The sequence below is a fragment of the Epilithonimonas sp. KH_059 genome, from assembly GCF_057838485.1.
This window is the reverse complement of record NZ_CM174468.1, coordinates 1,957,779-2,073,121: the sequence shown is the minus strand read 5'-3', so window position 1 is coordinate 2,073,121 and position 115,343 is coordinate 1,957,779. Positions and strand designations below refer to the sequence as shown.

General features: G+C 40.9%; 102 protein-coding genes, 2 tRNA genes, 3 rRNA genes, 2 pseudogenes and 1 riboswitch (1 of these 110 only partly in view). Of the genes and pseudogenes, 40 read left to right on the top strand and 69 right to left on the bottom strand.

The window, feature by feature from the left end; all coding sequences use genetic code 11:
* From nuoH to AC3IRX_RS09765, 8 genes are all read left to right on the top strand, one after another.
* Window positions 1-503, top strand: the end of a protein-coding gene (nuoH, locus tag AC3IRX_RS09800) for an NADH-quinone oxidoreductase subunit NuoH (RefSeq protein WP_459084501.1). 559 nt of this gene lie to the left of the window's left edge; the window shows 503 of its 1,062 coding nt (coding positions 560-1,062); the start codon falls outside the window, past its left edge; it ends in the stop codon at window positions 501-503.
* Between the two features lie 64 nt (window positions 504-567).
* Complete coding sequence (locus AC3IRX_RS09795) at window positions 568-1,116, top strand: NuoI/complex I 23 kDa subunit family protein (protein WP_489210067.1); 549 nt, start codon at window positions 568-570, stop codon at window positions 1,114-1,116.
* On the top strand, window positions 1,116-1,613 hold the full coding sequence (locus tag AC3IRX_RS09790; RefSeq protein WP_489210066.1) for an NADH-quinone oxidoreductase subunit J family protein: 498 nt from the start codon (window positions 1,116-1,118) through the stop codon (window positions 1,611-1,613). The genes AC3IRX_RS09795 and AC3IRX_RS09790 overlap by 1 nt, the downstream gene beginning before the upstream one ends.
* A gap of 3 nt (window positions 1,614-1,616) precedes the next feature.
* On the top strand, window positions 1,617-1,946 hold the full coding sequence (gene nuoK, locus AC3IRX_RS09785) for an NADH-quinone oxidoreductase subunit NuoK (RefSeq protein WP_459084496.1): 330 nt from the start codon (window positions 1,617-1,619) through the stop codon (window positions 1,944-1,946).
* Window positions 1,947-1,952: 6 nt separating this feature from the next.
* Complete coding sequence (gene nuoL, locus AC3IRX_RS09780) at window positions 1,953-3,866, top strand: NADH-quinone oxidoreductase subunit L (protein WP_489210063.1); 1,914 nt, start codon at window positions 1,953-1,955, stop codon at window positions 3,864-3,866.
* Between the two features lie 2 nt (window positions 3,867-3,868).
* A complete protein-coding gene (locus AC3IRX_RS09775) occupies window positions 3,869-5,362 on the top strand; it encodes a complex I subunit 4 family protein (RefSeq protein WP_489210062.1) in 1,494 nt (497 codons plus the stop codon).
* Window positions 5,363-5,372: 10 nt separating this feature from the next.
* Entirely contained in the window at window positions 5,373-6,752 is a 1,380-nt protein-coding gene (locus tag AC3IRX_RS09770; RefSeq protein WP_489210061.1) for an NADH-quinone oxidoreductase subunit N, read from the top strand.
* 137 nt (window positions 6,753-6,889) lie between these two features.
* Window positions 6,890-7,366 (top strand): hypothetical protein, encoded by a 477-nt coding sequence (locus AC3IRX_RS09765; RefSeq protein ID WP_489210059.1) that lies wholly within the window; start codon window positions 6,890-6,892, stop codon window positions 7,364-7,366.
* A gap of 102 nt (window positions 7,367-7,468) precedes the next feature.
* Here AC3IRX_RS09765 and AC3IRX_RS09760 read toward each other — a convergent pair whose 3' ends face one another.
* The 4 genes from AC3IRX_RS09760 to AC3IRX_RS09745 form a co-directional block, all read right to left on the bottom strand.
* Window positions 7,469-8,824, bottom strand: coding sequence for an alpha-amylase family glycosyl hydrolase (locus tag AC3IRX_RS09760; protein WP_489210057.1), 1,356 nt, complete (start codon window positions 8,822-8,824; stop codon window positions 7,469-7,471).
* Between the two features lie 159 nt (window positions 8,825-8,983).
* The gene (locus AC3IRX_RS09755) at window positions 8,984-9,559 is read right to left on the bottom strand and encodes an IS1096 element passenger TnpR family protein (protein WP_489210055.1); all 576 of its coding nucleotides are present in this window, start codon (window positions 9,557-9,559) and stop codon (window positions 8,984-8,986) included.
* 129 nt (window positions 9,560-9,688) lie between these two features.
* Entirely contained in the window at window positions 9,689-10,669 is a 981-nt protein-coding gene (locus AC3IRX_RS09750) for a sensor histidine kinase (protein ID WP_489211485.1), read from the bottom strand.
* Window positions 10,670-10,722: 53 nt separating this feature from the next.
* Window positions 10,723-11,400 carry a response regulator transcription factor gene (locus AC3IRX_RS09745; protein WP_459084487.1) on the bottom strand — a complete coding sequence of 226 codons (678 nt, stop codon included), beginning with the start codon at window positions 11,398-11,400 and terminating at the stop codon, window positions 10,723-10,725.
* A gap of 201 nt (window positions 11,401-11,601) precedes the next feature.
* On the opposite strand from AC3IRX_RS09745, the gene AC3IRX_RS09740 reads away from it, so the two are divergent.
* Window positions 11,602-14,154 carry a TonB-dependent receptor domain-containing protein gene (locus tag AC3IRX_RS09740; RefSeq protein ID WP_489210053.1) on the top strand — a complete coding sequence of 851 codons (2,553 nt, stop codon included), beginning with the start codon at window positions 11,602-11,604 and terminating at the stop codon, window positions 14,152-14,154.
* A gap of 57 nt (window positions 14,155-14,211) precedes the next feature.
* Window positions 14,212-15,372, top strand: coding sequence for a hypothetical protein (locus AC3IRX_RS09735; RefSeq protein WP_489210051.1), 1,161 nt, complete (start codon window positions 14,212-14,214; stop codon window positions 15,370-15,372).
* A 155-nt stretch (window positions 15,373-15,527) separates the two neighbouring features.
* On the opposite strand, the gene AC3IRX_RS09730 is transcribed toward AC3IRX_RS09735, so the two are convergent.
* From AC3IRX_RS09730 to nadE, 3 genes are read right to left on the bottom strand one after another with little or no spacing between them, the layout of a single operon-like run.
* Complete coding sequence (locus AC3IRX_RS09730; protein ID WP_489210050.1) at window positions 15,528-15,821, bottom strand: barstar family protein; 294 nt, start codon at window positions 15,819-15,821, stop codon at window positions 15,528-15,530.
* Between the two features lie 21 nt (window positions 15,822-15,842).
* On the bottom strand, window positions 15,843-16,379 hold the full coding sequence (locus AC3IRX_RS09725; RefSeq protein WP_489210049.1) for a ribonuclease domain-containing protein: 537 nt from the start codon (window positions 16,377-16,379) through the stop codon (window positions 15,843-15,845).
* Window positions 16,380-16,392: 13 nt separating this feature from the next.
* A complete protein-coding gene (nadE, locus tag AC3IRX_RS09720; protein WP_489210048.1) occupies window positions 16,393-17,181 on the bottom strand; it encodes an NAD(+) synthase in 789 nt (262 codons plus the stop codon).
* Window positions 17,182-17,451: 270 nt separating this feature from the next.
* Here nadE and gldC point away from each other — a divergent pair, with 270 nt between their 5' ends.
* From gldC to AC3IRX_RS09695, 5 genes are all read left to right on the top strand, one after another.
* Window positions 17,452-17,778 carry a gliding motility protein GldC gene (gene gldC, locus AC3IRX_RS09715; RefSeq protein ID WP_489210047.1) on the top strand — a complete coding sequence of 109 codons (327 nt, stop codon included), beginning with the start codon at window positions 17,452-17,454 and terminating at the stop codon, window positions 17,776-17,778.
* A 6-nt stretch (window positions 17,779-17,784) separates the two neighbouring features.
* On the top strand, window positions 17,785-18,930 hold the full coding sequence (locus tag AC3IRX_RS09710) for a cystathionine gamma-synthase (RefSeq protein ID WP_489210045.1): 1,146 nt from the start codon (window positions 17,785-17,787) through the stop codon (window positions 18,928-18,930).
* Window positions 18,931-18,978: 48 nt separating this feature from the next.
* Window positions 18,979-19,494: a DinB family protein gene (locus tag AC3IRX_RS09705; protein ID WP_489210043.1), complete on the top strand. Its 516-nt coding sequence runs from the start codon at window positions 18,979-18,981 to the stop codon at window positions 19,492-19,494.
* Entirely contained in the window at window positions 19,482-20,030 is a 549-nt protein-coding gene (locus AC3IRX_RS09700) for an L-threonylcarbamoyladenylate synthase (protein WP_489210041.1), read from the top strand. Before AC3IRX_RS09705 ends, AC3IRX_RS09700 begins: the two co-directional genes overlap by 13 nt.
* Window positions 20,031-20,122: 92 nt before the next feature.
* The gene (locus tag AC3IRX_RS09695) at window positions 20,123-21,544 is read left to right on the top strand and encodes a CCA tRNA nucleotidyltransferase (protein WP_489210040.1); all 1,422 of its coding nucleotides are present in this window, start codon (window positions 20,123-20,125) and stop codon (window positions 21,542-21,544) included.
* A 60-nt stretch (window positions 21,545-21,604) separates the two neighbouring features.
* On the opposite strand, the gene AC3IRX_RS09690 is transcribed toward AC3IRX_RS09695, so the two are convergent.
* On the bottom strand, window positions 21,605-23,515 hold the full coding sequence (locus tag AC3IRX_RS09690; RefSeq protein ID WP_489210038.1) for a TonB-dependent receptor plug domain-containing protein: 1,911 nt from the start codon (window positions 23,513-23,515) through the stop codon (window positions 21,605-21,607).
* 102 nt (window positions 23,516-23,617) lie between these two features.
* Window positions 23,618-23,799, bottom strand: a riboswitch (cobalamin riboswitch).
* A 14-nt stretch (window positions 23,800-23,813) separates the two neighbouring features.
* Complete coding sequence (gene cdd / locus AC3IRX_RS09685) at window positions 23,814-24,296, bottom strand: cytidine deaminase (RefSeq protein WP_489210036.1); 483 nt, start codon at window positions 24,294-24,296, stop codon at window positions 23,814-23,816.
* Window positions 24,297-24,417: 121 nt separating this feature from the next.
* Here cdd and namA point away from each other — a divergent pair, with 121 nt between their 5' ends.
* Both namA and AC3IRX_RS09675 read left to right on the top strand, forming a co-directional pair.
* Complete coding sequence (gene namA, locus AC3IRX_RS09680) at window positions 24,418-25,470, top strand: NADPH dehydrogenase NamA (protein WP_489210034.1); 1,053 nt, start codon at window positions 24,418-24,420, stop codon at window positions 25,468-25,470.
* On the top strand, window positions 25,467-25,739 hold the full coding sequence (locus AC3IRX_RS09675; protein ID WP_489210032.1) for a DUF2752 domain-containing protein: 273 nt from the start codon (window positions 25,467-25,469) through the stop codon (window positions 25,737-25,739). The genes namA and AC3IRX_RS09675 overlap by 4 nt, the downstream gene beginning before the upstream one ends.
* Before the next feature lie 2 nt (window positions 25,740-25,741).
* On the opposite strand, the gene hemL is transcribed toward AC3IRX_RS09675, so the two are convergent.
* The 3 genes from hemL to AC3IRX_RS09660 all read right to left on the bottom strand — a co-directional run bounded on the left by hemL (window position 25,742) and on the right by AC3IRX_RS09660 (window position 29,089).
* Window positions 25,742-27,022 carry a glutamate-1-semialdehyde 2,1-aminomutase gene (gene hemL, locus AC3IRX_RS09670; RefSeq protein ID WP_489210030.1) on the bottom strand — a complete coding sequence of 427 codons (1,281 nt, stop codon included), beginning with the start codon at window positions 27,020-27,022 and terminating at the stop codon, window positions 25,742-25,744.
* A 70-nt stretch (window positions 27,023-27,092) separates the two neighbouring features.
* A complete protein-coding gene (locus tag AC3IRX_RS09665; RefSeq protein ID WP_489210028.1) occupies window positions 27,093-28,142 on the bottom strand; it encodes a glucosaminidase domain-containing protein in 1,050 nt (349 codons plus the stop codon).
* 32 nt (window positions 28,143-28,174) lie between these two features.
* A complete protein-coding gene (locus AC3IRX_RS09660) occupies window positions 28,175-29,089 on the bottom strand; it encodes a 1-aminocyclopropane-1-carboxylate deaminase/D-cysteine desulfhydrase (RefSeq protein WP_489210026.1) in 915 nt (304 codons plus the stop codon).
* A 174-nt stretch (window positions 29,090-29,263) separates the two neighbouring features.
* Here AC3IRX_RS09660 and AC3IRX_RS09655 point away from each other — a divergent pair, with 174 nt between their 5' ends.
* Window positions 29,264-29,761 carry an RNA polymerase sigma factor gene (locus tag AC3IRX_RS09655; RefSeq protein WP_459084466.1) on the top strand — a complete coding sequence of 166 codons (498 nt, stop codon included), beginning with the start codon at window positions 29,264-29,266 and terminating at the stop codon, window positions 29,759-29,761.
* The gene (locus tag AC3IRX_RS09650; RefSeq protein ID WP_489210024.1) at window positions 29,754-30,431 is read left to right on the top strand and encodes a DUF8845 family protein; all 678 of its coding nucleotides are present in this window, start codon (window positions 29,754-29,756) and stop codon (window positions 30,429-30,431) included. The genes AC3IRX_RS09655 and AC3IRX_RS09650 overlap by 8 nt, the downstream gene beginning before the upstream one ends.
* Window positions 30,432-30,504: 73 nt before the next feature.
* Here the strand turns inward: AC3IRX_RS09650 and rpoN are convergent, their stop codons facing one another.
* The 3 genes from rpoN to AC3IRX_RS09635 all read right to left on the bottom strand — a co-directional run bounded on the left by rpoN (window position 30,505) and on the right by AC3IRX_RS09635 (window position 34,012).
* The gene (gene rpoN / locus AC3IRX_RS09645) at window positions 30,505-31,983 is read right to left on the bottom strand and encodes an RNA polymerase factor sigma-54 (RefSeq protein ID WP_489210022.1); all 1,479 of its coding nucleotides are present in this window, start codon (window positions 31,981-31,983) and stop codon (window positions 30,505-30,507) included.
* 78 nt (window positions 31,984-32,061) lie between these two features.
* Complete coding sequence (gene asnS / locus AC3IRX_RS09640) at window positions 32,062-33,513, bottom strand: asparagine--tRNA ligase (protein WP_489210020.1); 1,452 nt, start codon at window positions 33,511-33,513, stop codon at window positions 32,062-32,064.
* A gap of 166 nt (window positions 33,514-33,679) precedes the next feature.
* Window positions 33,680-34,012, bottom strand: coding sequence for a hypothetical protein (locus tag AC3IRX_RS09635; RefSeq protein WP_489210019.1), 333 nt, complete (start codon window positions 34,010-34,012; stop codon window positions 33,680-33,682).
* 44 nt (window positions 34,013-34,056) lie between these two features.
* Here AC3IRX_RS09635 and AC3IRX_RS09630 point away from each other — a divergent pair, with 44 nt between their 5' ends.
* A complete protein-coding gene (locus AC3IRX_RS09630; RefSeq protein WP_489210018.1) occupies window positions 34,057-34,245 on the top strand; it encodes a C1orf53 family protein in 189 nt (62 codons plus the stop codon).
* Window positions 34,242-34,769, top strand: a complete 528-nt coding sequence (locus AC3IRX_RS09625; protein ID WP_489210017.1) for a DUF4136 domain-containing protein — start codon at window positions 34,242-34,244, stop codon at window positions 34,767-34,769. The genes AC3IRX_RS09630 and AC3IRX_RS09625 overlap by 4 nt, the downstream gene beginning before the upstream one ends.
* A gap of 346 nt (window positions 34,770-35,115) precedes the next feature.
* Here AC3IRX_RS09625 and pafA read toward each other — a convergent pair whose 3' ends face one another.
* The 6 genes and pseudogenes from pafA to AC3IRX_RS09595 form a co-directional block, all read right to left on the bottom strand.
* Window positions 35,116-36,759 carry an alkaline phosphatase PafA gene (gene pafA, locus AC3IRX_RS09620; protein ID WP_489210015.1) on the bottom strand — a complete coding sequence of 548 codons (1,644 nt, stop codon included), beginning with the start codon at window positions 36,757-36,759 and terminating at the stop codon, window positions 35,116-35,118.
* Window positions 36,760-37,001: 242 nt separating this feature from the next.
* The gene (locus AC3IRX_RS09615; RefSeq protein WP_489210013.1) at window positions 37,002-37,928 is read right to left on the bottom strand and encodes a malate dehydrogenase; all 927 of its coding nucleotides are present in this window, start codon (window positions 37,926-37,928) and stop codon (window positions 37,002-37,004) included.
* Window positions 37,929-38,078: 150 nt separating this feature from the next.
* Window positions 38,079-39,092 (bottom strand): nucleoid-associated protein, encoded by a 1,014-nt coding sequence (locus AC3IRX_RS09610; protein WP_489210011.1) that lies wholly within the window; start codon window positions 39,090-39,092, stop codon window positions 38,079-38,081.
* Window positions 39,093-39,278: 186 nt separating this feature from the next.
* A pseudogene (gene rhuM / locus AC3IRX_RS09605) lies at window positions 39,279-39,470 on the bottom strand (RhuM family protein); the annotation flags it as partial.
* 230 nt (window positions 39,471-39,700) lie between these two features.
* On the bottom strand, window positions 39,701-41,593 hold the full coding sequence (gene dnaK / locus AC3IRX_RS09600) for a molecular chaperone DnaK (protein WP_489210009.1): 1,893 nt from the start codon (window positions 41,591-41,593) through the stop codon (window positions 39,701-39,703).
* A gap of 296 nt (window positions 41,594-41,889) precedes the next feature.
* Window positions 41,890-42,270, bottom strand: a complete 381-nt coding sequence (locus AC3IRX_RS09595) for a c-type cytochrome (protein ID WP_489210008.1) — start codon at window positions 42,268-42,270, stop codon at window positions 41,890-41,892.
* Between the two features lie 171 nt (window positions 42,271-42,441).
* Between AC3IRX_RS09595 and AC3IRX_RS09590 the strand changes: the two genes are divergently transcribed.
* The gene (locus AC3IRX_RS09590; RefSeq protein WP_489210006.1) at window positions 42,442-42,930 is read left to right on the top strand and encodes a c-type cytochrome; all 489 of its coding nucleotides are present in this window, start codon (window positions 42,442-42,444) and stop codon (window positions 42,928-42,930) included.
* Window positions 42,931-42,973: 43 nt separating this feature from the next.
* Here AC3IRX_RS09590 and AC3IRX_RS09585 read toward each other — a convergent pair whose 3' ends face one another.
* Together AC3IRX_RS09585 and AC3IRX_RS09580 are read right to left on the bottom strand one after the other, a co-directional pair.
* Window positions 42,974-44,203: a hypothetical protein gene (locus tag AC3IRX_RS09585; RefSeq protein ID WP_489210004.1), complete on the bottom strand. Its 1,230-nt coding sequence runs from the start codon at window positions 44,201-44,203 to the stop codon at window positions 42,974-42,976.
* 62 nt (window positions 44,204-44,265) lie between these two features.
* The gene (locus AC3IRX_RS09580; RefSeq protein WP_489210002.1) at window positions 44,266-44,871 is read right to left on the bottom strand and encodes a Crp/Fnr family transcriptional regulator; all 606 of its coding nucleotides are present in this window, start codon (window positions 44,869-44,871) and stop codon (window positions 44,266-44,268) included.
* Window positions 44,872-44,991: 120 nt separating this feature from the next.
* Here AC3IRX_RS09580 and ppk1 point away from each other — a divergent pair, with 120 nt between their 5' ends.
* The 3 genes from ppk1 to AC3IRX_RS09565 are packed head-to-tail and all read left to right on the top strand — an operon-like array spanning window position 44,992 to window position 48,487.
* Window positions 44,992-47,070: a polyphosphate kinase 1 gene (gene ppk1 / locus AC3IRX_RS09575; protein ID WP_489210000.1), complete on the top strand. Its 2,079-nt coding sequence runs from the start codon at window positions 44,992-44,994 to the stop codon at window positions 47,068-47,070.
* Between the two features lie 49 nt (window positions 47,071-47,119).
* Window positions 47,120-48,013 carry a Ppx/GppA phosphatase family protein gene (locus tag AC3IRX_RS09570; RefSeq protein WP_489209998.1) on the top strand — a complete coding sequence of 298 codons (894 nt, stop codon included), beginning with the start codon at window positions 47,120-47,122 and terminating at the stop codon, window positions 48,011-48,013.
* 57 nt (window positions 48,014-48,070) lie between these two features.
* Window positions 48,071-48,487 carry a hypothetical protein gene (locus AC3IRX_RS09565; protein ID WP_489209996.1) on the top strand — a complete coding sequence of 139 codons (417 nt, stop codon included), beginning with the start codon at window positions 48,071-48,073 and terminating at the stop codon, window positions 48,485-48,487.
* A gap of 35 nt (window positions 48,488-48,522) precedes the next feature.
* On the opposite strand, the gene AC3IRX_RS09560 is transcribed toward AC3IRX_RS09565, so the two are convergent.
* From AC3IRX_RS09560 to speB, 8 genes are all read right to left on the bottom strand, one after another.
* Window positions 48,523-48,774 carry a NifU family protein gene (locus tag AC3IRX_RS09560; RefSeq protein ID WP_489209994.1) on the bottom strand — a complete coding sequence of 84 codons (252 nt, stop codon included), beginning with the start codon at window positions 48,772-48,774 and terminating at the stop codon, window positions 48,523-48,525.
* A gap of 10 nt (window positions 48,775-48,784) precedes the next feature.
* Complete coding sequence (locus tag AC3IRX_RS09555; RefSeq protein ID WP_489209993.1) at window positions 48,785-49,888, bottom strand: Mrp/NBP35 family ATP-binding protein; 1,104 nt, start codon at window positions 49,886-49,888, stop codon at window positions 48,785-48,787.
* A gap of 77 nt (window positions 49,889-49,965) precedes the next feature.
* A complete protein-coding gene (gene brnQ / locus AC3IRX_RS09550) occupies window positions 49,966-51,282 on the bottom strand; it encodes a branched-chain amino acid transport system II carrier protein (protein WP_489209991.1) in 1,317 nt (438 codons plus the stop codon).
* Window positions 51,283-51,315: 33 nt separating this feature from the next.
* Window positions 51,316-52,566, bottom strand: a complete 1,251-nt coding sequence (locus AC3IRX_RS09545) for a dicarboxylate/amino acid:cation symporter (protein ID WP_459084443.1) — start codon at window positions 52,564-52,566, stop codon at window positions 51,316-51,318.
* Window positions 52,567-52,681: 115 nt separating this feature from the next.
* Window positions 52,682-53,422, bottom strand: a complete 741-nt coding sequence (locus AC3IRX_RS09540) for a transposase (RefSeq protein ID WP_489209989.1) — start codon at window positions 53,420-53,422, stop codon at window positions 52,682-52,684.
* A gap of 128 nt (window positions 53,423-53,550) precedes the next feature.
* On the bottom strand, window positions 53,551-53,970 hold the full coding sequence (locus AC3IRX_RS09535; RefSeq protein WP_459084442.1) for an SH3 domain-containing protein: 420 nt from the start codon (window positions 53,968-53,970) through the stop codon (window positions 53,551-53,553).
* An 8-nt stretch (window positions 53,971-53,978) separates the two neighbouring features.
* Entirely contained in the window at window positions 53,979-54,449 is a 471-nt protein-coding gene (locus AC3IRX_RS09530; RefSeq protein ID WP_489209986.1) for a BON domain-containing protein, read from the bottom strand.
* Window positions 54,450-54,659: 210 nt separating this feature from the next.
* On the bottom strand, window positions 54,660-55,511 hold the full coding sequence (gene speB / locus AC3IRX_RS09525; RefSeq protein WP_489209984.1) for an agmatinase: 852 nt from the start codon (window positions 55,509-55,511) through the stop codon (window positions 54,660-54,662).
* Between the two features lie 75 nt (window positions 55,512-55,586).
* Between speB and AC3IRX_RS09520 the strand changes: the two genes are divergently transcribed.
* Window positions 55,587-56,249, top strand: coding sequence for an HAD family hydrolase (locus AC3IRX_RS09520; RefSeq protein ID WP_489209982.1), 663 nt, complete (start codon window positions 55,587-55,589; stop codon window positions 56,247-56,249).
* Window positions 56,250-56,277: 28 nt separating this feature from the next.
* Here the strand turns inward: AC3IRX_RS09520 and AC3IRX_RS09515 are convergent, their stop codons facing one another.
* From AC3IRX_RS09515 to AC3IRX_RS09465, 11 genes and pseudogenes are all read right to left on the bottom strand, one after another.
* Window positions 56,278-57,669 carry a type III PLP-dependent enzyme domain-containing protein gene (locus AC3IRX_RS09515; protein ID WP_489209980.1) on the bottom strand — a complete coding sequence of 464 codons (1,392 nt, stop codon included), beginning with the start codon at window positions 57,667-57,669 and terminating at the stop codon, window positions 56,278-56,280.
* 94 nt (window positions 57,670-57,763) lie between these two features.
* The gene (locus AC3IRX_RS09510) at window positions 57,764-58,408 is read right to left on the bottom strand and encodes a thiamine diphosphokinase (protein ID WP_489209978.1); all 645 of its coding nucleotides are present in this window, start codon (window positions 58,406-58,408) and stop codon (window positions 57,764-57,766) included.
* 3 nt (window positions 58,409-58,411) lie between these two features.
* Window positions 58,412-58,981 (bottom strand): cob(I)yrinic acid a,c-diamide adenosyltransferase, encoded by a 570-nt coding sequence (locus tag AC3IRX_RS09505; RefSeq protein ID WP_489209976.1) that lies wholly within the window; start codon window positions 58,979-58,981, stop codon window positions 58,412-58,414.
* Between the two features lie 79 nt (window positions 58,982-59,060).
* Entirely contained in the window at window positions 59,061-60,782 is a 1,722-nt protein-coding gene (locus tag AC3IRX_RS09500) for an ABC transporter ATP-binding protein (protein WP_489209974.1), read from the bottom strand.
* 459 nt (window positions 60,783-61,241) lie between these two features.
* Window positions 61,242-61,967 (bottom strand): annotated as a pseudogene (gene lptB, locus AC3IRX_RS09495) (LPS export ABC transporter ATP-binding protein); the annotation flags it as partial.
* 236 nt (window positions 61,968-62,203) lie between these two features.
* On the bottom strand, window positions 62,204-63,196 hold the full coding sequence (gene hemB / locus AC3IRX_RS09490) for a porphobilinogen synthase (RefSeq protein WP_489209972.1): 993 nt from the start codon (window positions 63,194-63,196) through the stop codon (window positions 62,204-62,206).
* Between the two features lie 121 nt (window positions 63,197-63,317).
* Window positions 63,318-64,061 carry a deoxyribose-phosphate aldolase gene (gene deoC, locus AC3IRX_RS09485; RefSeq protein WP_489209970.1) on the bottom strand — a complete coding sequence of 248 codons (744 nt, stop codon included), beginning with the start codon at window positions 64,059-64,061 and terminating at the stop codon, window positions 63,318-63,320.
* 4 nt (window positions 64,062-64,065) lie between these two features.
* The gene (locus tag AC3IRX_RS09480; protein ID WP_459084431.1) at window positions 64,066-64,536 is read right to left on the bottom strand and encodes an Lrp/AsnC family transcriptional regulator; all 471 of its coding nucleotides are present in this window, start codon (window positions 64,534-64,536) and stop codon (window positions 64,066-64,068) included.
* Window positions 64,537-64,549: 13 nt separating this feature from the next.
* On the bottom strand, window positions 64,550-65,518 hold the full coding sequence (locus AC3IRX_RS09475; protein ID WP_489209968.1) for an endonuclease/exonuclease/phosphatase family protein: 969 nt from the start codon (window positions 65,516-65,518) through the stop codon (window positions 64,550-64,552).
* A 43-nt stretch (window positions 65,519-65,561) separates the two neighbouring features.
* A complete protein-coding gene (gene trmD / locus AC3IRX_RS09470) occupies window positions 65,562-66,236 on the bottom strand; it encodes a tRNA (guanosine(37)-N1)-methyltransferase TrmD (RefSeq protein ID WP_459084429.1) in 675 nt (224 codons plus the stop codon).
* A complete protein-coding gene (locus AC3IRX_RS09465) occupies window positions 66,233-67,495 on the bottom strand; it encodes an NAD(P)/FAD-dependent oxidoreductase (protein WP_459084428.1) in 1,263 nt (420 codons plus the stop codon). The genes trmD and AC3IRX_RS09465 overlap by 4 nt, the downstream gene beginning before the upstream one ends.
* 128 nt (window positions 67,496-67,623) lie before the next feature.
* Here AC3IRX_RS09465 and AC3IRX_RS09460 point away from each other — a divergent pair, with 128 nt between their 5' ends.
* The 4 genes from AC3IRX_RS09460 to AC3IRX_RS09445 all read left to right on the top strand — a co-directional run bounded on the left by AC3IRX_RS09460 (window position 67,624) and on the right by AC3IRX_RS09445 (window position 72,895).
* Window positions 67,624-68,487: a glycoside hydrolase family 25 protein gene (locus AC3IRX_RS09460; RefSeq protein WP_489209965.1), complete on the top strand. Its 864-nt coding sequence runs from the start codon at window positions 67,624-67,626 to the stop codon at window positions 68,485-68,487.
* Between the two features lie 106 nt (window positions 68,488-68,593).
* Complete coding sequence (locus AC3IRX_RS09455) at window positions 68,594-70,480, top strand: ABC-F family ATP-binding cassette domain-containing protein (RefSeq protein ID WP_489209964.1); 1,887 nt, start codon at window positions 68,594-68,596, stop codon at window positions 70,478-70,480.
* Between the two features lie 29 nt (window positions 70,481-70,509).
* Entirely contained in the window at window positions 70,510-71,892 is a 1,383-nt protein-coding gene (locus AC3IRX_RS09450) for an APC family permease (RefSeq protein WP_489209962.1), read from the top strand.
* 157 nt (window positions 71,893-72,049) lie between these two features.
* Window positions 72,050-72,895 (top strand): mechanosensitive ion channel family protein, encoded by an 846-nt coding sequence (locus AC3IRX_RS09445; RefSeq protein ID WP_489209960.1) that lies wholly within the window; start codon window positions 72,050-72,052, stop codon window positions 72,893-72,895.
* 73 nt (window positions 72,896-72,968) lie between these two features.
* On the opposite strand, the gene sucC is transcribed toward AC3IRX_RS09445, so the two are convergent.
* The 3 genes from sucC to AC3IRX_RS09430 form a co-directional block, all read right to left on the bottom strand.
* Complete coding sequence (gene sucC, locus AC3IRX_RS09440) at window positions 72,969-74,162, bottom strand: ADP-forming succinate--CoA ligase subunit beta (protein WP_489209958.1); 1,194 nt, start codon at window positions 74,160-74,162, stop codon at window positions 72,969-72,971.
* A 165-nt stretch (window positions 74,163-74,327) separates the two neighbouring features.
* The gene (locus AC3IRX_RS09435) at window positions 74,328-74,714 is read right to left on the bottom strand and encodes a DUF423 domain-containing protein (protein WP_459084420.1); all 387 of its coding nucleotides are present in this window, start codon (window positions 74,712-74,714) and stop codon (window positions 74,328-74,330) included.
* A gap of 42 nt (window positions 74,715-74,756) precedes the next feature.
* Window positions 74,757-76,091, bottom strand: coding sequence for a hydroxymethylglutaryl-CoA reductase, degradative (locus AC3IRX_RS09430; RefSeq protein ID WP_489209957.1), 1,335 nt, complete (start codon window positions 76,089-76,091; stop codon window positions 74,757-74,759).
* A gap of 516 nt (window positions 76,092-76,607) precedes the next feature.
* On the opposite strand from AC3IRX_RS09430, the gene AC3IRX_RS09425 reads away from it, so the two are divergent.
* Window positions 76,608-77,117 (top strand): YceI family protein, encoded by a 510-nt coding sequence (locus tag AC3IRX_RS09425; protein WP_489209955.1) that lies wholly within the window; start codon window positions 76,608-76,610, stop codon window positions 77,115-77,117.
* A gap of 76 nt (window positions 77,118-77,193) precedes the next feature.
* Window positions 77,194-78,027, top strand: coding sequence for a 4,5-DOPA-extradiol-dioxygenase (gene ygiD, locus AC3IRX_RS09420; RefSeq protein ID WP_489209953.1), 834 nt, complete (start codon window positions 77,194-77,196; stop codon window positions 78,025-78,027).
* A 4-nt stretch (window positions 78,028-78,031) separates the two neighbouring features.
* Here ygiD and hutH read toward each other — a convergent pair whose 3' ends face one another.
* Window positions 78,032-79,519, bottom strand: coding sequence for a histidine ammonia-lyase (gene hutH, locus AC3IRX_RS09415; RefSeq protein ID WP_489209951.1), 1,488 nt, complete (start codon window positions 79,517-79,519; stop codon window positions 78,032-78,034).
* A 170-nt stretch (window positions 79,520-79,689) separates the two neighbouring features.
* Between hutH and uvrC the strand changes: the two genes are divergently transcribed.
* The gene (uvrC, locus tag AC3IRX_RS09410) at window positions 79,690-81,489 is read left to right on the top strand and encodes an excinuclease ABC subunit UvrC (RefSeq protein ID WP_489209949.1); all 1,800 of its coding nucleotides are present in this window, start codon (window positions 79,690-79,692) and stop codon (window positions 81,487-81,489) included.
* Window positions 81,490-81,497: 8 nt separating this feature from the next.
* Here uvrC and AC3IRX_RS09405 read toward each other — a convergent pair whose 3' ends face one another.
* Entirely contained in the window at window positions 81,498-82,334 is an 837-nt protein-coding gene (locus AC3IRX_RS09405) for a hypothetical protein (protein WP_489209947.1), read from the bottom strand.
* Window positions 82,335-82,450: 116 nt separating this feature from the next.
* Window positions 82,451-83,359 carry a DMT family transporter gene (locus AC3IRX_RS09400; RefSeq protein ID WP_489209945.1) on the bottom strand — a complete coding sequence of 303 codons (909 nt, stop codon included), beginning with the start codon at window positions 83,357-83,359 and terminating at the stop codon, window positions 82,451-82,453.
* A gap of 160 nt (window positions 83,360-83,519) precedes the next feature.
* On the opposite strand from AC3IRX_RS09400, the gene AC3IRX_RS09395 reads away from it, so the two are divergent.
* Window positions 83,520-85,148 (top strand): acyl-CoA carboxylase subunit beta, encoded by a 1,629-nt coding sequence (locus tag AC3IRX_RS09395; protein ID WP_489209944.1) that lies wholly within the window; start codon window positions 83,520-83,522, stop codon window positions 85,146-85,148.
* 183 nt (window positions 85,149-85,331) lie between these two features.
* On the opposite strand, the gene rrf is transcribed toward AC3IRX_RS09395, so the two are convergent.
* The 11 genes from rrf to AC3IRX_RS09340 form a co-directional block, all read right to left on the bottom strand.
* Window positions 85,332-85,439, bottom strand: a 5S ribosomal RNA gene (gene rrf, locus AC3IRX_RS09390).
* Between the two features lie 110 nt (window positions 85,440-85,549).
* Window positions 85,550-88,296 (bottom strand): 23S ribosomal RNA (locus tag AC3IRX_RS09385).
* Between the two features lie 162 nt (window positions 88,297-88,458).
* Window positions 88,459-88,532, bottom strand: a tRNA-Ala gene (locus tag AC3IRX_RS09380).
* A 13-nt stretch (window positions 88,533-88,545) separates the two neighbouring features.
* Window positions 88,546-88,619 (bottom strand) — tRNA-Ile (locus AC3IRX_RS09375).
* 161 nt (window positions 88,620-88,780) lie between these two features.
* Window positions 88,781-90,297, bottom strand: a 16S ribosomal RNA gene (locus tag AC3IRX_RS09370).
* The 16S, 23S and 5S rRNA genes sit together here with 2 tRNA genes alongside, the layout of an rRNA operon.
* Window positions 90,298-91,181: 884 nt before the next feature.
* Window positions 91,182-91,517, bottom strand: coding sequence for a VanZ family protein (locus AC3IRX_RS09365; protein ID WP_489209942.1), 336 nt, complete (start codon window positions 91,515-91,517; stop codon window positions 91,182-91,184).
* Window positions 91,518-91,542: 25 nt separating this feature from the next.
* Window positions 91,543-91,920: a glycine cleavage system protein GcvH gene (gcvH, locus tag AC3IRX_RS09360; protein ID WP_489209940.1), complete on the bottom strand. Its 378-nt coding sequence runs from the start codon at window positions 91,918-91,920 to the stop codon at window positions 91,543-91,545.
* Window positions 91,921-92,036: 116 nt separating this feature from the next.
* On the bottom strand, window positions 92,037-92,621 hold the full coding sequence (ruvA, locus tag AC3IRX_RS09355; protein WP_489209939.1) for a Holliday junction branch migration protein RuvA: 585 nt from the start codon (window positions 92,619-92,621) through the stop codon (window positions 92,037-92,039).
* A gap of 9 nt (window positions 92,622-92,630) precedes the next feature.
* The gene (locus AC3IRX_RS09350; protein WP_489209937.1) at window positions 92,631-94,931 is read right to left on the bottom strand and encodes an NADP-dependent malic enzyme; all 2,301 of its coding nucleotides are present in this window, start codon (window positions 94,929-94,931) and stop codon (window positions 92,631-92,633) included.
* A gap of 31 nt (window positions 94,932-94,962) precedes the next feature.
* Window positions 94,963-95,823: an ATPase gene (locus AC3IRX_RS09345; protein WP_489209935.1), complete on the bottom strand. Its 861-nt coding sequence runs from the start codon at window positions 95,821-95,823 to the stop codon at window positions 94,963-94,965.
* 53 nt (window positions 95,824-95,876) lie between these two features.
* Window positions 95,877-96,125, bottom strand: a complete 249-nt coding sequence (locus tag AC3IRX_RS09340) for a hypothetical protein (protein WP_489209934.1) — start codon at window positions 96,123-96,125, stop codon at window positions 95,877-95,879.
* Between the two features lie 217 nt (window positions 96,126-96,342).
* Here AC3IRX_RS09340 and AC3IRX_RS09335 point away from each other — a divergent pair, with 217 nt between their 5' ends.
* The 5 genes from AC3IRX_RS09335 to AC3IRX_RS09315 are packed head-to-tail and all read left to right on the top strand — an operon-like array spanning window position 96,343 to window position 100,902.
* Window positions 96,343-96,804, top strand: coding sequence for a GtrA family protein (locus AC3IRX_RS09335; RefSeq protein ID WP_489209933.1), 462 nt, complete (start codon window positions 96,343-96,345; stop codon window positions 96,802-96,804).
* 24 nt (window positions 96,805-96,828) lie between these two features.
* Window positions 96,829-97,554: a lysophospholipid acyltransferase family protein gene (locus AC3IRX_RS09330; RefSeq protein WP_489209931.1), complete on the top strand. Its 726-nt coding sequence runs from the start codon at window positions 96,829-96,831 to the stop codon at window positions 97,552-97,554.
* 46 nt (window positions 97,555-97,600) lie between these two features.
* Window positions 97,601-98,884, top strand: a complete 1,284-nt coding sequence (locus AC3IRX_RS09325) for an MFS transporter (RefSeq protein WP_489209929.1) — start codon at window positions 97,601-97,603, stop codon at window positions 98,882-98,884.
* Window positions 98,885-98,886: 2 nt separating this feature from the next.
* Window positions 98,887-99,840, top strand: coding sequence for an ROK family protein (locus AC3IRX_RS09320; RefSeq protein WP_489209928.1), 954 nt, complete (start codon window positions 98,887-98,889; stop codon window positions 99,838-99,840).
* A 3-nt stretch (window positions 99,841-99,843) separates the two neighbouring features.
* Complete coding sequence (locus tag AC3IRX_RS09315) at window positions 99,844-100,902, top strand: DUF3810 domain-containing protein (protein WP_489209926.1); 1,059 nt, start codon at window positions 99,844-99,846, stop codon at window positions 100,900-100,902.
* Window positions 100,903-101,623: 721 nt separating this feature from the next.
* Here AC3IRX_RS09315 and AC3IRX_RS09310 read toward each other — a convergent pair.
* Window positions 101,624-102,970 carry an IS5 family transposase gene (locus AC3IRX_RS09310; RefSeq protein WP_489209924.1) on the bottom strand — a complete coding sequence of 449 codons (1,347 nt, stop codon included), beginning with the start codon at window positions 102,968-102,970 and terminating at the stop codon, window positions 101,624-101,626.
* A 398-nt stretch (window positions 102,971-103,368) separates the two neighbouring features.
* Here AC3IRX_RS09310 and AC3IRX_RS09305 point away from each other — a divergent pair, with 398 nt between their 5' ends.
* Entirely contained in the window at window positions 103,369-104,316 is a 948-nt protein-coding gene (locus tag AC3IRX_RS09305; RefSeq protein WP_489209922.1) for an alpha/beta fold hydrolase, read from the top strand.
* A gap of 75 nt (window positions 104,317-104,391) precedes the next feature.
* Here AC3IRX_RS09305 and AC3IRX_RS09300 read toward each other — a convergent pair whose 3' ends face one another.
* The 9 genes from AC3IRX_RS09300 to AC3IRX_RS09260 form a co-directional block, all read right to left on the bottom strand.
* Window positions 104,392-106,197: a 3-hydroxyacyl-CoA dehydrogenase gene (locus AC3IRX_RS09300; protein ID WP_489209921.1), complete on the bottom strand. Its 1,806-nt coding sequence runs from the start codon at window positions 106,195-106,197 to the stop codon at window positions 104,392-104,394.
* A 63-nt stretch (window positions 106,198-106,260) separates the two neighbouring features.
* Window positions 106,261-107,397, bottom strand: coding sequence for a catalase family protein (locus AC3IRX_RS09295; RefSeq protein ID WP_489209920.1), 1,137 nt, complete (start codon window positions 107,395-107,397; stop codon window positions 106,261-106,263).
* 11 nt (window positions 107,398-107,408) lie between these two features.
* The gene (locus AC3IRX_RS09290) at window positions 107,409-108,767 is read right to left on the bottom strand and encodes a Dyp-type peroxidase (RefSeq protein WP_124784997.1); all 1,359 of its coding nucleotides are present in this window, start codon (window positions 108,765-108,767) and stop codon (window positions 107,409-107,411) included.
* 3 nt (window positions 108,768-108,770) lie between these two features.
* A complete protein-coding gene (locus AC3IRX_RS09285) occupies window positions 108,771-109,322 on the bottom strand; it encodes a hypothetical protein (protein ID WP_474463394.1) in 552 nt (183 codons plus the stop codon).
* A gap of 984 nt (window positions 109,323-110,306) precedes the next feature.
* Window positions 110,307-111,653: an IS5 family transposase gene (locus tag AC3IRX_RS09280; RefSeq protein WP_489209918.1), complete on the bottom strand. Its 1,347-nt coding sequence runs from the start codon at window positions 111,651-111,653 to the stop codon at window positions 110,307-110,309.
* Between the two features lie 168 nt (window positions 111,654-111,821).
* Window positions 111,822-112,688, bottom strand: a complete 867-nt coding sequence (locus AC3IRX_RS09275; RefSeq protein ID WP_489209916.1) for an AAA domain-containing protein — start codon at window positions 112,686-112,688, stop codon at window positions 111,822-111,824.
* Window positions 112,689-112,793: 105 nt separating this feature from the next.
* Entirely contained in the window at window positions 112,794-113,537 is a 744-nt protein-coding gene (gene istB, locus AC3IRX_RS09270) for an IS21-like element helper ATPase IstB (RefSeq protein WP_489209914.1), read from the bottom strand.
* A gap of 49 nt (window positions 113,538-113,586) precedes the next feature.
* On the bottom strand, window positions 113,587-114,732 hold the full coding sequence (gene istA, locus AC3IRX_RS09265) for an IS21 family transposase (RefSeq protein ID WP_489209912.1): 1,146 nt from the start codon (window positions 114,730-114,732) through the stop codon (window positions 113,587-113,589).
* Window positions 114,713-115,141 (bottom strand): hypothetical protein, encoded by a 429-nt coding sequence (locus tag AC3IRX_RS09260; RefSeq protein ID WP_489209910.1) that lies wholly within the window; start codon window positions 115,139-115,141, stop codon window positions 114,713-114,715. Before AC3IRX_RS09260 ends, istA begins: the two co-directional genes overlap by 20 nt.
* Window positions 115,142-115,343 lie beyond the last annotated feature (202 nt).

Here is a 115,343-nt window from a genome sequence, read left to right as displayed (position 1 = left end):
CGGGAAAGCTATGGGGACTTTTTTCTGTGGATGGCCTTAATTGGAATATCTTTTATCAACCCTTAGCCTTTATTATCTTTTTTGTAGCGGCTATGGCAGAAACCAATCGACATCCTTTTGATTTGCCTGAATGTGAATCTGAACTTGTTAACGGATATATGACGGAATATTCCTCGATGAACTTTGGGATGTATATGTTTGGAGAATACGTAAACATGTTCATTTCTAATGCCTTAATTGCCACCTTATTCTTCGGCGGATTTAATTATCCCGGAATAGAATGGGTTACTCAAAATTGGGGTGAAAACGTAGCGGGAATCCTGAGCATCGTCTCCATTCTCGCAAAATCTGTGATTGGCATTATGATCTTCATGTGGATTCGTTGGACCATTCCAAGATTCCGCTACGATCAATTGATGCACTTGGGCTGGAAATCATTAATCCCACTTGCCCTTTTAAACCTTGTTGTCACAGGAGCTGTAATTTTACTTGCAGGCGCTTAAAAAAAATAAACATTTTGTAGATCGAAAGGGAAAACCCTTAAGATCCAAACCAAAATAGAATCAGATGAAATTAACAAACAGATCCAAAGTAGTTTCCAATAAGGAAATGACTTTTATGGAGAAGCTATACCTCCCGGAAATTGTAAAAGGAATGGCCATCACGCTGCGCCACGCAATTGAAGGTCCAAGAGGAAAAGTCTTTTCATATCCTGAGGTAGAAAAGCCTCGTGCGAAAGTATGGAGAGGTCTTCATGTCCTGAAAAGAGACGAACAGGGAAGAGAACGTTGTACTGCTTGTGGTCTTTGCGCTGTGGCCTGCCCTGCAGAAGCCATTACGATGACGGCCAGTGAGCGTACTAAGGACGAAAAAAATCTATACCGCGAAGAAAAATACGCTTCGGTTTACGAAATCAACATGCTTCGATGTATCTTTTGTGGTATGTGTGAGGAGGCTTGTCCTAAGTCTGCCATCTATTTAACCGATCGACTCGTGGATGTAGAATTAAACCGTGGATCTTTTATCTATGGAAAAGAGAAATTAGTGGAGGATATCAACAATCGAATTGATATCACAGAGCGTCAAAGTGAACTTCAAAAAAAGGCCGTAAAGTAATGGAACAGTTTTTATTTTTCTTAGTGGCAGCAATTGCCCTAGCGAGTGCCTTTTACTTTGTCTTTGCAAAAAGTCCAATGTACGCGATTCTTTCTTTAATCGTTACGATGTTCTCTATTGCAGGAATGTATGTACTTCTAAACGCTCAATTTTTAGGGATCGTTCAAATCATCGTGTACGCGGGCGCCATCATGGTTTTGTTCCTCTACATACTTATGATGCTAAATCTAAATGAGATGGACGAAAGTAAGAAGCAAAACACTCTTAAATTTATTGGTGTTTTTGCAGGAGGAATCCTACTTATCGGAATGCTCGGCGCATTTAGAGGTGTGAGTGAAAACATTTATGCTGCAGAAGGAACCGACTACACAGTAGGACTTACAAAAAACCTAGGTCGCTTGCTATTTAATGAATATGTACTGCCTTTTGAATTGGCCTCTATCTTAATCCTAGCTGGGATTGTAGGAGCGGTATTAATCGGTAAAAGAGAATTATAAGTTATGGGAGACGTTAATACATTTATTCAAACCGTGCCACTGAACTATTTCATAGTTCTATGCACACTGCTTTTTTGCTTAGGAGTTACGGGAGTGCTTCTGCGAAAAAATGCCATCATTATTTTAGGGTGTGTAGAGCTGATGCTAAACTCAGTAAATCTTTTGCTTGCAGCCTTCTCTAGTTATAGTGGAGACGGACACGGTCAAATTCTAGTGTTTTTCATCATGGTTGTAGCCGCTGCCGAAGTCGCTGTGGGACTCGCCATTATTTCTATGTTGTACCGAAATACAAAATCGGTAGACATAAGCATCTTTAACAAACTAAGAGGATAACAAACAATGGAAAATTTGGTTTACGCAATCGTATTATTACCTCTCCTTGGGTTTGTTTTTAACGGACTCTTTGGAAAAAACTTACCGAAAATCGTCGTAGGCGCGATCGCCTCACTCATGGTTTTAGGTTCCTTTTTAATTGCGGGGTATCTCTTTTTAAACTTCCAAGCGGACTCAGCGCCTGTGATTGTACGCGCTTTTGAATGGTTTACCATTCATGGAATGCAAATTAATTTTAGCTTTCAAATAGATCAACTTTCCTTAATGATGATTCTAATCATCACAGGAATTGGGTCTCTTATTCACTTGTACTCGATCGGATACATGCATACAGACAAAGGGTTTCATCGCTTTTTCGCGTATTTGAACCTGTTTATCTTTATGATGCTGCTGCTTGTCATGGGATCCAATTATGTAATTCTATTCATTGGATGGGAAGGCGTAGGACTTTGTTCTTACCTACTCATTGGATTCTGGTACGAAAACAAAGAATTTGGGAAAGCAGCACGGAAAGCTTTTATCATGAACCGTATTGGAGACTTAGGTCTACTAATGGGTATTTTCATGATTGCCCAACATACCAATGCACTTGACTACCTATCGGTGGCTCAAAACGCATCCCTATTTCAACTCGATTCAGGTGTGATCATATTCATCTGTGCCTCTTTGTTTATCGGTGCCGTAGGTAAATCCGCTCAAGTACCGCTTTACACATGGTTACCCGATGCGATGGCAGGACCAACCCCGGTTTCAGCTCTAATCCATGCTGCTACAATGGTTACTGCGGGAATCTACCTTGTGGTTCGTTCAAACTTCTTGTATGTCCTTGCTCCTACCGTAATGGATGGAATCCTTTTCATAGGACTTCTCACTGCCTTACTGGCCGCGTTCTACGCGTTGAGACAAAATGATATCAAAAAGGTTCTAGCCTACTCCACAGTTTCACAACTTGGATTTATGGTCGTTGCCTTAGGAGTTGGAGCTTACTCTGCTGCTATGTTTCATCTTATGACACATGCCTTTTTTAAAGCCCTTTTATTTTTAGGTTCAGGTTCCGTCATTCACGCGATGAGCGGAGAACAAGACATGCGCCTAATGGGAGGACTTAAAGACAAAATTAAAATCACGCACATTACCTTCTTAATCGGTACGTTTGCTATATCTGGAATGCCCCTCTTCTCAGGAATGATTTCCAAAGATGAAATCCTTGTGGCTACTTGGGCGAAAAATCCACTTTATTGGGTACTACTCTTCGCCATTGCCGCGATGACCGCTGCCTATATGTTCCGTCTTTACTACTTGACCTTCCACGGAAGCTTTAGAGGAACCAAGGAACAAGAAGCGCATCTTCACGAAAGTCCTCTGAATATGACTCTGCCCCTTGTGATCTTAGCGGTCCTATCGGTCGTGGGAGGATTCTTAAACCTACCGCATCTCATTGCGGAGGGTAAATTTGCAAACCTAGAGCACTGGCTTAGCCCCGTTCTAACCGATACGGCCAAAAGCCAAATTCAGGCGAATTTAGAGGGACTGAGTCATACCACTGAACTGATTCTTTTAGCCCTTACTATAGCGATGTTCTTTATCGTATGGATGGTCGTAAGACACCTTTACGTAACGAAGAAAAAACTAGCCTTAGAAGATTCAAAATACACAGGATGGGAGAAACTCTCTGCTCGGAAACTATACATCGATGAGCTATACAATGCCCTAATTGTACGCACCGTCGAGGGACTGGGTCGTGCAGGTAAAATGTTTGATGTTTCCATCCTGGACAAAGCGGTAGATTTCGTAGGAGAAGGTGCCGAAGAAAGTGGAAAATCCATGAAACGTCTACAAAACGGAAACGTAGAGAACTACGTACTCGTGATGGCTCTTGCCGTCGGACTTATTTTGATCGTTAACTTTATATTACAATAGTAATGTCGTATCATTTATTAGCATTATTACTGCTGCCCCTATTAGGCGCTATCGTTCTGTTTTTCTTGAAAGGAAAAAGCAGCAAGTTTATTGCCTTAGGCCTTTCCATCGTTCAATTGATTGTGACTCTGTGCACCTTTAGTGGTCTGGACTCGTCTTTAACGGTGAACCAAGTATTGCAGCATGAAATTAACTATCCGTGGCTTCAATTTGTTAAGAGTACCCTGCATTTCGGGATCGACGGCATGTCTATGCTGCTGCTCTTACTTACCAACATTTTGGTGCCTCTGATTATTTATTCTTCGTTCAATGAAAAAAATCCGTACCGATCTAGCTTCTACGCATTAATTCTATTGATGCAGTTTGGACTCGTTGGAGTGTTCACGTCGCTAGACGGACTTTTATTCTACATCTTTTGGGAAGTTACTTTAATCCCAATCTGGCTCATCGCAGGACTTTGGGGTCAAGAGGACAAAAAGCTTAAGTTTACTACGAAATTCTTCGTGTACACTTTTGTGGGCTCTTTGTTTATGCTTGGTGGATTTATCTACGTGTACCTTTACTCTCCTTCGTTTGCCTTAACCGACATGTACAATGCGGCTCTGAATTTAAATCAGCAAACTGTTGTTTTTTGGTTTATTTTCTTTGCGTTTGCCGTCAAATTACCGGTTTTCCCGTTTCATACATGGCAACCCGACACCTATACATATTCTCCTACTCAGGGAACCATGCTTCTTTCTGGGATCATGCTTAAAATGGCGATTTACGGGATTTTCCGTTATCTCCTCCCGATCGCGCCGGACGCCGTTGCAGGTATATCCGGAACCATTGTTCTGGTTCTTGCTATCGTAGGAGTCCTCCACGGCGCCTTAATTGCGCTCATACAAACTGACATCAAGCGAATTTTCACTTATTCCTCGTTCTCTCACGTCGGCCTGATGGTCGCAGGTATTTTTGCTTCAGCCCTACTCGTACTTAAGGGTACGTGGACAATTGAAGGAGGAGAAGGAGCTTTGGTGCAAGCGTTTGCTCACGGATTTAATATCGTGGGACTGTTCTACTGTGCGGACATCTTAATTAAACGATTCCAAACAAGAGACATTCGCCAAATGGGTGGCCTTGCCAAAACGGCCCCTAAATTTGCGGTGCTCTTTATGATTGTATTACTTGGATCTGTAGGACTCCCCCTAACCAATGGTTTTATCGGAGAATTTATTCTACTAAAATCCATCTTTGATTACAATGTCCTAGCGGCTATTATCGCGGGAATCACGATTATTTTAGCTGCTGCTTATCTCTTTAGAGCTTACGGTCATACGATGTTAAATTCAGGTGACCCTGCTATTCTGGAGAGTACAAAAGATTTATCCACCTCTGAATTTATCGTCATGGCTACCCTTGCAGGGTGCGTGATTTTCTTTGGTGTTGTACCCGGACCCATCCTTGATTTGGTCGGAAGTTCATTGACGTTTATCTACCAATCCATGGTAAACTAATAAGTATAAAATGAGTGTATTAATTATTGTTTTCATAAGCGCAATTGCAGCCCTATTTTCTGGAGTTTTCAACCAAGGAAAATATGCACGCTACCTTGGAATCGCGGGACTTTTAGTCGCCCTGTATGTAAGTTATTTGCCAGAACCTTCGTTCTTTCTTAAGTACCATTCGATGTACGAATACGGAGCCAATACGGCCCTGTTTACAAAACTTACCCTAGTCATTACCCTATTAATTTTCTTCTTAGGGGGATTCTCTTTCAACAACCACCGCTCACATCAATCTGAGCTATATGCTTTGATGCTATTTTCGGTTTGTGGAGCGATTGTACTCTTTGGGTATCAAAACTTAGTTACTTTATTCTTAGGAATTGAAATTCTCTCCATTCCGCTTTATGTTTTGGCGGGAGCAAGCAAAACCAACTTACGATCCAACGAAGCCTCGGTTAAATATTTTTTAATGGGTTGTTTTGCAACCGGATTCCTACTCTTTGGTATTGCTTTAATCTACGGAACTTCCGGAAGCTTTGATCTCTATCAGATTCACCAATATGCAATTGAATATCCTTCGAACTTAATGCTAATCATGGGAGTGATCATGATGATTGCAGCGATGGGATTCAAGGTAGCACTCGCTCCTTTTCATATGTGGAGTCCGGATGTTTACCAAGGTTCTCCTTCGCTTGTCACCACCTTTATGATGAGTGTCGTTAAAATTGCAGGATTCTATGCTCTCTTTAGATTGATGACCATTGCCTTTATTGGGGTCTACGATCAATGGTTCAATATTTTAGGAATTATGGTGATCATCACCTTGCTTCTGGCCAACACCATGGGACTTGCTCAGACCAATGCAAAAAGAATGCTTGCCTACTCTTCTGTATCGCACGCAGGGTATATCGCACTTATTTTTTATGGGCTCAACTCTCTCTCTACTTATAACTTAGCCTTCTACCTATTTGTTTATGCAATTGCATCGGTGGGGGTTATGCTCTGCCTAATTTGGGTCGAAAAACTAAAAAGAGAGACCTCGTACAACGCCTTTAAAGGGTTGGCGAAAACCGAACCTATCCTAGCTGTGGTTGCGACCATTTCTCTACTATCGATGGCAGGAGTGCCATTAACCGCAGGGTTTATGGGGAAATTCAGTCTCTTTGCTCAAGCCATGGACGGCGCCGCCTTTTTGGTGCTTGTCGCCATTCTAGGATCTGCTGTTTCCATTGCCTATTACCTACGACTAATTATGGCTATGTTCTTCTTTAAAGAAACTACTTTCAAGACGTCCGAAACTTCCTCTTTAACGTACAAAATCGTGGCCTTGTTCGTAATAGCTGTGCTCATTGCTTTAGGAGTCTATCCTGATCTCTTTGCCATGCAGTTTGCAAGCTAAGGGGTTTACATAAAAAGAAGAAATGGCCTTTCCAATCTGGAAAGGCCATTTTACGTAAAGGAGTACCGCAACTTTCAAAGGATTCCTCACTTAAAATTTGTAACTTTACCCTAGTTATAATTTAAAAACAAATCCCCATGAAAAAACTATTTGTACTCGCTATTAGTGCATTCTTTACGCTTAATGCTTGTAAAAAAACAGAATCCACTTCCTCTGCGCACGCGCATGAAGCGGCGATGTCCCATCCGCAAGATTCCCTCCAGGAACCGGAGATAAATGCACAGATGGCCACGCTTGAATTAAACGGCACTGATCGCTGGGAAACCAACCCTGAAATGCTGCCCTTCATCCAAAAGCAAGAAACCCTGCTTGCAGATTTTAATGCCTCAGAAAAATCTTATTCCCAGCTAGGGAAAGAAATGATTGAGGCCAACGAAGAACTTATCAAAAGTTGCACGATGGACGGGAGATCGCACGAAATCCTTCATGTATGGCTAACAGAGCATATGCATGCCTTGGAAGCGCTCGCGGGAAGCACAGATAAAGAGCAGGGAGAAAATGCACTTCATAGCTTAAAAACTTCGATGAGCACTTACCATAAGTATTTCAAGTAAGAATATAATTTGAAATTGGAGTCGAAGGAGGATTCCTCTCTAAAGAGAAAGCCGTCCCGATAGTAGGTATCGAGACGGCTTTCTTATTTGCTTTGTATTTATTTACTTTTCGAAAACAAGGTAACCAGAGACCGGTAAATCAAACTTGACTTTTCCAGTAAGTTCCTTTTGGCTTTTATCAAATACGTTCGTAAAAGTCCCCTTCACATTTGGATCCTCGAGTTCGAACTGAACTGGCTGTTTAGAAAAATTTAAAAGAGTAAGAACCTCTTTTTCCCCATTCACTCTTAAATACGCTAGGACTTTCTCTTCCTCACTCGTGTTTAACCAATAGGTTTTCACTTTTGGATCTCCCCCGCGAAGTGCAGGATTCGAAGCTTTCAACTCTAATAGGGTTTTATAAAAGCTATGTAGTTCGGGCTGAGAAGTCCAAGGAATTGGATCTTTCTCAAAAAACTCTAATCTTTTGGTTTTAAGCGGCAACTCTTGTCCGTTGTAAATTAAAGGAACTCCGTTCCATGTGACGGAGAAAACGGCAAGCGGTTTGGCAAAAACACCGTATTTTTCGTATTCTGTCCCATTCCATGTATTCTCATCATGGTTGGAGGTGAACCAGGCGCGCATAGAGTTATCTCCAATATCAGAGTAGCGCTGTAAAAGTGATTTTAGCTCACTTAGAGGTAAATCTTTCTCATTAAAATCTTTTGTTTTGTGCATCCAATTCCAAATGTAACTAGCGTCAAAAACTTTTCCATATTCAGGCGTGTCTAATTCATCAAATTCTCCAAGCCAAAATAGAGGTCTTACCTGATCTATTTCCGCTCTAGCCTCCTGCCAAAAATCCACTTCAACCCAAGATGCGAGGTCACATCGGAATCCATCAATGCCCGTGTTTTCTACCCAAAACTTCATCGCATCGATCATGGCTCTTCTCAACTGAGGTTTGCTATAATCTAGTTCAATAATATCCTCCATACCGGAAGCGATTTGAAACGTATCCGTTTTAGGATCTATCAAATAATATTCGGGATGAGTTTTGGTCCACGTATGGTCCCAACCGGTGTGGTTTGCGACCCAATCGATAATTACTTTAAAACCCATGGAATGCGCCTCATCCACGAGATGCTTAAAATCTTCAAGACTCCCAAATTCAGGATTAATCGACGTGTAATCGGCGGCCGCGTATTGGCTTCCTAACGTTCCCTTCTTTTGCTCCTGCGCAATGGGAGTAATGGGCATAAACCAAAGTGTCTTCACACCCATATCCTTTAGTCGTGGAAGGTGCTTTTCAAAGGCTTTAAAGGTCCCCTCAGGCGTATATTGTCTAATATTTACTTCATAAATCGTAGTTGTGTGTTTCCACTCACTTGGAGTCTCACTCATGGTCTTATCGTTTTTAGGGCTATTGCAACTGAAAAGAAAAAGGCTTAGTGCTGCAAAAAGGATCATTTTATTCATAGTACATCGATTAAGTTTAAGTCGGTTGATTGCTTCTTCTTGGCGCAATCCGGCCAAAGCTTAACGCACAAATCTACGGATTTGAAGCGAAAGTTACCCAATTAAAAAGCTGCACTCTTTAAAAAAGTGCAGCTTTATTTATGATTGTGTGTAGGCCTGTTAATCCAAATCCTCCTCAAAAGAGGAATCAGAATACCCCTCAGCCTCATCGTCGTCAAAGTCGAGCGAATCGTCATCAAAGTCGGCATCCGAAAAATCATCGTCAAAACCGAATTCATCGTCTTCTCCACCTACCTTCGGACCTCCTTTTGGTTTGGCTGCGCCCTGTTTGCTCGGCGCCTTGAGAGGCACGTTTCCAAATCGAAATACCGTTATGGGGTAGTTAACCGACGGTTTCTCCTCGTTAATTTCAATGAGTTCCAAGAAAAACTCCCATAAATCTAAGAGTCCATATTGAAACTGTACTTTATCGCCCGCGGTTTCAAAGGCTTCACTTACGTAGATGTCAGACATTATTTCCCCGTCACCTAAATCACTCATGTCTTCTAACGGAACGCTTTTATAAACGGTCCCGTCGGATTCTAATAAGTTGAAATTGGACAGCTCTTCTCCTTGAAGAGAAAATGCACTTTTGATTCCTAAATGCAGGTTCCATAGAGTTTGTTTCCCTTTGATTTCAATATCGCGAAAGATGTCTTCCCTTGTATCTAAAATAATACGGATTTTGTAAACCATAGTCTTTTCAGCACTTTAATTTTTATTGATTCGTTTGCTCTGATTAGAGCTGCAAATATATAACAATTGCAAAATCCTTGTCGAGAATTTTGTAAAAATAAATTCAAAAAAAAGAATTAAATTCCGACCCTACATTGGGGCTTTTTCCAAAAAGAAACCAAACTTCGTGCCCTCTAGATACACGCTCTCCACGTGAATCGACTCGTTATGAGCCTCCAAGATATGCTTCACGATTGCAAGTCCAAGTCCGCTACCTCCTTCCCGGCGATTTCGGCTGGATTCTACGCGGTAAAACCTTTCAAAAATACGAGGAAGAGCCTCCGGCTTCATTCCCATCCCATTGTCCTCCACCTCGATAAGTACTTTGCTTTTTAATACGGTCGTACGAACCGTTATTTGAGGTTTTTGGCGATTGGCGTAATGAATCGCATTGGAGATTAAATTGATCAGCACCTGCTCGATTTTTTGTTTATCGGCGAGCACATAGACCTGGGGTAAGGCTCCTGTAATGCTTAATTTCGCATTGCGCGATTGCGCTTCTAAATCTAGCATATCAAAGACTTCACGCGTTAAGCTGTGGATTTCGAATTTAGACACCTTTAACTTTATCTCTCCCGCTTCAAAACGATTAATCATGTCCAAATCATTCACAATGGTCAAGAGTCGCTCTACTGATTTCCCTACTCGGGTTAAATACTTATCGCGAATGCTTAAGTTCTCTACGGCACCATCAATCAAGGTCTCAATGTATCCTTGAATGGAGAATAGCGGAGTCTTTAGTTCATGCGAAACATTCCCGATGTATTCCTTTCGGTAGGTTTCCATCTCGTTAATCATATCGAGTTCACTCGCGCTGCGGTTGAGTTTTTCCGAAAGCTCTTTAAATCCAATGTTATTTGGATCGGCAAAAAAATCCTTCGGAAGCTCCGTCGCCATTTTTTGAATTTGCTTTCTGGAATAATAACGAACCAAATAATCCACGCCCACATAAGTGATAAAGAAAATAAGCAAACTACTGATAATAAAAAGCAGGATGTTATCGTTAGGGCCATCGTAGGCACCTTTGTAGTAATCATACATCAAAACGATAGCCGTAATGGCTAACGTCATGAAAAGGGCCGCTATGGAGGAGAGACGGTTCAAAACAGAAGTTGAAATTTAAATTAGACCACTAACTTATATCCAATTCCCTTTAGGGTTTGGATGCGGCGGTCTCCTAATTTTTCGCGGAGTCGGCGAATGTGCACATCGATGGTACGTTCCCCAACGATCACATCATTTCCCCAAACTTTCTCTAATATTTCTTCTCGCTTAAAAACCTTTTGTGTATTGGAGGCTAGAAGATACAGCAGATCAAATTCTTTCTTAGGGAGTAGAAATACTCTTCCTTCTTGCGTGACTCGGAAGTTATCTTTGTCAATAATTAAATCCCCTACTTCCAGTACATTATTCACCTCCTCACTTTTGCTTGTGAGTTGCAAAAGAGCATTAATTTTTGAAATAAGAATCTTAGGTTTAATGACTTTGACGACATAATCGTTTGCGCCAGCTTGGTATCCTGCTAGTTGGGAGAACTCCTCTCCTCGTGCTGACAAAAATACAATCAAGGTAGATTCTAAAGATTTGATTTTTCGAAGTTCTTGACAGGTTTCAATCCCGTCTTTCTCCGGCATCATCACGTCAAGTAAAATTAAATCTGGATTGATTTCCCGCGCCTTTTCAATTCCTTCGGTCCCGTTATCGCAAGCAAAGACTTCGAAGCCTTCCTTTTCTAAATTATACGATAGAATTTCCAAAATATCGTGCTCGTCGTCAATTAAAAGAATTTTTTTTCGGCTCATTTTTTAAGCGGTCAGGTATTAAAGAGGTAAAGTTAGCTAATTTCATTGAGTTGGGCCACTCGGTTCGCAGTGTGTTTACACAAACTTAACATTGCCCTAAATCTCGTAAAGGTTTGTTAAAGATTATTTAAACATTCGTAAACCACCTCAGAGCTCCAACTTGAGTTCCTTTGTGGCGAATTATAACAGAAACGAAAAGCAATGAAAAGAAGTACAATAAGTATCGCGGCGTTTTTTCTATCCGCCTCCTTTACTTACGGGTTTGCACAAACTCAGGACACAATCAGAACCGAAAAGAAAATTGAAGGGGTTGTGATCCGCGGAACCACGAACAAAGGTGCAGAAGCAAACCTTATTCAAACCCAACGACGCTCTTTAGAGGTCATCGAACGCGTAGGCTCCCTACAATTAGAGAAACAAGGAATTGGGGATGTATCCCTTGCAGTAACCAAAGCCACTGGAACTCAAAAACAACAAGGATCTGGACAGATCTTCATCCGTGGACTAGGAGACCGAAGCAACGCAACGACCATCAACGGACTTTCGATTCCTTCAAACGATCCCTCTTTCAAAAACATCGATCTAAGTATTTTGAAAACAGACATGATCGATTACCTTTCTCTAGACAAGGTTTATCATCCGAAACTATGGGGAGATGTCTCTGGAGCCACAGTGGATATTGTATCTAAAATCCATACAGGAAAACCTTATTTTAAAGTAAGCCTTTCCAGTTCAGCAAACCTCTCAACGCTTAAGCAAAATACATTCTACAAAGCACAAGGACTCAATTTCTTTGGCTGGAATGGCGCGACCATGCCTTCTGACAATGCTATTTTAGGGCAAGGATTTGCCTTTACAAAAGGAACTCAAAACCAGGAAACCTTCACCCCAATCAACTCCTCACTCGCAGTCGACTTTGGTCGTAACTTCAAAATAGGATCAGAGGGCAGACTTTCCGTCTTTGGATACGGTGCTTTTGAAAATGATCATCAATATGCACAGGGGATTTTTGGAGGCTCATACGATAGTGGCACTTCCTCTAATAAACTTTACCCTCGAAGCGAAGAATTCAAATATGCGACAAACACCACAGGTCTTGTCAATTTAAATTACCGCATGAATTCAAGACATTCTGTGAATTTCACAGGGAATTACATTCACACAACAGACCAAAAATTAGGATTCTATGAAGGACACAACCGAGATTTCTTGGACGATCCTTCCGAAACCACCGGGTATACACAGATGCGCCGTGCGGTTACTAAAGTTAACGACCTACTTGTACTCCAACTCAGAGGGGAACACGCTCTATCAGACGATTTAAAACTAAATTGGAATTTAGGGTATAACAACCTAGACAGTAAACACCCAGACCGTCAACAAAATGTATCTGTATTTGACCGCGCAAGTTCTCAAAGCTATTTCGCGAGTAGTAACCCGGGGGTAAACCACAGATACTTTGACTCCTTAATTCAGACGGATTACGTTGGAAACCTATCCCTTGATTACCAGCTTAGCGATAGAGCTAAGGTAACTGTAGGATACAATACAAAATATCAGGACAGCGATTTCCAAGCGACGCAGTACAACTTCCGAGTGAAGCTTGCACCTTTCAACTACTATGTTGACCCTAACAATTACGACTCGTTTTTCAATCTTGGAAATTACCAAACAGGCGCTTATTTTGATATTGTTACCTTTAGAGGAGACATCGTGCATAATGGGCAGACAGCTCTTATTCCTCAGTTTTACCAATCGGAAGTATTCAACAATGCAGGATATGCCAATTTAGACTATGAACTTAGCGATCGGTTCACAGGACAATTAGGCGTTAGAGTGGATCACCTAGACCAGCACATGGTTTACAATACAGCGATCTTTTCCAACGGAGGTGAGGTTCAAAAGAACTACACAAAAATCTTACCTGCACTCAACTTAAAGTATGTCCTAAACGACACGCAGAATTTACGATTTTCCGCTTCCAAAACCTATACATCCCCACTTTTGCTAGAACTAGCCCCGTTTGAATACGAAGACATTGACGATTCTAGCTATGGGAATATCGATCTCTACCCTTCCGACAATTACAACGTGGATTTAAAATGGGAAATGTTTCCTAAGAAAAGTGAGTTAATTTCAATTACCGCTTTTGCGAAACTCATTCAAAATCCAATCGCGAGAGTGACGGTAGCCTCTTCGGCAAACTTAGCTTCTTTTGTAAACGTAGGTGATACGGGGAAAATCTTCGGGTCTGAAGTAGAAATCCGTAAGGATTTGTATGAAAGAAATGGGACGAGGTTGTATGCTTTTGCAAATGCTACTTACCTCCACACAACCCAAGATCTTGATGCGGCCAAAGTGAGCAGAGAAAACACAACCGTGGCTGTGAACCTTATTAAAGACCAAGACAAAATGACGGGTGCTTCTGATTTCCTTGCCAATGTAAATTTAGGATGGCAACAAAAAGGAAACCGTGGCGAAGCCCTTGACTTTGTGGTGTCCTACTCTCACATTTCAGACAATGTCTACGCTTTAGGCTATGAAGGAATTGGAAATCAAATCGACAAGGCAATCAATACCCTTGATGCGGTCGCGAAAATTAAATTCAACAATGGAATTGGACTAACCTTTAGTGGGAAAAACTTATTGAACCCTACTTTCACTAGAATCCAAAGAAACACAACGGTAGACCACACCATCCGAGAGTTCAAAACAGGCATTTCTCTAGGTGCAGGGGTTTCTTATGAGTTTTAAGTCCCCCTCAAATACAATCAATCAAACAAGTAATTAATAAATCAAAATTTTAAAGTAATGAAAAAGAATCAACTAAAAGTATGGACCCTTGGTGTACTAATTGCCTCAGGTCTTGCACTTCAATCTTGTGACAATTCAAACGATCCTGTAATCGCTCCCCCAACAGGGATCGCAACGAATCCAAATGATTTTAAAGGAGAAGTTAAATCAGGAGAAACAGTAACGCTAGACGCCAGCAAAACGTATACAATTACAGGAGCTATTCACGTAAAAGAAGGTGGAAAGCTTGTAATTCCTGCGGGAACTCAGTTTAATGCAACCGCTGGAACTGCAGCTTACCTAACGGTTGAGCAAGGAGGACAAATTTTCGCAAACGGTACAGCGACCCAACCGATTGTCTTCACTTCAAATGCAAAAACACCAGGAAGCTGGGGAGGTATCGTTTTAAGCGGTAGAGCTCCAATCAACAAAGGTACTACAGCTACGGCAGAAGTAGGAAATACACAGTACGGAGGAACGAATGCTTCGGATAACTCAGGTTCTTTAACCTATGTGAGAATCGAATATGCAGGTGCTTTATTTAGTCCTGAAAAAGAATTTAACGGACTTTCTCTTTTCGGAGTAGGTAACGGAACCAAAATCGACAACGTATCTTTAATCAACGGATCTGATGATGGAATCGAATTCTTCGGAGGAACTGTGAATGTATCCAATATTGTCTCTGTTTACAACGAGGACGATGCCTTTGACTGGACAGAAGGATGGAACGGTACGGCTACAGGTATCTATACCAAAAGAAGAGCTGACAAAATCGGAAACCGTGGGATTGAAGCGGACAACAACTCTAACAACAACGATGCGGATCCAAGATCAAATCCTACCATCAAAAATGCAACCTTTATTGGCTATGCAGGCGTTGGAGAATCTGACGGTATTAAATTAAGAGTGGGTACTCATGGAACCTTTGACAACATCGTACTAGACGGATGGAGCACAGGATTCAATTTTGAACACGACTCTACGCTAAGTCATTTCCTAGGAGGTAACAAAATTACCAACGTAAAATATGTGAACATTGAAACAGAAGCTACTGCTAAAAATACAGCTAAAGAATCTGTGGATATTCCTGCATTAACCATTGGCGTGAACGCAAGCGCAACAGGCGCAGGTGCAGGTTCTGCAACACCAACTTGGGCTACCGGTTGGGCTGGACTCTAATCAAACTGTTATAATTCAAATGGTTTAGCCGTTGGAGAAATCCGGCGGCTTTTTTTGTGTATTTTATATTAGGGATCAATTGAAAGGCAAAACAAATAGGGAAAACCCTTTCGATCTTCCCTCTATTCTAAACTGAAAAAAAATTATTTTAGAATTTAGTCTTCGTCCGAATACTGCTCTAAAAAATAGGAAAACTCGAAGTCATCGACTTCCTCCTCCAGGTCTTCAAGCGTTTCAATAAGTCCTTCAAAGGTCTCGAGCTGGTCGACACTCATGTTGACAAATTCAATGTGAAGAGGAAGCTTTACATCGCCTAAAATGGAATCATGGAGTGCATCTAAATTGTCCCCAAAATAATCCGGAAGCGTTAGTTTTTCCTTCAGTTGACTATAGAATTCACTTTCCTCTCCAATGATACTGAAGTCGATAAAGACTAGGTTTGTGTCCATAACTTAAAAAAGATTTTAGGCTTAATGTTTTTGAAATGATTTGTAATGGTCTTTGCTTAACCAAACCTCGCCTTTCTTGGTAAAGACAATCCGATCCTTCCCTCTTTGGCCACAGTTGTAGTTTACATCTGCTTCCATATAGGTGTTTTCAATCGGCAAGAGTTTTTCGCGATTGCCAAATATATCTCCTCCAATGGCCTGTCCAGGCAAAACTTCACAAAGGTTTCCTTCGCTCGCAATCCACCCTTTTTGTTTTGCTTGCGATTTCGTGAGATAATAAGAGGGCAGCTGCCCATTTTCTTTCACATACGAAATCACGACGTCCTGCCGGGTTAATTCCTTTATGTCCTCATTGGATTTTAAAACGACATCCTTATTTTCCTTCGCGCTTTGAACAGGATCAATTTGCTGTGGGCTTGCGCCCGGCACAATTACCGTCCCACTGCTTTGGCCTGTAAGATCTCGGAAATCTCCAGAATTGATAAAAAACAGGGCAATGAACATCGTCATGGCTCCGATAAAGAAAAACAGTATTTTTTTATTTCGATCTGATTTCATTTGTCAATTTATTTTAATCTCTCCACTGTTCTGGGATATCGCAAACAGGAATTGGATTCATTTTATGTTGCGCTTGTGAATTCATGCGCTTAAAAATCTGGTAGACTTCGAGCATTCGTCCCTGATAATCGTCTTGCGTCTTTTCTCCCCATTCTTTTTGAATAGCTTCAAGCTCCTTGTAAGTAGCTCCAATTTGGTCCTCGTCGGTACGCTCCACGTCCCAGAGCCCATCGGTGGGAATGGCATTTTGAATTGAATCTACCAAATCCAATTCTCGCGCCAAGTTGTAGACTTCTGTTTTATAAAGGTCTCCTATGGGAGAAACATCCACCCCTCCATCTCCGTATTTGGTATAAAAACCGATGCCAAAATCTTCCACTTTGTTTCCTGTACCACAGACGAGTAGCCCTTGGGTCTGTCCGTAGTAGTAAAGCGTTAGCATTCTTAACCTTGACCGGGTATTGGCTAGGGCTAGGCGGTTGTCGCTTACAGGAAGATTCGATTCAAGCGTGCCCTCCAAATTCTCAAAGGGATCGGTTATGTCCACTTTTAAGGCTTGCACATGGCTATATTTCTTCTTAAGATCTTCTATATGCTCCCAAGCTCGATTGACTTCAGACTCTTTCTGACGAATGGGCATTTCTAAAAGCAAAAGTTCAAGTCCCGTTCTTGCGCAAAGCGCAGAAACCACGGCGGAGTCCACTCCCCCTGAAATACCCACCACATAGCCTTTAACCCCTGCATTAAGAGCGTACTGTTTTAGCCAGTCCACGATCCGATTAATTATTTTTTCGCTTTGCATCTTTTTTATTTGAACTTCGAACTCCGCGACGAGGCAAGTCCTTTTATTTTACTTAATTTTGTAAATTAATTACGTGGTAAAGATAATGAATGACATGCAGAGATTGGGTGGGATGTCCTGTTTTTTTTAATCGAAAATTTTGAATCTCTAGATTCTTGATTTTCCTTTTGATCAAACGAAGGGACAGAAGTAAAAAATCCACATTTCCCTAGCAAACCCACTTACTCTCATTAATCCCTAAGCAAATGCTTAGCAGAGAATTTTAATAAAATGAAAAAGACGCAAATCACACTTGATGTAGAACTAGACGAAAACAATGTTCCGGAATCCATCTTATGGAATGCCCAAGACGGCGGAGTTGAAAAACAGCCGACCAAAGCTACAATGATCTCAGTTTGGGACGATCGTACAATGGAGGCTTTACGAATCGACCTGTGGACGAAAGACATGCCGCTAGATCAGATGAAGATGTTTATCCATCAGGTTCTAATTTCACTATCTAGTACGTATTCGAGAGCTTCTGGTGAAGAAGACGTAGCCGCATGGATGGAAGAAATGGCCGAAGAATTCGCCAACAAATCAGCAATTAAAATGTAAAGAAAGATGAAATTTAATACCAAAGTTATTCATGGTGGTCAACAGCATGAACCGCATACTGGGTCAGTGAATGTCCCCGTTTTCTTAACCTCAACTTTTGCCCAACAAACCCCTGGAAAATTAAAAGCAGGATATGAATACTCACGAGGCGCAAATCCCACAAGACAGGCCTTAGAAGATTCTCTTGCGAGCATTGAAAATGGCCACACGGGTCTAGCCTTCGGCTCAGGTCTTGCCGCTATCGATGCCGTTTTAAAACTGTTAAATCCAGGCGATCACATTGTGGCAGTGGACGATTTATACGGCGGTACTTATCGCTTGTTTACAAGATTGTTTTCTAAATACCAACTAGAGTTTTCCTTTGTAAGCTTCGAGAACGCAGAGAATTTGGACTCCGCGATTCAAGAAAACACAAAGCTTATTTGGCTCGAAACCCCTACCAATCCGCTAATGAAGTTAGTGGACATTAAAAAAGTGGCCGATCTTGTGAAAGGCAAAAACATTTTGGTGGCCGTGGACAATACCTTTGCTACGCCTTACATTCAGCGCCCACTTGATCTGGGTGCCGATATCGTAATGCACTCAGCGACCAAGTATCTAGGAGGGCACTCTGATGTCATCGCTGGAGCTTTAATTACCAAGACCAAAGAGCTTGGAGAAGAATTGCATTTCATCCAATTTGCAAGCGGAGGAATTTTAGGACCACATGATTCCTATTTAGTTTTGCGAGGAATCAAAACGCTTTCTCTTAGAATGGAGCGTCATAGCGAAAACGGAATGAAAGTCGCCGAATTCTTAGCGCAGCATCCCAAAGTAGGTAAAGTATTTTACCCAGGACTGAAATCAAATCCTCAGTACGATCTTGCCCAAAAACAAATGAATGGCTTTGGCGGAATGGTCTCCTTTACTTTTAAATCCAATGACAGGCAGCAGGCGGTGAAATTTTTAGAATCTGTCAAGGTTTTCACCCTAGCAGAAAGTCTTGGCGGTGTGGAATCTCTTGCCAACCACCCTAGCACGATGACCCATGCTTCGATTCCTGCAGAAAAAAGACAAGAATTAGGGATTACGGACGATCTCGTACGACTAAGTGTCGGTATTGAAGATGCAGACGATTTGCTAAGCGACTTAGAAAACGCTTTATCCTTTTAAAGTAAAAAGAACGGCCTTGCCGTTCTTTTTTAATCTAATTTTAGTACCATGACAGACTTTACTCAGTATTTAGAGCACTACATTTCTTTAATCTCCAGCGAAAATTGGCAGCAGGAACTCCTTCTTTCTAAACAAAAAACGCTAGACCTGCTTAGTCCTCTATCCGAGCAGCAGGCCTTGTTTCAATACCAAGAGGGAAAATGGAGTATCAAAGAAGTCTTGCAACATCTTATGGATGCCGAAAGGATTTTCCTTTACCGTGCCCTACGCTTTTCACGTAAGGATACGCAGCCACTGCAAGGATGGGACGAGGAACTGTACGCCCAAAATGCGGCCGCAAACGCTCGCCCTCTTTCTGAGATGCTAGAAGAATTTAAGTGTGTACGAAAGTCTACTTTTCTATTTTTTCAAGGGCTTCCAAAAGAAAGTCTGCACTTTTCCGGCGTGGCAAACGGTCACGAAATTCAAGTGGAACAACTTGGCAAACTCCTGTTAGGCCATCATTTGCATCATCTTGAAATTCTTAAAACTCGCTATTTTCAAAAGGCACCATGGAACAAGTAATTGAGGTTTTAAATAACGACGGGGTCATTCTTTACCCCACCGATACGATTTGGGGTTTAGGCTGCAAAGCTACTAGCCTAGAAGCCATTCTTCGCATCTACGAGATCAAGTCTAGAGAACAGAGTAAATCCATGATTATCCTTGTAGAAAACGAGAAAAGATTAATGGACCTTGTGGAAGTACCCTCCATGGCTTGGGACCTCATCGATCTTGCGGAGAAACCACTCACTCTAGTCTACGACCAGCCTAGGGGCCTTCCAAAAGAGCTTTTGGCACCTGATGGGAGCATAGGGATTCGATTAACTAAAGAGCCCTATTTAAAAAAGCTAATCTCCAAACTCAATTGCCCTTTGGTTTCCACTTCAGCCAATTTAAGTGGCGACAAAAGTCCTCTGCAGTTTTCAGACATACATAAAGACATTGTCTCTAATGTTGACTTTGTTGTAAATCAGGACCAAGATCGCGTTTCTACGTTTTCAGGTTCTTCCATCATTCGCATCTGGAGTGACAATCGAATCCACGTGATACGTGAGTAATTTTCTAAAGGATTCGTATCTTTGCCCGCAAGGGAACTTTTCCATGCCTGGTGACCCCATTATCCTTACTAAATCCAAGGATTTTTGTCAATATGAAACTCAATTTAGTACAAAATAAAAATTTTAAGCTTTTCAAAACGATCTCGCAAATCTCCGAGCAAAGGGGCCAATCCGCTTACATTGTGGGAGGCTATGTGCGCGATCTCTTATTAAAAAGAGACACGCCTACAGATATTGATTTTGTGACGGAAGGCTCTGGTTTAGAGCTTGCGACGGCCGTGGCCTCGGAACTTGGACCCAATTTAAAGGTTTCCCTTTTTAAAACCTATGGAACGGCTATGTTCAAGCATAACGGGCTTGAACTTGAGTTTGTTGGCGCAAGAAAGGAAAGCTATACGGAAAACAGCCGCAATCCCAATGTCGAGTCTGGCAGTTTAAAAGACGATCAGATGCGTCGCGACTTCACCATCAACGCCATGGCAATCTCGCTTAACCCCGAGTCTTTCGGAGAGCTCATTGATCCTTTCTTTGGCATTGAAGATCTTGAAAACAAAATCCTTCGAACCCCGTTAGAACCTGAGCAAACTTACAGCGACGACCCCCTTCGAATGATGCGTGCGCTCCGATTTGCTTCTACCTTGAATTTCACGATCGAACCCAAATCCCTAGCAGCTATTACGACGCAAGCAGAGCGAATAAAAATCGTCTCGATGGAAAGGGTCATGGTGGAATTCAATAAAATAATGCTTTCACAGAAACCTTCCCTCGGCCTACGCCTTATGGAAGAAACGGGATTATTAAACCTAATTATTCCCGAACTTGTTGCGCTGAAAGGAGTGGAAGAAATCGAGGGGCAAACCCATAAAGACAACTTCTACCATACCCTTGAGGTGGTGGACAACATTTCGCTTTTCACAGAGAATTTATATTTGCGCTATGCCGCTCTGTTCCACGATGTCGGAAAAGCCCCCACAAAAAAATTTGTCGATGGAATAGGCTGGACTTTTCATGGCCATGAGTATCTAGGTTCAAAAATGGTAAGAACGCTCTTTCAAAGACTTAAACTTCCACTGGGCTCAGACATGAAATATGTACAAAAACTTGTCAAACTATCCTCTCGACCGATTTCGCTGGTTACCGACGATACGTCTGACAGTGCCCTTAGACGTTTGCTATTTGATGCGGGCGAAGACATGGAGGATTTATTCACTTTATGCAAAGCCGATATCACCACCAAAAATTCGAAAAAACAGCGAAACTTTAAAAAGAATTTTGATTACGTGGCTAGCAAAATTAAAGAAGTAGAAGAGAAAGACCAGGTTCGAAATTTTCAACCCCCTGTTTCCGGAGAAGAAATCATGGCACTTTTCAACCTTTCACCCGGACGAGAAATTGGAATTCTGAAGGAAAAAGTCAAAGAAGCGATTTTAGAGGGCGAAATTGAAAATGAAAGATCTCAGGCGATTTCCTACGTGATTAAGGAAGCCGAAAAACTAAATCTAAAACAGAAATAAAACAAACAAAACCGCCAAATCATTTGATTCTGGCGGTTTTTTGTTCTTCTTTTTTACTTCTTAGAATTGATATTCAACCCCTAGCATGTAATGACGAGGAAGCGTCGTGTAGCCTGCAACGTCCGTGTAGGACTTATTAAAAAGATTTCCAATATTTAGATTCGCTTGTAAGGCCTTCGTGATTTTCTGATTCGCGCTTAAACGAAACACGTGGTAGCTTTCCAAATTCACATCTTTCACACTTGCACTTTGATCATCCCAGTAGGAGTCGCTGCGGGAAGAAACGAATTGATGCGAAAGAGCAAGTGAAGTGCTTTCAAAAGGATCGTACTGTATATAGGAATTCACCCTCTGTTTCGGTTGACGCAAACGAGTAAGCTCATTGTCTTTCTCAACAAAACTGAAATTGGCACCTAGTCTCCATTTCTGTTGCCATCTGGAGTCAAATCCCAATTCAAATCCCTTCACCTTGTTTTCATTCACATTAATAAATTTCCCTGTGAAATCAGGATTGTTCACGTAGGCGAAAACATCTTGTTCGTTACGCAAAAAGAAAGACCCGTTTAAAACAAGAGACTGGTCCTTGCGACCTACGCTAAAATTCACTTCGTGCGTGGAATTGGTTTCCGGTACGAGTTCTTTGTTTTCTACTGTATAGGGTAAGCTTCCATAAAATTGATAAAGCGTGGGTGCAATGAATGCACTGGCGTAGGAATAGCCTATTTTATAATAGTTTGGACCAAATTCTTTGAGGACAAACGGATTAATGCTGTAGACCAAATGATTTCCAAACTCAGAATGGTGGGTGTTTCGAGCACCTAAGTCCAAATGGAGCACCCCCCAATTTAAATTGGCATTGGCAAAGACATCAAAATTCGAAACCTTCGTATCTTTCAGAACAAGGACTTCTTCCATTGATTCCCCGCCCCACGGAAGAGCTTTGGATTCCATCTTTTGCGTCTCGTAGGAAATCCCTGCACTTAGTGAAATGTGCTCATTAAATGTATAGTGGTTTAAAAGCTCTGTAAAAGTATTCTCACCTCCGTAAAAATATTCATCACGGTAGTGGTCTGAATTCCAATTCTGAATTGTTCTATCAGAGTCTGACAAACGTGAATTGAGCACGAGTTGTCCGCCTTTGTAGTTGTAATACCCTCCAACACCTACGAATTTCTGGGAGTCGTCTCCTCTTCCTTTGCCGTCTGAAAAGGCGCCCTGATCATCCTCGTGGAAATGATGGGACATATTCCCTTGCGCATAGAATCCAAAAGAATCTGTGTCATAGCCGATTCGAGCCCCTAGACTTTGTCTTTCGCTCCCATCCTTATCAAACCCCTCTCCTTTTGCAGAAGAAAGTCCGTCCTGTTTCTCATTTGTTCCATTGAGATTGTAGCTCCAAGCGCCTAGTTTCCCACGAAGGGCTAGTTGTTGACCAAAATGACCAAATGAACCTCCTTTTAAACCTGCGACTGCCTGCAATTTTTTCTGAGTGCTTTTAAGCGTTCGAACATTAATAACCGACACGGTCGCATTCGATCCATACAGAACGGAAGAAGACCCGTTAAGAACTTCGATACTTTCTATGGACTCCAAAGGAATCAGACGAAGATCCGTAGCGGTATAGTCGTTTCCTGTCACATCTTTTAGGGGTACTCCATCGATTAGAATGAGTACATTGGCAAGTTTACCTCCTCGCACTTTTGGGAATTTGGGTTCTTGCGAATTGTTTGAGGCGCCGGTGAGTTGAATGCCGCTCACACTTTGAAGAACTTCGCTTAAGTCACTTCCTTTAAAGCGCTGTAAATCTTGGGAAGTTAAAAGCGTCACATTTTTACCGGTAGCATAAAGCTGCTGCTTCTGTTTACCTGCAATCGTTACCTCTTGAATTTCTCCAAGTGAGGGTTGTTGTTGGGCGTGCACTACTGATTGTACGACAAGCAGCGCTCCAACAAAAATTAATCGTTTTCTCATAATTGAAAAATTTTGGTTAAAGTTTACTTACCGGAAAAAATAAAGTCTAAGTCCTTTGCCGTAATGCAAGGGATATTCAGGCTTTTCCTCCGAAAGCGTTAATAATTCAAGTGCTCGTAGATAGGTTTCCTGACTTTCACATTTTTAGGCCTTCTCCTTACGGGATGTAAAAATGGCTCTTCTAAAAATTAGACGACGGTGATTTACAGTTGCGGGGACAGTTGGTGAATTGCACACCATTCCCTGTTCTAAGAACGGGGCGAAGATACGAATAAAGAAAGAGTCTTACTCTAAAAAATTATAGGAAGCTAGAGTCAAAAGAAAACGGAAGCAAATCCCGAATAGAACGTGTTTTGCAAACCTCTCCAGTCGTGGACGCAAAATACACTTCAATCTCTTTTTCTTGCTTGCTTTCATATTCAAGAATGCTTTGTCGACAAGCGCCGCATGGAGGGGCAAGTACAGGATTTTCTACAGATCTTTCAGGACCGCCAATGACAAACAATTTAAGAATTTTTTCACTCGGATAGTTTGCCGAAGTCCAAAAGATGGCTGTACGTTCTGCACAAAGGCCAGAGGGATACGCAGCATTCTCTTGGTTATTTCCCAAAACAATCTCTCCATTTTCGAGTAAAAGTGCACAGCCCACTAGGAATTTAGAATAAGGGGCATACGCGTTTTCGCGAGCTTTTTGGGCCGCTTTGTAAAGTTTCTGTTCCATCGCATCTAACTGCTCAATGGAATCGAAATATTCAAAGTCGATGGTCAATTCTTTGTTCATCTAAAACATCTATAAAGTGGGAGTAAATGTAGGACTTTTTCTCCGAGTGCAAAGCCTGAGCCTAGGTTAATGAACGAAAAAAGGTTAATTTTACATCTTATACAATCAAAAAACAGTACGAATGAAACTTTTTACTCCCTTAAAGCTACGAAATTTAGAATTGGAAAATCGCTGGGTGATGTCTCCCATGTGCATGTACAGTTGTGAGAACGGAGTGCCTAATGATTTCCATTTCGTTCATTACGGATCTAGAGCCATGGGCGGTACAGGACTTCTAATTATGGAGGCGACCGGCGTTGTGCCAGAAGGTAGGATAACTCACAAATGCCTTGGGCTTTGGAACGACAAACAAAAAGTAGAGCTAGAAAAAATCGTTTCTTTTATTCATAAAAATTCGAATTCAAAAGTAGGCATCCAACTTGCGCATGCAGGAAGAAAAGCCTCCACTTGGGAAGGTGTTCAATTGGCTCCTTCCGAGGGCTGGACCCCTGTGGCACCTTCTCAAATTCCCTATAAAGACTCGGAACAAACCCCACACGAACTAAATGAGCAGGAGATTAAAGAAATCGTTCAGGCCTTTAAAAAGGCTGCAGAGCGTGCGCTTGACGCGGGGTTTGATCTTCTCGAAATTCACGGAGCTCATGGATATTTGATTCATCAATTCCTCTCGCCTTTGTCCAATCAAAGATCGGATCAGTACGGTGGCTCCTTTGAGAACCGAATTCGTTTCCTACTTGAAATTATCGACCAAATCACTCCTTTGCTAGATCAGGAGCATCCCCTTCTTGTTCGGCTATCTGCGGATGAATATGCGCAAGATGGTTGGGATGTAGCGCAAAGTATTGCCCTTTCCAAAATTCTGAAAACGAAAGGGGTGGATTTAATTGATGTCTCAAGCGGTGGCAATATTCAGGGAGCTAGAATTTCCGTTTTTGATTCTTACCAGGTACCCTTTGCAGAAGCCATTCGAAGCGAGGCATCGATCAAAACAGGAGCTGTGGGACTTATTCACGATGCAATGCAAGCAGAAGAGATTTTAACCCAAGACAAAGCAGACCTTATTTTTGTAGGTCGAGAAATCCTTCGAAACCCTTATCTTGCAAGCCAAACGGCCATGGAGCACAATGAAAACTACAGTTTTCCAGTCCAATACGAACGAGCTAAACGAAGATGAAATTAGAAGATTTTTTCTGGAGCTGTCCCTATAGAACCTACCTAGGCATTGAGTGCTATGGCTGTGGAGCGCAGACTGCCCTGGCTTTACTTTGGAAAGGAGAATTTGCCGAATCGTTTCGCACCTATCCCGCGCTCCCTACTCTTCTACTACTTGGGCTCGTGTTTCTTTTGTTTGTCATAACAAAAAAGAGGAAGCTGCAAAACCTGCTGCTTCCCCTTGTGATCCTTAATGTAGTCCTTATTGTAGGATCTTATTACCTAATCTAAGTTTATGATTTAAACTTACTGATGACCTCTAATGTTTTTTCAAGTTCTTGTTCTTTAATCGCATCGGAAATAAACCAGGTTTCAAAACCACTCGGTGGTAAATAAATGCCGTGGCTCAATAGATGGTGAAAGAATTCATTGAACATCTCGTGATTCGCTTGGGCGGCCTCATCAAAATCTTTCACCTCTGAGGTTTCAAAGAACAAAGACATCATAGAGCCTTTGCGGTTGATCAGATGCGAGATTCCTTTTTCATTTAAAATAATAGCTATTTCACGGTCTAAAATTTCAGCTGTTCGGTTAATTCTTGTATAAAACTTCTCGTCACCCAAAATTTGTTCTAAAGTCACTAATCCAGCTCTCATCGCTAAAGGGTTCCCACTTAACGTACCGGCCTGATAAACGGCACCCTTAGGTGCAAGATGATCCATTATTTTATTAGGTCCTGCGAAAGCGCCCACCGGCATTCCTCCTCCTATTACTTTTCCAAACGTGACTAGGTCTGCGCGAACGCCAAAAACCTCTTGCGCGCCTCCGAAAGCAAGACGAAAGCCTGTCATTACTTCATCAAAAATCAAAAGTGCACCGTGATGGTCGCACAGGTCTCTAAGGGCTTGCAAGAAATTGTCTTCGGGTACAACACAACCCATATTCCCCGCTACCGGTTCAATAATGATTGCGGCAATATCGCTTCCTTCTTTTTCAAAAAGTGACTTTACGCCTTCTAAGTCATTATACTTTGCAAGCAGAGTGTCCTTTGCTGTTCCTTTCGTCACGCCTGGAGAATTCGGATTCCCGAAGGTCGCAGCTCCACTTCCTGCTTTAATTAGGAAGGAATCTGAATGACCGTGGTAACATCCTTCAAATTTTACAATTTTATCTCTCCCCGTATATCCTCGAGCTAACCTCACGGCGCTCATGCAAGCCTCCGTCCCTGAAGAAACCATACGAACTTGGTCTATATTGGGTACTTTGGATACGATTAATTTCGCGATTTGGGTTTCTAGCTCGGTGGGAGTACCAAAGGAAAAACCACTTTCCGCCTGCTGTTGAATCGCTTCTAAAACTTTTGGATGGGTATGCCCTAGAATTGCAGGTCCCCAAGAATTAATATAATCAATATAAACTCGGTTGTCTTCGTCTGTTAAATAGGCTCCCTTCGCCGACTTCATAAACACAGGAACACCCCCTACGGATTTGAAGGCACGTACAGGAGAATTCACCCCGCCCGGAATATATTTTTTCGCCTCATCGAAGAGTTCTGAACTTCTTTGGTATACCATAATAAATCAATTTAAGAACGAAAAATCTTCTTCGTTCAAGGTCTGCAAATTTACGAAATTAGAAGGAGACTTAGCGTCTCGGCTTACGCTTTTGGAGATAAATCAGCTGGCCTACTCGGGGCTGCTGGCCGTAAGACATTCGATTTTTAGAATAAAGTTGGGAGAGCTTCACGCCAAACTTCTGAGCGATGTCATGCATGGTTTCACCCACTTGAGCCTCGTAGGTTGCAACTAAGGCTTTGGAAGATTTGGCTTCCAGGAACAAAACATCGTTTTTCTGTAACTCTGGACCAGAAAGCTCGTTCCATTTCATAATCTGCTTCTCTCCAATATTAAATTTATTACTGATAAAGGCTACTGTAGTTGTGGCGGGAATGATTATAAATTTCTTTCGAGAATTGGGATGGGTTTTAATGAGAATTCCTTGAAGGAGTTCCGCTTCCGAGCGCAACTCTTGGACCTCCTCCACTCTTTGCGCATAAGAAACTTGCTTATAAGGCACCGTTAAGGTGACAGGCTCCGCTTTCGCATTGGTTTGATCCAATTGTGCCATGAAAATCTTATCTTCTCGAAGTTCAGGATACAACTTTAGAAGTGTAAAGTAAGTCTCTTTCGAACTTGTGCGATCAAATTCGTACAGTTTTAATTTTTCAATCTTATCAATTAAAATGTAAGCATACCTAGGATTCGTTGCGTACCCTGCTTTTTTAAGTCCATGGGCCCATGCTTTGTAATCTTGCATGTCTAACGTGAAGAGATTCTGATAGTATTTTCGAAATCGTAAAAATTTAGAATGATCTTCGTAGGATTCACGCGGATCTTCATACACTCGAAAGCATTCGTTTGGCGCATCGTCCGTATGGGACATGGTTTTCCCAGTCCACTCTTCCTTGCATTTAATTCCAAAATGATTGTTTCCCATTTGCGCGAGACGGCTCTGGCCTCCTCCGGTCTCTAATAGACCTTGAGCCAAGGTAATCGAAGCGGGAATTTGATACTTCTCCATTTCCTCCACCGCATAGGGAGCGAATTTCTGGATGTACTGATCTTCTGTCTTCCAACTTTGACCACTCAAAAATGTAATTAGTAAAAGCGTAAAAGCAACCAAGCTCTTTTTCATGTCTTATCTATTTAAACTAAATTAGTTCTGCTCTAATTCTCTACAGGCTCAATTAACACTCTGCCCTTTGATTTCAAAAATTCATTTGCGCCAGCAATTCCTTGCAGACCTCCCGTGTGAATGGCTAAGATCCTAGTTCCTTTTGGGAAATAATCCTTCTCGATTAACCCGAGCAAACTCTGCATCATTTTCCCCATATAAAGTGGGTCTATCGCCACCAAAAACTGACTCGAAAATGCATTCACAAACTCAATGAGCTCAATGGACATTTTTCCATATCCAGCTTCCGCCGCCTCGATTAATTCAAAATTCTCTCGTCCTGAAAGACGACTAATAGTCGCATGCAAACTTCCATCCTTTACGACCTTAAACCCTAGAATTTTTTGATTTGGAGCCGCAAATTTGGAAAGCCCCGCAAGGGTTCCCCCCGTGGCTACGGGCGCACAAATATAATCAAAACCTTGAGTTTCAGCCCCTAGGACATGTTTAAAGCCTTCCACTGCCAATTCGCTCGTTCCTCCCTCCGGGATTAAAATTGCATCTTTCGCTAGCGCTTTCACAAGCTGCACAATTTGTTCTTTCTCTCGGTATACCTCTCTCGAAACAAAACTAAATTCCATTCCATTTTGGTGGGCAAAACGAAGAGTGGGATTTTGCATCCAACTGTCTATCAACTCCTCTCCACGTACAATTCCGTGGGTGGAAAAACCAAAGCGTTTTCCCATCGCAGAAATTGCGGCAATATGATTGGAATAGGCACCTCCGAAGGTGTAGAGTACCGGTTTTTTTGTTTCTTTTTCCAGTAAAGTTTTGATGGGATAGAAAAGTTTCCAGAATTTATTCCCCGAAATTTCGGGATCTATCTGATCCTCTCTTTTCAAAAAGAGGTGCACGTCCTTTTTTATCGGAAGCTCAACAATAGGAGCGGTATTCAAGGGCAGTTCCATATAGGTTTCAAAATTAAAACATTTCCCGCAACTTCGTCCTATTTTGCCAACCGAATTCCACAGCCCACGCATACAATGCCTCGCTTCAATAGCAAACAAATATTTAATAAAACTAAATAGAGCCCTCTATTTTATGCTAAGATTTTAATATCTTCGCCATCAAAACGACGCGAGGTGGGCGAAAAAGAGCAAATCTTTTCCAAATTAATAAAAGATAATCAAGGTTTGATTATCAAAGTCTCACGCCTCTATACAAACTCTTTAGAAGACGAAGAAGACCTTTTCCAAGAAATTGTGTTACAATTATGGAGAAGCTACGACACATTTAAAGGACAAAGTAAAATTTCGACATGGATGTATCGTGTCGCACTGAATACCGCTATTACGCTATTTCGAAAGAAAACAAAATCGCCGAAGACAGACGAGCTCATGGAATACCACCAAAGAGATTATCTGGAAGAGGACAACGATGAGAAACAATCTCAGATAGCCCTGCTCTACAAAGTAATAAAATTACTTCCAAGAGTAGAACGAGCCATCGTTGTCATGTACTTGGACGATCAGCCCTACCGAGAAATTGCAGAAACCTTAGGTATCTCCGAAGTAAACGCTCGGGTCAAAATGAACCGTCTAAAAAAGACACTTAAAGAATTGATGGAAAAGCATGCCTGAATTTGATCTTGATAGCCTGAAAGAGCAGTGGCAAACGCAGCCACTTACGCAAAAATACGGAGCGCCAGAAATCCTTGAAATGCTCAATAAGAAGTCACGTAATTACGTGAAATACATTTACTATATAAGCATTGCTGAGTTCACCCTTTTTATTGCCATCGCTCTGTATTATCTCCTAAGTGGGGACGATTTGGGTGATTTCATGAAAACCGTTGGGAAATTAGGAATTGAAAATCCTGATCGCTACCGCGAAATCTTCTCAGTGCTGTACACGGTGATTAAAGTATCAAGCCTCCTGGTGAGCAGTTTTTTTGTGGTGCGCTTCTACAAGGCATACAAAAAAATCAAAGTCGAGGAAAATCTAAAAAAATTCATACTTCAAATTGTAGCCTTTCGAAAAACTGTGAATTTATTCATACTAGTAAACATTCTATTAATCGTCCTGTTTATTGGAATGATTATTACCTTCCTTTTTGCTCTCTTATACCAAGAAAGTGTTCAAATTGACAGTCCTACTCTTTATGGACTTGCTACCGGAATGATCGTCTCGACAATCCTGAGTGTAGTTCTAATCTGGGGGTACTACCGTCTCGTGTATGGCATCTTAATGGGTCGCTTAGGGAGAAACTTAAAACAACTTCAGCAGATTGAAAATACAAGCGAAAATTAAATTAGGCGTACTTTAAAAAGTACGCCTAATTTGATTTCGAATCAGTGACTATTCTTTGTCAGAAAGCGGAATTCTACAATTCCTTTCTTAATCTCGCCACGGGAATACTTAACTGTTCACGATACTTAGCAATCGTTCTACGAGCAATGTTATACCCCTTTTCTTTTAACAAACCAACCAGTGCATCGTCTGTATAAGGTTTTCTTTTGTTTTCTTTATCAATCACTTCCTGCAAGTGCATCTTGATCTCCTTAGTAGAGACCTCTTCACCGTCGTCATTGGTTAATGAATCTGAGAAAAGATCTTTTAGATAGATAATACCATTGGGCGTATCTGCATATTTACTTTTCACCACCCGTGAAATGGTCGAGATATCAAACCCCGTGATGTCAGCGACATCTTTTAGAATCATGGGTTTGAGGGATTTATCGTCTCCCGTTAAAAAGTATTCTTTTTGCAATTTCACAATCGCAGTGATGGTTTGAAGAAGCGTATTCTGCCTTTGGTTAATGGCATCAATGTACCATTTGGCAGCGTCTAGTTTTTGCTTAATAAACAGTGCAGCTTGCTTGTGTTCACTCGAAGTTTTGTCATGGGAATAGGTGGAGAGAATCTCCTTGTATTCATCAGAAACCCTTAGAGTAGGTGCGTTTTTGCTATTTAGCAAAGGAACTACTTCGTATTTTCCTTTGACTAGTTCCTTGATTTGAATTACAAAATCCGGAATAATTTCCTGGTTGATTGTGATAGTTTGCGTATCAAAATTCCCACCAACTTTGGGAGAAAGTTTTGATATTTCTTCTAACGCATCCTTAAGATCCTCTTCTTCCACATCGTACTTCTGCATGATCTTGCTATAGTGCTTGTTGGTCAGAGCATCAAATTGATTGCGAAGGATGTTCGCAGCTAAACTAACAGACTTGTCGCGCGTGACTTTCTTTTCAATTTGAAGCAGAAGACATTCCTGCAGGCTTCGTGCTGCTACTCCTGGAGGATCTAGTTTTTGCAAATAGTTCTCCAGGATGTTTTCAACCTCTTCTTTGGTCGTGTAGATCCCTTGAGAAAAAGCCAGATCGTCTACAATCGCCTTAATTTCACGTCTTAAATAGCCGTCTGTATCTAGGTTACCAATTATATATTCCCCTATTTTTAGTTCATTCTCTCCGATATTAATTAGGCGAATCTGTTCGATTAAGTAATCGTAAAGAGTTTGCCCTTCCGTGAGAAGACTTTCATTATCAAATTCTTCGTCGTCCGCTGAATAATTGCTTGAAGCGGTTTTATAGGAGGGTTCGTCGTCGAAAAGATATTCATTCACATCAAAATCCGTATCGATGGTCTCGGTCCCTTCCTCTTCATACTCCGCACCGTCCTCAAAATCGTCCCCTTCCTTTTCCTCTTCACTCGTCCTTTCAAGGGCAGGATTTTCCTCCAACTCTCGTTCCAACTCTTCTTCAAATTCAAGTGTATGAAGCTGAATCAGTTTCATCAATTGAATCTGTTGAGGAGCCAGTTTCTGGCCTAGTTTAAGTTGTAAATTTTGTTTTAACATATATCAGTTCAAGCTACAAAAATAACGGCTATTCTATCGGGGAATTCTATAGGCTTTCCGTAATATTTTATATAATTATTAAAATTCTGCGCTTTTTGGGGTTCTAGGGAATGGAATCACGTCTCTAATATTGGTCATTCCGGTCACAAACAGAACAAGTCTTTCAAGACCTAATCCAAATCCAGCGTGGGGAACGGATCCAAACTTTCGAGTATCTAAATACCAATAAAGCTCTTGTTGATCCACTTCCATTTCCTCCATCTTTTTCTTAAGCACCTCGAGACGTTCTTCTCTTTGGGATCCCCCAATGATTTCTCCAATGCCTGGGAATAGAACATCCATTGCCGCCACCGTTTTCTCCTCTTCATTCAGGCGCATATAGAACGCTTTGATCTCTTTCGGATAATCAAAAAGGACCACTGGGCATCCAAAATGCTTTTCCACTAGGAATCGTTCGTGCTCACTTTTCAAATCGGCACCCCAACCCTCGACCGGGTATTGAAATTTACCCTTCTTATTTTCTTTTGAGTTCAGTAGAATTTCAATGGCCTCTGTGTAGGAAACCCTTTTAAATCTCTTCTCAATTACATTTTCTAATTTTTCAATAAGTCCTTCCTTCGCGCGGTCTTTCTCAGGCTTTTGTTTTTGCTCCTCTGAAAAACGTTTGTCTAGAAAAGCTAAGTCTTCCTTGCAGTTTTCTAATACGTACTTGATTACATACTTCAGGAAATCTTCGGCTAAATCAATGTTATCCTCAAGATTGTTGAATGCAACCTCTGGTTCCACCATCCAGAATTCCGCTAAATGGCGAGTTGTATTGGAGTTTTCAGCCCTAAAAGTAGGTCCAAAAGTGTAAACACGGCCCAGCCCCATCATCGCGGTTTCTGCCTCGAGTTGTCCCGAAACCGTCAGGGAAGTCTTGCGACCAAAAAAATCTTGTTCGAAATCGACTTGACCTGCATCGTCCTTTGGGAGATCATTTAAATCCAGCGCAGTGACACCAAACATTTCTCCAGCTCCTTCTGCATCCGCTCCCGTAATAATGGGCGTGTTGATATAAGTAAACTGATTTCTATTGAAATAGTCATGAATCGCAAAACTCACCGCACTTCTTACTCTGAATACAGCACTAAACAAATTGGTTCTAAATCGCAAATGTGCTTCTTCCCTTAATTTCTCAAGTGAATGCTTTTTCGGTTGTAGAATCGTTTTCTGTAGATCCTCATAGAAATTGTCACCTAAAATTTCAATTTTCTTGGCAATGATCTCTACGCTTTGACCAGCTCCTTGACTCTCTACTACTTCTCCCGTAATCTTTAAAGAAGATCCGATATTAATATTTTTGATCAAATCTTCACTGAAACCCAATTCTGGATTCACTACGATTTGCAAATTATTGAGTGTGGAACCGTCGTTCAACGCAATAAAACGGTTAGAACGAAAAGCTTTAACCCAACCGTATACGGTAAGGTCGTGATGAAGTACTTTCTTGTACTCTTGTAAAATGTCGTTTAGTGTACTCTTTTTCATAGATACGTCTGTTGAGGACAAAGATAATAAAAATTGGCTTAATTTTTGATAGCGCAAATAGAAATCAATCGACTGAAATAGAGATTTTTATCGAACTAGCTGGTCTTTATAGCGACCTAAACACAAACTCCGCAGCAGCAATCTGATCAAGCAGAAACGAAAAAATCTACAATTTTCGAAAATTAAAGAAACTCCATAGCTTTCGGTTTTGAAGATAATCCTTATCATGTTCCATGGCGTACGCTTCTCGTTCAAAGGAAATACATCTATACGCTAAGGGTCCATTTTTAAGTTTAAAATACCAATAATAATATTCAAGAACATACCATAGATAAAAGAATACAACAAGAAGTTCGACTTGTTGGCGCATATGGATCCGCTCATGATTGAGTAGAACAGGATTATTCAAATCCCGTTTGGAACGCAAAATCACAAAAGGAAATAGCGTGATGCCATTTATTTTCGTATTTTTGAGAAGAATTGAACAGACCAAAACCATAGTTCAAAACTAGTCAAAAAAAAATGTAGTTTAAAATTTAACTTATGTCCCGTCTGCCCATCAAAGAAAATGAAGACTATTATTATAACGAGCAAGGATACAGAGTTTTCACTGAAAACTACCATCTAAAAAGAGGGTATTGTTGTAAAAACGGTTGCAAACATTGCCCCTACGGCTACGACAAGAAAACCGATACTTTTAAAAAAAACCAAGATAAAAATAAATCAAAATGAAAAAATACGCATTCCTTTTATTTATAGTAGCGAGTTTTGTTGTGATCTCCTGTAGTCCGTTTCAAGTTCGCTCTGATTATGCAGAAAGCACCAATTTCAATCAATACAGAACCTACCAACTCCGGATACAAGATTTGAAATTAAACGACATTGACAAAGACCGAGTTTTGAATGAAGTCTCTAGACAACTTCAAAACAAAGGACTTACGCCTACACAAAATCCCGAACTTATCGTAAACATAAAGGCAAGGCATAAAAATGTAAACGACATCCAAACATCAAATCCTTACGGCCTATACGGTTGGGGAAGCCCTTGGGGATGGGGATTTGGCATGCAAAGAACATGGAGCACTAACTACAACCGAGGAGGACTTGTAATTGATTTAATCGATGCGAAAACCCAAAGACTCGTTTGGCAAGGAATTGGCGATGGAATCTCAGTGGATTCTCCAAAACAAAAGCAAAAACAAATTCCAGAAATCATCGAAGAAATGATGGCTAATTATCCGCCAAAAGCAAATTAATAAGGTCACAATTTAGCATACAATCAACGAAGCCAAACGCTTCGTTGATTTTTTTTGCCTTGTTTTGAAAAACTCATCTTAGCCGTATGAAGAATAGGGATTGTGCATGCCTATTATCAACTGAAACTCTTATTCAGCGGTAAATATCCATTGCTATATAACCAAGACGTGTGATGAATAGCCTAATGATTCCATTCCAGAAGCTTCCCTCCCTTGTCAATTCACCCAATTTAAGCGCTCTTTCAGCGTTAGAAAGAATTCTTTCAGAAAAGAAAAACCGCCCCAAACTAAGTTCGAGACGGCCTTTCTAATAATTTAACGCAATAACGCAATCATTTTTCCGTATTTAATCCAATACTTCTGAAATCGGATTGCCCACAGTCCCACTTGGATTCTCAATTTTCAAGATTTGAGCGAGTGTAGGAGCAATATCACTCATATGGTAAGGTTTTGAACTAGACCCTTTTTTGATTCCTGTCCCCATAAAGAGTAAAGGTATGTGCGAATCATAAGAGTTCCAAACACTATGTGTTGTCCCCGTTTTTGAATAGGATGGCAAAAGACCATCTTGTGGAATAATCTGAATATCTCCACTCCGCTGCCAATGATACCCATTGGTCATTCGAGTCTTTATAGGCTCTGGAATTGCAGCCTCAGCGAGTTTTCTTAGCTCAACTGCGTAGAGAACACTTTTCTTCTGATTCAGCCAGTCGACCACATGGCTTGCCACGTCATCATACTCTAGATCCGCAGACTTAATCGTTTTTTTATTTAGGTACACTTGGTAGTTTTGAAACCCTAAAACTAAATCTTGTTTTCCAAACTCGCTTTGCAACTCCTTCTGTAAATCTTCGATAAGTTCTGGGTCAAAAAAGCCACTTTTTAGTTTATTCTCCTTCATAAATCCTTCGGAATGGGCTGCACCGTGGTCTGCAGTCAAAAAGACCAGGTAATTTCCTTTGCCTACTTTCTGATCTAATGCCTTGAAGAATTCAGCAAGATCTCGGTCGAGTCGTATGTATGTATCTTGGACTTCAATGGAATTTGGACCAAATTTATGTCCCACATAATCGGTGGAGGCAAGATTTACCACCAAGAAATCTGAATCCTCATCTTTTCCAAGATCGTAACCGTCCACAGCAGCAGTAGCAGCCAAAAACGTAAGTGTATTTCCAAAAGGTGTACTTCGAATCACATTTTTGTCTTTATCAAAATCCGCTAGCAGATTTTTATAAGGAAAAGTGGGATTTTTCGAACTTCCTAAAAGTCCTTCCCAAGGAACATCGTCTCTTGTGCTTTCCTTATATTCTTTTGGGTTTAATACTAGATTCCACCCTTTAGAAACTAAAGATCTGGCGTGGTTTTTAGCATTAAAATCTTGTAGCCATTTGGGAAGTTCATTCATATAGTAAGAACTCGTCACAAAATGTCCATTCCCTTCATCAAACCAAAAGGCTCCTAAAGGATTATGTCCGGCCGGCAAAATGGAGGCGCGGTCCTTTAACGATACTCCAACTACTTTTGAACGAAAGCTAGTGGCAATACCTAATTGATCTGTGATTGTACTGCTATTCAAATTAATTGGCGAATGACTTCCAATTTTGTTTGAACTTGCCCCTACTCCCTTCACTTGGGTATCGGTCGTGCAATAAACACTCTCACCGGTCTCACGATCAAGCCAGTCATTTCCGGCAATTCCATGAATCGAAGGAACGGACCCTGTATATACGGAAGTATGTCCAATAGCGGTAACGGTAGGAATGTAATCAATCATTACATTGCTAAAGTTATACCCCTCACGAATCATACGATTAAAACCATCATTTCCATAATGATCTTGATAGCGATTTAGATAATCCCATCTCATTTGGTCGACCACAAGTCCCACCACAAGTTTAGGAGTTTGATTCTTGGAAGACGTCGCCGTTTGCGCGCCTAGACTAAGGCTTATGAACAAGCCAAGAAATAATAATCTCAAATTATTACGCATGCTTTAATATTTTAGACAAATTTACTATAAATAGACGATTTAAAGGCCCAAAGAAAAAAATTCACATCTTATTAATATTCGAAAAGCCCGATCCTTAGGCCGCTTGAATTCATAATAAAGATTAGATTCTTAGATAAGGAGGAACAATAAAATGGATATTGTACCCACCTCAAACAAAATCTTGGGGGTTTAGATATAAAAAAACCTCGCAGAAGCGAGGTTCAAAGTAAAGTTATTTACTTTTAAAATTTTAGATCGTTATTGACCGCTTTCACAGCCTCTGCAGCGGCATTAAATTTCTCTTTTTCTTTGTCGCTAAGTGGAATATTGACAATTTCTTCTACTCCATTTTTTCCGATGATAGCCGGTACGCCTAAACAAATGTCATTTTGCCCGTATTCACCCTCTAAAAGAAGGGAACAAGGAATCATCTTTTTCTGATCGCAAGCAATCGCTTGCACCATTACAGAAACTGCAGCACCTGGTGCATACCATGCAGAAGTACCTAACAATTTAGTTAACGTAGCACCTCCCACTTTGGTTTCTTCTACCACGTAATCAATCTGATCTTGGCTTAAGAACTCAGTTACGGGAACGCCATTTCTAGTTGCTTTACTAATTAAAGGAAGCATCCCGGTATCGCTGTGTGCAGCAATCACCATTCCGTCTACATCGGAAATTGGCGCCTCTAACGCTTCTGCTAACCTGTATTTGAACCTTGCGCTATCAAGGGCTCCTCCCATCCCAATAATACGGTTTTTAGGAAGTCCTGACGTCTTATGAACAAGGTATGCCATGGTGTCCATTGGATTAGATACAATAATAATAATCACATTTGGGGAATGCGCTACTAGATTTTTAGTAACCTCACTTACGATTCCTGCGTTGATTCCAATGAGTTCCTCACGGGTCATCCCTGGTTTACGAGGAATTCCTGAAGTAATCACAGCAATATCTGAATTTGCAGTTTTGCTGTAATCTCCTGTGGTTCCCACAATTTTCGTGTCAAATCCGTTCAATGAGGCAGTTTGCATTAAATCCATAGCCTTTCCTTCTGCAAATCCTTCCTTAATATCGACTACTACCACTTCCGAACAAAAATTCTTCATGGCAATATATTCTGCACAACTAGCTCCTACAGCGCCTGCTCCTACGACGGTTACTTTCATAATTTTATTTGATTTTTAATAGATTTTAAATTTCGAATTGATTCTCACAAAAGAGAAATTTGTAAAGTATTCAAATTTACGAATAAGTTCGATTTTACACAATTCCAAGCGACATATTTTAATTTCTTGTCTGCCCCTAAAGAATACGAGCTACTTTTCTTCTTCAAAATAAAGTCGATAGTATTTTCCTTTTTCGTCTTGTCCCGTCTCAATGAGCTTGCGATCTCCATGCACGTATATGTGAAAATTCTTATCGAGTTTGATAACACTCTTAAAATATCTAGCATTCTTTTTAACCGCGGATTCATTTATCACAAAATCTTCCGCAATGGAAACTTGCATGTCTTGCTCATAGTCGGTTTTGTAATTGACAAAACTTTCAATTACACTCTGATCTTCTAAAACGTTGGATGTAAAATCTTCGAACTCGAACTGATCTCTATCTTTAAAAAAGGAAATGGATTTATTTAAAAAATCGGCTTGATCTGCTTTAGAAATTTCAAACTCTTGGGGCAGTTGTTTGGTTATGAAATCCTTATACACAGCTAAGGTTTCTTGCGTGTGAAAATAGGCATCATTTCTTTGCTTGACTTTCAAAAAATCTTCAAACCAATAATACTCATCCCCGTTCTTGTTTTGGTCTAATACCGAAACTGCAAATCCAAGTTCTGAATCTACATTATAAATCACACAACCTTTGTCAAGTTTTGTAAGCCCAATTCCATAATCCTTATTAAGATCAAAAGACTCCTCTGAGGGTTCAATTTTCAAAAAGGGAAGCTTGGTTTCTGTTTTAAAAAGGCCCACTTTAGCCACCGAAGTTTCATCTCCTTCTTCAGGTTCAAAATAGCACACAAACAAATCTCCTCCTTGCACTCTTGGATTTTGAGTTATCTCAAACAAATGGGTTGCAATGTTTTCACTTTCAGTTAAAAATACGCTAGGATCCTCAAAGATCTGGTTAACTGCCTGATAAATGGGGTTTTGATTCAAATAGGTATCGCTATAGAATTGAAACTGCTCATCACTTTTAAACCCTTTTAAGAAAAAATCAGTAAGCGACTCCTTCATACCTTCCTCCACTTCCAACTCTTCAGAGGAAATACGTAGACCTTCACCGTTAATTTTATTACCTACACGGTGTACTATAATTTTTGAAAACATTTCTTAGATTTTTGTTGAAATGCAAAAGTATCTAATTCCTTCTAATTCCAAAGCTCTAAATCTCCTCATAATAACAAAAAATGCATTTTGACCACTAACAGTCCCGTCTCCTGCAATCAGGTTTGCGTTTGGACAATAAAATTTAGGAAACTTTCATTCTAAATAGAAGGCACAGAAAAAAGCCTTACCATTGACCAAATATTCTTTTAGAATATTATTTGCCCAGATTCGAAATTGGATTCCTTGTTTGGATTTCACTCGATAACCTGCAGAGATAATGACATCTAAATTATAATATCTCGCATTTTTATACTGGTTTTTTCCTTTGATAGAACCATATTGAGTGGTATGTCGGAAATCCCGACATACCACTTCTTCTAAACTTTACGCTATGAATCATATAAACCTGCTTCTTCGCTTGCGTTCATCAGGTCGATCAAATGTTGTTTCTGATCTGCTTTCATTTCGATAAGCTTAATGAGATACAAAATTACAACAAATCGATAAAAATCAACTATTAATAAAAAAACAAAAAAAATCGCTGCAAACATTACGTTTGCAGCGATTTAATTTTATTTCAATCGATGTTAATCGATGAAAATGGCTAATTACTTGACTTCTTCAAAATCAGCATCTTGCACATCATCAGAAGCAGGACCTTGGTCTTGTTGTGAGTCACCACCTTGCCCAGCTGCAGCAGCCTGTGCACTGTATAACTCTTCAGAAGCAGCTGTCCATGCAGCGTCTAAAGCTTCCGTTTTCGTCTTAATAGACTCAAGATCTTTGGTTTCATAAGCCGCTTTCAACTCGGTTAAAGCCGTCTCAATTCCCGCTTTTTTATCGGCTGATAATTTGTCTCCGAATTCTTTCAGTTGCTTTTCCGTTTGGAAGATAAGTGCATCCGCTTTATTAATCGCTTCGGCTTCTTCTTTACGTTTCGAGTCTGCAGCTGAATTTTCCTGAGCTTCTTTCTTCATTCTTTCAATTTCGTCTTCTGACAAACCTGAGCTAGCCTGAATCTTAATTGTTTGCTCTTTTCCAGTTCCTTTGTCTTTTGCAGACACACTTAGAATCCCGTTCGCATCAATATCAAAGGTTACTTCAATTTGAGGGACTCCTCTAGGTGCAGGCGGAATATCTTGCAAGTCAAAACGACCAATTTCTTTGTTATCGTTAAACATTGGACGCTCCCCTTGACCGACTCTAATACTTACCGCAGGTTGATTGTCTGAAGCCGTTGAGAACACTTCTGATTTCTTTGTTGGAATCGTCGTGTTTGCCTCAATTAGTTTCGTGAAAACAGAACCCATAGTTTCAATTCCTAAAGAAAGTGGAGTCACATCTAAAAGAAGTACATCTTTTACATCTCCTGTAAGTACTCCTCCTTGAATGGCAGCACCAATCGCTACCACCTCATCTGGGTTTACTCCTTTTGAAGGTTTTTTACCAAAGAATTTTTCTACTTCTTCCTGAATTTTAGGAATTCTAGTAGAACCCCCTACTAAGATTACCTCGTCAATATCACTCGCTGAAAGTCCAGCATCGGATAGAGCTTTTTTACAAGGTTCCATAGAGCGTCTTACTAGATCTTCAGAAAGTTGTTCGAATTTCGCTCTAGTTAGAGTTTTCACTAAGTGTTTTGGCCCACTGGCTGTGGCTGTAATGTAAGGAAGGTTTATTTCTGTCTGGGTAGAGGCAGAAACTTCAATTTTAGCTTTTTCAGAGGCCTCTTTTAGTCTCTGTAAGGCAATCGGATCTGCTTTTAGATCAACTCCCTCTTCTGCTTTAAATTCAGAGGCAAGCCAGTTGATAATCACGTTATCAAAGTCATCTCCTCCTAAATGGGTATCTCCGTTTGTAGACAATACTTCAAACACTCCATCTCCTAAATCTAGGATTGAGATATCAAAAGTTCCACCTCCTAAATCGTAGACCGCAATTTTTTGATCTTTATGGTTCTTATCAAGACCGTAGGCTAAAGCAGCAGCCGTAGGTTCGTTGATAATTCTCTCTACTGTAAGTCCTGCAATTTCACCTGCTTCTTTAGTCGCTTGTCTTTGCGCATCGTTAAAATAAGCAGGAACTGTGATCACCGCTCTAGTTACTTCTTGTCCTAGATAATCTTCTGCGGTCTTCTTCATTTTTTGAAGAGTCATTGCAGAAATTTCTTGTGGTGTGTATTCTCTGTCGTCAATTTTCACTTTCACAGAATCGTTCGCTCCTTTGAGAAGGTCGTACGGCACATGCGTGTCTTCTCCTTCTAAATTAGAGAAATGCGTTCCCATGTAACGCTTGATTGAACTAATGGTTTTTGTTGGGTTCGTTACTGCTTGTCTTTTGGCAGGATCCCCTACTTTTCTTTCTCCATCCTCTGTGAATGCTACAATGGATGGCGTTGTTCTTTTTCCCTCTGCGTTAGGAATAACCACGGGGTCTTTTCCTTCCATTACTGCAACGCAAGAGTTAGTGGTCCCAAGGTCAATACCGATTATTTTACTCATTGTCTATATATTTTTTTGTTAAATTAAATTTTCAAGGTCTCAATCTCTAAAAATATACCAAGCTAAAAAATATGACAAATTGACACAAAAAATAACAAAAACTCTTCGAATCACACTCGAATTGTACCCTAGGTTTTGCGCCTGACTCTAGGATTAGGACATTCTTTGTTTCAAATCTACAGAACCAAAATCCTGCACCCTTCTCCCTATACTAAGGAGCTCTCTACTCTTCTTTCTAAAAACAACAAAACGACCAAAGGAAACCTTTGGCCGTTTTAAGGATAAAAAATTTTTATCTATTTAAGGGTTAAGATGTATTCTACCATCTTAATTGCATTTTCTTGGCTAAGCCCTGCGTGAGGGGTCATTGGGATCTGGCCCCAAACGCCTACACTTCCCTCAATAATGTGTTTTGCGAGAACGTCTTTGTCTGCGTCTGTATACTTTGCAGCGACGTCTTTATAAGAAGGTCCAATTAGGGTTGCATCTTCTTTGTGGCAGGTTAGGCAGTCCATTCCTTGAATCAAAGTAAGGCCTTCATCTTGCGCCGGAGCTGCGTCCGCAGAAGCAACAGGTTCCTCAATCATCACATTAGATTCTACTCCTGAATCTTCTCCTTTTTTGGAACAAGCAATTACCACTGCGCCCATTAAAACTAGCATTGCGATCTTTTTCATAGTCTTTTAAATTAAAGTATTAGTTATAGGTTTTACGTACGTTTGATTGCAAAGATAGAAAATAAATGCATGCAATGACAGCTAACAAGAATCATTTCACCCCTATGACCAGGGTCATAAATCTTTTATCAAAAAATTCACTAAATTTGAGACGAACCAACGAAATCTATTATGAAAAGACGCCGATTTTTCGAATTATCGTTATTAGCATTTGCCCTAATTTCTTGCGGCAGTGATAAAGCTGAAGGTTCGATTCCTGCGAGTTCCCAAACGACCTCGGTAGCGGAAAAATCCTCAGGGGTGGAGGCGTACGATCCGACTAGAGGAATTGGACAGTACGACGAGAGCAACGTAGATTTAAGCACATTTGACCCTGAGCTCGCTGCAAAAGGCAAAGGCATTGCAGATGTAAAATGCATCACTTGCCATAAAACATCGGACGAAAAACTCGTCGGTCCCGGTTGGAAAGGGATCACAAAAAGACAGACTCCCCATTGGATCTTGAATTTTATTTCGAACCCTGATCCTATGCTTGATGTCGATCCCGATTTGCAAAAACAATTGGAACTCTGTCTTGTCCGAATGCCAAATCAGGCTCTTGCGGACACGGAAGCGAGGCAGCTCCTTGAATACATGCGTGAAATCGATGGCGCTAAATAACGTATTTGAATTCCCCCTTAATTTCCTAAGTCAGTCTCCTTTATCAAGGGACTATTTTCAACACCGGTCTTGCTTTTAAACTTAAAAGAAGGGCAAGAACGCTAAGAGAAATCCCGATCGAAATTGCAACCAAAATAGGAGCAGTAAATGGGATCCCAATGTACTTCACCGAGAAAACTCCCATTAGGCCTAAAACGGCCTGATTGAGGAAGATGAAAAGAAGAACACATTGAAGAGATCGAGTGACTCTTTTCGTCATGAAAAACCGGTTGGTGGCCAAGATTTGATTGACTAGAAACATGGAAATGCACATCAACAATACCAAATGCAGATAAGCAATCACAACGTTTCGAAAACCAAAGGCAAATTGACTGATTTGAGGAACCACGGAAAAGAGTTGCAATAAGATTTTCACTGCAAAGGCAAACCCGACATACCAAAGAGTAAAACGGTGCATAGGCGAATAAGCCAAAACCAGTTTAGGCCAGTTTAATTTCACTAACCGCAGGAGTCGAAAAGCTCCATACGACTGCGACACTGCAGACAAAACGATAAGCGCGTACAGAGCCGGATCTAAATCCATCCACAAGATGGAGAGTCCAAATCCAAAAACAGCCCCGAAAAGCATCGGATAGAAAATCAGGTGGTTCTCTTTGGGCGAAATCTCTACGCCAATTCTCTTTAAGGACTCTAAGAAAAGACCTATTGCCACAAAGAGAAAACAGCCGTTGTACTGAAAATGCAAGTAAAAATAACTAGAAGCTAAATAAAGTTCTTGGTCGACAAGTCCGGTCGCTTTGCTAAGGCTCAAATAAAAAATACCCAGTGAGGAAAAAGCGGCGAGGCCCAGACCGACCTTAAACCATCGAACCACGAGAGACGGATCCTTCCAGAAGTCCTTTAAAAGAAAAGCAAGGAAAGCAAATCCAGTGAAAAGACAAATGCTGCAGGCCACTATGGAGAGCCAGTAGTACCCCGCGTAGAGGAAAGTAGGGATCATTAAAAGAGCCCCGATCGCATTTAGTACCAGGAGCACTCGGTACTTTTGAAGCTTGGCTAAAGCCAAATGCTTTTGAATGTAAATCAACATCAGTACGTAAAGTACTTGGGTTACCCATCCATAGAATGCAAAATGAGAATGGGCCTCTTGAAGAAATTTTTGGTCCAATTGAGGCAAAGAAAATGCAATCTTATAGCGCATTATAGTGCCCAATACAGCGACCAGAAAAAGATTCAGAATAGAGAACTTTAACCAGAACACTTGATTTTTCATAGTTGAATTTGTTTTTATAGCTTCTTTTATGATGAGATACTGCGAAATTCTATCCGTAGACTTTACACAAATATTTTTCCTTTTACAATTTCAAGTCGACCGCTTCTTTCCATTCTTTTGACGGTCCGAATGACCGTCTCGATTCGGAGTCCCGTCATGAGGGAAAGTTCTTTACGCGTCAACTCGACCCTAGTTTTGCTTACTTCTTCACCGAAGTTCTCTTTCTTATACTCAAGCAAATGGGTGTAAATCTGTTCTTCTGGATTTAAAAACACGAGATTCTTCATCGATAGACTTTTGCGAAGGGATTTCTCCGCTACCGACATAGTAAAGTAAAGCATTTGATCGGGTCTCGCTTGAAGGTACTCTAAAAAGAGTGTTCTTTTTAACCGAAGCACACGGGCACTTTGTGAGTACACCTCCACATGACCCGGAAATGGCTTTTGAAGAAGAACTGCGGGCTCAGCGAAAAAACTCCCCTCGCTTACGCGGTGCTGCAGAAACTCCTTTCCATCTTGTGTTAAATTAAAAACAAAGAGCTCTCCTTCCATTAAATAATAAAAGCAGTCCGAACAGTCGCCTTCCTTTAGGATAAGGTCCCCTTTTCGGTACATTTTCTCTTCACATAAGGCTGCATTTTCAATACAATCGTCGATCAAAAAAGCCATAGAGTATCGGGTTAGTAGAATTCAAAGGTAGGAAGATTTTTTTTACGAAACCTTGTGACTTAGCCCATATATATCATCTTTTCGAGCATAAAATTTCTTATTTTTGACAAAAGAACACCCATGTCGGCACCATTTAATCCTCGGGACATCACTTGGCTCGCTTTTAACGAAAGAGTCATGCAAGAAGCGAACGATCCGAGCGTCCCTTTACCGTTACGAATTCGATTTCTAGGAATCTTTTCAAACAACCTAGACGAATTTTTTCGGGTCCGTGTTGCAGGTCTAAAACGAGCCATGGATTTTAAGGACAAATTCATTACGGATTCCTTTTTCCAGCCTCCTTCCAAGATACTCTCCAAAATCAATGAAATTGTAATTGATCAACAAAGAGCCTTTGACCGCACCTGGGAAGACATCCAAAATGAAATGGCCCAAGAGGGCGTATACATTAAATCTCCCCACGAACTCAGCAAGTCGCAGAAAGAATTTGTCGCGGTCTATTTTGATCAAGAAGTAGAAAGCAACGTAATTCCCATTCTGTTAAATGAAAACACGACGATGCCTTATTTGCGAGACAAAAGCTTATACATCGGCATTGCGATGCGAAAGAAAAAACACCAATACCAAAGCCATTACGCAATTATAGAGGTGCCTTCTCGTATGCTGGGTCGTTTCACCCTGCTGCCTTCCAAAAAAGGACAACAGGATGTAATGCTGCTCGAGGATGTGATTATTGCAAACCTCCCGCACATTTTCTCCTATTTTGGATTTGACGAATTTGAAGCGCACTGTTTCAAAGTCACAAAGGATGCTGAATTTGATTTGGACAACGATATTAAGACTACCCTGGCGGAGAAAATTGACAAAGCTGTGAAGTCTAGACGAAAAGGCAAACCGACTCGTTTTGTGTTTGACCAAGATATGGACATAGCGCTGTTAGAGTTTTTGATCCGTAAACTTCATTTGACCTCGAAAGACAGTATTATTCCAGGGAAAAAAATTCACAACTTTAAGCACTTCATGGATTTCCCTGCGGTCTTTTCAGCCGTGAAAACTCCAGAGCAAAGAACCAGTTTCACTCATCCTGAATTCGCCTTGGGGCAAAGGGTAACGGAAGTGGTATTAAAAAAGGACGTACTTTTTACGTTTCCTTATCATAGTTTCACACCCGTCATTGATCTATTAAGAGAATCTGCAATGGATCCCCATGTTCGGACGATTCAAATTACGGCTTACCGTCTCGCAACCAATTCTAAGATTGTCAATGCCCTGATTAACGCAGCGCGTAATGGCAAACAAGTAACCATCATGCTTGAACTTCGAGCTCGGTTTGATGAGGAAAACAATTTAAAATGGAAAGAAAGACTAGAACTGGAAGGGATTAAAGTACTGCTTGGCATTCCAAACAAGAAAGTCCACGCAAAATTATGCGTGATCAAAAAACGATTAAACAATAAGACCTATCAGTATGGCTTTATTAGTACAGGGAATCTGCATGAAAAGACGGCTAAAATCTACTCCGACAACCTTTTAATGACATCGGATCGAACGATCATGGCAGACATCAACAAAGTTTTCGAGGTGTTAAAAAAACCAAAGTCTGATTTGGAGCTCTCGCTTAAAACTTGCAAAAAACTACTCGTTTGCCCCAAATACATGCGTGAAAAGATTGAGTGGCATATTGCCCGCGAAATTTCCGAAGCGAAAGCAGGTCGAAAAGCCCTGATCATCGTGAAGGTCAACTCCCTTAGCGACCGGGAAATTATACAACATCTTTACGAGGCTGCGAAACTAGGAGTCGTGATAAAGCTGATTGTCAGAGGAATCTACTGCCCAGTGAATCAAAAGGAATTTGTAAACCCTATTGAAGCCATAAGCATCGTAGACGAATACCTTGAGCATTCTCGTCTCATGTATTTTTATAACAAAGGATCGGAAGATGTTTACCTTTCCTCTGCCGATTGGATGACAAGAAACCTTGACTATCGGATTGAAGCGGCGGTTCCGATCAAAGACAAAGCTCTAAAACAAGAAATCAAAGAAATGTTGCAAATTCAACTTAAAGACAATGTGAAAAGCCGAATTTTAGACAACAAATTAAAAAATAAATACAAAACTACAGACGACAGACCTTTTCGTTCCCAAATTGAAATCTATAAGTATCTGAAAGCCAAGCTCCCTACCGATACGCTCACTTAAAACGAAAATCTAAATACGAATTCTTTACTTTTGTAAAAATCCAGACCCAATGAAGATCGCCGCCATAGACATAGGTAGTAATGCCGCTAGACTCTTAATTAATGAAGTTCTTTCTACTGAAAACGAAGGAAAAGCAGAATATGTTAAACTAAATCTACTGCGCATTCCTCTACGTCTTGGAATGGATGTCTTTTCCTATGGAGAAATCCGAGCAGAGCGAGAGAAAATGATTTTAAATTGCATGAAGATCTTTTCGCAGCTGATGAAAATGTATGGAGTGGAGCATTACCGAGCTTGTGCCACGAGTGCAATGCGTGATGCGAGCAACGGCAAGCAGATCATTGAAAAAGTCAAAGAAACTTCGGGTATTGGAATCGAAATCATTTCCGGAGATGAGGAAGCAAGCTTAATCTACGAAAATCATATTGCAGAGACACTCGATACCCATTTCGGCTATTTATACATTGACGTGGGAGGAGGTTCCACTGAACTTATGTATTTTGAGAACGGAGAACTTCTATATAAGCGTTCTTTTAATATTGGCACCATCCGACTACTTAACGGTCTAGTGGAAAAAGAACATTGGGAAGAAATGAAAACGGCTGTAAAAACGAGCATCCTATCAGACAAACCCAAAGTCGCCATTGGTTCCGGAGGAAACATCAATAAACTTTTTTCGCTTAGCAAAACAAAAGATTCGAAACCTCTTTCGGCTCAAACTCTAAAAAAATACTACAAAGAGCTCTCTGCTCTCTCAGTACAAGAGCGAATGAGCCAGTATCAGCTTCGAGAGGACCGAGCCGATGTTCTAGTCCCCGCTTTAGAAATATTCAATAAAGTGATGAATTGGAGTCAAATCAATAAAATTTACGTCCCTAAGATCTCTGTGGCGGATGGTTTAATTCATAGTATTTATGAAAATTTGCAACCTGATCAGAAATAACTATCTTTATCCAGGCTGCAAAAAAAGTAGCATCTATTAAGTAAAAAAATAAATCCCATGAAGAAAACGCCTTTATCTACCCTTATCTTACCCGCTATTCTTGCCGTTGTATTTTTACTGGGCATTCTATGGGCTTATCCAATGTACAGAGTCTGGTCTCAAGAAATGGCTGGAAAAGCAGAATTCGCAAAGGCTGAACAAAACCGAAGAATCAAAATTGAAGAAGCGAAAGCGAATCTTGAAGCCGAAAAACTAAATGCACAAGCGGAAGTTGAACGCGCAAAAGGAGCCTCGGCTGCAATCAAAATTGAAAACGGCGCCCTATCGGACAAATACATCCAGTACTTGTGGGTTCGCCAACAAAACAACCTCAATGACAAAACGGTCATTTACATTCCGACAGAAGGAAATCTGCCTCTTCTAGAAGCAGGTCGAAATGCAGGACCAAAAACAAACAGAGCTGCTAGCGAATAACGCTTGCAGCTCTGTTTACTACTTTTCTTTAAGACTTAGTCCGCTATATTAACGACTTCTTTAATTTCAGGGGCAAATTGCTTAATTGTATTTTCCACGCCTAATTTCATCGTCGAAAAGCTCATCGGACAACCGTTGCAGTTCCCGTGCAATTTCACAATCACTTTCTCGCCTTCGACATCAATAAGTTCGATATCCCCTCCGTCTCCATTAAGAAACGGACGAATGCTTTCCAGTGCTTCTAGCACCTTGGTTACTGTTTGTTCATGAACTCCATTCTCTTTCATTGTGTCTGTTTTATTTCTTTGGTGAACACCCCGCCATGGTGGTGATTTTCACCGCTTCGGTTGGAGGTAAATTGGTATTCCGCTCCACTAGACTCTCGATCATAGCTTGCGCAGTTTTAATATAAACCTCTTCTATTTTTGAGCCTTCTTGCAGCGCAGCAGGTCTTCCGACATCGCCGGCTTCTCTTATACTTTGAATCAAAGGTATTTCCCCTAAAATCGGAATGTTTAAATCTTGCGCTAAATACTGCGCTCCTTGATTTCCAAAGATATAGTATTTATTGTCTGGCAATTCTTCCGGTGTAAAGTAAGACATATTTTCAATCAAACCAAGGACTGGAATATTGATACTTTCCATCGTAAACATAGCAATTCCCTTTCTTACGTCTGCAAGTGCGACATGTTGAGGAGTACTTACAATTACAGCACCTGTGACAGGTACTTCTTGAATGATGGAGAGGTGAATATCTCCCGTTCCTGGAGGAAGATCCACCAAAAGGAAATCGAGTTCTCCCCAATAGGCATCACGAATCATTTGATTTAACGCTTTTGACGCCATAGGACCTCTCCAAACTACAGCTTGGTTCGCTCCCGAAAAATAACCAATGGAAAGCATTTTCACGCCATAATTTTCCACAGGCTTCATCAAGTTTTTCCCATTCACTTCCACAGAAATTGGTTTCTGACCTTCTGTGTCAAGCATAGTGGGAACGGAAGGACCGTAAATATCTGCATCTAGTAAACCGACCTTGAAGCCCATCTTGGCTAAAGTGACGGCTAGATTGGCTGCCACAGTAGATTTCCCTACTCCCCCTTTTCCAGAAGCTATGGCAATTATATTTTGAATACCTGGAATGGTTTTTCCCTTAATCTGGCTCTGTTGAATCTCAGAGGGCTCAGGTGAGGAAATCTTTAAATTTAATGAGAGGTTTTCGCCAAATTGAGAAGCAAAGGCCTGCTTCATGGCGACTTCTAATTTTTTCTTTTCATGCATTGCGGGAGAATGCGCTTTCATGTCGATATAGACATCGTCTCCCATCACTTGCAAATTGGTCACTAAATCATCAACTTCGATCTCTTTGAGGAAGTCTTGAACTTGTATTTTTGTTGGCATATTTACACTTTCTAATACCACAAAATTACGGAATTTAATCCACAATTTAGAATCAGTAAAATTAAGGGAGGCTGATATCAATCATGCCGCTCATCAGTGCTCGATTTTTGATTTTTCCCACGCAGTAACAAAGCAATTAAGAAAGCGGCAAAGGAAGGAATAACCCATTCTAAACTGTGTTCAAACAAAGGGAGTGAGGATCTAAACGATTCGATGGACTCAGAAAACAGTCCAAAGTGCTGCAACACCGCAAGCAAAGCTAAAATTGTGGAGACTCCTATGGCGACAAGATATGGGAGTTTTGAAAAGACAAATTTCCCAAAAAGCAAAAGAGTTAGAATCAGCGTAAAGGTAATTGGATAAACAAAACCTAAAATAACTACGGCATACTCAATAATTTCGTCGACTCCTTGCACCGAAAAGAAGGCCGACACTAAACAAGTCGCTAGCACTCCTATACGATAGGGAATCTTTCCTTTGGTGATATCTTCAGCAAAACCTCCCATTGCTGAACTAAGGGCTATCGCTGTGGTAAGACAAGCGAAGGCGACCGCTACAGAAATCACATAAGTACCAGTGGAACCCAATAGGTCCGTCGAGATCTGCAATAGAAGCTCCGTTCTTGATAGATTCTCAGAAAGGGAAATACCTGAATGGGCTCCTAAAAAAATCAGTCCTCCATAAATAAAGAGTAGTGCTACCATAGAAATAAGACCTGCACTTAGGGTAACACGAAATTTTGCAAGTGGAGAATCAAATCCTTTTTGTTTTGCAGCGGTAATAATAATTCCCGCGAAGATCACGGAGGCAAGGACATCTAAGGTTTGATACCCTTCATGAAAAGCAGATACGAAGGATTTGGTTTGACTTAGCTGCGTCTCAACACTTGGAGCAAAGGGACTTACCATCCCAACGATGACAAGCAGACCTAAACTGAGGATGAGCAGTGGCGTCAGTACGTTTCCAATAATATCCACAATTTTCGATTTGGACGAAGAAAAAAAGTACACGATTGCAAAAAACAAAACGGCAAAAACATACTTATTAAAACCGGGCACGATAGGGAGGACCCCTACCTCAAATGTAGTCGCACCTGTTCTGGGAATTGCAACCAAAGGTCCGATGCACAACATGATCAATAGTCCAAGAAGACTCACCACTACAGGGTGAATTCGTCTCCCTAGGTCCGTAAAGCTATTTCCGTAGAGTACGACTGTTAGCACCCCTAAGAAAGGCGCAATAATTCCAGTCGTAAAAAATCCTGCAATCGCCATGGCCCATTCTTGACCGGATTGAAGTCCTATAAAAGGCGGGAGAATTAAATTTCCCGCCCCAAAAAACATTGCAAAAAGCGCAAACCCAAGGGTAATGGAAGCGCCAAAATATTTCTTCATTTCCTTTCTTAGTTTCTTAAGTCTTATCGCTGTTTAGAGGTCTCCTCCATGGTTATCAAGCTGTCCTTCCCACTTCGATACGGCGGCCGTAGAAAGTGCATTTCCAAGGACATTGGTCATACTTCTCCCCATGTCACAAAAATGGTCAATCGGCAGAATTAGGGCAATTCCTTCCGGAGGAATTCCAAACATGGAACACGTGGCCACAATGATCACAAGACTGGCTCTTGGAACTCCTGCAATACCTTTCGAAGTAAGCATGAGCACAAGTAACATGACAATCTGTTCGCCTACTGTCATGTCAATTCCATAAATCTGTGCAATAAATATAGAGGCGAATGTCATGTACATCATACTTCCGTCCAAATTGAAGGAATACCCCAAAGGCAAAGTAAACGAAACAATTCGATTGTTACACCCAAAACGCTCTAACTCTTCCACTAACTTTGGAAATACGGCCTCCGAGCTTGTGGTCGAAAAGGCAATTAATAACGGTTCTTTGATGCGACGAAGTAATTCGAAGAGTCGATTCCCAAGGATCATATACCCCACAAGGCATAGCACCAGCCAAAGAACGAGTAAGGCGAAGAAGAAATCGCGCAAATACACGGCATAGACCGTGAAAATGTCAAATCCTTTGGTAGCTACAATTGCGGCAATGGCACCAAATACACCAAGAGGAGCTACCCACATAATGTATCCTACCATTTTTAATACGGCATTCGCAATGACATTAAGTCCATTGACAATAGGTTTCGTATAAGCTTCTCCCATGTTGGCGAGAGCGACCCCAAACATAACCGAGAAGACTACAATCTGAAGGACCTCATTAGTTGCAAAGGCTTCAAACAAACTTTTCGGGACTACATGGTTCACAAAATCTGCCATGCTGAAACTTTTCGTCGTACTAAGGAGTTCTCCAGCAGATGAGGTGTCGGTTAAATCAAGTTCAATTACATTACCTGGAGCTAGCCAGTTCACAAAGACAAGACCAATGACTAGGGACACCAATGAGGCTGTTAAAAACCAAAGCATCGCTTTGGTCCCGACGCGTCCGATCATTTTCATATCACTCATCTTCGCAATTCCTACCACAAGGGTAGTAAATACTAAGGGGGCAATAATCATCTGGACCAAACGAATGAATATGGTGCCTAAAAGTTTAATGTTGTCAGAAAATCCGACGGCGTTTTCTGGATAACGAAAATGCACGATCGCGCCTGCCACAATCCCCAAAATAAGGGCAATGATGATGGCGAAAAAGAGTTTATTTTGTCCTTTCATAGGTTTATTTTTCAAAGAGTTACAAATATAGTTTTTTTTACCAAACTAGCACCCTATGAGACTTAAGGACAATTTACACCGTTTATAATCCATCAAGAACCTGAGGACCACTTCGTTAATAGCAAAATGAAAAGTATCTGTCTAGATTCTGAGAAAAATTCTTTTTAATGTATCGTAGTTTTGTTTTTGCTTTCGCACTGGCTTTAGGATTTTTACTGATGATATCCTCGATTTTCTTCGCCGTCTCTTCAATCTTTTCTTTGTTGATTTCTTTAAAGTCGGGTGGCGTGGGATCTTTGTCCTCCTGCTGCGCAATGCTTTGAGCGTAGTTCCACATCTGCTCAAGTTGCTGAGTCATTTTCTCTTTTCGAGTTTTAATGGCATTACCCCAAACAAAAGTATATCTCCCGGCAAGGGATTCTATTTTAGTCCCATCGGTGAAAACTTCTTTTAAACTAACCAGTCCTTCTTCTGCCAGCAAGAGAACCACTTGTTTGAAAATGTCCTTAAAAATAGTCTTGAGTTTAGTGCTTCGAAAACGGGCTAGGGTATTGTGATCTGCAACCTGCATTCCCGATAACCACATGAAATTGATATTCTCCCGCATTGCCTTTTCAATCTTCCTGCTCGAATAGGTATTATCCATATAAGCATAAACCATCACCTTGAGCATCATTTTGGGATGAAAGCTGGGTTTGCCCTCTTTGCTGTATTCTTTTATAAGCAATCTCAAATCAAGTTGCTCAATAACCCCATTGACGATACGAACTGGGTGACTTTCTGGAATCAATTCTTCGATTGAAGGGGGAAAAAGCCAGTTTTGTTGTTGGTTGTAATCTTTGAATTTTATATCCATAGTGCTGATAATCAATACTTAAAGATACAAAAAAAATCAATTAATTACACAACAATTCTCAGAAATAATCATAAAAATAGCCGCCTCAGTATTGAGACGGCTACTAAGAAAAGTATTTAAAATTAAATTTAAGCTTTTAAATAGCGTGCGTAGGCATAGCCTTCCACTCCTGCGGAAGTTCTAATTTTCCACCAATCGTCTGAGCTCTGCTCGACCAAGGTAACAAGTTCACCTTTCGCCGCTTTTCCAACCACGGCAGCATCCGTTGACGGCTTCTGTCTTACATTAAGATTGGATTCTTCCGTAGCAACCGTAAGGTTAACCCCTGCACTCAGTCCAGAGACTTGTACATCAATATTGATATCCGAAGCCGTATAAGAAGGATCGATTACACCAAGGGCGTTCCATACCTCGTCTTTTACTCCCGTGTTACCTGCGGTACCGCTGATATATAAAATTCCATTTTGTTCTTGAACTTGCAAATTGGAAACACCTGCCGTTTGAGCAGCCGAAACGACGGTGGCATATTTGTCTTGTAATGTGCTCATATTCTACTCTATTTTACAGTTAAATTGTTATTGTAGGCGCCTACACTAAGAGCGTCTACCGATTCTTTAATCTTTCTTGCTTGCGCTGAAGAAACTTGTCCGGAAAGGGTAAGTTGTCCGTTTACAACCTCAACCGTGACAGAAGGGAAATCTTTTGTTGCATCTTGTACTTTCTGAAGAACGACAGGATCTACGGAGTTTACAACCACCGGCGCTGCCACAACGGACATATCCATTACTTCCTTAATTCCAGGAATCGCCTTTAACGACGCAATCATTGCATCTTTAGATTCTTGGTCAGCGAAAGAACCCCCTAGGTGGGCGACGCCTTCATCGACCTGAACGGTTGCAGTTGGATTCGCTGAAACCACCGTAGTTGCTTGAGTTTGAAGTTCTTGATCAGTTACTTTCTTTTTACAGGAAATGGAAGCCATCGATACACAAAGCGCAAGGGCGGCCATTGCAAAAGTCTTTTTCATAGTATTATTGATTTAATGTTACTCAAAAGTAAACAATAAATACTGTGCCGAATTACACTTTTCTATTAAACTTTTCTTAAATCTTTGCCTTTCGACTTTGTCTTTACCCATTTCATCTTGACATGAACAGCTCTTATTTCAAGATTATTTTCATAAAAAAAGCCCTAGAGAGACGAGCTCTAAGGGCTTTTGTGATTCTTTAAAATCTGCCTATTTCGTAGTATGGTAATAAGCAAGCATTTTATAATAAAGCTTTGCGGCAAGAAAGGCTGTAGGTTTAGAGTACGTACTCTCCATAAGCTCTACAATATCAAAAGCCACTACATTGCATTTTTCAAACACTCTCTTCAAAAGCTCTAATGTAGGATACCATTCGAGCCCCCCCGGTTCTGGCGTTCCTGTGGAGGGTGCAATGGACGGGTCAAAGGCATCTAGGTCAATCGTAATATAGACATTCCCCGATACTTTCTCTAACACCTTTTCGATCCAATTTTCATCGCCATGGATTTCATGCGCCCAAAAGCATTGTCCTTTCGGTACATGGACCATTTCTTCTTGATCCATCGAACGAATCCCAACTTGAACCAAATTGTGGTCCTTGCTTGCTTGGTAAACTGCGCAAGCGTGGTTACAGGCTGAGCCATGAAATTCGGGTCTTAAATCGGTGTGGGCATCGAGTTGTAAAACCGTTAGATTCTCGAATTTCTCCCCTACCGCTTTGATGGAACCGATGGACACCGAGTGTTCTCCCCCAAATAAGGTGAAGAGTTTTTCGTCCTCCATTAAAAGCTCTTTAGTTTTTTCATACACAGCCTGCGTCATCTTCTCTGGCGTTGAATTCTCCGTGACTTCTCCTGCCATCCAGACTCCATGTAGGAAAGGTTCGGTTCCCGTTTCTATATCGTATAGCTCCATGTTTTCAGAAGCATCGAGAAAAAGTTCTGGGCCTTTATCTGCCCCTTTGCCCCAGGTGGAAGTTCCATCGTATGGAACGGTTAAAAGCATCACTTTAGAAGTGTCTTTCGCTGCATTTTCTTCTGGAATTCCTGCGTATGTATTCATTTGTTTCAAGTTAATTGATAAGCGTGGCAAAGATAAGAATTTTCAAAATCGTAAATTTGCAGCAAACCAAAATAAATGCCATTAAACGCAATTCTTTTTGACATGGACGGTGTGATTGTAGACACAGAACCTCTGCATCGCAAAGCCTACTTCATAACCTTTGAAGAGTTAGACATTGAGGTGAGCCCCGAGCTCTATGCATCCTTTACCGGATGTTCCACACAGAAAGTATGTGAAAGTCTAATTACCAATTTCACTTTAGAGCATTCGTGGAATGAAATCGCAGCTATAAAGCGGGCCTACTTTAAGAATCTTTTCGATCACGATCCCCATTTCGATTTACTTCCTGGAGTCAAAAACTTGATTCAGCATTATCATGAGAATGGCCTCACCTTAATTTTGGCTTCCTCTGCTCACATGAACACAATCAATTGGGTATTTGAGCGCTTCAATTTAGAGCGTTATTTCAAAGGAAAAATAAGCGGTGCGGATTTAAAAGCTTCAAAACCTCATCCTGAAATTTTCGAAAAGGCAGCTCAGATGGCCAGCGAAGACAAATCCAATTGCATGGTAATTGAAGACTCCACGAATGGAATCCTTGCAAGTCAGCGAGCAGGAATCTTTTGTGCGGCTTTCAAAAGCCCTCACAGTGAAGGGCAAGACTATACGCATGCCAACCTCGTGGTTAGCGATTTTGAAGAATTGCGCTTGGAGAAAATCTCCACACTCTTTGCATAAAAAAAGAGCTGCAAATGCAGCTCTCTATTTAATACCCTAGAAGTTTTAAGACATCTTGTGGCTCTTGTTTTTCGCGGAAAATCTCATACTGAAACTCTCCATTTTCGTCTTTTTGAATCAGCACGTGTCTTGGTTGAGGCATTAGACAGTGGTGCACTCCTCCATACCCGCCTATGGTTTCTTGGTAGGCTCCCGTATGGAAAAACCCGATATAAAGGGGTTTGGTGTCACTAAAAACAGGTAGATAAATCGCGTTTGTATGCTGTTCAGAATTGTAATAATCGTCTGAATCGCAGGTCAGCCCTCCTAAAAACACTCTCTCATAAGAATCGTCCCATCGGTTTAAAGGAAGCATAATGAAATGTCGGGAAATAGCCCAAGTGTCGGGAAGCGTCGTCATAAAAGAGGAATCAATCATATTCCACTTTTCTCTATCGTTCTGTCTTTTTTGCGAAATAATTTTGTATAAATTCGCGCCGCTTTCCCCTACGGTAAAGCTTCCGAATTCCGTATAAATGTTCGGCTCCTCTACGCCTTCTTCTTCGCAAAATTTCTTGATTTGAAAGACGATTTCCTCCACCATGTATTGGTAGTCATAATCAAAATTCAACGAAGTTTTGATTGGGAATCCTCCTCCAATGTTTAAGGAGTCTACTTCTGGAGCAATCTTTTTCAGTCTTGCGTACACTCGCAGACATTTGTAAAGCTCGTTCCAATAGTAGGCCGTATCTTTTATTCCTGTATTGATGAAAAAGTGGAGCATTTTCAACCTTGCATTAGGATGCTCTGCAATTTTCTGAGAATAATACGGGATGATATCTTTGTACCCAATGCCGAGTCTTGAGGTATAAAATTCAAACTTAGGTTCCTCTTCCGAGGCAATTCGGATTCCAATATTAAACGTGGAATCAATACTTTCCGTTAGTTTATCCAGTTCACGGTAATTGTCTAGAATGGGTGTAATGTGCTCAAATCCACTATTAATCATCTCCGAAATTTTTTGGAGATAATCGTCCGTTTTAAAACCGTTGCAGATTACTTCAATGGATTTGTCTGCTTTTTTATTTTCATAGAGTGCCTTCACGATATCCATGTCGTATGCGGAGGACGTTTCAATGGAAATATCATTCTTCAATGCCTCTTCTAACACAAAGTTAAAATGGCTACTTTTTGTACAGTAACAATAGCGATATCCCTTTCGATACTCATGTTTTTCGAAGGCTTCCTTGAACCAACCTTTCGCCCTTTGGATATTGTAAGAGATCTTGGGCAAATAACTAATCTTTAAAGGGGTACCAAACTGTTCAATCACGTCCATTAAAGGAATGTCGTGAAAGGAAAGGTTATTTTCAGAAACATTAAACTCTTCCGTAGGGAAGAAAAGTGTCTGATCGATTAGTTCCGAATACTTTATTTTCATGTCTTTTTAAAAAGCCTATTTGGGGTTAATTGCTTGTGCAAAATTGCGAAAAAAAAGCGATATAAATGTCTAAAATTCGAAGTGCCCTCAAAATTTAGATTTTGGGTTGATTCCCATACTCATTGCCGAGGAAAAGCAGGAGATCCCCTGCGGTATATTCAATCGATATTTTTGATTTTTCTGCGAAATTTCTAGTTCCAATTCGCCATAAAATGGAAAGTGACTCTTTCTTTAGCTCCCAATGGAGTCCAGTGGTCTGAATTCCATGCGCCTCTGGAAAGGGGTAAAGAGAAACAAGTTGCCCTTTGTCCACTTCAACTTCATAGAAAGGTGGAATAAAGTAGTACGTAGAATAAGAATCAAAAAATCGAATCTCTAACTTCTCTTTAAATTGATAGGCCACCGAGAGATTTCCTAAAAAGTGGTCCATCTCTCCGCCACTCCCTCCGTACACATCAACCTTTACTACGTCTCTTCCTTCCAAGATTTCCAAGGCTTTATAAAAGTCTGTATGTTCTTGGTCTGGAGTATAAATATGTTTATCAAAAAATTCCGTTTGCGAATCGATGGGTCTAGAATCAAAATCCCCGGATATAAAATCAAGATCGGAAGGATCCACCTTAAGAGCGGGCAAATAAAAATAGGCGCCGTCTGTACAAGCTACAAGATGATACTCCTCTAAAGAAGGAATGCTCTGTGGCGGCTCACCATTGATAAACAAAAGGGCTTTTTTCTCCACGACTTAGCGATTGTTAGGATTCCAGTACGACTCACTTTGTCCCGATTCATGCGCGACAAAGCGGGCCGCGATAAAAAGATAATCGGAAAGTCGGTTTAAGTATTTTATGAGTTCAAGCCGTACTTCTTCTGTTTGGCTTAGTTCCACCAAATTCCGTTCTGCACGACGACAAATGGTTCGTGCCACATGGAGTGTACAGGCTGCCTTGTCGCCAGAGGGAAGAATAAAGTATTCAAGTGGCCTCAGATTTTCATCTAGCTTATCCATCCACTGCTCTAACTCTTCAATTTCTTTATCCGAGATCACAAGAGGCAGTCTTGACTTTCCATTTGCCAAAAACAATTTATCCACCGGGGTGGCCGATTCCGAACCTACAGTAAATAAATCGAACTGAATCTTAGACAATTGTCTAAGCAATTCCTCGTTTTGGATTTCTGATTTGGCAAGACCTACAAACGCGTTTAACTCGTCGATGGTGCCGTAACTTTCGACCCTTGGATCCGACTTCGAAACTCGGGTTCCTCCGTAAAGAGCCGTTTGGCCTTTGTCACCTGTTTTTGTGTAAATTTTCATATGCAGTAACTTCTAATCCTAGCTGTTTGGTGCCAAAACCTTTAGGTAGTGGCAAGCTTCAAATGTAGCAAAAACAAAGTTATTCCTTATAGGATTCGACTAATTTATCCAAATTAAGACTTCGTGCGGAAGCATCAAAGATCTTTTTGTAGGTGCCGTGGTTTTCTAGTAGTTCGTGATGAGAACCCGATTCCACCACGCGACCTTTTTCCATCACATAGATTTGATCTGAATCTAAAATCTGAGACAAGGAATGAGATATAATCACGACCGTACGTCCTTTTTTAATGGCATCGAGCGAGTTTTTAATCTGCTGAGTCGCAATGGCATCTAAGCTCGCGGTTGGCTCATCCAAAAGGATAATCGGTGGGTCTTTCAAAAAAAGTCGCGCAATAGCGATTCTCTGTTGTTGTCCCCCGGAAAGTTGCGTCGCATCGTGGGCATACCCTTGAGGGAGCTCCATGATTTGGTCATGCAAATACGCTTTCTTTGCTGCATTCTGGACCTCCTCTAATGTGGCATCCACAGCCCCATACCGTATATTGTCCTCAATCGAGCCTTGAAAAATATGGTTGCGCTGAAGCACCAGTCCAATTTCGTTTCGCAAATGGGCATTGTCGTATTGATCAAGCCCGACAGAATCTAGACAAATCTCTCCCGAGGTCGGCAAATAAAATTTACATAATAAATTGATCACGGTCGATTTTCCAGCTCCACTTAGTCCCACGAGAGCCGTGGTTTTCCCGCTTTGAATTTTCATGGAAACGTCTTTTAGCGCTTGCGCTCCACTTGGATAGGTGAAATCCACGTTTTTCAGCTCAAATTCTCCTTTAATCGCTGGCGTTTGAGAACCACTAAATTCCGTCTCATCGTCGGCGTTTAGAATCTCAAAATATCCTTCTGCATAGATAACTGCATCGTTCATATCGTCGTAAATTCGATGCAATTGACGAATCGGAGCGGAGACATTGCTAAAGAGCATAATGTGAAGCATAATCGCCCCTAGGGTCATTTGTTGATTTAAAACCAGATACACGGTGAGTAAGATGACCATCACCAAACCAAACTGTTCAATAAAAGTTTTAAGTCCGTCGTATATAAAGTTGGTTTTTCGAGTATACAATTGACTCTCCATTAATTGCATCTGCAAATCGTACTGCTTTTTGCCTTCAAAGCCTTCTTGAACAAAGCTTTTAATCACCATGATAGAATTAATGAGGTTAAGAAGTCCTGAGTTCTTTTTCTCTCTTTGATTTCGAAGCTGTCTTCGCACCCCACTTAGGCGTTTGGCTTGCTTAGCGCTTACAAAAAAGTAGATTGGTACGACGACACTCGAAACAAGTCCCACATATACATTTTGCATGTACATCACCACTAGAGCGATGGCCGCATTCGCGAAAAGAGGCAAAATGTCAATAAAGAAATTTTGAACCAATCGAGTTAAGCTCTCAATTCCTCGATCGATTCGTGTTTGTAGTTTCCCAGATTGATGATCCTCATCGTTGAAAAAGGCGACGCGGTAGGTTAGAATCTTATCTATCACGGTTTGTGCTAATACCGAGCTCGTATTAATTCTAATTTTTTCTCCGTAGAATTTCTGTCCGAAATTAATAAAGATATTGGCTAGTTCCTTCCCTAACAAGATTGCGGAAATGACCACCAAAACATGAATCCCTTCCACCATGGGGTTTGGCAGCTTTAAAAGCGCTTCCACTTGGTCCACAGTGTATTTGAGCACAAGCGCATTCACCTGTGCCATTAGAGCTCCGATTAAGGTCAGAAAGAGTGTACCGATGATCATAAAACGATACGGCCGAATAAAGGGCTGTACCTGTTTATAGATCCCTAATACAGTAATTGTTTTTCGAAAAGGTTTTACCACCTTCTTTCCAAAGCAAAAACAGTGCTAAAACCCACCGCCTTACGAGAATTCAGAGGAATAAGTAGTCAAATAATGCAATTGGGCAGAGGACAGATTTTTCGCTCTTTGAATTTCATTTTCTAAATAGGAAGAGGAAGGAAGGTTGATTTTTTGAAACAAAAAGGAGTTGTTTGCCTCACGATCCACTACGTTTTTAAAGATATGTTCAAGGTCCTTATTGGCTAAGGAAGCAAAAGAAATATCTTCAAAACCTTGGACGAGTCTCAGGTTTTCCTCGTTTTTATAATGAGCATCCACGAAATTTTGGAATTCTACTCTATCTGCAAAATTTCCAGCCCAAATGTGATATCCGATCGCTTTTTTCTTCGGTTTGTCTTCAATACTTTGGTAAACGAAGTTTTCCCCTAAATAGGCTTCTCTTACTTGGGGGTCGTGCGCTAAGTCCGACGGAAGACCCTCTTTAAGGATCCTTCCTTCAAACATAATATAGGTCTTATGCGTAATGGCAAGAGTCTGCTGCACATTGTGGTCTGTGATTAAGATCCCAATGTTTTTCTCTGTAAGACTTCTCACAATCTTTTGAATGTCTTCTACGGCAATGGGGTCAACCCCGGCAAAGGGTTCGTCTAAAAGAATAAAATTAGGACTCGTAGCAAGACATCTTGCGATTTCTGTACGTCGTCGCTCACCTCCGGAGAGTAAATCCCCTCGGTTGGTTCTTACATGCTCTAAGGAAAACTCTTCAATCAGTTCATCGCATTTATACTGCTGCTCTTTTTTAGAAAGTTTAGTTAATTGCAAAACCCCTAAAATATTTTCTTCGACAGAAAGTTTACGAAACACAGACGCCTCCTGAGCCAGATATCCAATTCCCTTTTGAGCCCGTTTATACATGGCATCCGAAGTGATGTTTTTGTCATCTAAGAAAATCGTTCCCGCTGTCGGTTTCACAAGCCCCACGGTCATGTAGAAAGTGGTCGTTTTTCCAGCCCCGTTCGGTCCTAAAAGCCCTACAATTTCTCCTTGAGCTACCTCTACCGATACCCCTTTGACCACTCTTTTGGGTCCGTATTCCTTTACTAAATTTTCCCCTCGTAAAATCATAGCTACAAATATAATTATTTTGTGAATAGTGCGCACTATCTTCCTTAACTGGCAGCTGCCCGTAATTTCTGACACATAGCTGTGGTTGTCCTCTTCTTCTTAAGGCTAAAAGCGACAAGTCAAGAGGGAGATTGCCTTCAAATTTCCACTTTGCAAAGGAGAAAGAAAAAATTGAGACAAAAAAAAAGAAGCAAACTAAAAAATGTTTACTTCCTATTTTCTAACCAATGGCAACTTTAAGCTTGTAAAAGTGTGGCTACTTCTTTTGCTGCATAGGTGAATATCATATCGGCACCTGCTCTTTTGATGCACGTTAAACTTTCTAGTAAAGCTTTGTCATTGTCAATCCAGCCGTTCTGTGCGGCTGCTTTGAGCATTGCATATTCTCCACTCACGTGGTACACAGCTATGGGAAGATCAATGCTTTCTCGTACTTTGGAAACAATATCCAAATAAGGCATCCCCGGCTTAATCATAATGATGTCTGCCCCTTCGTCCACGTCTTTCAAAACTTCATCAAGTGCTTCTCTAGAGTTTGCAAAATCCATCTGGTAGGTCTTTTTGTCCTTTGGAACCAGCTCCGATTCTTTAGGTGCACTATCTAATGCACTACGAAACGGTCCGTAAAACGCACTTGCGTATTTTGCCGCATAACTCAAAATTCCCACATCAGGATACGAATTTTCCTCAAGGGCTCCTCGAATCATGGCCACTCTCGCGTCCATCATATCGCTAGGCGCAAGGACATCAGCTCCTGCTTTCGCAAGAGATAGGGACATTTTCACGAGCGCATCGTTTGTTGCATCGTTATCAATTTTGCCTTGGTTTACAATTCCGTCATGTCCATAAATCGAATACGGATCAAGTGCTACGTCGGGCATAATCACAAGACCAGGAACCGCATCTTTAATGGCTTTAATGGAAGTTTGCATCAAACCGTTATCGTTCCAAGACTCCTTACCGGTATTGTCTTTAAGATCCTCCGATACTTTCATATAAAGGTTAATCCCTTTGATTCCCATCTTGTAAATCTCTTGGCATTCTTTTACGGTAAGATCGAGGCTTCGTCTAAAAACACCTGGCATCGAATCGATGGGTTCGATTTTGTCTTTCCCTTCCATTACAAACATGGGTAAAACGAGATCGTTTACACTTAATACCGTTTGTTGCACGAGTTGTCTAAGGGACTCCGATGTGCGAAGTCTTCTATTTCTTGAATATACTATCATGATATTAAATTAATAAGAGGGCTAAATCGCTCTCATTTCGAAGGCAAATTTACGGATAAAATACGAGAGCTTTCCTTTTGAGAGCGTCGTAGAAAACAGATTTAAATCAGGTATAAGCGGCTTAATACCCCGCTTCTCCCTCCTTCCCTTCTAAAAGAGCTAAGGCGGAGGAGGTTCCTATTCTAGTGACTCCAAGTTCAATCATTTCTTTTGCCTCCTGGGAACTTCGAACGCCCCCTGCAGCCTTAATAGGCAAATCTCCAGCGTTTTCTTTCATCAGCTTAATTCCCTCGACGGTGGCTCCGTTGGGCTCCCCATTCGGTGTTATGAAAAACCCGGTTGAGGATTTTACAAAAATCTGAGCTCTTTCCGATTCTGAAAAATGAGCCTGAGCTAAAGAAGAAAGCAAAGCCGTGAGCTCCGCGATCTGAGTGGACGTAAGGGCCGCTATTTCAATAATCCACTTTACTATTTTACTATGGCCTAACGCGAGTTTGGAGCCTTCAATAAATTCACGGCTCACCAAATCCACATTCCCATTTTTGTATTCGTTGTAATTGATCACGAAATCAAGTTCGTCTGCCCCGTCCTCGATCGCCTTTTTTGCTTCTTTCAATTTCTCCTCGATGGAGTAATCTCCTTCATGGAATCCTATCACGGTTCCTACCTGCACCTTACTTGACTTGGAAACAAGGTATTCTTTCACCTCCTTTACAAACTCAGGACGGATCATCACAGCAAACAGCTCATGCTGCACGGCTTCTTTTGCAAGCGCAAGAACAATCTCTTGGGTTTGCTCATGGGTTAGTCCTGATTGCGCAGGCGTTTTAAGGTATGTGGAATCTAAATAAGTAGCTATATTCATGGTTTTATACTTTAAGTTGTCGGTTAATACTTTGTTCCAAAGATATTAAAGTTTCGGTTCTCGTTACGCCTTTAAGTTTTTGAAGTTGATTTAAAAGTCGCATTAAATGGTCATTATCACGGCAGTATACTTTCAGAAATATCGTGTAATTCCCTGTCGTATAATGCGCCTCCACGACCTCGTCCACGTGCTGCAAAGCCGCAACACAATCTTGGTAGTGACTTGGCTTTTCCAAATACACACCGATGTAGCAAACGACCTTATACCCTAGTTTTTTGGGATTAATTAGAGACACCGAAGATTCAATAATGCCCGCAAACTCAAGTTTTTTAATTCGTTGGTGCACCGCGGTCGTGGAAATTCCAATTTGCTTTGCAATTACCGCAAGAGAGCTCTTTTCCGAATTGGTCAATTGCTCAATAATCCGCCTATCCGTGGCATCTAAATCGTATTCTTTGTCTGTATTGGTTTTCATCGTGTCGATTTTTTTAGGATACGTTAAATTCTACGAGGACAGGAAAGTGATCGCTGTAGCCCCCGAGGTAGCGACGTCCCGCATACGTGCGGTAAGGCCTCCCCGAAAACTTCCGATCCCAATTCGAGATTTTCGCATGGTTAAAAACACTTGCTCTCGAAAATTTCAGTTTTTGCCTAGACGCTCCAAAAAACGAGGTGGAGAGCAAGATTTGATCAAAAAGTAGGCCTTGCTTCTGGTGAAAGGTCGAATAATTTCCCGATTGATAAAGCTCGAGAAAGGGATTTTTCATCACTTCTTCTCCCCCTTTCTCAAAGCGCAAATGATCGATCATTTGGCTCGTTGGGTCTTCATTAAAATCACCCATCACAAGCACGGACTCGCCCTCTAAGCGATGACTTTCCATTGCTTTAGCAAGGTCTGTAAGAATAAACTCTCTTTTTGGTGCATTGATTTCATCCTCTCTTTTCGAAGGCAAATGCAGAACGTATACATTTACAATTTGCTCCTTGTATTTGATCTTGCAATAAAGAATGTCACGTGTCGTATCATAGTTTTCAGGATCCTTATCCGGAATTTCAAAAAAATAAACCATCGGTCTCGATTCTAAAACCTCCACTTGAGATCGATCGTACAAAAGTGCCACATCGACACCCCGTTCGTCCAAGCTTTCGTAGAGTATATAATCAAAGGAATCCGTAAAAGGCTCATACTGCAAAAGAGCTTTTAAGGGCTCTTTGCCCTGTACCTCACTTAGCCCCACAAACAAGGGCATTTGCCCACATTCACTTTGCACCAATTCAAAAACGCTCGCTAGTTTTTTGAGTTTCGTCTCAAAGCGCTCTTTATTCCAATTTGGAAGTCCAGAGATTCGGGGATCGAATTTATTCCTTGCCACAGGATCCGGCGGAAAAAGATTCTCCACATTGTAAAACATGACAAAGGCTTTATCTAAATTTTCTAGTGAGCTAGAGGCGTTCATTAAAATCAGTATTTAAACAACCAAAGGTTGATTCATTTTCATATTATTCTAGTAAATCCGGGCGTTTCTCTGCCGTGATTCGCAGGGCCTCATCATGGCGCCACTGTTCAATTTTCGCATTGTGTCCACTCACTAAAATGGAAGGAACTTTCAATCCCTTGTACTCCTCCGGACGGGTATAAATGGGAGGTGCCAAGAGATCGTCTTGAAAACTATCGCTAAGCGCACTTTGCTCATCGTTTAAAACGCCAGGCACCAAGCGAATAATACTGTCCGCTAAAACACAGGCTGCAAGTTCTCCACCGGTTAAGACATAATCTCCAATGGAAATTTCCATCGTAATATGAAGATCTCTAACCCTCTGATCGACTCCTTTGTAGTGTCCACAAAGAAAAATAAGATTTTTTTTGAGCGATAGATGGTTGGATAAGGACTGCTTTAGCGTCTTGCCATCGGGAGTCAAATAGATGACCTCATCGTATTCTCGCTGCGACTTAAGCTCCATTATGCATTTGTCTAAAGGCTCTACCATCATGACCATACCTGCTCCGCCCCCGTAGGGCATATCATCCACCTGTCTATGCTTCCCTACGCTCCAATCTCGCAATTGGTGAAAATGCACCTCGACGAGTCCTTTCTCAACCGCGCGTTTCAGGATTGAAGTTTGGAAAGGGCTTTCCATGAGTTCGGGAAGTACACTTATAATATCAATTCTCATTGTTCAGTTCGATTGTTTTTGTTGGGGATTATAATGAGTCTTAAAGAGCTGTCTTTGTTAATATAGCTCCACATCCAATTGAAAAATATAGCAATTTTATTTCGAACGGATAAAATAAGCATCAAATGCAGGAACATCCATAAGTACCAAGCAAAAAAGCCTGAGAATTTAAACTTGGGAAGGTCAACCACCGCACGGTGCTTCCCGATCGTGGCCATACTCCCTCTGTCAATGTATTCGTATTCCACCCAAGAACTTCCGTCTTTTTTCAAAATATTTTTCCCAAGTCTTTTCCCTTGATTTATAGCAACATTGGCAACCTGAGGATGCCCCTGAGGGTAAAGTGGAGTTTCCATGTAGGCAATGTCCCCGATTGCAAATATATTATCATATCCTTTCACTCGATTGTAACGGTCGGTCACATAGCGATTGCGTACCATGGACTCAGGGGCTAATCCTTCAAGGACATTGCCTACAACGCCAGCCGCCCAGATCACATTATTGCTTGGAATCTCGAGGCCACTTTCCATATAGACGCGGTCTCCGTCGTAATCCACTACTTTTTCCCCGCTTAATAGTTTTACACCTAGGTTTTTCAAGTATTCCTCAGATTTGTCTTGCGCATGATCGCTCATCACACTTAGAGGCTTCTCGGTCGCACTAACTAAAATTACATTTAAAGAATCGAAATTCATATTGGGATAATCCCGAGGCAAAATCTCTCTTTTCATCTCGACAAAGGCTCCGGCAAGTTCAACTCCCGTCGCTCCACTTCCCACAATCACGAGATTCCAATTGCCATCATCGGATCGACTTCTCTCCATAATGAGCTTCTCAAAAGTAAGCAGCACATGATTCCGAATTGCGATCGCTTCTTGCGTATTTTTCATCCCAAAGGTCAGGGATTCCATTTTCTCATTTCCAAAGAAATTTGTTTTGCATCCCGTGGCAATGATGAGTTTGTCGTAGTGAAACTCCGCATCCTCCGTAATCACTCGGTTTTCCTCCGGCACAATCTGCTGCACGCTTGTCATTCGAAACTGCGTATTGCGCGACCGCTGGAAGATTTTACGAAACGGGAAGGAAATATTGGAGGGTTCAATTCGTCCACAAGCGACCTGATAAAAAAGCGGCTGAAACATATGATGGTTCACCTTGTCAATCAGAATCACTTTCTTGTTTTTATTGTTGAGGGTCTTTGCAAGCTGTAATCCTGCAAAGCCACCCCCTATGACTACAATCTTCTCTCTTGTTTCCATACTACAAATTTACTCAATTATAATCGAATAGGCCTTAAATCTCTTTTGGAAAGTAGGCCCTTTGAATTCAAAAAAAAGTAGAAGTGAGCTTCAAATCCCCTCTCAAAATAACTTAATTTTGCAATTCCATGGCGAAAAAAAAGAACCCTAAATCCAAATCTCGATCCCTCCACAGTCGTCGAAAACACAGACGGAATGCAAGAAGCAAAATTTTGCTAATGCTTTTTGCTGCACTTCTCTTAGGAACGGGATATATGCTTAAAGAAAAAATCACGCTGTACGTGGTCACTTATCTTCGTCCTAAGGAGCACAAACTTCTAAAGAACAAGCCAAGTGAGCAGCAGCGTATCGAGCGAATCACCGCCCATTACGCAGACAAAACCTTTGGAATTGATATTTCACACTACCAAAACCCTAAGGATTTTCAGTGGGACAGTCTTAGCATTGGTCACGGAACGATTCCCATTGACTTCATCATCCTGAGAGCCTCGATGGGAACGAATGGCAAAGATGAAAATTTTGAAGAATTCTGGAAAATTGCCGGGAAACAAAACAAATTAAGAGGGGCCTATCATTTCTATCGCCCCGACGAAGACCCTATTAAGCAAGCCGCACAATTTTTAGAATCGGTGCAACTCGCAAAAGGTGACCTTGCGCCTGTGCTGGACATTGAAAAAGCACCGCGAAAGATCTCCAAGAAAAAGCTCAAAAAAAACCTGCAACTCTTTTTAGACATTGTACAGGAACGCTACAAGGTAAAACCTATTCTCTACACTTATTACCATTATTACAACGAAAACCTAGCACAGGATTTCTCCTCGTACCCGGTTTGGCTTGCCAACTATAACGATGTGCTTCAGCCTCATGAGAGTCTGTCCTGGTCGATTTGGCAATTCACGGAAAACGGAATCGTAAACGGCATTAACACCAAAGTGGACCTAAATGTGTATAACGGTTCTCTTGGGTCTATGGAGGAACTGACAATTCCCTAAGTTAAAGGCCTTGAAATGCCTTTTTTATCCCTTGGCAAGCAAAGGGGAAATGACAAGGAATTTGCGTACTTTTGCCCGCTCTAGACCTTATTAAGCGAAAAGCACTATGAATTATGTTTCGGTGGAGAATCTCTCCAAATCCTACGGTATCAAATCTTTATTCAAAGATCTGACCTTTCACATTAACGAAGGGGATAAGATTGCGATTGTGGCCAAGAATGGTAGTGGAAAATCCACACTACTGAAAATCCTGATGGGTCTAGAAATCCCAGATTCGGGGGAAGTTAAAATCTCGAAAGACATTCAAATTGTCCTTTTTGACCAAGAAATAGACTTTGACCCCAACCTAAGCGTCGAGGAGTTTATGATGAGTCTAGAAAGCAAACCCATCTTAGCGCTTCGAAATTATCAAAAGGCCTTGCTTTCGTCTGACCCTAGCGCCATGGAAGCAGCGCTTGCCGAAATGGAAATTCACAAAGCATGGGATCTCGAATCGGAAATGACGCAGATTCTTTCTCAACTTAAGATCACCCATCTCGAAGCAAAAATGGGAACTCTTTCGGGAGGACAAGTAAAGCGTGTGGCACTTGCCAAACTTCTAACCGAAACCAGAGCGGAGCACCGACATGTCCTTCTAATTATGGACGAGCCGACCAACCATTTGGATGTCGAGATGGTCGAGTGGCTCGAGAACTATCTTTCGAAAGCGAAAATCACCCTTTTGCTTGTCACCCACGACCGGTATTTCTTAGACACCGTGTGTGAGACCATTTGGGAAATGGAAGACCAAAACCTTTACGTGCACCAAGGCAGCTATGCTACGTATTTAGAAAACAGAATGATTCGAGAGGAAAACCTTTCCTCCACTATAGATAAGGCAAATAATTTGTATCGCAAGGAACTGGAATGGATGAGACGCCAACCCAAGGCTCGTACGACCAAATCAAAATCCAGAATCGATGCCTTTTACGACACACAAAAAGTGGCAAAATCGGCCGTCACCAAACAATCCCTCGAACTTCAATTTGAAATGAAGCGATTGGGCCAGAAAATACTAGAGCTTAAAAACATTGACAAAGCCTATGGGGATAAGGTTTTGATTAAAGATTTCAGTTATCAATTTCAAAGAGGAGAAAAAGTAGGTATTGTCGGAAAAAACGGAGCCGGTAAATCTACCCTGCTCAATATCATCCAAGGATTGGAACCTATGGACGCAGGTCAAATTGAAACGGGTGAAACACTTAAATTCGGCTACTTCTCTCAAAAAGGCCTTACCTATAACGAAGAGCAGCGCGTCATTGATTACATCAAGGACATTTCGGAAAACTTTCCCATTGCCGGAGGCAAAACCATAAGCGCTTCACAGTTTCTTCGACTCTTTCTGTTCGATGACCAAACCCAGTACTCGCCCATTTCAAAACTTTCGGGCGGAGAGAAAAGAAGACTCCACCTGATGCAGGTATTATTTCAGAATCCAAACTTCATAATCTTTGACGAGCCGACCAACGATTTGGACCTTCCTACTTTAAGTGTGCTGGAGAACTTTCTTCAGAATTTCCAAGGCACACTCGTAATCGTTTCTCACGACCGATACTTCATGGATCGGATTGTGGACCACGTGCTTGCCTTTGAAGGAGATGGAAAAATCAAAGACTATATTGGAAACTTCTCCGAATACAGAGAATCTCTCAGTGAAAGAGAACAGGAGAGAAAACAACAAGTTGAAAGTGCAAAGCCTAGTGCTGTAGTCACGGAAGTAAAACCACAAAACACAGAAGCAAAACGAAAACTATCCTTCAAAGAATCGCAAGAGCTGAAGCATATTGAAAAGCGAATGCCCGAAATTGAATCGCAGAGAGCCCAGTTGCTAGAGAAACTAAATGCGCAGAGCGAATACCAAGAGATTGCATCGCTCAGTAAATCCCTCGAGTCGTTGACCCAAGAACTTGAGGAGATTGAATTAAGATGGCTTGAACTCCAAGAACTAAGTTAAAACCTACTTCTAATGACTACTCAATAACGATGGAAAATCAAAAACAATTAGTCGCAAAATACGGTCTTTTCACCGCCATCTCCATGGTGGTGGGTCAAGTAATTGGCTCCGGAATTTTCTTTAAAGTAGACGACGTTCTATTCGCTACAGAAGGCAGCGCCCTAGCAGGGCTCCTTGGGTTTTTCATCGTGGGAATCAGTGTGATTTTCGCCTCGATTACGATGGCCAATTACGCGCAGTTAATTCCTAAAGATGGAGGCATCCTAAGTTATGTTGAGTATCGCTTCGGCTCGAAAGCCTCAGCCCTTGTGGGCTGGATCTACCTCAGTTTATTCTACCCGCTGCTCACTGCAGTTTTGTTTACAGTTTCAGGAATCTACATCTCGCATTTTATTGCGGAATTCTATTCCTTTACCCCTAGTTTTTTGCATTACAGTGCAGTAGGGCTCCTATGTTCTTTTGTCTTCTTTCGATTTAACATCTACCGGCCTAAATCTAGCGGACTTTTTCAGCAACTCACGACCGTTTTAAAACTAATTCCCCTCCTTCTTATTGCCTCTTTTGGCGTTTTAAGCATGCTTCCGGAGTCGCAAGACGTTTCTGCTGTCAGCGCTCTTTCGAGCTCATCTTCGTTTTCGAGCGGAAGTAGTTTTTGGACGCTGGTCGCGGCCAGTTTCATTCCAATTGCTTTTGCCTTTGACGGTTGGTACATTGCTACGCAAATTTCTGGGGAAGTGAAAAATGCGCGAAAGAACCTGCCAAAAGCTCTTATTATAGGAACCTCTCTCGTACTTGTAGTCTATGTCCTTTACTACCTTGGGATCGTTCTGCGCATGAGCCCCGCGTCCATTATGGAATATAAGGATACCTATATCATTGAATACTCGAAAAAATTTGGATCCAATGCCGCCTCTTGGCTCATGCAACTCTTTATTATTATTTCCGTATTAGGGACCGCAAATGGCCTGATGCTAGCTTCAATTCGCGTCCCTTTTCAATTCTATAATTTAAAAGCCTCCAAGAAATTTTTGAATTTGGGAAAACTAAACTCGAAAACAGGGATGCCTGTTCGTAGCGCTTATTTTGCGTATGTAGGGATTATCCTTTATATCCTTGCTTACTACTTCACCAACACCCATAGGATATTCACCGAGTTAAACTATGATCTTTCTGCAATTCCGATTGCCTTCATTTACATGGTAAACGGTGCCTTGTTCGTGGGATTGTTCAAGCTTCTTCGAGAGGGAGTCATTTCCAATCAACGACCTTTGAAATCAATTATAGCGGTCTTTGCGTTATTAGGTATTGCCATTGTTCTGATCGGAACTGCAAGTGCCCAAAATGGCCTTAGCTATCTTCTAGTTAGCGCGGTCTATATTGCCATTGGGCTGCTTTTTATCCGCAAAAACTAGAAAAGGCACCTAGGGGAGAATGTTCGGGAATTTATTCCCATTCAATCGAGCGAGAGCACGAAAAGAAATTCGATCCTATATTAGTGAAGCGTGGCCTGCTATTTGCAAAAAATCATGTATTTTTGAACCTAACGAACTCTTATATTTAATTACTCTTATGGAAGAAAGCAAAGCCTATATTGAACTTGTGTACCACGTGTTAGAAGACTGGCGCATCCGATTCGCAGAATTCACACCCAATCTAATTGTAGGAATCGTTGTGTTTTCCATTTTTGCTTTCGGAAGTAAGTACTTTGCAAAAGTTACCGTGAAAGTGGTGCACAAACTCTTTCCACGCACCCGTGACAAAGATACAATCGTCAGTTTAGTGGGAGTTTTTCGTTTCTTCATTTTACTGATTGCGACCTTTATCACCTTAGAAATCATGGGACTCAATGGCTTTTTCATGAAACTTCTAGGAAGTTTAGGGGTTGCCGGGATTATTGCAGGGGTCGCACTTAAAGACATCGTCTCGTCCATGTTCTCGGGAATGCTAGTCAACATAGACAAGGCTTTTAAGATTGGAGACTACGTCACAATTAACGGAATATCGGGAACCGTTGTGGAAATCGGATTTCTGACCACGAAACTCATTGCGGACGATGGACGCAAAGTATACATCCCTAACCAATTAATCTTTAGCGCTCCGTTTGTCAACTATAGCGCCTCGGAATACAGGGTCCTTTCGATTGGACTTGAAATTCCTAATACCCAAGATTTACAAAAAGCAAAACAATCTCTTTTGGACGAAACAAAGAAATTCACGTTTGTCGACACCAATAAAAACATTGATGTCTTTGTCATGGACCAGCGACTTGGAATCTATAGCATTGAGGTTCGCTTTACCATGAAGAAGGGAGAGAGTATATTAAATGTGAAAAGTGAATCCATTTTAAAACTTAAAAAACGCCTGGATGAGGAAGGGATTGAAACTTCCATCCCAGGGCTTCCTTACATTAGCTAACATTCAAGATTTAAATCAAAAAAGCGGCCTTCCAAAATTGGAAGGCCGCTTTTTATAATAGAGTTTCTGCTTCTTACTTCGCAAGAACTTCTTTCACTTTGTTTGCCGCTTCTTCAAGGGTAATTGCAGAGTGAATAGGTAGACCCGCCTGGTCAATTAATTGTTTCGCTTCTTCTGCATTGGTTCCTTGCAATCTTACGATTAGTGGAACTGGGAATTCTCCGATTGCTTTGTAAGCATCCACAACTCCTTGTGCAACACGGTCGCATCGTACGATACCTCCGAAAATATTGATAAGAATTGCTTTTACGTTTGGATCTTTAAGGATGATATCAAAAGCGATTTTCACTCTTGCAGCATCGGCTGTCCCCCCAACATCTAGGAAGTTTGCAGGGTTACCGCCTGAAAGTTTAATAATGTCCATGGTCGCCATGGCTAGACCTGCACCGTTCACCATACAAGCAACGTCTCCGTCTAATTTAACGAAGTTAAGTCCTGCTTCGCCTGCTTCTACGTCCATTGGATCTTCTTCTCTCTTGTCTCTTAATTCCGCTAAGTCTTTATGACGGAACAAAGAATTGTCATCCAAAGTCACTTTTGCATCGACTGCAATGATTTTATTGTCTGAGGTTTTTAAAACCGGGTTGATTTCAAACAAAGAAGCGTCGATACCTACATACGCATTGTATAGGCTAGAGATGAATTTCACAAATTCTTTGAACGCATTTCCTTCTAGACCGAGGTTGAAGGCAATCTTACGAGCCTGGAACCCTTGAAGACCTAAAGCTGGATCTACGATTTCTTTGTGAATTAAATGAGGAGTCTCTTCCGCAACTTGTTCAATATCCATTCCCCCTTCGGTAGAATAAACCACTGTGTTCTTGCCTTGAGCTCTGTCTAAAAGGATGGAAACGTAAAACTCTTTGGTTTCCGTCTCGCCTGGATAATAAACGTCTTCTGCGACTAGCACTGCGTTTACTAATTTTCCTTCGGCTGAAGTTTGTGGAGTCACAAGCTGCATGCCTAGAATATTCTGTGCATTTTCTTTAAGTTTCTCCAAGTTAGGGGAAAACTTAACACCGCCACCTTTTCCACGTCCGCCAGCGTGAACTTGAGCCTTAACAACCCAGCCTTCGTTGCCGTTCATTTCTTTAAGTTTACCTGCAGCGTCTAGAGCTTGCTCGACATTGTCTGCCACAAAACCGCGCTGAATTGCAACGCCATACTTTGCTAAAATCTCTTTAGACTGATACTCGTGAAGATTCATAATATTTTAATTAGATTTAAATTCTTAAGTCGCACAAATTTACGAAAAAGTTAAGAGTTGGCGCGAGGGAAAAATAGATTTTTTTACCCCTGCAAATTCCGACGGGTAAAAAGCACAAAGGAATAGAAATTTCCTAAGTGTGTCCCACTCGTAAAACAACTCTTTCTAAAGTTTTACTTTCAAAAAATGATAGATTAAAAGTCCCCAGCTGAGAATCATAAACAATCCTCCAAGCGGAGTAATTGGTCCTAAGAATTTCAAATTCACCCCCCAATATTCTTGAAAACTTAGGGCATAGATGCTAAAAGAGAAAAGTAGAGTTCCTAAGATCATGAACCAAGAGATCCATTTGTCCACACCCGTGTCGAACTTCAAAATAAAACCGACGACAAGTAGGAAAAAAGCCGCATACATTTGGTACCGAACTCCAGTCTCAAAACTAGCTAATTTTTCTACAGATAAGATCTTGCGAAAGGCATGGGCACCAAATGCGCCAAGGATTACAGACAGGAGTCCATAAATTGCACCGATCACTAGGGTTGCTGTTTTCATAATATTTCAGATTTAATTTTATTGTGTTCTGCTAAAATTCTATTATTCTGTAATCCCTCGCAATTGGTTCAATTGGGAAATCACTTCGTGGTGGGTCACGGTTTTGGTCTTAAAATAAGTTACGAAATAGTCTTTCTCCTCCTGCGTTGCATTCAGCTGGTTCAAAATATTAAAAAGGTGCATCTTCATATGTCCTTTTTGAATTCCAGTAGTAATTAGCGAGCGTAAAGCTCCAAAATTCTGCGCAAGTCCAGAGACCGCTAAGATACTCATTAGCTCCTGTGCAGAGGGTTTTCCAAGCAGCGCAAAGGAAAACTTCACTAAAGGATGCAAATTTGTAAGCCCTCCTACAACGCCTACAGAAACGGGCAAATCGATCCAAAATCGAAAAACTCCGTCCTCGACGGTGCAGTGGGAAAGCGATCGGTACTGACCGTCCCTTGCAGCGTAGGCATGTGCACAAGCTTCCGTGGCTCGGAAATCATTTCCAGTGGCAATGACCACGGCATCCACCCCGTTCATAATCCCCTTGTTATGAGTGGTCGCCCGAAAGGGTTCTAACTCGGCAATGGTAACCGCCTGCTTAAATTTCCACGCAAACTCTTCGTTGGAAATTCCACTATCGTCGTTGATTTCATCGATTGGACAGCTTACTTCAGCCCGTACCAGACAATCCGGTGTGTAGTTCGAAAGAATATTCATAACCACTTGAAGGGATTCTTTTTCTTCGCTCGTAAAGCTCTCCTCGTTTTGCACTTCTTCTCGGAGTGTTTTTCCAAACTGCTCTAGGCAAGAATTAATAAAATTGGCCCCCATGGAATCCACGGTATCAAAACTTGCTTTGATCTGGTAGTAATTCTCCATATCTGCGGTCTTATCGACCAATCGAATGTTGAGAATCCCCCCTCCTCGCGCTCGCATATTGTAAGTAATGGCCTCAGTGGCTTCAAAGAGTTTCTTCTTCAATCTAAAATTGAAAAAATGCTTAATCTTATGGGTTTCGGCTTTAAAAATGAAATGAGTGTGACCTAATTTTTTGGTGTTCACAATCGTGGTCTTGAACCCACCCTTTTGAAGCCAGAATTTGGCTGCTTTCGAAGCGGCCGCTACGACGGAACTTTCTTCTACGGCCATCGGCAATGCAAAAAGCTTCCCATCAATCAAAAAATTGGGTGCGATTCCATAAGGCATGTAAAAATTCGTAAGTGTATTTTCCGAAAACTCCTCGTGTAGTTTTTGAAGGTCCCCATCCGGGTTCCAATATTGCGTTAAGACCTCTTCATAACGAGAGTCTCCGTTTAAGTATTCTTGGACAATCCACTCTATTTTTTGGGATTTGCTGAGTCTTGAAAATCCTTCAATGGGCTTGTGCATCATGGTATGTTTTGGTATTTCTCGCGGCTGTTAAATGCCGTATCTATTTAAGTAAATCTCCATCGGATTCAAGGCAAAGATAATGAAATATACCTATCGAGCCTTGCTTTGAGCCAGTTTGTAGGCAGCTTTATTCATACCCTTTTGAAAATAAAATCCTGTAAGCACCCCACCCTGGAACGATCGAATCTTGGGAAGGCAAGATTTATTCTCTTAGCAAGATCGAGCAAACTCTAGTTTCAGGATTTTCCCATAAGGTGAGCTCCATTAGAGTATTCCTTTGTCTTTAGGGATATAAGGACTCCACTCAATTTCTGGTTCCTCCCCCTATCAAATAAACAAATTCCTACTTAATACCTTCTCCGATATAGAATTTAACAAAACTTTGACATTCCAAATTGCAAATCGAAAATAAAATCCCTTAACTTTAGTTTCTTATCTTACATCAATGCACCGAAGGTAGTTCGCAAGGTATCTTTGCACTATCAAAATACACATTAACAATTAAAAAATATTATTATGTCAACAAAATGGAACCTAGACCCTGCACACAGTGAAATCACTTTTAAAGTAAGACACCTTATGATTTCAAACGTGAAAGGACAATTTACAGATTTTAACGTGGAGCTAGAAAGCGAAGACGATCAATTTAAAAATGTAAATGCAAAAGCAGAAATCAAAACGGACTCCGTTAACACCAAGAGTCCAGACCGTGACACTCACTTAAAGAGTGCTGATTTCTTCAACGCAGAACAATTCCCAACCATCACATTCCAAACCAACAAGTTGAATGACGAAGTGACTGGAGAATTAACCATTAACGGAGTTACAAAACCTGTTTCTCTTGACGTAGAATTTGGAGGAGTAAGTGTAGACCCTTGGGGGAATACAAAAGCAGGTTTCTCCTTTGATGGAAAAATCAAAAGAAGCGAATTTGGTCTTAACTGGAACGCTGCCTTAGAAGCAGGAGGCGTTATGGTCAGTGACGACGTGAAAATCGCAGGAGAACTACAGTTCGTGAAAGCATAAATTTTTCATAGTATAGTTTTTGGAGTTCATCTGTGTGACCACAAGATGAACTCTTTTCATTTTTAAATCTTGCCTTATGAATTTACAAGACCTGGAGCGCCTTGCTTCCGATTTCAAACCAACCGAGCAAATGCCCGTCCTTTTTCTAGGGCATGGATCCCCTATGAACGCAATCGAAGAGAATCAATTTGTGCAAGGGTTTCGTCAAGTAGCAAGTGAAATCCCAACACCCAAAGCAATTTTATGCATTTCAGCACATTGGTTTACAAAGGGAACCTTCGTCACGGCCATGGAACTACCCAAAACCATTCACGATTTTGGAGGGTTTCCACAAGCTTTATTTGACGTACAATATCCCGCGAAGGGAAGTCCCGCTTTAGCGGAACAAACCAAGGAACTACTTCTTCCTGCCTCTGTGCAGTTAGACGAATCCTGGGGACTCGACCATGGGGCGTGGAGTGTACTTCGTCACATGTACCCTGAGGCAGACATCCCTGTGATCCAGTTGAGCATTGATTATACAAAAGATGCAGCTTACCATTTTGATTTAGCCCAAAGACTCTCCAAATTAAGAAATAGCGGGATTTTGATTATAGGAAGTGGCAACATTGTTCATAATTTACGCCTAATCGATTGGCGAAACATCAACACCGTGGGAGCGGGCTGGGATTGGGCTATTGAGGCCCATCAAAAAACAAACGAATGGATTTTGGATGGGAATTTTGATCCCCTGATTTCCTATCAAAAACAAGGCACCGCCATTCAATATGCAGTGCCAAGTCCGGATCATTATTTACCCCTCATTTACTCCTTAGGTCTTAAAGGCAAAAAAGAGGCAATTTCCCTATTTAACGATGAGCTCATAGGCGGAAGCCTAAGTATGACAAGCGTTAAAATTGGAAATTATTAAGCGATTAATTCACTTGGAATTTTCTTTCTCGAATCAAAGTAGCGATGGACAGAATGTCCTTCCCTATGAGTCGATCGTCTTCTAATTTGTCCACTTGCGTACGAATTAGATCGTAATTCTTTTCTACAATTTTTGAACATTTTGCAGGGCGTCTAAACTCAAGTCCTTGCGCTGCGAACATTAATTCAACGGCCAATATGGACACAAGATTCTCAAGAACTTGGTTGAATTTTCGTCCTGAAATACTTCCCATGGAAACGTGGTCCTCCTGACCTAAACTGGTCGGAATACTGTCTGCTGAAGCAGGGAAACAAAGGGATTTATTTTCACTCACAAGCGCTGCCGAGGTATACTGTGGAATCATAAACCCTGAATTTAGTCCCGAGCTTTCCGCTAATAACCTTGGAAGCCCAAATTTCCCTTCTAAAAGCAAATAGGAACGTCTGTCTGAAATATTCCCTAATTCTGCTGCAGCAAGGGTGGCATAATCAAGGGGCATGGCAAGCAATTGCCCATGGAAATTTCCACCTGAAACACTTTCCTCTGCACTAAGGACAATCGGATTGTCAGTCACAGAATTCAATTCGATCTCAGCCAATTGTTTCAAATGTTCAAATGCATTTCTAGAAGCACCATGTACCTGAGGTACGCAACGCATAGAATAAGGATCTTGCACTCGATCACAGAATTCGTGGGCCTTAAGGTTATCTGAATTTTTCAAGAATTTGACCATTCTTTGCGCTACTTTCTTACTTCCTGCAAAAGGTCTTATCTCATGGAGTTCTTTTTTGAAGGGACTTGCAGAACCTCGGTAGGCTTCAAGTGACATGGCAGCTGCAAGATCTGCAAGATCTAGTAAGTAAGCCATGTTTTCTAAGCCCACAAGAGTATGAGCAAGAATGAACTGGGTCCCGTTGATAAGTCCTAGCCCTTCTTTTGGCCCCAAATCCAATGGTTCTAGTTTATGCTTCTTTAAAACCTTTGCACTCTCCACAGGCACCCCATTTTCCCAAATTTCGCCCAGTCCCAAAAGGGGAAGCACCATATGAGACAAAGGAGCCAAATCACCGGAGGCTCCTACCGATCCTTGTTCTGGCACCACGGGGATTAAATCTTTCTCCACCATTAGAATCAGACGCTCAATCATCTTCAAACTCACCCCCGAATATCCTTTGGAAAGAGCATGAATCTTCGAAATCATCATCAGTTTTGATAATCTTTTATCGATCGGCTTTCCTACGCCTACGGCGTGGGAAATAATTAAATTATATTGAAGTTGAGCCGTTTCTTCGTCTGATATTTTCACATCGCACAAGGGACCAAATCCGGTATTTATTCCGTAGACCGTTTGATCGGACTCTACAATTTTTCGCACATTCTTTTCTGAAGCGAGAATTCTTTCTTTAGCCGCCTTATTTAGCTTCGCCAATTTCGGTTTCTCTGCAATGGCAAGTACATCCTCTAAGGAAAGGATATCGGTTCCGTATATCATAGGGTAATTTTTGACTAATTTACAACTTTTCTTAAAACTTGCATCCTCCTAGCTAAATGAAATTAGCGCAATCCCAAGGCTTATAAAATCCTACTTCCTTTTTTCTCAAGCTGGAAACACAACTCCCCACAAAGCGAAGGATATCCACTTGAAATTAGTACTTTTGTAGGGTGGACAGCGCATTAGAATTACAACTTAAGACCCTACCGACAGACCCAGGTGTTTACCGTTATTACGACGTAAACGACCAACTCTTGTATGTAGGCAAAGCGAAGAACTTAAAAAAAAGAGTACTCTCCTATTTTAACAAGACTCTATCCGGATATCGAACGAAAATCATGGTGGGGAAGATTCACCGTTTAGAAACCACAATCGTTCCGAGTGAATACGATGCGCTACTTTTAGAAAACAACCTCATTAAAGAGCATCGTCCTATTTACAACGTCCTAATGAAGGACGATAAGACCTACCCTTGGATTTGCATAAAAAACGAAGAGTTCCCTCGAGTATTCCTGACAAGGAATCGCATTAAAGACGGATCCGAGTATTATGGACCTTACGCCAAGGTTCGTCCTGCAAAAGTACTATTGGACACGATTAAAAATCTCTATCAAATTCGTTCCTGCAGTCTCAATCTTTCTCCAGAAAAGGTTGCAGAAGGAAAATACCGAGTTTGCCTAGAATACCATATCAAGAACTGCAAAGGACCCTGCGAAGGGCTTGAGTCTAAAGAAAGTTACGACGAAAAAATTGAGGCCATTCGCGGCATCGTAAAAGGAGATTTCCGAAAAGCAAAAGACTACCTCCGGCAAGAGATGATCGGATTTGCGCAAAATCTAGAATTTGAAAGCGCCCAATTGGTCAAAGATCGTCTTGACCAACTTGAAGACTATCAGGCTAAGCACACGGTAGTCAATCCACACATTGATGATGTGGATGTTTTTGCCATAATTAGTGACCAAAGCGAAGCCTTTGTCAACTATTTTAAAATTAAAAATGGAAACATTATTCAAAGCTATACCACGGAGATCAAAAAAGTACTTGAAGAACCAGACGAAGAAATATTAGAAGAAGCAATCATTGAAATTCGAAAACGATTTAAGTCTGATTCCAAAGAAATCTATTTGCCGTTTCATCTTGGAGTTGAGTTTCCGGGCATCAAATTAATTGTACCCAAGGTAGGAGATAAAAAACGACTTGTTGAGCTCTCGGAAAAAAATGCAAAAGAATACCGGGTGGAGAAACTTAAGCAAGTGCAAATTGTCGATCCCCAGCGCCATACTGATCGGATCATGGCTGAGATGCAAAAGCTCTTGAAAATGCCGCAAGAACCCCGTCATATCGAGGGGTTTGACAACTCCAACATTCAAGGAACGAATCCCGTTTCTGCCTGTGTTGTATTCAAAGACGGAAAGCCCAGCAAAGCAGACTATCGAATTTTTCATCCTAAAACTGTGGAAGGTCCTGACGATTATGCCACCATGGAAGAAGTGGTTTACAGACGATACAAACGGCTTTTGGATGAGGGGCAAAGTTTGCCGCAGCTCATCCTAATTGATGGAGGCAAAGGCCAACTATCCTCTGCTATGAAAAGTCTTTCTCTGCTTGGAATCAGCCACAAAATTACCGTGATTGGGATTGCAAAAAGACTTGAAGAAATTTACTTCCCGCACGATCCTGTGCCTTTGTATTTGGATAAAAAATCAGAAACCCTAAAGGTTTTGCAACGTGTTCGTGACGAATCTCACCGATTCGGGGTGAAACATCATCGAACTCGTCGCAAGAACTCCACCATTTTGACCGAACTCGATCAAATTAAAGGCGTGGGAGAGAAAACAACCTTGCAATTGCTTCAGTCTTTAAAGTCCGTAAAACGGGTTAAGGAAGCTTCTCAACAGACCTTAGAATCGATCGTAGGAAAACAAAAGGCATCCCTTGTCTGGCGTTATTTTCACCCGAATGAATCCTAAAGAGTTTTTTACTTCCCTACAAAAACTTCTTTTGTGAAATTGCCTTTAGAATCGCGCATCTCTATCACGAAATTCTCCCCTTCGCTATATCCTATAGCCGTGGAAGAATCCCCTAGAGTTACGTGGTAAATACCTTTTCTAGCAGACTCCTTAAAATCCGCAAAAGGCTCCGTATTTTTTGGCTGGGTTAAAATAAAATGGCCAGCTCCAAGATTCACTTTTGTGTAGTCCACGCCTTTCCAAGTAAATACTTGGAATCCAGAACTAGCTTCTACTTTCGTTTGGGTCGTTTCAACCACTACAGTGCTCGTAGTCTCTTTAGCTTTCGCAGGGGCGGAGGCCACCTGCTTTTGCTCCACAATCACCTGTTGAGGCGTTTCCTTTACCACTTCTTTCACAGTAGGACTAGAAGGTGTAATAGTCACACCATTTCCTGTCGATACGGGCACTTGAGCAATGGCTTGCAAAAGTGCATCTTGAAATCCTTCATGGAATTCTTTAATGCGAGATTCCGCCTTAAATGAACTTACAACTTTGCCGTTGCAATCTTTAAACTCTAACCTCACTTTGTTTCTAAACATATTGCTTGTATCCACAAGCTCTGCAGATACAACTTGGCACAGATCATTTCCAATCTGAGCTGCCCAATTTGAGGGCTCCTCCTGAGAAGTACTATAGTTTTTATCCTCAAGTTTACTTTGTAAAATCTTGTTTAAATTATAAGCATTGTTTGTTTTGAAATCGTTGAATTTCACAGGTACATATACGTATTTATAGTCCGCTAAGTTTTGAGCTCCAAGAAGCAAACTAAGAAATACAAAACTTAAAGAAAGAAGAATTTTCATAACATCAAGGGTTTAAATCCAAATTTAGAAAAAAAAACTGAATCTAGGGTAAGTCATTTCATTTAAAACGGCATCGCAAAATCCCTTATAAAGTTTAGGATGCCCCTACCAAACCTTTACGATTCTAGCAGTTCGCTGTCGTTTTGCTTAGCCAGCTTAAGGGTTCTTCGGGTCTTTATGATGCCATTGACCACGATGGATAAAATCATAACAAGCGATGCGACATAAAAGATAGGGCTCATATGTTCTGAATCACCAAAAATGAAATAAGCTAAAATAATCCCATAAACAGGTTCCAAATTCACAGTTAATACCAGAGTAAAAGGAGTAATATACTTCATTAACTTAATGGACTCAAACATAGGAAAGGCTGTAAAGAAACCGGCCAAAATGGTAACCAATATCAAATCACGTGTAGAAATATTACCCATATCACCCAGTTGTCCCGTAAAGAGAAAAATGACAGACAACACAGCCCATCCGCACAGGATCTCATAGAAAATAATATTCCCGGAGGAAGTCTTCCCGTAGAGCTTTCCATTAAAGACCGAAAAGATAGTTCCAAAGAGAGCGGTCAAGATCCCAAAGAAAATTCCTTCTTTGTACTGAAACTCTGTACTGAAAATAAGATACATACACGCCACAATAACCACCCCCATTATTATTTCTGAAAGATCCATCTTTCGTTTAAATACAAGAGGCTCTAGTAGCGCAGCAAAAAGTGTGGAGAGGGATAAACAACTTAAGGCAATGGAGACATTGGATACTTTAATCGAGTAGAAGAAAAAGAGCCAATGCAGACCCATGAAGGTTCCTACACTCGCCAATTGAAAGAATAATTTTTTTGAGATGGAAAGACTTTGCTTACGAAAAATTCGTAAGAACACATAGAGAAATACAGCAGCTAAAAGCATCCGATAAAAAACTAGCACTTGCGCATTGGCATGAATCAACTTTCCAAGTATTGCCGTAAACCCCCACAAAAACACAATTAAGTGCAACCGAAAAAGCGCCGAATTCTTCATATAAAACGTCCTCTGTATGTAATTAGAAAATAATACAATCGTTCTCCCTTCGCACCCTCACCCCAAAATGGGTCCTAAAGTTTTGAAAACGAAAACAAATGTAAGCCTTTTTTCGATTGAATGAAAAGTCTTATATTTAAGGCTATAATAAATTTTTAAAATGGACCTAGAATTCAATAAACGAGAGGATCAAAATAAATTAGTACTGGCAGAAATCAACCGTCTTTACGCACATATCAAAAAGGGTGGAGGCGAGAAAAGAATTGAAAAACTACATGCGGAAGGCAAAATGACAGCCCGTGAGCGTATTGAGTATCTTTTAGATCCTAATTCAAAGTCCATAGAAATTGGAGCCTTTGCAGGCTTTGAGATGTACGAGGAAAGTGGAGGCTGCCCAAGTGGAGGCGTTGTCGTGGTAATGGGCTATGTCGCAAAACGACAATGCCTAGTTGTGGCAAACGATGCGACAGTAAAAGCAGGGGCTTGGTTTCCAATCACAGGGAAAAAGAATCTAAGGGCTCAAGAAATAGCCATGGAAAATCGTCTACCCATCATTTATCTTGTCGACTCCGCGGGTGTTTATTTACCTATGCAGGATGAAATCTTCCCAGACAAAGAACATTTTGGAAGAATTTTTCGCAACAATGCAAAAATGAGCTCCATGGGAATTATTCAAATCTCCGCTGTTATGGGAAGTTGCGTTGCTGGAGGCGCCTATCTTCCTATTATGAGCGACGAAGCCATGATTGTCGACAAAACAGGCTCTATCTTTCTAGCAGGAAGTTACTTAGTCAAAGCGGCTATCGGAGAATCTATTGACAATGAAACTTTAGGAGGAGCGAGTACTCACTGTGAAATCTCAGGCGTCACAGACTTTAAAGCAAAAGACGACAAAGAAGCCTTAGATAGAATCCGTACCATTATGGGGACTCTTGGCGAATCTCAAAAGGCAGGTTTCGATCGAATTGAACCTCAATCGCCTAGTCGAAATCCAAGCGATCTATTTGGTATCATGCCGAATTTAAGGACCGAACAGTACGATACATTTGACATTCTAAGTTGTCTAACAGACAAAGACACCCTACAAGAATACAAACCTGATTATGGAAAAACGATCATCTGTGCAACCGCCAGAATTGATGGCTGGGCTGTAGGCATTGTAGCCAATCAAAGAAAACTTGTCAAAAACGGCAAAGGGGAAACCCAATTTGGAGGAGTCATTTACTCTGACTCCGCGGACAAAGCCACGCGCTTTATCGCGAATTGCAATCAACGTAAAATCCCACTGCTCTTCATTCAAGATGTCACAGGTTTTATGGTCGGATCAAAATCTGAACATGGAGGAATCATCAAAGACGGAGCAAAAATGGTCAATGCAGTAGCCAATAGCGTGGTTCCAAAATTCACAGTGATCACTGGAAACTCATACGGAGCCGGAAATTACGCCATGTGTGGTAAAGCTTATGATCCTCGACTTATTGTCGCATGGCCATGGGCAGATCTAGCCGTCATGGGAGGATCCCAAGCTGCGAAAGTTCTAGCTCAAATCGAAGCTTCTACCCTTAAAAAACAAGGCATTGAAATCACAGAAGAGAAACAAAATGAAATTCTAGATTCGATTTCAAAGCGCTACGAACAACAAACAAAAGCCACCTATGCTGCAGCAAGGCTATGGACCGATGCAATCATCAACCCCGAAGATACACGAAAGTGGATTTCAATGGGAATTGAAGCGGCCAATAGAGCGCCTATACAAGAATCCTTTAACATGGGGGTGCTACAAGTCTAACCTAGCGATTAGAATTCACCCTTTAAACCCACAAAAGCATCCCTTCTCGGATGCTTTTTTTGTTGTGTATGGGAGCATAGGGACTAGATCCCTTGTTGGTTTAGGGGTTCTTATCTTCTGTATTCGAGAAGTAAGGGCATAAAAAAATCCCCAATCACAATGTGATTGAGGATTCAAAAAAAAAACTGGCGGCGACCTACTCTCCCGCGTTAGCAGTACCATCGGCGCTAGAGGGCTTAACTTCTGTGTTCGGAATGGGAACAGGTGAGCCCCTCTGCTAAAACCACCCTAAATATTGTAGGTTGTCTCCATTTATGTGTGATAAATGAAGTCAGCCTTATTAAAGCGATAAAAACGCTCACAAAGAAAAAACCTTTCTTGCACTTTTGAGTGACCAAATAGGCTATAAATCTACGGGTAATTAGTACTACTCGGCTATGCTGTTGCCAGCTTTACACCTGTAGCCTATCAACGTCGTCATCTCCAACGACCCTTAAAAGATGTCTCATCTTGAGGCAGGTTTCGCACTTATATGCTTTCAGTGCTTATCCGTACCAAACGTAGCTACTCTGCGGTGCGCCTGGCGGCACAACAGATACACCAGAGGTTTGTTCAAATCGGTCCTCTCGTACTAGATTCAAGCCCTCTCAAACATCTAACGCCCGCAATAGATAGAGACCGAACTGTCTCACGACGTTCTGAACCCAGCTCGCGTGCCACTTTAATGGGCGAACAGCCCAACCCTTGGGACCTTCTCCAGCCCCAGGATGTGACGAGCCGACATCGAGGTGCCGAACCTCCCCGTCGATGTGAGCTCTTGGGGGAGACTAGCCTGTTATCCCCGGAGTACCTTTTATCCTATGAGCGATGGCCCTTCCATACGGAACCACCGGATCACTATGTCCTGCTTTCGCACCTGATCGACTTGTAGGTCTCACAGTCAAGCACCCTTATGCCATTACACTCTACGCACGGTTACCAAGCGTGCTGAGGGTACCTTTGAAAGCCTCCGTTACTCTTTTGGAGGCGACCACCCCAGTCAAACTACCCACCACGCAGTGTCCTTCTTTCGAAGTTAGGCTCCAAGTAAGCAAAGGGTGGTATTTCAACAATGACTCCACCGACACTAGCGTGCCAGCTTCAAAGTCTCCCACCTATCCTACACATTGCTTACTCAAAGTCAATACGAAGTTATAGTAAAGGTTCACAGGGTCTTTTCGTCCCATTGCGGGTAATCGGCATCTTCACCGATACTACAATTTCACCGAGCTCGTGGCTGAGACAGTGCCCAGATCGTTACACCATTCGTGCAGGTCGGAACTTACCCGACAAGGAATTTCGCTACCTTAGGACCGTTATAGTTACGGCCGCCGTTTACTGGGGCTTCAGTTAAAAGCTTCGCTTACGCTAACTTCCTTCCTTAACCTTCCAGCACCGGGCAGGTGTCAGACCCTATACAGCATCTTTCGATTTAGCAGAGTCCTGTGTTTTTGATAAACAGTCGCCTGGGCCTCTTTACTGAGGCCTCCCCTGAGGGAGGCGTCCCTTCTTCCGAAGTTACGAGACTATTTTGCCTAGTTCCTTAGCCACGACTCACTCGAGCACCTTAGGATTCTCTCCTCGACTACCTGTGTCGGTTTTGGTACGGGTTGCTTCACTTCGGCTTTTCTTGGAAGCACTTTCCCTGCAGCAGCTTCGCCCGAAGGCTAGGCCTTGACTATTCCGTCAGTCTCCAGCAGGTACGGCACTCCGTCCCCTTTTTAGTGTGAGCAAGTATGGGAATATTAACCCATTGTCCATCCACTACCCCTTTCGGGTTCGCGTTAGGTCCCGACTAACCCTCAGCTGATTAGCATGGCTGAGGAACCCTTAGTCTTTCGGTGTGCAGGTTTCTCGCCTGCATTATCGTTACTTATGCCTACATTTTCTTTTCTATAAGCTCCACAATACCTCGCAGTACTGCTTCAACGCCGATAGAATGCTCCCCTACCCAGTATAAATACTGCCATAGCTTCGGTAATATGCTTATGCCCGATTATTATCCATGCCGGACCGCTCGACTAGTGAGCTGTTACGCACTCTTTAAATGAATGGCTGCTTCCAAGCCAACATCCTAGCTGTCAATGCAGTCCAACCGCGTTATTTCAACTTAGCATATATTTGGGGACCTTAGCTGTTGGTCCGGGTTCTTTCCCTCTCGGACATGGACCTTAGCACCCATGCCCTCACTGCTGATCATCATTTATTAGCATTCGGAGTTTGTCAGGAATTGGTAGGCGATGAAACCCCCGCATCCAATCAGTAGCTCTACCTCTAATAAACTAAAATCAACGCTGCACCTAAATGCATTTCGGGGAGTACGAGCTATCTCCCAGTTTGATTGGCCTTTCACCCCTACCCACAGGTCATCCGAAGACTTTTCAACGTCAACCGGTTCGGTCCTCCACTTTGTGTTACCAAAGCTTCAACCTGCCCATGGGTAGATCACAAGGTTTCGCGTCTAATCCTACTAACTATGCGCCCTATTCAGACTCGCTTTCGCTTCGGCTCCGGACCTTAAGTCCTTAACCTCGCTAGTAAAATTAACTCGTAGGCTCATTATGCAAAAGGCACGCCGTCACTCAACTTGTGAGCTCCGACCGCTTGTAGGCGTACGGTTTCAGGTTCTCTTTCACCCTTCTATTCGAAGTGCTTTTCACCTTTCCTTCACAGTACTTGTTCACTATCGGTCTTTCAGGAGTATTTAGCCTTGGAGGATGGTCCCCCCATATTCAGACAGGATTTCTCGTGTCCCGCCTTACTCATTTATCATTTAAATATGCCTTTCATATACGGGGCTATCACCCTCTATGGCCGCTCTTTCCAAAGCGTTCTATTAAACATATAAAAACTTTTGGGCTAATCCGCGTTCGCTCGCCACTACTTACGGAATCTCTTCGATTTCTTTTCCTCCGGGTACTTAGATGTTTCAGTTCTCCGGGTTTGCTCTGCTTACGCAGTAATACATCTTCAATGTATTGGGTTGCCCCATTCGGACATCTGCGGATCAATTCGTGTGTGCCAATCCCCGCAGCTTTTCGCAGCTTACCACGTCCTTCTTCGCCTCTGAAAGCCTAGGCATCCGCCATACGCCCTTAACGATTTCTTTCCTATTTTTTTAGTTTCCTAAAGCACTCAAAAGTGCTCGGTTTTCTCTTTGTGATGTCTTTACCGTTAATGTCAATGATCTATTTCGCTTTCTTGAGTATCCGAGTACACAATTGTTGTTTTTGGCTCCAATCGTAACTTTTAAACTCGGTCTCAAAAACCGTGGAGAATAAGGGAGTCGAACCCTTGACCTCCTGCGTGCAAGGCAGGCGCTCTAGCCAGCTGAGCTAATTCCCCCTTCTTAAATTAGTAGTCTCGGGCAGGCTCGAACTGCCGACCTCTACATTATCAGTGTAGCGCTCTAACCAGCTGAGCTACGAGACTTCATTATAAAGAAACCAAAAGGCCTCTTAATCTCTCTGTTCCCTGATACTAATCCTAGGGGTTTATGAATAAAATAATAACAACCAAATAATTAAAAAAAACCAAAGCGAAAAACTTTTGAGTAAGTACTCTAAAATTATTTTTCTGACGTACTGTCTCTAAAATGAGATGTTCCAGCCGCACCTTCCGGTACGGCTACCTTGTTACGACTTAGCCCTAGTTACTTGTTTTACCCTAGGCAGCTCCTATTACGGTCACCGACTTCAGGTACCCCAAACTTCCATGGCTTGACGGGCGGTGTGTACAAGGCCCGGGAACGTATTCACCGCGCCATGGCTGATGCGCGATTACTAGCGATTCCAGCTTCATAGAGTCGAGTTGCAGACTCCAATCCGAACTGAGACCGGCTTTCGAGATTCGCATCACTTCGCAGTGTAGCTGCCCTCTGTACCGGCCATTGTATTACGTGTGTGGCCCAAGACGTAAGGGCCGTGATGATTTGACGTCATCCCCACCTTCCTCTCTACTTGCGTAGGCAGTCTCACTAGAGTCCTCAACTAAATGTTAGCAACTAGTGACAGGGGTTGCGCTCGTTGCAGGACTTAACCTAACACCTCACGGCACGAGCTGACGACAACCATGCAGCACCTTGAAAATTGTCCGAAGAAGGATCTATTTCTAAATCTGTCAATTCCCATTTAAGTCTTGGTAAGGTTCCTCGCGTATCATCGAATTAAACCACATAATCCACCGCTTGTGCGGGCCCCCGTCAATTCCTTTGAGTTTCATTCTTGCGAACGTACTCCCCAGGTGGCTAACTTATCACTTTCGCTTGGTCTCTGAATCCGAAAATCCAAAAACGAGTTAGCATCGTTTACAGCGTGGACTACCAGGGTATCTAATCCTGTTCGCTCCCCACGCTTTCGTCCATCAGCGTCAGTTGTAACTTGGTAACCTGCCTTCGCAATTGGTGTTCCGAGTAATATCTATGCATTTCACCGCTACACTACTCATTCCAGCTACCTCAACTACACTCAAGACCGACAGTATCAATGGCAGTTCTACAGTTGAGCTGTAGGATTTCACCACTGACTTACCGGTCCGCCTACGGACCCTTTAAACCCAATAAATCCGGATAACGCTTGCACCCTCCGTATTACCGCGGCTGCTGGCACGGAGTTAGCCGGTGCTTATTCATACAGTACCTTCAGCTCTCCTCACGAGGAGAGGTTTATCCCTGTATAAAAGAAGTTTACAATCCATAGGACCTTAATCCTTCACGCGGGATGGCTGGATCAGGCTTTCACCCATTGTCCAATATTCCTCACTGCTGCCTCCCGTAGGAGTCTGGTCCGTGTCTCAGTACCAGTGTGGGGGATCACCCTCTCAGGCCCCCTAAAGATCGTAGACTTGGTGAGCCGTTACCTCACCAACTATCTAATCTTGCGCGTGCCCATCTCTATCCGCCGGAGCTTTCAATATTAAATGATGCCATTCAATATGTTATGGGATATTAATCTTTCTTTCGAAAGGCTATCTCCCAGATAAAGGCAGGTTGCACACGTGTTCCTCACCCGTACGCCGCTCTCAAATATCCGAAGATATTCTACCGCTCGGCTTGCATGTGTTAGGCCTCCCGCTAGCGTTCATCCTGAGCCAGGATCAAACTCTCCATTGTATGTTTGTTTGACCTACTCAAAGTTTTGACTTCGCTTTGGTTTTATATTTTTTCCTTACTTGGTTGTTGTTATTGTATTTTCAATGATCTTCTATTCCTCTCGCTACTCAAATTACTTCTGTCGTTTCATCTGATTTGCGAGTGCAAAAGTATAAACTTTTTTTTACTTGACAAAATGTTTTGGAAGTTTTTTTTTAAAAAGTTTTTCTTAATCCCTAACAGGCCTAATAAAACCAAACTCCTAACCTCTATCTCCTTCTACATCTTCCTTCTCGTTTACTTCTGCGCTCCTACGTTCTTTCGATTTCGGATTGCAAAGATAGGGGTTATTTTTATATCTGCAAATTTATTTTACAAAATTTTTAGATTGTTTTTCATCATTCAAATAACTTCTGCTCCACTGTTAAGTGACTGCAAAGATAGGTCAAACAATCCACGCCAAACAAGTAAAATCGTCATCAATTTTTTGATGTGGAGAACCCACCTCTAAAAAGATCTGACAACCAACCCTTTATTGCCTATTCGAAGTTATCCACAATGTATTTCACACTATCAAACCGCTATGTTTTTCGAGATTTGATCGGGGAAACGAGTCCTTTGAACCCAAATTTGAGACAGAAAAACTTCGCATTCACGCAGGTTTCAAAGCAAAAAGTTTAAAATGAACCTGTACTAGTTAGAAAAATTTATTTCCTTTTCTATGAAAGAGGATATAAAAGATGGAAACGTTTGGACGAAGTAGAGAATACCTACTATATAGTATACTACTATGGACACTATATAGTGTATTATTATAGTGTACTATTATAGTATGCTATTATAATGTGCTATTTTAAGAAACTAGAAATGGAGGATTAAAAAGGAATTGCCCTTCGTAGCGTAGACTATTTTAGTCTAAAAGAAATTGATTTTATTTTTTGAAAAACAAATGAGCCTAGTAGGACCCCCACAGAGTCTGCGACTAAATCATAAAACTCAAGTGAACGCCCTAGTCCCATCTCATCTTGTAAAATCTCTGTGAGCAGAGCATAAAGAAGCATTACCTGAAGAAAGGTTAAGAATTTAATTTTTGGGAAGGCGCAAAGAAAACAAAAGGCAAGCATGGAAAAGATAAGCATATGAATCACCTTGTCTAGTCCTGGGAACAAAAACCACTGGACAGGGTTCTCCACACCAGGACGCAAAAGCATATAAGTAAGAAATGCCCAATAAATGGGCAATATCTTACTAAATAATTTTGAAACCTTATCCAAGTGTAGCTTGGTATTCTTCTGCAGTTAGAAGTTCAGATTTGTCTACATCGTCTGCAATGGTTAACTTAATAATCCATCCGTCCCCGTACGGGTCAGAATTCAATAGTTCTGGTTGATCTTCTAATTGAGAGTTAAACTCCGTAACGGTTCCGGACATAGGTAAGAAAAGATCAGAAACAGTCTTCACTGCCTCCACACTTCCAAACACATCGCCTGCGGAAAGTTCATCGTCCAAGGTATCCACATCTACGAATACGATATCGCCAAGTTCTCCTTGGGCAAAATCCGTAATTCCAATGGTTGCAACGTTTCCTTCAATTTTAACCCACTCGTGGTCTTTTGTGTACTTTAGTTCTGATGGTGTATTCATTTTTCCCAATATTTAATTATCGATTTCAAATTTACTTTAATTATCTATATGCGACAAATTATAAAGACGCATTTTGCATGCTCAGAAATCAATTAAGGCGTAAACTCACGTTCGTCCTAAAGACTTTTTAAGATTTGCTTTACAAGATCCTCAACTGCCATCTCAGGCTCTTGCTTCAATAGCTTATCTGCAATCTTCTCTGAGGTTCTTTTTGGAATACCAAGAACTTCAAGTGCAGACAATGCCTCGTCCTTCGCGGCCCTTGAAGAAATACTGCCCACCTCTATACTTTCCAGATCGACTTGGTTCACTTTATCGCGTAAATCAACAATGATACGCTGCGCTGTTTTCACTCCGATCCCTTTCACCTTTTGCAGCTGTGCACTATTCCCTGATTGGATAGCAGCTGCAATTTCCGCTAAGGAAAGCGATGACAGCATGATTATAGCAGAAGAAGGTCCCACACCGGATACACTTATAAGATGATTGAACATTTGCTTTTCCTGCAGAGTATGAAACCCGAACAAGAGGTTCGCATCTTCCCGAATAATTTGCTGAATGAATAGGAAGGTCTCCTTTCCTAAGGCCAATTCTTTAGAAGTTTGAAGACTTATGCCCGCAAAATAGCCTACGCCTGAGAGTTCCATAACCACGGACGTAGGGGTGAGTTCTTGCACTTTTCCTCTTAGCGAATAAATCATACTCTTTTCTTATTTCGTTTTGCTCTGTTCTTCGCGTCGTTGTGCATCTAATACAGCCACGGTCGCTAGGTTTACAATTTCCTCGACACTTGATCTCATCTGAACCACATGCACCGGTTGTTTAAGTCCCATCAGGATTGGGCCTACGACTTGCGCTTTGTTCATCCCCCTTATAATCTTATAGGAAAGGTTCGCACTCTCCAAATTAGGGAAAACAAAAGTATTGGCTGGAGTAGTTCCGAGTTTAGAGAATGGATAATCTGCTAAATGGTCTGCGTTCATCGCGAAATCAGGTTGGATCTCTCCGTCCACAATCATTTTAGGAAATTTCTCGTGCAAAATGTTCACCGCTTTAGCCACTTTTTTCGAAGTTTCAGAAACGCCTGAGAAATTCTCATAAGCAAGCATAGCAATACGCGGTTCGATCGCAAAGGATTTCACTGTTATTTCCGACATTTTTGCAATATTCACTAAATCTTCACTACTTGGATTCGGAGTAATTGATGTGTCTGCAAAAAACATAGGGGTTTTCTTTCCTGTAAGAATCATCATCATCGAGGCAATCTTATTTACACCGCTTTCTTTTTCGACCACCTGAAGTATAGGTCTAATATTGGAGGAGTAATTTTTAGAAAAGCCCACAATTAAAGCATCGGTATCTCCATGGGTAAGCATTAAAGGACCAAAATAATCACGTTGCCTAACGAGTCGTTTTGCTTTGTATTCATTCATACCCTTTCTTTGACGAAGTTTCCAAAGGGTCTCACGGTATCTTTTTCGGTTTTCTTCTTGGTCTGCATCCGAAGGGTCTACAATTGGTAAATCCAGATTAATTCCGAATTTTTCCATCTGAGTTAAAATGTACTTCTTATCACCCAAAAGGATCGGCTTTGCAATTCCTTCTTCGTATAGAATCTGTGCTGCTTTAAGTACATTGTATTCCTCTGCATTTCCTAAAGTGACTCTCTTCGGGTTCGATCTCGCTCTGTTCTGCATCATTCGAATTAGACGCTCATCTCTACCCATACGGTCTAACAATCTATTTTCGTACTCATCAAAGTCCGCAATTGGCTTAGCCGCTACCCCACTTTCCATCGCCGCTTTGGCTACAGCCACAGAAACTTTGGTAATAAGGCGGTTGTCAAAAGGCTTCGGAATGAAATATTCACGCCCAAACTGCAAATTGGTCAAGTTGTAGGCTAAGACGACAGCTTCGGGTACCGATTCCTTTGCTAAATCTGCAATGGCTTTGACGGCGGCGAGCTTCATCTCTTCGTTGATACAATTTGATTGCACATCGAGTGCCCCTCTGAATATATAAGGGAATCCAAGCACATTATTTACTTGATTAGGATAATCGCTACGACCCGTCGCCATAATCACATCCTTTCTTGTCTCAATCGCAAGGGTATAATCTATTTCAGGAGTTGGATTCGCAAGTCCAAAAACAATAGGATTTTCTGCCATAGACAATAGCATCTCCGGTGTCATTACGTTTCCTTTTGAAAGTCCGACAAATACATCGGCGCCGTTCAAGGCTTCTTCCAGAGTATTTCGATCTGTGTTAGCCACAAAATCTAGTTTTTCTGGCGTTAAATTGTCTCTCCTTTCATTTATCACCCCTTTGCTGTCGCACATAAGAATGTTTTCTTTCTTAAGCCCTAAAGCCACATAGAGTTTGGAACAAGCAATTGCCGCAGCTCCTGCGCCGTTCACTACCATTTTCACAGAATCAATGGACTTCTCTGCAAGTTCTAATGCATTTAGAAGTGCAGCCGCAGAAATAATAGCCGTTCCGTGTTGGTCGTCGTGCATCAAAGGAATATTTAATTCTTCCTTTAGACGCTGTTCAATATAAAAAGCTTCTGGCGCTTTGATATCCTCTAAGTTAATTCCACCGAATGTCGGGGCAATTCCTTTTACAATCTCGATAAACTTGTCAGGATCCTTTTCATCAATCTCAATATCAAACACGTTGATGTCCGCGAAAATTTTAAAAAGTAAACCCTTCCCTTCCATAACCGGTTTGGAAGCCTCTGCACCAATATCACCTAGACCAAGAACTGCCGTTCCATTGGAAATAACAGCAACAAGGTTTCCTTTTCCTGTATAATCATATACGGTTTGCGGGTTCTTTTCTATTTCTAGACATGGGATGGCTACCCCTGGTGAGTAGGCAAGAGACAAATCACGAGCTGAAGAATGGGGCTTAGAAGGAATCACTTCTATTTTCCCTTTGGGTTCTGCTTTATGGTAATCGAGCGCTGCTTGATTAAAATTCTTTTCGTCGCGCTGTGTATTGGTTGGCATGTTTCTGTATTTATATAATATTAAGTATTCTTTATAATTCAGGTAGAATGTATTCTCGATGGTAGTCTACTAGGCTTTCGATGGGCTTTTGTACGATTTTCCCTACATTTAAATGAAGGTCTGCTGCGGCCGCTCTTAAAATATCTTCGTAGTAATACGCAATGGATCCTATAAAATTAATTTCCGATGTTTTGCTCTCCTCATAAGGGATCACCTGATAATCTAGATAGTTCTTTAGTTCCTCATAAACCAAATGCTGTAAATAGGGATGATTTTTCCGGGGCACAATAAATTTACTGAACTCCGCAAGATAAGCATTCGCTCGAGGGCTATGATACATATTTGTAATTAGAGATTCTATATCCAGATTGTATTGTGCTTGGAATTCTTTGCGCAGTTCCTCTGGCATTTTTTTCATAAAGTAATTTCTTACTAAAATCTTACCAAGTGCACAGCCACTCCCCTCATCGCCGATCAAAAACCCAAGCGAGGGAAGTTCCCTTTTTATGATTTCTCCATCAAAATAACAAGCATTTGATCCCGTTCCTAAAATACAAACTATCGCAGGCGATCCGTTATAGGCGGCATAGGCAGCGGCCGTTAAATCCTCCTTTATATGTAGTTTTGCATTTGTGAAGACCGTGGAAAAAGCATCCGATACTTTTTGGCGGTTTTGCTCCACGCCACAGCCAGATCCATAGAAAAACAAATGCTTAATTCTAAAACGATGTTCAAAAAGAAGTTCATTGTTTAAAAGTTCCTGAGGAATCTGCGTTGAATCAATAATATTGGGATTGAAACCGATCGTTTCGGTCTTGGCAAAAGGGTCTCCTTTATCGTCTAAAAGTACCCAATCGCATTTTGTAGAACCTCCGTCAACAATAACAATCATAGTTAAAAAATTTACAAGAGGCTAAATTAGGAAAAATTTGTAAGAAAGTAGCCCTACTCTTCCAAAGGTCGATCAATTAACCAATCGTCGATTTCATCTTCTAAATAGGAAGTTTGTAACTTCACAGCATTGACAAAATCATCGGGAACACTTGGACCTTCGGCAGTCTCTAAATTCCACAGTTCTTCAGACATAATTTGGAACTCGGAATAAATACGCTTAAAACGAGGGGAAGATTTTTCTAACTCTTCGATGCGCTTTTGTTGCGGCTTAAATTTTCTGTACGAGGGTGTATTGTTCATGATAATGCCGATTGAAGGGATAAAACAATGTCTATTTAAAAGGTATAAACCCCTTTATAGAGCTTTAAATTCAAGGATAACCTACTTATTTTTAGTAAAGTAGGACATCTCAATTATAGAATAAAGATATATTTAATTTTGAATAGGAAAAATATTTTGTGTTAAATTTACCTTTCTTTAACATTTGTTTTAAATTTGGCACATTACAACTAAATCTATGAAGCAATTCATTCTATCGCATAAACAAATTGTGTTTTTCATGGTAGCAGGTGCACTGAGCGCCTTAATTGAAATCAGTTCATTTAAACTTTTCAGTGTGGAACTACCCAAAGTATTTGTGCAGGAAACTGATTTTAATGGAATCAGTTATCCCCTCAGTAATCTTTTTTCTACCACCCTGGGAATTGTCTCTAATTATTTCTTCAGTATCTGGTTCGTATTTACAAGAGGAAAGCATTCGAAATCTCGTGAGTTTTTGTACTTCATGGCCATTTCAGTCCTTACCATGCTCCTGAGTTTACTTGTGTTCCAGCTGTTTTACAATTTCATTTATCAAAACGAATCGTTTAATTTGGGTTTCTTTACCTTTAGTGCGGAAATGCTCAGCAAAATATCCGCAATCATTTTGGTTTCAATTCTGAATTACTCCGTTAAGAAAAGGATTGTATTTAAGGGGTAAAGAGTCATATTTAAATTTTACTAAATGAAAACGATCGCAAATGTCCTGTGGAGACTTTGGTTTATCTTCCTTTCTTTCCTGTTCATTTTGATTCTTGGGATCCCTGTACTTTTACTTTCCATTAGGGAGTCTCATTTTAAATATGCTTACAAGTTTATTAGACTTTGGTGCCACATTGTATTTTATGGAATGGGATTTTCTTACAAGCTAATTTCGAAAACGAAGCAGAAGCTTAGTGACAAGGAGCACTACATTTTCATTTCCAACCACACCTCTATTATGGATGTTTTGCTTATGGTTATTTTGCACCCCAAGCACCCTGTTTGTTTTATAGGCAAAGCGGAACTCGCCAAAATTCCAATATTTAGCATCATCTATAAGCGCATCTGCATCCTGGTGGATCGAAAATCACCAAGAAGCAGAGCTGCCGTCTTTCAAAAAGCAGCTCAAAAAATGAACCACGGACAGAACATTGTTATATTCCCTGAAGGGGGCGTCTCCGAGGACCCAAGTGTGATTCTTGACACGTTTAAAGACGGAGCCTTTGTTCTTTCCACAAAACACAAGTTTCCCATTGTGGTTTATACCTTCTTAAAACTACGAGATCATTTTCCGTTTGCCTGGAACAAAGGGTACCCCGGGAAAATCCAAATTGTACGAAACGAAATTCTAAACCCGAACCATTCGGTGCCAGAACTCAAATTAATGTCTCATAATGAGATAAAAAAAACCTTGTTAGCCTCCAAATAAGACAAATATTTAATTATATTTGTTTCAATTAATTAAAAAGAATACTATGAACTCAAACACTACCCGTCCTAATTATACATTGCCTATAATTATGATGTTCTTGTTATTTTTCATCATTTCCTTCGTTACCGGTTTGCAAAACCCTATGGCTGAAATTTTGAAAGGACAATTCACACTTAGCAACGCACAATCCCAACTGGCCAATGCCATGGTCTTCTTGGCCTATTTATTTATGGGGGTTCCCGCAGGAACTATGCTTGAACGTTTTGGCTATAAAAAAACAGCAATGACGGCATTAGGAATTGGATTTACAGGAGTTCTCATCCTTTTCTTAGCAGGAACTGCAGAAAATTTTTACTTGTATTTATTTGGTGCATTTATCTCCGGATTTTCGATGTGTCTATTAAATGCTGTAGTGAACCCAATGCTTTCCGTATTAGGGTCTGAAGAAGGCGCAAATCAGCGTTTGAATTTTGGTGGCGCGTCCAACTCTCTGGGGGGAACACTTGCTCCTATGCTGGGAGGGATCGTTTTAGGGAACGTAGTTTCCCCAAAAATTGCAGATGCGAACCCACTGCTTTACCTTTCCATGGGGATTTTCCTTCTTGTATTCGTTGTCTTAACTGCCGTACGAATCCCAGAGCCTCACATTGTAGCAGCAAACAAAGAAAAAAATACGCATAGTCCGCTCTCTTTCCGTCACTTCATTCTTGGAATGCTAGCGATTTTCCTTTATGTGGGAGTGGAAGTTTCCATTTCAAACACGACCTTAAACTACTTAATTAACGGACTTGATTTTGATGCAGGTGTAGCCGGCTCTATTGTAGGGACCTATTGGTTATTAATGCTTGTCGGCCGTTTAATTGGTGGAGCTTTAGGAAAAATATTTTCTAGTAAGCAAATGCTTATCACTGTTTCTACGCTTGCCATTGCCTTTTTAGTGATCTCAATCTTCCTAGGCACTGAAACCAAGGCCCTACTTCCTGCTTTCTCAAGCGCGACGGGGTCGTTCGTTATGACAGAGGTTCCCGTGAGCATCTTGCTTATTATTCTTTGTGGTTTGTTTCTATCCGTGATGTGGCCAGGTATTTTCAACCTCGCAACCAAAGGTCTTGGAAAATACACTGCAAAAGGTTCTGGTCTCTTTATGATGATGGTTTTTGGAGGTGGAGTACTGCCTTACGTGCAAGGATATCTTGTAGACACCACAGGGAGTTTTCCATCCAGCTACTGGCTTGCCGTAATTGCACTGGGATACATCTTATTCTATGCCCTTGTAGGATCTAAAAACGTGAACACGGAAATTAACACTGAGATTAAAGCAAATTAAGTATGAAAGCACAATACGCAATTGGAATCGATGTGGGAGGAACCAATACCAAATTTGGTATTGTGGATCGCAAAGGAAAAATCTTGGTACAAGATCGAATCAAGACCAACGCCCGTGATAGTGTGGATGGGTTCATTGAGGATTTAGCCTCAAAACTTGAACCTATGATTGAGCAGCATGGAGGCGTCGATAACTTTGTCGGTATCGGCATGGGAGCTCCGAATGCAAATTATTATGCAGGTACAATCGAATATGCCGCCAATCTGAAATGGAAAGGCATTATTCCCATGGCGGAACTCCTAGAAGCTAAATTTGGACTCAGCACAAAAATGACCAATGATGCCAACGCCGCAGCCGTTGGGGAAATGCAATACGGAGCCACCAAAGGGTGTAAAAACTTTATTTCTATAACCCTTGGAACGGGCGTCGGTAGTGGGATTGTGATTGACGGGAAAATCGTTTTGGGTCATAATGGATTTGCCGGCGAACTGGGACACGTAATTGTGCGCAACAATGGCAGACTTCACAAAGGCACAGGACTCCGAGGCTCTCTTGAAGCGTACGCTTCTGCCACTGGCGTAAGAGACACGACCATTCAAATGCTACAAGACCATCCCGAAAAGCCAAGCATTTTAAGAAGCTACTCGATGGACGAACTTACGAGTGAGGCCGTTTTCAAATGTGCAGAGCAAGGTGATGAACTTGCAAATGAAGTATTCCAGTTCACGGGTACGATACTGGGAGAAGCCTTAGCCACTTTTATTTTGTTTTCAGCACCGGAAGTCATTGTTCTTTTCGGAGGACTAACCAAAGCAGGAGATCTGCTGCTTCAACCTACTAAACAGGCTATGGAAGACAATTTACTGCAAGTATTTAAAAACAAAGTACGAATTGAATTAAGCAATTTAAACGAAGCAGACGCCGCCATTTTGGGGGCAAGTGCTCTCGTGTGGTAACCCATGCAGACCAAAGCAAAATATAGATCAATACGAATTTGGGCCAGTACTTTACTAGCCCAATTTCTTTTGTTCTATATCCTATCTCAAACCCGTTGGGCAAATGGCGTAGTGCAGCAACTTTTCGAATGGCAGAAAGAAGTGCACCAGCAGATCTTCAAAGTCTTTCCCTTTTCCTTAGGAGACGTCCTCTATATCCTGCTAGGGATCTCTCTTTTCTATCTAATAAGGAAGCTCTTCTCAAAAAAATCCAGAATCCAGGCACTTTCAAGGCTTCTATTCTTACTGAATTGCCTCTATTTTACTTACCAAATTTTTTGGGGACAACTCTATTTCCAAAAGCCAATCTACACGGATCGTGAACTTTCTGAACCCACCGTGGCAGAATTAAAACAGCTTGCAAACGAGTATTTAGAAAAATGCCTGGATCTAAGGAATCAAGTAAGTGAAGACAGCGCAGGAGTTTTTAAAATTACAAACCTCAACTCTATCCAAATTGAGATTCTAAGCCAACAAAGAGTTCTTCCTGACTTCTTACCCCCCAAAGATACTACGAATGTTCTGCTGTTTAAACCAAGCTTATTCGGTTCACTAATGAGCTATTCCGGTATCCTTGGGTATTACAATCCTTTCACAGCGGAAGCGCAGTACAACGCCAATCTTCCGAACACTACGATTCCCTTTACTCTTGCGCATGAAAGTGCACACCAACTCGGCTACGCCCGTGAGCAAGAAGCAAATTTCGTGGGGTACCTACTCGGGCGTAATTCAAAAAATTTAGATTTAAAATACAGCACTAATTATTTCGTTTTACGGAATCTGCTTTGGAGCCTTGCATCTCAAGATCCTGAATTTGTTGAAGAAAAAATTAAAATGTATTCTGCGGGTATGCGTAGAGATGCCGATGCGGCAAATAAATTCAATCTTGAACACGAAGGGATCACAGATGATTTCTTCCAGTGGACCAATGATCTTTTTCTAAAATCGAACCAACAAGAAGGACGAATCACCTACAGCTACTTCGTCCATCTCCTTGTGAAATACAAGAGCCTAGAGCCCTAAAACAAAAGAATCGTACCTTACGATACGATTCTAAAAACACAAATGATGAAAAAAAATTTATTGCTTTCTCTAGACTAGCTTTCAAAAGCGAGGTAAAGATAATAAAATATTTTCAGTTTACAATATTTTAATAAATTATTTTAGAAATTCCATATTGCACTGCGTTCCGCTCTATGACGCAAGATCAATAAGTATCCCCTAGAGCATTTGAGAATCTAATTCTCATAAAATACCATCTATAGCACAACTTAGTAAATTACATTGAGCCTACGGAAACCTTTAAGGCGATTTAAGAGCCAGTAATCCCGGAGTTCTCTTGCTGAGTGAAATTGTGCAAATCACAGTGAAATTTAGTGCGTTCTAAAAATTTAGTACAAAAAAAAAAGGAACTAACATTAAATTAGTCCCTTTATAAATTCTACCGAAATCACAATTAATTGGTAATATCTGTAGCGAAGACGGGAGTATAGATTAATTTCAATAAACAACCATAAATATTTATTTTATTGTTTTTTAACATTTTACAATATTTTATAACACAATGAAAAACATTAAAACCCAATGAACAATCCCAAATTTAGTCCCCGATTTTTGAAGGAGGGACTAATAAAAATTACCCAAATTGAATTATTATTAGGTTTCGATATTGTCTCTGTCCCCCAATGATATAGAGACATACGCCCCCTAAAATTTATTTTAATTATCATTAGTTAGTCGTTCCTTAACAAAACCCACTATTTAATTTATTTTTAAAAACAGGATTAGAAAACAGCATAATTTGTATCTTACAAAATAAGAAAATAATTTTCTGTTTCAGTAGTTCCATCATTTTCTTCATGTTCCAAGCGGTTGCAGCTAGTAATGCATTGATTTGTGGTCCCGTTTCTCCCATGAAGTAATTTTTTGCCAGCCTAAAATCGGTTTTTAAATGTCCGATGATAGGTTCTATTGCCGCTCTGGTTCTAAATTTTTTGCGCTTTGTCTGCTTTTGATAAGCAGTGTCTTTTTTTCTTGGAGTGCTTGGGATGGAGATTTTCACGCCCTTTATTTCTGATTTTCCTCTGCCACCTCTATCGTAAAGGAGTTCTTTTGGGAGCTTTTGACCACCGGTTTCCATCTGTTCCAAAAGTGGTTCTATGGTGTGACCATCGTAAGGAGTTTGCAAAAATGCTTTAATCCCGAGAATGATTTTCTTGCCTTTGTTGGCGGTGGTTATCAAACCTACCTTATTCCCAAATTCATACTGGCTATGCGCTTTTCCTTTGGCAATACATCGGGTAAAAGGCTTGTGAATGCTGTAAATTTTATCGGCATCGTTTCTTTTTTGTGTGACAACCTTGGTGTACAATGTCATTAAATCTTTATAAAATTCTTGCTGTTCTGCATTAAAATTCCGTTGCAATTCACGAATCAGTCTCATGGCGATGGTTTTGAGCTGTCTTTGAGATTTCCTTGCCGCTTTTGCCCGCTTGGGATGTTTTCCGTTGTAGGTGTTGCGCACCATTTGTTTGCTGACTTTTGTGTAGCGTTGTCTTTGTTTTATGCCTTCATTTCCGGCTATTTTGTTGCAATAATCGATCACTTTTTTGCACAATTTTGCATCGGTAGGAAAAGAGGTATTATTCTCCTGAACGGTAGTATCGGACAAAACAAAATTTGAGGTGTTCGTCTTGGTATCGTGCATTCTTACGCTGTAGGCAAAGATTTTTTCGATGCCTTTTTCGCCAATTCTTTTTCGGAAATGAACAAAATTACTCGGGTCACAAGGAAATTCGTGTTCAAAGAAAACCCTGCCACAAAAATGCTGCATATAAGGATTCATGATCCAGGCTTTTTCCAACGTCTCATCGCCCAAATTATACAAATGTTTCAGTAGCAAACAACCCACCATAAACCGAATCGGATGGCTCGGATTGCCCACTTTGGAATACAAGGGCGAAAATTCTTTCTCAAAATAATTCCAATCTATTTTTTCTGAAAGTAGAACAAGTTCATGCTCGTGGTCAATAAAATCCACCAACATTGGGCGGAATAATTCTGGCTTCTTTTCTGGATTTTTCCCCAACATATTTGCAAGGTTTTAAAGCTCTAAGATACAAATTCTTGCAATAAAAAACAAGCTATTTTAAACCCAAAATACTAATAATCAGTAAATTATAGGTGGTTTGAGGAGAGACTAAATAACGAACCATCAAAATTTTTTTCGATGTCGTTGTCCTCATCGATGAAGATAAAAAAGACAAATGATTTGGAAATATTAACAGTCGTGATTCGCTTAAAGCTCATTTTTTTGGGCCAACCTGTGATGTATCTGGCAAAGAATTTGTCTAAGTTTTTTCGCGCTAAATACGCATCTCTATTAAATCCTATAAAAGAGATTGACTGCAATAACCCATTTTTCTAATTTTATTCGATTCTTTCTTTCGAAAGGGCAGAATTTTTATTTTTGTACAAAATCAACCGACTATGGCAAAACATACACCAGGCTATATAAAAAGGCAGAAAATTGCCAACTCAGGTACACACTTACTTTTTTATGAATTATTCGAACCAATAAATGAACCTCCAAAGGCTACTGTCCTTATACTACACGGGATGCAGGAGCATAGCGGTCGTTATAAAAATTTTGCAGAATATCTGGCGAACAACGGTTTTGCAGTTCTATTATATGACCATCTCGGACACGGAAAAACGGCGGAAAATCGGGTAGAACTTGGCTATTTTCAAAAAGAAAATCCCAAGCAGCAACTGATAGACGATGCCGCAACGATGGCTGCATTTTTAGAAAACAACTACCCTAAGATTCCTCACTTTTTACTAGGTCATTCTATGGGGTCTTTCATTGCAAGATGCTTACTTCAGAATCAGGAAGCCGATTTTAAAGGCGCAGTCATCGTGGGAACGGGAGGAAAAATCAACGGAATCGGTTTGGCTAAATTTTTCCTGTCCATTAAGAATATTATTGCCCCAAAACACAGGAGCAAATTCATCAACCAAACTTTTTCAAAAATTAATAATCAACATTTTAAAGGCGAGAAAGATGGCGACCTTAACAGTTGGCTGAGCCTCAGCAAATCCAACCGTGAATCATTTTGCCGGGACAGCCTATGCGGAGTACCTTTTACCAATAATGGTTTTTACGCATTAGTTTCTCTAAACCAACAGGCAACGGAAAGAAAATGGGCAGAAAAAATACCAAAAGAATTTCCCTTTCTTTTTGTAAGCGGAGCTGATGATCCGATAGGAAACTTCGGAAAAGGGGTTGAAAAAACGGTAACACAAATGCAAAAAGATGGATTTACAGATGTTAATGCAAAAATTTATCCTGCTATGCGGCACGAAATACTTAATGAAGATATTAAAGAATCTGTCTATGAAAGTATAAAAGATTGGCTCTATGAAAAAATATCATAACCAAAAAAGTATTTTAATTAAAAATAATTGATTAATAATTAAAATACTTAGTTTATAATGGAAATTTAGCATTTATTAAGCTTTCAAAAAATCCTTGCTTTGCCATTCTGGATCAGGATATTTGTAAAAACCTTCGCCGGATTGCTGACCAAGTTTTCCTTTGTCGATAAGTTCGGTTTTTAGCTTTTCTGCTATTTTCTGTGTTAATTCTCCCGGGATTTCTTTTAAGATGTTGTAATTGGTGTTCATCCCATTCAAATCTAAAATGGCCATCGGTCCAAAAGGAGCACCTGTTGCTATTCTCCAGGTTTTATCGATTGTTGCAGGATCGGCAACGTCATTCGCCCACAGCGCAAGACCAGCCACCAAAAGCGGAATCAACAAAGAATCCAGAACGTAGCCCGATTTTTCCTTCTTCAGTTCCACGGGAAGCATAGCAATGGATTTTGCAAACTCTACAATCTCGTTATAAACCGTTGGGTCGGTTTGATCAGAACCCATTATTTCTGCCGTATTACGAACCATTATATGATTGGCAAAATGTAAATGGATGAATTTTTCCGGACGATCAGTAAATGTGCTTAATCTGCTCGGCAAAAGTGTGGATGAGTTGCTCGCGAAAATGGTTTTTTCCGGCGCGTGCTCAGAAGCTTTTTCCCAGAAATCTTTTTTGATATCGATGCTTTCCGGTACGGCTTCTATCAATAAATCAGCATCTTGTAAAGAAGCTTTCAAATCTGTAGAATAAGTGAGATTATTTTTGGTATTTTGGATTTTTTCTTCATTAGCTTTCAGGTAGTTCTTATATTCTTCAGCCAAGACATCAAAACGGTTTTTGGCTTTACTTAAAGCTTCATCATTAACATCATAAACCATGACTTTATAGCCGAAATAAGCACACTGCACCGCAATCTGAAAACCGAGAACGCCACTTCCAGCCACCACAACATTTTTGATACTGATTTTAGATAAATCGGCTTCCGGCACTTTCAAAAAATCTGGACTTTGCCACGAAGGATTTGGATATTTGTAAAAGCCTTCGCCAGTAGAAATTCCCAGTTTATTTTGGTCGATGAAAGTTGATTTAAGTTTATCCAGAACAATCTTATCATCTGTTTTGCCCTTCTCTACTTGCAGTTTGTAAATGTTGTATGGTGTCGTCAATCCGATAACATCATACAAAGCCATTGGTCCGTGAGGCGAACCTGTTCCCAGCATCCAGGTTTTGTCTATGGTTTCTGGCGTAGCATAATCGCCAATCCAAAGCTGCATTCCGGCATTCAGAAATGGATTTAATAAAGAATTGAGCACATAACCTGGAACTTCTTTTTTTACCAAAATAGGCACCATCCCTATCGCCTTTGAAAAATCGACTATTTCCTCAGATATTTTTTCGTCGGTTCCTGGATGTGGCATAATTTCCGCCGTATTTCGCAACCATATTTGATTGGCAAAATGCAGGTTAAGGTATTGAGCCGGTCTTCCTGTCACCTCAGCAAACTGACTTGGCAACAAGGTGGATGAATTACTTACAAAAATGGTTTTCTCCGGTGCAATTGCGGAGAGTTGCTTATAAAATTCCGTTTTTATTTTAATATCTTCTGGCACTGCTTCTATCAAAAGATCGGCATCTTTCACGGCAAATGCCAAATCGGATGAATAGTGCAGTCTTTCCCTGGCTTTTGTAATTTGTTCTTCGGTGGCGCCAAGATCCTTTTTATGACTTTCGGCCAAGCCCTCGAACTTTGCTTTCGCCTTTTCCAACACCTCATCACTGATATCGTAAACAGTGGTTTCAAATCCGTGAATTGCAGTTTGAAAAGCAATTTGGAATCCTAAAACACCACTTCCAGCTACCGTTACATTTTTTATTTTGCTCATAATTTTGGTTGATTTTTGGTAATAAAATTTACGGAACTAGGACTCAGCAATCTTCATTTTCAATTATAATTGATAAAACTTCGGACTGAATGCTTCCTCCAAATTCTTTGGTTCTTTACGTTTTTTGTGATTTAGCTCGTGTCTTGAGGTTGAAGATGTTACATACGCTGACTGCCGTGAACGCTGTAAATTTCCGATCGGTGAATTCTCTTCGATGGTTCTGAACGGTGTAAAAGACAGATTTTCCATAATTTCAAAATTACCATCCTCAGGAACCGTTTGTTTTGGTATTGTGATTTTTGCCACCGTACGGAATGGTGATAATTCCTGCGACCATTCTTTTGTAAGGTCATTCACAGGCATTTCTTTCAGGTTTTTGCAAAGTTGTATTTGCAACTCAAACGTAAGGTTTTTTTGAGCTATTTCTTTGATAATTCCTTTTCTGTACGGCCATTCTGCGCTGTCTAGATCAATATCTTTTTCCGTGATGGCGTTCTTGGTCTGCTCAGTTGGGATCACTCTTACTTTGGCGATATAATCACCGTGGCGTACCGCTCCCATACTGTAAAATTCATAAAGAAAACTGTTGATTGAAGGGATTTTTTCAAAAGTTTTAAGAGCGCCCAATTCCTTCAAAGCCTCAAAATTTGGAAATGCTTTTTTATTTTCGGTGACCCAAAGTGTGGCAAATTCCAATTTTCCCAAGGCTCCCTTTTCAAAGAAATCATTTAGCTTTAAAAAAAGCTTTGAAATGAAAACATAATGTTCTGCCGAGTTACAGAAAAACACGGGATTATTAATCAGGTTAAAATCAACATTGGGAGAATCTTCCTCTCCGGGAGATAATTTTTTGCCATCTATCCCAAAAATCTTTAAAGCAAATCCTTGTGCATTACCGCTTAGTTTATCGGGCAAAACTCTGGACGAACCATTGGAAAAGCGAACTGCTGCCTGGTGTTTTCCGGGTTTCGCATAAATGCCCTGCGCCAGTTCTTCGGGCAGATTATCCAAAATTTCAACCTCTGCTTTCAGCACTGCATAGCCATTGGCGTGCGCATCTCTTGTATGATGGGTCGCCCTGCTTAGGTTTGGCGTATTTTTGATGTATTCGCGGATATCGTTATTAATGGTGGTAATATACTCATCGAAATTTTCTGGAATTTCTTCCACTTCGTAACTGTACTTGATGTATTCTTCCATAGTGCTTTTTTTTATTTTAATTCGCTAATCCATTTTAAAGCAGAAATGCTTGGGATAAAACAATATTCGCCGCCTTTCACGATGTTGTAGGTCTGCAAACCACGGTATCTTTTGATGAGGGGTTCTCCAGGTGCAGAAAACAGTGCGTCTTCGTCCTGTACACCGATCATAGGATCTTTTTCTGTTCCCAGATTTTGGGCGTTACCATCGTTTGCCCATTGTTTTTGAAGAAATTCCAGTGTTCCCATTGCATCGGCACTAATGCCAATAAAATACTGTCCACGTTCCTTACCGTCATTTTTAGTTACCTCCGGCGGAACAATGTCGCCAAAAGTTACACTTTTTCTGATGATCCTGTGCAAACGTTCATCCTCCAAAACAAAAGATTTGGAATCTCTTGGGTTCATCCTGCGGATATGCGAACTGAACGGACACTTTTTACCGTACTCATCATTCTTGAAAGAAAAATCATTGTTTTTTTGCATATCATCTCCTAGCGATTTATCATCCTTTTCGGGAGCTAAAACCAAAGGTGCACCACTTCGCCAGCGACCTACCATTTTAGCAGCCAAGAGCTCTCCCTCTTCCGGCGAAGAAGAATTTTCTTTAACGAATTGATTAAATTCTGCCACTTGGCTCTGGTACTTTCTGAAAACCATAAAAGAACCGTTCTTTCCTAAAACTTCAGGTTGTGGAAATGGCTTTATGAAGCCTGCTTCTCCAGGATAGCCCATTATAAATTCGCCTGCTTTAAGTGGACGATCAAATCCGGGCGGCACATCTATCCCACTGCCTTCAATCTCCGGATTACTGATGCCATCCCTGAATCCGAATACATTTTTAACCTCTTCAGATACTGCGAAATCGTGGCTCATTATTACTTCTACGCCGCTGTTATTCGCCAATTTAGAACGAAATTCCTCCAGCTTGCTTTTCCACGCCTCTTCATTGTTGGCGATAACTGCCGCTGCGATGTGAATATGTGATCTTTTAAAAACCTTTTCCCAGTTTTTAGGGTCATTGACTCCAATGTCATAAAGAAACCGGGAACGTTCTGCCATTCCTTCCTTGAAGGATTCGGGAAAAGTATCGAGTGACTCTTGAGGGACACCGATTTTTTCCAGACCTTTATAAGTGAATGTCAAAGTAACCGATGCGCCTTCATTCTTATGCCATTCTTCCGCAGAACTCACAATCGGCAAAAGTTTTTGGAGCATTTGTCTGGCTGCCACAGCATCTTTGATTTCAATAATAGCCACTGTTCCGAAATATGGTATAGGTCGGCTTCTGAGGATTAAGGCCTGTATTTCATTCAGCTCAATTTCTACTTTATTTGGATTAAAAATCCGCTTTAAAAATTCCAGTGCCATAGATTAGATTTTATTTGCTTCGTCAATTGCCTTATTCAGTCCTTTAATGATTTTATCATTTCTCCTTATATCATTCACCGTAAGATGCGGAACACCTACATACCAACCTGTCGCGGTAATCTGATGGTCTAGAATGAACTGTTTTACACTCGGGTTTTTTATGCCTGGCCAGCCTTCAACATTCCCAAAAATGATGTCCATCAGCTGCGGAATTTTTGTAGCGAAATCATCAATATAAGCATCCCAATCACCATCGTAAGCCGTGCAGAAAAGAATCTTGGTATCGTTATCAAACAAAACTATACGAAGATCATGCAGCGTTCCTACTTTGGTTGCACCTTTCAGATCTCCGCCTGCAATTTCCATTATGGTTTTGAGATTTTCTGCACCTCCGGGTTTTAGGTCTGCCATCGCAGTTAACTCAGATACACGACCGGATCTTAACCCTTTTTTTCCGGCAGATGTAGTGGAATGGTCGTAACCATCATCGATACCTTCACTGAAATTCGCCTTTGCTAGCTCGGCAGCCAATTTTACTTTGTTTATAAAACTCATAATTTAGATTTTGATTAATGATTTATATTATTTTGTAAATCAACAATAATTTTGAGGAGAATTGCACAAATGTTATGCCATAGCAATCTATCGTAATGTACCGAAATTCGTATTTTATGTACTGAAACTATGAATTTTTAAGCTTTATTAAAATACTTCAATTGACAAATGATAAAATCTTATGTCTACTCATTTTTTAATTATTGACAGAATTAATTACCTTTAAATATGGCAACTCCCAAAAAGAAACCGACCTATAGCATTTAAAAGAAACTCGACTGTATCTATTCAGTGTACGTTTTGCTAATTCAATTCCAATAAGCTTCTCCTCACGGTCATTATGGTCTTTGAAAATACAGATTAAAGTTCGTAGCCGCTCACATTTACTTAACAATTTATTTCTTAAGCATTATTACAGGTAACAGCGTCGTCCGTTCTCAACAAAGTATTGTAGGCGTCGTAAATTTTTAGCGCAAAAGTTTTGAAATATGAGTTGTACGATTTGGTATCTTCTGACGAACCGACTAATCCCTGCGCTCTAGATTCGCTAATTTCTATTAAATTCTATAGGTAACTGAAATAAATCATTTCTTTAGTCACTAATCTTAAAAAAATACTCTTAGAAAGACCGAATTGATCATTGACCTATTTTATCAAATCTTTTTAGGAAACTGAATGGTAACTTTTATTCTGTTGAATTAGTCCACTTGAACAGATATAAAACATAAAACGCTTTAAAAACTATGTTTTAAAGCGTTTTGAACTATTTTGCTGTAATAGTTGCGATCCGGACGGGACTTGTTCATATTTGAAAAACTCCCTATCCATAAGCTTTATATCGTTCTCTTATTTTTAGGTCACCGAATAGGTCACTTTTTAAACAAGATTTAAGATTGTTTGTTTTTACTGGTGCAAATATAGGTCTTTTTTTAGTTTTACCAAAAAAAAGACAATTTTTCAAGACTAAATTTAACTAGTCGTTCCTTAACAAAACCCACTATTTAATTTATTTTTAAAAACAGGATTAGAAAACAGCATAATTTGTATCTTATAAAATAAGAAAATAATTTTCTGTTTCAGTAGTTCCATCATTTTCTTCATGTTCCAAGCGGTTGCAGCTAGTAATGCATTGATTTGTGGTCCCGTTTCTCCCATGAAGTAATTTTTTGCCAGCCTAAAATCGGTTTTTAAATGTCCGATGATAGGTTCTATTGCCGCTCTGGTTCTAAATTTTTTGCGCTTTGTCTGCTTTTGATAAGCAGTGTCTTTTTTTCTTGGAGTGCTTGGGATGGAGATTTTCACGCCCTTTATTTCTGATTTTCCTCTGCCACCTCTATCGTAAAGGAGTTCTTTTGGGAGCTTTTGACCACCGGTTTCCATCTGTTCCAAAAGTGGTTCTATGGTGTGACCATCGTAAGGAGTTTGCAAAAATGCTTTAATCCCGAGAATGATTTTCTTGCCTTTGTTGGCGGTGGTTATCAAACCTACCTTATTCCCAAATTCATACTGGCTATGCGCTTTTCCTTTGGCAATACATCGGGTAAAAGGCTTGTGAATGCTGTAAATTTTATCGGCATCGTTTCTTTTTTGTGTGACAACCTTGGTGTACAATGTCATTAAATCTTTATAAAATTCTTGCTGTTCTGCATTAAAATTCCGTTGCAATTCACGAATCAGTCTCATGGCGATGGTTTTGAGCTGTCTTTGAGATTTCCTTGCCGCTTTTGCCCGCTTGGGATGTTTTCCGTTGTAGGTGTTGCGCACCATTTGTTTGCTGACTTTTGTGTAGCGTTGTCTTTGTTTTATGCCTTCATTTCCGGCTATTTTGTTGCAATAATCGATCACTTTTTTGCACAATTTTGCATCGGTAGGAAAAGAGGTATTATTCTCCTGAACGGTAGTATCGGACAAAACAAAATTTGAGGTGTTCGTCTTGGTATCGTGCATTCTTACGCTGTAGGCAAAGATTTTTTCGATGCCTTTTTCGCCAATTCTTTTTCGGAAATGAACAAAATTACTCGGGTCACAAGGAAATTCGTGTTCAAAGAAAACCCTGCCACAAAAATGCTGCATATAAGGATTCATGATCCAGGCTTTTTCCAACGTCTCATCGCCCAAATTATACAAATGTTTCAGTAGCAAACAACCCACCATAAACCGAATCGGATGGCTCGGATTGCCCACTTTGGAATACAAGGGCGAAAATTCTTTCTCAAAATAATTCCAATCTATTTTTTCTGAAAGTAGAACAAGTTCATGCTCGTGGTCAATAAAATCCACCAACATTGGGCGGAATAATTCTGGCTTCTTTTCTGGATTTTTCCCCAACATATTTGCAAGGTTTTAAAGCTCTAAGATACAAATTCTTGCAATAAAAAACAAGCTATTTTAAACCCAAAATACTAATAATCAGTAAATTATAGGTGGTTTGAGGAGAGACTAGTTATTAACAAGAATTCATTAGTCCATATTTTATACAAATTAGTACAATAGAAAAAGTTAGGGTTTTAATTGTACGTCCACTGCTATTTCCTCGCAACGGATTTCATATTTTTTTTCGGGTTTGGAATACACATTAACGGATTGATGCGTGGTAGCAAATGTATTATCATACACATAGGTATTAGAACCTAATAACTTTTCTTCAACGATTTCAGAATTGTAAACTGATAATCTACCTACGGCGTGGTTGTTTATTAGTCTTTCAATTTTCTTTATGCGATACAAATTCTCTACGTCTTGCGTATGGTCATCCGGCATCAGGATAAATAAATAATCTCTTGCCCTACTGATTGCAACATTCAAAACATTTTGCTTGTTAAGAAACATTGCAGGTGATTTGCTTATACCAAAAGGCGGATTAAATACTGATATGATAATATCACATTCATCACCCTGAAAGCCGTGGATTGTACCGATAAGTATTTCAACCTTATCATCATCATTATGCACTCTCGATAAAAGTTTTTCTATTAAAGTTGCTTGTGCTTTGTAAGGACAAATGATACCAATACGGAAATGGTCTTTATGATCATTGCGTATGTGATTTACCAACTGCATTGCAAACTCAACCGTAAATATTGCTGAATACGTCTGATAGTTAGATTTATTGAGTGTATTTGGTTTATAAATGCTTTCAAATTTTTGAACAGGGAATTTTATAATATTTATGTCTTTGAAATCAAGCCCGGGAATGTTCAATGGCTTTTGTTCTGCTTCCGAACGATGATGCTCTAAAATACCATTATAGGTAAAATGGCTGAACACATTTCCAATAGTTGGAACGCTTCTGTATTGCTTTTGCAGATTAACAATATCAAATTGATGCGGAATAGTAACAGTGCAAAGTTCGGTGTAATTGACCACCTAGATTCGGTTTAAAGTGACCATGTAAGTTCGGTCTAAATTGACCACCTCTTTTTTGTGGTAGAAACGACTGTTTTTCATGTGCTAATTTGTATTCAAATATAATTAATTTTCGGCTCTGTTTATTCCTCTTTTTTTGCGCATCGATTCACCCTTAAGTTCGAGGCGGTGAGATTGATGGATCAGGCGGTCTAAAATAGCATCGGCAATGGTTTTTTCACCGATAATATCGTACCAGCCCTGAACCGGGATTTGCGAAGTTACAATGACAGAACCATTGTTATGACGGTCTTCAATGAGTTCTAAAAGAGTTATTCTGTTTTGACTGTCCAATGCCTGGAGTCCAAAATCATCCAATATAATCACCTCTTGGCGTTGTATTTTAGCCAGTTCCCGAAGATAAGAGCCATCCGCTTTTGCCATTTTCAATTTAGCAAACAATTTATTGGTGTTAAAATAACTGACCTTAAAACCCTCTATACATGCCTGATAACCAAGTGCAGTGCCTAAATAGCTTTTGCCTACGCCCGTACTTCCGGTGATTAAGATGTTTTCATTTTTTTCTACAAATTCGCATCCAGCTAAGCGCAGCACCAGATTGCGGTCCAAGTTTCGGGACTGCTCGAAGTTGATACTTTCGATATTCGATTTATAATGGAATCGCGCGTTCTTGATGCTTCTTTCGATGCGCCTGTTGTGCCGTTCATCCCATTCTGCATCGATCAGCATCGAGATAAACTCATCGAGTGTGTAATGATCTGTTTTACCACTTTCAATAGCGGTTTTAAACGCATGATGCATTCCGTAAAGCTTCATTTGCTTCATTTTGGTAACGGTAGATTCGTTCATAATTTTTAAAATTTAATTTTGTTAATGTCTAAGGTCTAAGGTCTAATATCTAGTTGTAATACTGTTTTCCACGGATATTACCATGGATTGGAAGTTGCTGTTCCGACTCTGATTTTTGTTCAAAATCAATTTGGCCTAAATTGTTTTCTAATATTTTCTGGATGGTTTTAAAGCTGTAAATTTTAAAGTCCAGAGCACGTTTACAGGCATTGATCAATCGCTCTCTACCTACCTTTTTTTCGAAGTTTAATATTCCCATACAACTTTTATAAGCTTGTTCAGGATGATTTCTGCTCTCGATAATTTGGATAATATATTCACCAACAAAGGGATCAATTTCAGTGGCCCAATCAATAAATCGCGACGGACTCCAATCGGACACAAATTGATGCGTACTGGCTAAATGTTCAGCATTGGTGGTATATACGTAAGGTTTGTAATTGCGCTTATGAATCGCAATTCTGTTGTATTTGTGGAAGATTTCTACGGCGGAGGAAGTGTATAAAAGCTTGACTTTTTTCTTGAGATATTGATATGGAACGCTGTAATAGTTTTTGTCCTGACTCAAGAGAACGTGCCCATTCTGCATCACCGTTGCGTGCGACTGGTATTTAATCTCAAAATGCGCTTCTGGAAGTGGATGAAGGTTTTGCTTTTCATCTTCTAAAAACAGCTCTTTGCGGGAGTAAGGACGTGCGGTGAGTTTACTATCGTTGTGCGTCTTTAACAGATCCCAAATTTGTTGGTTTAATTCTGCTAATGAATAGAATGGAGTTTCTTTTAAATGGGCATAAATCCGTCGGTACAAGATCTTCACAGCGCCTTCTACCAAAGATTTATCTCTAGGCTTATAGGCTCTGGCAGGAAAAATGATGGTTCCATAATGCTCTGCAAGGTCGGCGAAGGTTTCATTAATGGTGGGTTCAAAACGGCTGCTTTTGATGACCGCAGATTTTAAATTGTCAGGAACAATGGCCGCGGGAACGCCCTGAAAATAGTGCATCGCATTTTCTACCGAACGTACAAAATCTTCCTTTTGCTGGCTCATCGAAGCTTCTGCATACGTATACTGGCTCGCTCCCAGGATGCCCACAAAAAACTGTACGCTTTTGATCTCACCACTCTTTTTATCGGTAATAGAGAGGGTTTTACCAGCGTAATCCACATACATTTTATCACCGGCTTTGTGGTTCATGTGCATCACAGGATTCACCCGTTTTGCCCATATCTTGTAATGATGCCGGAATTGGGTGGATCTGAAAACCATCGGGATACAAAGCGATATACTGCTCCCAAGTTCGATAAATAGTAACTCCTACCTTTTTTAATTCCCGTTCCATCACCGGAAAATAATCGTACAAAGTCTGTAATTTGGGACTTACGGATTCCTCAATAGTATGAGAAAACAAAAGTTCAAGTTCTGCATCTGTCTTTTCGTTAATGATCTCAAAACTTAATCCAAGGACTTCAAATAACGAAATATACTTCTTTACGGTGTTTCTGGAAAGCGATAAGTATTTGCTGATAAACAACTTACTCTTCCCATTGCTATAAAATTTAAGGACTTTTCTAATTTTACTCATGTCTGTTGTTTTATTGGCCATAATCCGTATTTTTTATACGAATTTATGACGCTAACAACATGAAAAAATCAATCGTTTTTAACTGAAAAAATTAACCAAAATCCAGGTGGTCAATTTGCTCCGAATCCAGGTGGTCAGTTTGCTCCGAATCCAGGTGGTCAGTTTGCTCCAAATCTGGTGGTCAATTTACTCCGAATCTGGGTGGTCAATTTGTCCGTTTTTT

What these genes read in the sequence shown, in the direction of transcription:
- AC3IRX_RS09545 (WP_459084443.1), bottom strand. Translation starts at nt 52,566, where the DNA reads ATGAAAGGACAAAATAAACTCTTTTTCGCCATCATCATTGCCCTTATT.
- AC3IRX_RS09300 (WP_489209921.1), bottom strand. Translation starts at nt 106,197, where the DNA reads ATGAGCAAAATAAAAAATGTAACGGTAGCTGGAAGTGGTGTTTTAGGA.
- AC3IRX_RS09710 (WP_489210045.1), top strand. Translation starts at nt 17,785, where the DNA reads ATGAAATTTAATACCAAAGTTATTCATGGTGGTCAACAGCATGAACCG.
- pafA (WP_489210015.1), bottom strand. Translation starts at nt 36,759, where the DNA reads ATGCGTAATAATTTGAGATTATTATTTCTTGGCTTGTTCATAAGCCTT.
- cdd (WP_489210036.1), bottom strand. Translation starts at nt 24,296, where the DNA reads ATGAACAAAGAATTGACCATCGACTTTGAATATTTCGATTCCATTGAG.
- AC3IRX_RS09455 (WP_489209964.1), top strand. Translation starts at nt 68,594, where the DNA reads ATGAATTATGTTTCGGTGGAGAATCTCTCCAAATCCTACGGTATCAAA.
- AC3IRX_RS09770 (WP_489210061.1), top strand. Translation starts at nt 5,373, where the DNA reads ATGAGTGTATTAATTATTGTTTTCATAAGCGCAATTGCAGCCCTATTT.
- AC3IRX_RS09590 (WP_489210006.1), top strand. Translation starts at nt 42,442, where the DNA reads ATGAAAAGACGCCGATTTTTCGAATTATCGTTATTAGCATTTGCCCTA.
- AC3IRX_RS09345 (WP_489209935.1), bottom strand. Translation starts at nt 95,823, where the DNA reads ATGATTGTTATTGTTGACGGAGGTTCTACAAAATGCGATTGGGTACTT.
- AC3IRX_RS09675 (WP_489210032.1), top strand. Translation starts at nt 25,467, where the DNA reads ATGAAATTAGAAGATTTTTTCTGGAGCTGTCCCTATAGAACCTACCTA.
- AC3IRX_RS09465 (WP_459084428.1), bottom strand. Translation starts at nt 67,495, where the DNA reads ATGGAAACAAGAGAGAAGATTGTAGTCATAGGGGGTGGCTTTGCAGGA.
- AC3IRX_RS09530 (WP_489209986.1), bottom strand. Translation starts at nt 54,449, where the DNA reads ATGAAAAAGACTTTTGCAATGGCCGCCCTTGCGCTTTGTGTATCGATG.
- AC3IRX_RS09665 (WP_489210028.1), bottom strand. Translation starts at nt 28,142, where the DNA reads ATGAAAAAGAGCTTGGTTGCTTTTACGCTTTTACTAATTACATTTTTG.
- AC3IRX_RS09775 (WP_489210062.1), top strand. Translation starts at nt 3,869, where the DNA reads ATGTCGTATCATTTATTAGCATTATTACTGCTGCCCCTATTAGGCGCT.
- AC3IRX_RS09745 (WP_459084487.1), bottom strand. Translation starts at nt 11,400, where the DNA reads ATGAGCCGAAAAAAAATTCTTTTAATTGACGACGAGCACGATATTTTG.
- AC3IRX_RS09555 (WP_489209993.1), bottom strand. Translation starts at nt 49,888, where the DNA reads ATGCCAACAAAAATACAAGTTCAAGACTTCCTCAAAGAGATCGAAGTT.
- asnS (WP_489210020.1), bottom strand. Translation starts at nt 33,513, where the DNA reads ATGAAAAAGAGTACACTAAACGACATTTTACAAGAGTACAAGAAAGTA.
- AC3IRX_RS09505 (WP_489209976.1), bottom strand. Translation starts at nt 58,981, where the DNA reads ATGAAAATTTACACAAAAACAGGTGACAAAGGCCAAACGGCTCTTTAC.
- AC3IRX_RS09310 (WP_489209924.1), bottom strand. Translation starts at nt 102,970, where the DNA reads ATGTTGGGGAAAAATCCAGAAAAGAAGCCAGAATTATTCCGCCCAATG.
- rpoN (WP_489210022.1), bottom strand. Translation starts at nt 31,983, where the DNA reads ATGTTAAAACAAAATTTACAACTTAAACTAGGCCAGAAACTGGCTCCT.
- AC3IRX_RS09535 (WP_459084442.1), bottom strand. Translation starts at nt 53,970, where the DNA reads ATGAGCACATTACAAGACAAATATGCCACCGTCGTTTCGGCTGCTCAA.
- AC3IRX_RS09725 (WP_489210049.1), bottom strand. Translation starts at nt 16,379, where the DNA reads ATGAAATCAGATCGAAATAAAAAAATACTGTTTTTCTTTATCGGAGCC.
- istA (WP_489209912.1), bottom strand. Translation starts at nt 114,732, where the DNA reads ATGAACCACAAAGCCGGTGATAAAATGTATGTGGATTACGCTGGTAAA.
- AC3IRX_RS09760 (WP_489210057.1), bottom strand. Translation starts at nt 8,824, where the DNA reads ATGAATAAAATGATCCTTTTTGCAGCACTAAGCCTTTTTCTTTTCAGT.
- gcvH (WP_489209940.1), bottom strand. Translation starts at nt 91,920, where the DNA reads ATGAATACACCATCAGAACTAAAGTACACAAAAGACCACGAGTGGGTT.
- AC3IRX_RS09520 (WP_489209982.1), top strand. Translation starts at nt 55,587, where the DNA reads ATGCCATTAAACGCAATTCTTTTTGACATGGACGGTGTGATTGTAGAC.
- AC3IRX_RS09260 (WP_489209910.1), bottom strand. Translation starts at nt 115,141, where the DNA reads ATGGCCAATAAAACAACAGACATGAGTAAAATTAGAAAAGTCCTTAAA.
- AC3IRX_RS09660 (WP_489210026.1), bottom strand. Translation starts at nt 29,089, where the DNA reads ATGGAACTGCCCTTGAATACCGCTCCTATTGTTGAGCTTCCGATAAAA.
- AC3IRX_RS09450 (WP_489209962.1), top strand. Translation starts at nt 70,510, where the DNA reads ATGGAAAATCAAAAACAATTAGTCGCAAAATACGGTCTTTTCACCGCC.
- AC3IRX_RS09560 (WP_489209994.1), bottom strand. Translation starts at nt 48,774, where the DNA reads ATGAAAGAGAATGGAGTTCATGAACAAACAGTAACCAAGGTGCTAGAA.
- AC3IRX_RS09335 (WP_489209933.1), top strand. Translation starts at nt 96,343, where the DNA reads ATGAAGCAATTCATTCTATCGCATAAACAAATTGTGTTTTTCATGGTA.
- AC3IRX_RS09280 (WP_489209918.1), bottom strand. Translation starts at nt 111,653, where the DNA reads ATGTTGGGGAAAAATCCAGAAAAGAAGCCAGAATTATTCCGCCCAATG.
- AC3IRX_RS09430 (WP_489209957.1), bottom strand. Translation starts at nt 76,091, where the DNA reads ATGATGCACAAGCCCATTGAAGGATTTTCAAGACTCAGCAAATCCCAA.
- deoC (WP_489209970.1), bottom strand. Translation starts at nt 64,061, where the DNA reads ATGAATATAGCTACTTATTTAGATTCCACATACCTTAAAACGCCTGCG.
- AC3IRX_RS09635 (WP_489210019.1), bottom strand. Translation starts at nt 34,012, where the DNA reads ATGGTTTTGGTCTGTTCAATTCTTCTCAAAAATACGAAAATAAATGGC.
- nadE (WP_489210048.1), bottom strand. Translation starts at nt 17,181, where the DNA reads ATGCAAAGCGAAAAAATAATTAATCGGATCGTGGACTGGCTAAAACAG.
- AC3IRX_RS09285 (WP_474463394.1), bottom strand. Translation starts at nt 109,322, where the DNA reads ATGAGTTTTATAAACAAAGTAAAATTGGCTGCCGAGCTAGCAAAGGCG.
- AC3IRX_RS09325 (WP_489209929.1), top strand. Translation starts at nt 97,601, where the DNA reads ATGAACTCAAACACTACCCGTCCTAATTATACATTGCCTATAATTATG.
- AC3IRX_RS09480 (WP_459084431.1), bottom strand. Translation starts at nt 64,536, where the DNA reads ATGAAAACCAATACAGACAAAGAATACGATTTAGATGCCACGGATAGG.
- hutH (WP_489209951.1), bottom strand. Translation starts at nt 79,519, where the DNA reads ATGATATACGGAACCGATATCCTTTCCTTAGAGGATGTACTTGCCATT.
- AC3IRX_RS09340 (WP_489209934.1), bottom strand. Translation starts at nt 96,125, where the DNA reads ATGAACAATACACCCTCGTACAGAAAATTTAAGCCGCAACAAAAGCGC.
- istB (WP_489209914.1), bottom strand. Translation starts at nt 113,537, where the DNA reads ATGAACGAATCTACCGTTACCAAAATGAAGCAAATGAAGCTTTACGGA.
- speB (WP_489209984.1), bottom strand. Translation starts at nt 55,511, where the DNA reads ATGAATACATACGCAGGAATTCCAGAAGAAAATGCAGCGAAAGACACT.
- AC3IRX_RS09700 (WP_489210041.1), top strand. Translation starts at nt 19,482, where the DNA reads ATGGAACAAGTAATTGAGGTTTTAAATAACGACGGGGTCATTCTTTAC.
- AC3IRX_RS09515 (WP_489209980.1), bottom strand. Translation starts at nt 57,669, where the DNA reads ATGAAAATAAAGTATTCGGAACTAATCGATCAGACACTTTTCTTCCCT.
- hemL (WP_489210030.1), bottom strand. Translation starts at nt 27,022, where the DNA reads ATGGTATACCAAAGAAGTTCAGAACTCTTCGATGAGGCGAAAAAATAT.
- AC3IRX_RS09500 (WP_489209974.1), bottom strand. Translation starts at nt 60,782, where the DNA reads ATGATCATCGGTACACTCTTTCTGACCTTAATCGGAGCTCTAATGGCA.
- AC3IRX_RS09705 (WP_489210043.1), top strand. Translation starts at nt 18,979, where the DNA reads ATGACAGACTTTACTCAGTATTTAGAGCACTACATTTCTTTAATCTCC.
- ygiD (WP_489209953.1), top strand. Translation starts at nt 77,194, where the DNA reads ATGAATTTACAAGACCTGGAGCGCCTTGCTTCCGATTTCAAACCAACC.
- AC3IRX_RS09405 (WP_489209947.1), bottom strand. Translation starts at nt 82,334, where the DNA reads ATGAAAATTCTTCTTTCTTTAAGTTTTGTATTTCTTAGTTTGCTTCTT.
- AC3IRX_RS09425 (WP_489209955.1), top strand. Translation starts at nt 76,608, where the DNA reads ATGTCAACAAAATGGAACCTAGACCCTGCACACAGTGAAATCACTTTT.
- AC3IRX_RS09735 (WP_489210051.1), top strand. Translation starts at nt 14,212, where the DNA reads ATGAAAAAGAATCAACTAAAAGTATGGACCCTTGGTGTACTAATTGCC.
- AC3IRX_RS09295 (WP_489209920.1), bottom strand. Translation starts at nt 107,397, where the DNA reads ATGGAAGAATACATCAAGTACAGTTACGAAGTGGAAGAAATTCCAGAA.
- AC3IRX_RS09460 (WP_489209965.1), top strand. Translation starts at nt 67,624, where the DNA reads ATGGCGAAAAAAAAGAACCCTAAATCCAAATCTCGATCCCTCCACAGT.
- AC3IRX_RS09565 (WP_489209996.1), top strand. Translation starts at nt 48,071, where the DNA reads ATGAAGAAAACGCCTTTATCTACCCTTATCTTACCCGCTATTCTTGCC.
- trmD (WP_459084429.1), bottom strand. Translation starts at nt 66,236, where the DNA reads ATGAGAATTGATATTATAAGTGTACTTCCCGAACTCATGGAAAGCCCT.
- AC3IRX_RS09730 (WP_489210050.1), bottom strand. Translation starts at nt 15,821, where the DNA reads ATGGACACAAACCTAGTCTTTATCGACTTCAGTATCATTGGAGAGGAA.
- dnaK (WP_489210009.1), bottom strand. Translation starts at nt 41,593, where the DNA reads ATGAGTAAAATAATCGGTATTGACCTTGGGACCACTAACTCTTGCGTT.
- AC3IRX_RS09540 (WP_489209989.1), bottom strand. Translation starts at nt 53,422, where the DNA reads ATGGATATAAAATTCAAAGATTACAACCAACAACAAAACTGGCTTTTT.
- AC3IRX_RS09395 (WP_489209944.1), top strand. Translation starts at nt 83,520, where the DNA reads ATGGACCTAGAATTCAATAAACGAGAGGATCAAAATAAATTAGTACTG.
- AC3IRX_RS09290 (WP_124784997.1), bottom strand. Translation starts at nt 108,767, where the DNA reads ATGGCACTGGAATTTTTAAAGCGGATTTTTAATCCAAATAAAGTAGAA.
- hemB (WP_489209972.1), bottom strand. Translation starts at nt 63,196, where the DNA reads ATGATAGTATATTCAAGAAATAGAAGACTTCGCACATCGGAGTCCCTT.
- AC3IRX_RS09595 (WP_489210008.1), bottom strand. Translation starts at nt 42,270, where the DNA reads ATGAAAAAGATCGCAATGCTAGTTTTAATGGGCGCAGTGGTAATTGCT.
- nuoK (WP_459084496.1), top strand. Translation starts at nt 1,617, where the DNA reads ATGGGAGACGTTAATACATTTATTCAAACCGTGCCACTGAACTATTTC.
- ruvA (WP_489209939.1), bottom strand. Translation starts at nt 92,621, where the DNA reads ATGATTTATTCGCTAAGAGGAAAAGTGCAAGAACTCACCCCTACGTCC.
- brnQ (WP_489209991.1), bottom strand. Translation starts at nt 51,282, where the DNA reads ATGAAGAAATATTTTGGCGCTTCCATTACCCTTGGGTTTGCGCTTTTT.
- AC3IRX_RS09755 (WP_489210055.1), bottom strand. Translation starts at nt 9,559, where the DNA reads ATGGTTTACAAAATCCGTATTATTTTAGATACAAGGGAAGACATCTTT.
- AC3IRX_RS09585 (WP_489210004.1), bottom strand. Translation starts at nt 44,203, where the DNA reads ATGAAAAATCAAGTGTTCTGGTTAAAGTTCTCTATTCTGAATCTTTTT.
- AC3IRX_RS09350 (WP_489209937.1), bottom strand. Translation starts at nt 94,931, where the DNA reads ATGCCAACCAATACACAGCGCGACGAAAAGAATTTTAATCAAGCAGCG.
- sucC (WP_489209958.1), bottom strand. Translation starts at nt 74,162, where the DNA reads ATGAATCTTCACGAGTATCAGTCTAAAGAGATTTTAGCAAAGTATGGC.
- AC3IRX_RS09795 (WP_489210067.1), top strand. Translation starts at nt 568, where the DNA reads ATGAAATTAACAAACAGATCCAAAGTAGTTTCCAATAAGGAAATGACT.
- AC3IRX_RS09790 (WP_489210066.1), top strand. Translation starts at nt 1,116, where the DNA reads ATGGAACAGTTTTTATTTTTCTTAGTGGCAGCAATTGCCCTAGCGAGT.
- AC3IRX_RS09330 (WP_489209931.1), top strand. Translation starts at nt 96,829, where the DNA reads ATGAAAACGATCGCAAATGTCCTGTGGAGACTTTGGTTTATCTTCCTT.
- AC3IRX_RS09615 (WP_489210013.1), bottom strand. Translation starts at nt 37,928, where the DNA reads ATGAAAGTAACCGTCGTAGGAGCAGGCGCTGTAGGAGCTAGTTGTGCA.
- gldC (WP_489210047.1), top strand. Translation starts at nt 17,452, where the DNA reads ATGAAAAAGACGCAAATCACACTTGATGTAGAACTAGACGAAAACAAT.
- AC3IRX_RS09315 (WP_489209926.1), top strand. Translation starts at nt 99,844, where the DNA reads ATGCAGACCAAAGCAAAATATAGATCAATACGAATTTGGGCCAGTACT.
- AC3IRX_RS09320 (WP_489209928.1), top strand. Translation starts at nt 98,887, where the DNA reads ATGAAAGCACAATACGCAATTGGAATCGATGTGGGAGGAACCAATACC.
- namA (WP_489210034.1), top strand. Translation starts at nt 24,418, where the DNA reads ATGAAACTTTTTACTCCCTTAAAGCTACGAAATTTAGAATTGGAAAAT.
- AC3IRX_RS09740 (WP_489210053.1), top strand. Translation starts at nt 11,602, where the DNA reads ATGAAAAGAAGTACAATAAGTATCGCGGCGTTTTTTCTATCCGCCTCC.
- AC3IRX_RS09695 (WP_489210040.1), top strand. Translation starts at nt 20,123, where the DNA reads ATGAAACTCAATTTAGTACAAAATAAAAATTTTAAGCTTTTCAAAACG.
- AC3IRX_RS09610 (WP_489210011.1), bottom strand. Translation starts at nt 39,092, where the DNA reads ATGTTTTCAAAAATTATAGTACACCGTGTAGGTAATAAAATTAACGGT.
- AC3IRX_RS09475 (WP_489209968.1), bottom strand. Translation starts at nt 65,518, where the DNA reads ATGAACGCCTCTAGCTCACTAGAAAATTTAGATAAAGCCTTTGTCATG.
- AC3IRX_RS09305 (WP_489209922.1), top strand. Translation starts at nt 103,369, where the DNA reads ATGGCAAAACATACACCAGGCTATATAAAAAGGCAGAAAATTGCCAAC.
- AC3IRX_RS09435 (WP_459084420.1), bottom strand. Translation starts at nt 74,714, where the DNA reads ATGAAAACAGCAACCCTAGTGATCGGTGCAATTTATGGACTCCTGTCT.
- AC3IRX_RS09570 (WP_489209998.1), top strand. Translation starts at nt 47,120, where the DNA reads ATGAAGATCGCCGCCATAGACATAGGTAGTAATGCCGCTAGACTCTTA.
- AC3IRX_RS09650 (WP_489210024.1), top strand. Translation starts at nt 29,754, where the DNA reads ATGCCTGAATTTGATCTTGATAGCCTGAAAGAGCAGTGGCAAACGCAG.
- nuoL (WP_489210063.1), top strand. Translation starts at nt 1,953, where the DNA reads ATGGAAAATTTGGTTTACGCAATCGTATTATTACCTCTCCTTGGGTTT.
- AC3IRX_RS09580 (WP_489210002.1), bottom strand. Translation starts at nt 44,871, where the DNA reads ATGGCTTTTTTGATCGACGATTGTATTGAAAATGCAGCCTTATGTGAA.
- AC3IRX_RS09625 (WP_489210017.1), top strand. Translation starts at nt 34,242, where the DNA reads ATGAAAAAATACGCATTCCTTTTATTTATAGTAGCGAGTTTTGTTGTG.
- AC3IRX_RS09400 (WP_489209945.1), bottom strand. Translation starts at nt 83,359, where the DNA reads ATGAAGAATTCGGCGCTTTTTCGGTTGCACTTAATTGTGTTTTTGTGG.
- AC3IRX_RS09445 (WP_489209960.1), top strand. Translation starts at nt 72,050, where the DNA reads ATGGAAGAAAGCAAAGCCTATATTGAACTTGTGTACCACGTGTTAGAA.
- AC3IRX_RS09765 (WP_489210059.1), top strand. Translation starts at nt 6,890, where the DNA reads ATGAAAAAACTATTTGTACTCGCTATTAGTGCATTCTTTACGCTTAAT.
- ppk1 (WP_489210000.1), top strand. Translation starts at nt 44,992, where the DNA reads ATGTCGGCACCATTTAATCCTCGGGACATCACTTGGCTCGCTTTTAAC.
- AC3IRX_RS09690 (WP_489210038.1), bottom strand. Translation starts at nt 23,515, where the DNA reads ATGAGAAAACGATTAATTTTTGTTGGAGCGCTGCTTGTCGTACAATCA.
- AC3IRX_RS09750 (WP_489211485.1), bottom strand. Translation starts at nt 10,669, where the DNA reads ATGACGTTAGCCATTACGGCTATCGTTTTGATGTATGATTACTACAAA.
- AC3IRX_RS09630 (WP_489210018.1), top strand. Translation starts at nt 34,057, where the DNA reads ATGTCCCGTCTGCCCATCAAAGAAAATGAAGACTATTATTATAACGAG.